The following is a 115343-nucleotide window of genomic DNA, read 5'->3' on the forward strand; positions in this document are numbered from 1 at the left end:
GATATCAGCTTCGACGCGATCCGTGGCAAGCATGACGCGGTGCTGATCGCCACCGGCGTCTACAAGACCCGCGATCTGGATATCGACAACGCCGAGGCCGACGGCGTCGTGCGCGCGATCGACTATCTGACCGCCAGCAACAAGATCGATTTCGGCGACGACGTGCCCGATTTCGACGACGGCGAACTGAATGCCAAGGGCAAGCGCGTTGTTGTCATCGGCGGCGGCGACACCGCGATGGACTGCGTCCGCACCGCCATCCGGCAGGGCGCGCAATCTGTGAAATGCCTGTATCGCCGCGACCGGTCGAACATGCCCGGATCGCAGCGCGAGGTTCAGAACGCCGAGGAAGAAGGCGTTGAATTCGTGTGGCTTTCTGCGCCGGGTGCCTTTGCCGGCCACGTCACCGGAATCGCCGCCGAGGCACAGGAACGCGACGTGGATCAGGTCGGCCAGATCGCCAGCGTGCGGGTGCAGAAGATGCGCCTTGGCGCGCCCGATGTCACCGGACGTCAAAGCCCCGAGCTGATCGATGGCGCCGATTATGACGAACCCGCCGAACTGGTGATCAAGGCGCTGGGATTCGAGCCCGAAGATCTGCCCCGGCTGTGGGGCGTCGATGGGCTGGAAGTGACGCGTTGGGGCACGATCAAGGCGAATTTCCAGACGCACCAGACCTCGATCCCCGGCGTCTATGCAGTGGGCGACATCGTGCGCGGCGCCAGCCTGGTCGTCTGGGCGATCCGCGACGGCCGCGAGGCCGCCGAGTCGATTGCCGGCTTCCTGACCGGCGAGGCCCGCGTGGCCGCAGAATAGGGCCGCACCGATGATGCACAGAACAGACACAGCGCGTGCACAGCACGTACACAGGCAACGCACGGTGGCCGTTGCGCGCAACGCCACCCGGCGCGGCGATGGATCAGTCATGCTGTCCTATCTGGCCGCGACGCTGGCGCTGGCCGCGGCATTGGCCGTCGCGCCCCACGCCGCCGAAGCCGCGACCTTCACCCCGCCGCAGGGCTGCAAGCTTGAGGTGACGGTGCAGAACCGCGGTTGTTCGGTCAGCCAGTATTACCGCTGCAGCGCCGATCCCGAAGGCGATCAGCGCAGCGCGATCTTTGGTCAGGACGGGCTGACGCATCTGTCGCGGATCGACGAAGAGACGCGCTGGATCGAAAGTGCCGATCCGCAGACCGGGCTGGAGGATCGGCTGGTCGAAGAAGCCAAGGATCACGCCAGTTTCAGCACGCTGCTGGACAGCGGTCGCGATGATTTCGATTTCTGGACCGTCTCGAACACTGGCGAGAGGCTGCACCATGTCGGTCAGGACGAGCTGACCGGCGAGACCGTCACCATCGACGGGGTCGAGCTGGAAAAGACCCGCTTCCGGCTGGTGACGCGCGACGAAAGCGGCGAGGCTCTGATCACACGGGAAGGTCAGCAGTTCATCAGCCGCACGATGCGCCGCTTTTATGGCGGGGTCGAGGAACAGAGCGACTGGACCGGCGAGACCCGCAATACCAATGACAGCCCGGTTCTGTTCAGCTTTCCCGGCGAAACCGGGTTCGGCGAGACCACGCCGCAATTCGATTGCGACCAGTTGATGACCAGCCTGAGGCTGCCGGAGGGCGGGGCATGACAACCACGCTTCACGGGCATTGCCTGTGCGGCGATGTCGCGATCACGCTGCGGGACTGGACGCCTGAAATCAGTGTCTGCCATTGCAGCATGTGCCGGCGTGCCGGGGGCGGGCTGATGGGTGGTTTCGTCGCGCCCGCAGACGCGGTGACGGTGACCGGCGAGGTGCGCCGGTATCGCGCCTCGGATTTCGCGGAACGCGCCTTCTGCCCGCGCTGTGGCGCCAATCTGTGGCTGCGCGACGACGGCGCCGATTACGAGCTGTCGCCGGGCCTGTTCGACGACGCCGCCCGCTTTCCCCTGATCCGCGAGGTCTATGCCGACTGCGCGCATCGCTTTGCATCATTCTCGGGCGATCATCCCAGGATCACCCGCACCGAATATGAATCCCACCAGCCCCATGTGGAGGCCGACAGATGACCAAGTTTTCGCCCGATTGGCAGCACCAGGAAGAATCCCTCCGCGACTGGATGGCCGAGAACAGCCTGTACCGGCACGATGACGAACATTCGTCCTGCGGCGTGGGCTTCGTCGTCGATCTGGACGGCAAGCCGCGCCGTCAGGTCGTGCAGAACGGCATCGACGCGCTGAAGGCGATCTGGCATCGCGGCGCGGTCGATGCGGACGGCAAGACCGGCGACGGGGCCGGCATCCATGTGCAGATCCCGGTGCCGTTCTTCTATGACCAGGTGCGCCGCACCGGCCACGAGCCCGATCAGGACAAGCTGATCGCGGTCGGTCAGGTGTTTCTGCCGCGCACCAATTTCGCGCAGCAGGAGACCTGCCGGACCATCGTGGAATCCGAGGTTCTGCGGATGGGCCACTATATCTATGGCTGGCGGCATGTTCCGGTGAACACCGCCGTTCTGGGCGAAAAGGCCAACACCACCCGCCCCGAGATCGAACAGATCCTGATCCGCTGCGAAAAGGACATCGACCAGGTCCAGTTCGAGCGTGAGTTGTACATCATCCGCCGCCGGATCGAGAAGGCGGCGATCGCCGCGCAGGTGACACAGCTTTACTTCTGTTCGCTGTCCTGCCGGTCGATCATCTACAAGGGCATGATGCTGGCCGAGCAGGTGGCCGAGTTCTATCCCGACCTGAAGGACGAACGGTTCGAAAGCGCCTTCGCGATCTATCACCAGCGTTATTCGACCAACACCTTCCCGCAATGGTGGCTGGCCCAGCCCTTCCGCATGCTGGCCCATAACGGCGAGATCAACACGCTGAAGGGCAACCTGAACTGGCTGAAAAGCCACGAGATCCGCATGGCCAGCAACGCCTTTGGCGACATGGCCGAGGACATCAAGCCGATCGTGCCGGGCGGGTCGTCGGATTCGGCGGCGCTGGATGCGGTGTTCGAGGTGATGGTGCGGTCGGGGCGCAGCGCGCCGATGACCAAGACCATGCTGGTCCCGGAAAGCTGGTCCAAGGCCACCACCGACATGCCCAAGGCATGGGCCGACATGTACGCCTATTGCAACGCCGTGATGGAGCCGTGGGACGGCCCCGCCGCGCTGGCGATGACCGACGGCCGCTGGGTCTGCGGCGGTCTGGACCGCAACGGATTGCGGCCGATGCGCTATGTCGTGACCGGCGACAACCTGCTGATCGCGGGGTCCGAGGTCGGCATGGTGCCGATCAACGAATCCAATGTGCGTGAAAAGGGCGCGCTGGGTCCGGGCCAGATGATCGCCGTCGATATGTGGGACGGCAAGCTGTATCACGACACCGACATCAAGGACCGGCTGGCCGCCAGCCAGCCATTCGGCGAATGGATCGAGAAGGTCGTCGACCTGAACGACATCATGCGCGAACTGCCCGAGGAGCACCGCTTCGAAGGGGACGAGCTGCGCCGCCGCCAGACCGCCGCCGGCTATACGATGGAAGAGCTGGAACATGTGCTGTCGCCGATGGCCGAGGACGGCAAGGAGGCGATCGCCTCGATGGGCGACGACACGCCACCCGCCGTGCTGTCGGGTCAGTATCGCCCGCTGAGCCATTTCTTCCGGCAGAATTTCAGCCAGGTCACCAACCCGCCCATCGACAGCCTGCGCGAAACCCGGGTCATGTCGCTGAAGACGCGGTTCGGCAACCTCAAGAACGTGCTGGACGAATCCAGTGCGCAGACGGAAATCCTGATCCTGGAAAGCCCGTTCATCGCGAATGGCGAATATGCCGAGATGTGCCGGATGTTCGGCGACGCGGTGACCTATATCGACTGCACCTTCCCCGACAACGCGGGTCAGGACGCGCTGGCCGACGGGCTGGCCCGGATCCGCGCCGAGGCCGAGGACGCGGTGCGGTCGGGTGCGGGACATCTGGTGCTGACGGATGAACATCAGGGTCGCGACCGGGTCGCGATGCCGATGATCCTTGCGACCAGCGCGGTGCATTCCTGGCTGACCCGCAAGGGGCTGCGCACCTTCTGTTCGATCAATGTGCGCGCCGCCGAGTGCATCGACCCGCATTACTTCGCGGTGCTGATCGGCAGCGGTGCGACCACGGTGAACCCCTATCTGGCGCAGGATTCCATTCAGGACCGGATCGATCGGGGCCTGCTGGAAGGCAGCCTGATCGACAATATGCGCCGCTATCGCGATGCGGTGGATGCCGGTCTGCTGAAGATCATGGCCAAGATGGGCATCTCGGTCCTGTCGTCCTATCGGGGCGGGCTGAACTTCGAGGCGGTCGGTCTGAGCCGCGCGATGGTCGCCGAATATTTCCCCGGCATGCATTCGCGCATCTCGGGGATCGGGCTGCACGGGCTGCAATCCAAGCTTGAGGCGCTGCACCAGAAGGCGTGGCATGCCGACAATGTCGAATTGCTGCCGGTCGGCGGCTTCTACAAGCTGCGCCGTTCGGGCGAGAAACACGCCTGGGAAGCCAACACGATGAAGATGCTGCAGATGGCCTGCGAAAAGGCCAGCTATGACATCTGGAAGCAGTTCAGCGCCACGATGCGGGCCAACCCGCCGATCCATATACGCGACCTGCTGGACATCAAGCCACTTGGCAAACCGGTTCCCATCGAGGAAGTGGAAAGCATCACCAGCATCCGCAAGCGCTTCGTGACGCCCGGCATGTCCTTGGGTGCGCTGTCGCCAGAGGCGCATATGACGCTGAACATCGCGATGAACCGGATCGGCGCGAAATCCGATTCGGGCGAGGGCGGAGAGGACCCGGCGCACAGCCACCCGCTGCCCAATGGCGACAACCCCTGCGCCAAGATCAAGCAGGTCGCCAGCGGCCGTTTCGGCGTCACCGCCGAATACCTGAACGCCTGCGAGGAATTGGAAATCAAGGTCGCCCAGGGCGCCAAGCCCGGCGAGGGTGGCCAGTTGCCCGGCATGAAGGTCACCAAACTGATCGCGCGGCTGCGTCACTCGACGCCGGGCGTGACGCTGATCTCGCCCCCGCCGCATCACGACATCTACTCGATCGAGGATCTGGCGCAGCTGATCTATGACCTGAAGCAGATCAACCCGCGCGCCAAGATCACCGTCAAGCTGGTGGCATCGTCCGGCGTCGGCACGATTGCGGCGGGCGTGGCCAAGGCCAAGGCCGACGTGATCCTGATCAGCGGCCATAACGGCGGCACGGGCGCTTCGCCCGCGACCAGCGTCAAGTTCGCCGGCCTGCCGTGGGAGATGGGCCTGACCGAGGCGCATCAGGTCCTGGCCATGAACCGCCTGCGCGAACGCGTGACGCTGCGCACCGATGGCGGTCTGCGTACGGGTCGCGACATCGTCATGGCGGCAATGATGGGCGCCGAGGAATACGGCATCGGCACCGCCGCGCTGATCGCCATGGGCTGCATCATGGTCCGTCAGTGCCAGTCGAACACCTGCCCGGTGGGCGTCTGCACGCAGGATGAAAAGCTGCGCGCGATGTTCACCGGATCGGCGGACAAGGTGGTGAACCTGATCACCTTCTACGCTCAGGAAGTTCGCGAGATCCTGGCCGGAATCGGCGCCCGCAGCCTGGACGAGGTGATCGGCCGCGCCGATCTGCTGACCCAGGTCAGCCGGGGCGCCGCGCATCTGGACGATCTGGACCTGAACCCGCTGCTGATCACCGTCGATGGCGCGGAAAAAATCGTCTATGATCGGTCCAAGCCGCGCAACGCCGTGATGGACACGCTGGATGCCGAAATCGTCAAGGACGCCGCCCGCTTCTTCGAGGAAGGCGAGAAGATGCAGCTGTCCTATGCGGTCCGCAACACCCAGCGGACGGTCGGCACCCGCACATCCAGCATGATCGTGCAGAAATTCGGGATGCGGAACAACCTGCAACCCGATCACCTGACGGTCCGCCTGACCGGCAGCGCCGGACAGTCGCTGGGGGCCTATGCCGCGCCGGGACTGAAGATCGAGGTGTCGGGCGATGCCAACGACTATGTCGGCAAGGGCCTGTCGGGCGGCACAATCGTCGTGCGCCCGCCGATGGCCAGCCCGCTTGTCGCCGAGGACAACACGATCATCGGCAACACGGTCCTTTACGGCGCGACCGGCGGCCAGTTGTTCGCCGCTGGACGCGCGGGCGAACGCTTCGCGGTCCGCAATTCCGGCGCCAATGTGGTGATCGAGGGCTGCGGCACCAATGGTTGCGAATACATGACCGGCGGCGTTGCGGTGATCCTGGGCCGGATCGGGACCAATTTCGGGGCCGGGATGACCGGCGGGATGGCCTATCTGTACGATCCCGAGGGCGTGGCGCGCGACTATATCAACGCGGAAACGCTGGTCATGTGCCCGGTCACGCAGGATCACTGGGAAACCGAACTGCGCGACCTGATCGAACGCCATCATGTGCAGACCATGTCGAAGAAGGCCGAGACGATCCTGCAGAACTGGGATCGCGAGAAGGGCAATTTCCTGCAGGTCTGCCCCAAGGAGATGCTGGCCCATCTGCCGCATCCGATCGAGGCGGTCGAAACCCCCAGCGCGATGCCGGCCGAATAGGCGCGGACCCCGCACCGGGATACATTGGGACGCGGCCCCTGCGGGCCGCGTCCTTTTCGTTATGCGGTTGTCAGAACTGGCGGCCGATCAGGCGGTCCAGCGACCAGCGCCCGCCGCCATGGGCCACGAAATACAGCGTGATCCCCAGCCAGATCAGCGACAGTTCCGCCCCGGGATAGCCCTCGGCCTTCATGATCCAGTGGAAATAGACCGTCACCAGCAGCACGATCGAGGTGGCCAGCGCGGCAGGGCGGGTCAGCAGCCCCAGCACCAGCAGCAGACCGCCGATGAATTCGGTGCCCGCCAGCGCCGGCGACCACAGCCAGCCGGGATGAAAGCCGATGCTTTCGACCATGCCGGTCGCGCCCATCGGATTGCTGATCTTGGGCAGCCCGTGCACCATGAAGGCGATCCCCGCGATGACGCGCATATAGGTCACGCTGATCGGCGACAGCAGGGCATAAAGGGGTTTCAGTTGCGGCACGATCAGGCCGCGCGTCTGGGTGGATGTGTCAGTCGTCATGTTTATCCTCGGGAAAGGCGCGCGCGTCGCGGCGCCGTGTATCGGATGGCAACCGGCACCATGCCGGTCACGGGAAGCTCAGCCGATCGCCGTGCGCGGGGGGCGCCATGGCGCATCGCAAACATGTGCGCCCCGCATCGGCAGGATGGCGATCAGGCCGGGTGCGGCGCGGGCGCGGGGGATGTCTGCGCGATCCACGGCGGGAAACAGCTCGCAGCAGGGGCCGGACTTGTCTGCGGTTCCGGTCTGTGCAGCGGGCGGGGCCATTGCATGGCACATGTTCGCGGCGTGGATCTGCGGCGAACACACGGACCGGGCCGGCGCCTGCGATGCCGCCGCGAAGGTCATCGACAGAATCGATGCGATCAGCGTCAGCGCGGCCAGATACCTCATCCGTGAGACCGAAGATTGTTGTGCCATATCCGCCGCTTCTATGACCCGACGCGACACCGTGCCGCAACCCCGACTGGCCGTCGATCACGCAGAGATGTGCGCCCATGCCCAGCCGGTGCTTGACCGAATCCCGGCCCTGGCGTCTGGTTTCGGCGGCACTGTCATGCAACAGCAGCGGAGAATCGCCATGTCCGAACTGATCGTCATCGCCTTCGACGATGAAACCACCGGTTTCGAGATGCGGGCCGAACTGGTCAAGATGCAGAAGGATTACCTGATCGAGATGGAGGACGCCGTCGTCGTCACCCGCGATGGCGAGGACGACATCAAGCTGCATCAGGCCGTCAACCTGACGGCGGCCGGCGCGGTCGGCGGCGGTTTCTGGGGCTCGTTGATCGGACTGGTGTTCCTGAACCCGCTTCTGGGCGCGGCGGTGGGCGCGGGTGCCGGGGCGCTGGCCGGACGCTTTACCGATATCGGCATCAACGACGATTTCATGCGCGAGGTCGGCCATTCGCTGCAACCGGGCGGCTCGGCCGTTTTCGTGCTGGTGCGCAAGATGACCGCCGACAAGGTGCTGGACCGGTTGGAGCATTTTCACCACAAGGGCAGGGTTCTGCAGACCTCGCTGTCCAAGGCCGACGAGGAAAAGCTGCGCGAGGCGCTGTCGGGACAGCACCCGCCGGCCGTGCCCGACGCGTCCTGATCGCCGCAGCGGCGACTTGACGGGGCGGCAGGGCGCGTGACAAAGCCCTGTCCATGATCCTGCGTGCGCTGTTCCGCCCTCCGGTCGCCGAGGCGCCACCCGAAAAGGGCAAGACTTCCGCCGCGAAACGCTGGCGGCCGTTGCGTCGCGTGCTGATCTGGCTGCGCTGGTTCGTCCTGCGCGTCCTGTTGCTGATGGCGGTGCTGGTCGGCGTCTATGCGCTGATCAACCCGCCGACGACCTGGACCATCGTGGCCGAAGCGCGCAATCATCGCATCCAGCCACGGGACTGGGCCCGGATCGACGACATCTCGCCCGCCATGCGGCGCGCGGTGGTCGCGGCCGAGGATGCGAATTTCTGCCTGCATTGGGGCTTTGACATGACCGAGATCCGCAAGGTCGTGGCGTCGGGGTCCAGCCGGGGCGCATCGACGATCACCCAGCAGACCGCCAAGAACGTGTTTCTGTGGCAGGGCAGAAGCTGGCCGCGCAAGCTGCTGGAGACGGTCTATACCCCGATGATCGAGGCGCTGTGGTCCAAGCGGCGGATCCTTGAGGTCTATCTGAACGTGGCCGAATTCGGGCCGGGCATCTTTGGCGTGGGCGCCGCGGCGCGCGCCCATTACGGCGTCACGCCCGCGGAACTGACGCCGGTGCAGGCCGCGCGACTGGCCGCCGTCCTGCCGGCACCGAAATCGCGCAGCGCAACCCGCGCCTCGGCCCGGTCGCGGTCGATTGCCGATGGCGCGGCGACGATTGCGCGGGATGGCCGCGCGGACTGCCTGTGAGGCGCGCGTTCCGGTTGAAACGCCGCCCCCCCGGCCTTATCAAGGCGCCGTTGCGAATGAAGGGGGTCTCGAGCAGTCGATGAACAACAATACGCAGACCACGCGACTTTACCATTCCATGCTGTCGCCGTTTTGCCGCAAGGTGCGGCTGGTTCTGGCCGAGAAGAAGATTGAGGTCGAACTGGTCGAAGAGAAATACTGGGAAAATCCGCCCGATCTGAAACGCCGCAATCCCGCCGGAAAGCTGCCGGTGCTGCGCCATCGCGGCAACATGCTGGCCGAAAGTCAGGCAATCATCGAATATCTGGACGAGGCCGTGCCCGAGCCCGCCCTGATGCCGCGCCAGCCGCTGGAGCGTCACGAGGTGCGCCGGCTGTGCGCGTGGTTCGACGACAAGTTCAACGCCGAGGTGACCTTGCCGATCATGACCGAGCGGGTCTGGAAAAAGGTCATGCGGTCCGGCTATCCCGACAGCCGGGCGGTCAAGGACGGCCTGCGCGCCATCAAGGAACATATCGACTATCTGACCACGCTGCTGGAGGAACGCCGCTGGCTTGCCGGAAACAGCCTGTCGCTGGCCGATTTCACCGCCGCCGCGCATTTTTCCTGCCTGGACTATATCTCGGACGTGGACTGGGACCGGTCGGACGCGGTGCGCGACTGGTATGCCACGATCAAGTCACGCCCCGCCTTTCGCGGCGTGCTGGCCGATCAGGTGCCGGGCATCCACCCGGCCGCGCATTATGCCGAACTTGACTTCGGATAAGGATGGGGGGCGCCGCCCCCCATCGCCTGACGGCGATCCCCCCCGGGGTATTTCGGCAAACGAGAAACTGAAAGACGCGCTGGCCGCCGAGGCCGAGGCGATCGGGTTCGCCAAGATGCGCATTGCCCGCCCCGACGCCGTGCCCGAGATCGCCGGTCGGCTGCAGTCGTTCCTGCGCGCCGGACGGCATGGGCAGATGGGCTGGATGGCCGAGCGCAGCCATTGGCGCGGCGATCCCTCGGCGCTGTGGCCCGAAGCCCGCGCGGTGATCATGCTGGCCGATCTTTATACCCCCGACCATGATCCGATGGCCGTGCTGGAGGCGCGCGACCGGGCGGCGATCAGCGTCTATGCCCAGGGGCGCGATTATCACGACCTGGTCAAGAAGCGACTGAAGCGGCTGGGGCGCTGGTTGCTGGAACAGGCGCGAGGCCATGAAATCAAGGTCTTCGTGGATACCGCCCCGGTCATGGAAAAGCCGCTGGCGCAGGCCGCCGGGCTGGGCTGGCAGGGCAAGCATACCAACCTGCTGGCCCGCGATCTGGGAAGCTGGTTCTTTCTGGGGGCGATCTTCACGACGCTGGACCTGCCCGAGGACGCGCCCGAGGGCGAGCATTGCGGCAGTTGCCGGGCCTGTCTGGACATCTGTCCGACCGACGCGTTTCCCGCCCCGTTCCAGCTGGATGCGCGGCGCTGCATTTCCTATCTGACGATCGAACACAAGGGCCCGGTCGATCCGGATCTGCGGCCGCTGATGGGCAACCGGATCTATGGCTGCGACGACTGTCTGGCGGTCTGCCCGTGGAACAAGTTCGCGCGCGAAGGTGCCGAGATGCGCTATCGCGGCCTTGTCGGCGCCCCGCCGCTGGCCGAACTGGCCGCGCTGGACGATGCAGGATTCCGTGAGCGATTTTCGGGCAGTCCGATCAAGCGCATCGGCCGCGACCGGCTGGTGCGCAACGTGCTGTATGCGATCGGCAATTCCGGCACGCCCAGTCTGAGACCGGTCACCCAGGCCCTGACCGAAGACGCAGACGGCGCGGTGGCCGACGCGGCAAGATGGGCAGCGATGCGGCTGGACGGCACGCGCGGCTAAAGCAGGAAATCGTCGCCATCCAGGGTCAGGTGCCCGTCAAGCCGGATCTGCATGTCGGCGCGTCCATCACCATCGACATCCACGATGACCCGGGTTTCATCACCGCTATGAAACCAGCGCAGCTGATGGTCGTCCGAAAAGCCCCGGTTGCCCCGATACCTCAGGTCCAGCGCGCTGAGATCCAGCCGGTCCTGTCCGGGCGTGAAATCCAGGATCAGGTCGGAGTGCCGGCCGGTCCCGCTGTCCCTGAGGGAATCGTAGCGAAAGACGTCGGCACCGGCATTTCCTATCAGCCGGTCGGCCCCGGAACCACCGATGAGCGTGTCGTTGCCCACATCTCCGCGAAGCTGGTCGTCGCCGTCCCCGCCCGAGATCAGATCGTCACCGGTTCCGCCGATCAGGATATCATTGTCGCCGCCGCCGTCCAGCGTGTCGCCGCCATCGCCGCCAACCAGCGTATCATCATCCCACCCGCCGCGCAGCAGATCATCGCCCGTGCCGCCGATCAGATAGTCGTGGCCAGCGCCGCCGCTGAGGGAATCCCGACCCCAGCCTCCGTCCAGGCGATCGTTGCCATCATCGCCCCACAACCGGTCGTCACCCCCACCGCCGTAGATCCGGTCATCGCCATCGCCGCCATACAGGCTGTCACGCCCGGCATCGCCGTAAAGCCTGTCCAGCCCGGCATCCCCGCGCAAAAGATCGTTGCCCAGATTTCCATACAGAAGATCGTTGCCGTTGCCGCCGTAGATGGCGTCGTTGTCCATCTCTCCGTGGATGGTATCGTGGCCCCAGTCGCCCTTCAGCGTGTCGCGTCCCCAGCCGCCGTAAAGCAGGTCGTTCCCGGCCTGACCGAAAAGCCGGTCCCAGCCGCGGCCCGAGGTCAGCGTGTCGTTTCCGGTCCCGCCGATCAGCCGGTTGTGGCCCAGCATCGAGGTGATCCGATCATCACCAGCACCGCCGTCCATGCGGTCATTGCCGGAATCGCCTTCCAGCATGTCGTTCCCGTTTCCGCCCGACAGCGTGTCATAGCCATTGCCACCCCACAGGGAGTCATCGCCGTCGCCGCCCGACAGGCTGTCATTGTCGGACTGCCCCAGCAGCCTGTCATTGCCCGCATCGCCGTTGATCGTGTCCCGGCCCCAGCCGCCCTCCAACAGGTCATGGCCATCGCCGCCATGCATCAGGTCATAGCCGCTGCCCGCAACCAGCGTATCGTTTCCCGCGCCGCCGATCAGCCGGTTATGTCCCGATGAATCAACCAGCCGGTCATTGCCGTCGCCGCCATTCAGCGTGTCGTTTCCGCCCTCGCCATCCAGGGTGTCATTGCCGTCATCGCCCCAGATGCGGTCATTGCCGTTTCCGCCCGCGATCCGGTCTGCGCCTTCTCCGCCATGGAGGTCGTCGTTTCCGACCCGCCCCCAAAGCGCGTCATTGCCCGCATCGCCGTACAGAGTGTCGTTGCCCCAGCCGCCATACAGCGCGTCCCAGCCACCGCCGCCATACATCAGATCATAGCCGCCGCCCGCGTTCAGCGTGTCGTCGCCATCGCCTGCGACAAAACGGTTGTGGCCCGCCAGATCCGTCAACTGGTCGTCGCCTGCATCGCCGACCAGCGTGTCGTCGTCATCGCCGCCATCGATGCTGTCATTGCCGTCGCCGCCATACAGGCTGTCCTGACCGGCGCCGCCGGTCAGCGTGTCGGCGCCATCGCCGCCATAGGCAAGATCGTTGCCTGCATCGCCGGCCAGATGATCGTCACCCGCGTCGCCGAACAGGGTGTCCCGGCCCGCGGCACCGATGATCCGGTCGTCGCCGTCACCGCCGCGCAGCACGTCGTCGCCGCCTTGTCCAAGAACGGTGTCGGCACCCGCGCCGGCGGAAACAATGTCATTTCCCGCGCCGGCATCGATATAGTCGCCGCCCTGGCCGCCCGTCATCTGGTCGGCATCTGCGGTGCCGAACAGCCATCTGCCGATATCCGACGGCGCATCATCGGGCGTGATATCCACCGGGTCGCGTTCGGGCAGCCAGTAATGCGCGATGGGAAACATCGCGTTGCTGAAATCCGCAGCCTCCAGCGGCGTGCGGTCGCGACTGCGGACATCCAGGATCGAATTGCCATAGGTGATGCGGATGCCCCAGTCATAGGACTGGAAGCCAAGCTGCCAGGTGCTGCGGATCATCCCCAGCATCGACAGGTCCAGCCGGTCGGCGCCAAGTTCGAAATCATGCACGATCACCCGCCCGTCGAAACGGGTGACAACGAAGGTATCGGCGCCCTCGCCGCCGACAAGCATGATATCCTCGCTGGCCGTCACCAGAATGTCGTCGCCCGCCCCGCCCTCCAGCCGGGTGGTGCCGGCCTGCGCCACCAGCATGTCGTCACCGGCGCCGCCCGACACCGTTCCCTGCCCCGCAAACGCGGTCTGGCCAAGGTCACCGGGATCCAGCACCAGTTGCGTCACCCCCGTTTCGGACTGGCTGGCGACAAACAGTGCGATCTTGCCGTCGATCACCTGCGCGGCGATGGCGCTGACATCGGACAGCGTCATGCCATTGCTGTCGGCGATGGATTGCAGGAACAGCAGCCGGCCGTCGGGCAGCAGCGTGAAGACGCTGACCCCGTCATCGGCCCCCGCCGCGATGACGTAGCCGCGCCCATCGACGACAACGGTCGCCAGCCCGGTGATGTTCTGAAAGCGGGTCGTCAGTTCGTCGATGATGTAATCGGTCGCGGTCAGGCTGCCATCCGCGCCAAGCCGAAAGACCGACAGCGAGGACGAGGACGACGCCCCGACGACCAGGAAGGTCTTGCCGCCGAACTGCAGCGTGCCGACATGGGCGGGAATGTCGTATCCCATCCCCTGTGCCGCGACATGCATCGCCCCCGCGCCCAGCACGCCATCCTCGCCGATCCGGTGGGTCGAGATGAAATTCCCGCCCGACGAAATCGCCACCAGCAGCCGCTGGTTGCCGACCGTCACGTCAAGAAGCTGGTCAAGTCCGGCGCCGGGGATCGCATCGCTGGCGGGCAGTTGCAGTGTCGAGCGGGTCTGCAGGCTGCCATCGGGCAGCACGCGCTGAACCTTCAGCGTAAGGTCGCCCGCATGTCCCGAATAGATGAAATCCCCCGCCGCGCTGGAAAAATGCCCCAGCGCCGTGACCCGGTCGCCAAGCTGCCCGGACGGAAACAGCCCGTCAAAGCCCGACAGGTTGCCAAGCCCGTCCACCGGAATTCCCAGATCGACCGCCCCGCCAAGCTGGCCAAGATGCAGGAAACTGCCGTCCGGCAGGTCGAGAATCGCCAGTTCCGGATCGCCCTGATAGGTGAAGTCCTGCGGGTACCCCAGTCCCTGAACCAGATGCAGCCCGGTTTCGGCACCACCGATCGCGAAGCTGGCCACGCCGCCGCCGACATGGGTTGTGCTGAACAGCATCCACTGTCCCCCGATGCGGGCGACCGCCAGATCGGTGACATTCGAAAGCCAGCTTGTTTCCGTGGTCCCATAGGTGACCACGAGGCGATGGGATAGCATGTCCTGTCCGCGCACAAAGTCCCAGACCCGTCCGAATCTAGGGGTGAGCGCTTAACAAGCCATGCATGCGGGTGTCGGTAACAGGCCGAATTAGCCGACATTTTAGCTGTCTTCTTCGGAACCTTCCCCGGCGCCACGAAAGGCCAGCGGCCCATACAGGATCAGGCCGGGCTGGCTGACCTCGGCGTTCTCCATCATTCTGGCCAGCGCCTCGACGGTGGTCCGCACCAGTCGCTGATGGGGGTGTCCCACGGCTTCGGCGAACAGCGCCGGGGTGGTGCCCGGCAGCCCGTGGTCGCGCAACCCGCGGGCCAGTCTCGGAAAGCTGCGCTGGCCCATGAACACGACCGTCGTCACGGACGGATCGGCGATGGCGGCCCAGTTGATGTCCTCGGGCAGTTGGCCGGTCACGTCGGCGCCGGTCACGAACTGCACCCGCCGCGCGGTCAGGCGGCGTGTCAGCGGCAGACCCGCCGCCGCCGCCGCCGCGCTGGCCGAGGTGACGCCTGGCACGATCTCGAACGGGATCGCGGCATCGGTCAGGGCGATCAGTTCCTCTTCCAGCCGCCCGAAGATGCCCGCGTCGCCGGATTTCAGCCGCACCACCCGGCGTCCGGCCCGCGCGTGGCTGACCAGCAGCGCGTTGACGTGATCCTGCCGCGCCGAGGGCCGACCGGCGCGCTTGCCGACCGCGATCAGTTCGGCATCCGGCCCCGCATGGTCCAGCACCGGCCCCGACGCCAGATCGTCGAACAACACCACCTCGGCCTCGGCCAGACGGCGCGCGGCTTTCAGCGTCAGCAGCTCGGGGTCGCCCGGTCCCGCCGACACAAGCGATACGAAGCCGGGGGATCTTGCAGGATCGGGCACTGGATCGGGCACTGGGGCAATGGCTTTCGCTGCGGCAACCTGACGTCTGCTATACCACCCCGCCCGGTTCTGACAATGCTGCGGCGATGCGCGGGCTGTCGGAAAACCCGCTTTGCGAAGGAAACTTTCTGCCGCGTCATGCGTGTGTCTGCGACAGGTGCAAGGAGAAGATGATGGTGGCAATATGCTGGTTCCGCCGTGTGTTGCGGCTGGACGACCACCCCGCACTGGTGGCGGCGGCAAGTTCGGGGCCGGTGATACCGCTGGTCATCCTGGACCCGGCCGAGGCCGAGGCGCATCCCGCCAGCGCACAGCGTCAGGCCCTGTCGCTGCCCCGTCTGCAGGCCGCGCTGCACCGTCACAACAGCCGACTGATCGTGCGTCGGGGCGACACCGCCGAGATCCTGGAACAGGTCGCGCGGCAGACAGGCGCGGACGCGGTTCACACCACCGAAGGCTTTCCTTTTGCCAGCGACCACGGGCTGAAGGCGGCCGCCGAACGCGGCGGCGCGACGCTGCATCTGCATCCGCTGGCCGATCTGGTGCCGCGCGGATCGGTCAGGACCCAAGAGGGCGGGATCTACAAGGTGTTCACGCCGTTCTGGCGGGCCATGCGCGCGGTCGATATCGACCGGCCGCTGGATCCGCCCACGCTGAATCTGCCCCAGAGTTGGCCCGACAGCGATGAAACCGACTGGCCCGAGGCGCGATCGGCGATGAACCGGGGATGGGATGTCGTGGCCGGGCACATCGATGCAGGCGAAGACGCGGCCCGCGACCGGTTGGATGCGTTTCTGGACGGTCCTGTCGGGGATTACGGCACGCATCGCGACCAGCCGTGGCGCGCGTCGGGCACTTCCGGCCTGTCGGATGCGCTGGCGGTGGGCGAGATCAGCGCCCGCAGGATCTGGCATGTCGGTCTGGCCGCGCGCGAGAACGGGCGACAGGGCGTCGAGGATTTCCTGCGCGAGGTGGCCTGGCGCGAGTTCGCGCGCGAGCTGTTCCACGAAAGCCCCGACATGGACCGCACCTGCTGGCGCAACGAGTGGAACGATTTTCCATGGAAGCGGGACAACAACGAGGCCGAGGACTGGCGGCGGGCGCGGACCGGCGTGCCCATGGTCGATGCCGGTCTGCGCGAATTGTTCGTGACCGGCCGGATGCACAACCGTGTGCGGATGGTCGTCGGCAGCTATCTGACCAAGCACCTGCTGACCGATTGGCGTGTCGGGCTGGACTGGTTTGCCCGGACGCTGACCGACTGGGACGCGGCGTCGAACGCGATGAACTGGCAGTGGGTGGCCGGCTGCGGCCCCGACGCATCGCCCTATTTCCGGGTCTTCAACCCCGACACGCAGGCGCAAAAATTCGACGCAAAGGCACGCTATCGCGACCACTGGCTGAAGCCCGGCGCGCCGGGCGCATCGTCATTCGCGGAAGCCGCGCCCCGATCCTGGAACATCGACCTGCAGCGCATGGCCGTTCCCGCGATCTCGTTGTCGCAGGGGCGCGCGCGGGCGCTGACGGCCTATGAGGATTTCAAGGAGTGAGCCCATGAAGATCGCCGTTCTCTACATCTCGACGCTGGTCATCTTTCTTGCCGTGGACGTGGTGGGCATCAGGACCATCATCCGCCCGATCTTCGAACGCCATATCGGCGATCTGCTGGCCGATCCGTTCCGGCTTGGCCCGGCAGCGGCGTTCTATGCCTTCTATATCGTCGGCGTCCTGTATTTCGTATCGGTCCCGGCGCTGCGCGATGGCGCGCCGGTCCAGGCCGCGCTGGCAGGCGCCCTGCTGGGGCTGATGTGCTATGGCACCTATGAATTCACCAGCCTGGCGATCATGCGCGACTGGTCGTGGCAGCAGGTCATCGCGGACACCGCCTGGGGCGGGTTCCTGACCGGGTTCTCGGCCTGGGCGGGGGTGATGGTCGCGCGGATGGTCGGCTGATGCGGGCGCTGATCCTTGGCGCGTCCGGCGGGATCGGCGCGGCAGTCGCGGCGCGTCTGCGTGATGGCGGGGCCGATGTCACCGGCCTGTCGCGCAGCGGCGACGGTCTGGATCTGACCGATGCGGCGACGCTGAGCGATCACGCCACGCGGCTGGACGGGCAGCGATTCGACCTGATCTTCAATGCCACCGGCGCGCTGATGATTGACGGCAGCCGGCCCGAGAAAAGCTTCGATGCCGCCGATGCCGATGCGATGGCGCGGCAATTCGCGCTGAACGCGACCGGGGTGGCACTGGCGATCCGGTATTTCGGGCCGTTGCTGGCGGGCGACCGGCGCGCGGTCTTTGCGTCCCTGTCGGCGCGCGTGGGATCGATCGGGGACAACCGGCTTGGCGGCTGGTTCGGCTATCGCGCCGCCAAGGCCGCGCAGAACCAGATCATCCGCTGCGCCGCGATCGAATGGAAACGCCGCAACCGGCACAGCATCTTCGTCGCGCTGCATCCGGGCACGGTCGAGACACCGCTGACCGCGCGATATGCAGACCGCTATCCGACGATCACGCCGGACCGCAGCGCAGAGGCGCTGTTGTCCGTGATCGACGGACTGTCGCCCGATGACAGCGGCGGTTTCCGCGACTGGAAGGGCCAGAGGGTCGAATGGTAGGGTCGCCTCAGGCCGAGAGATAGGGCGCGAGTGCGTCGTGGATCTGCGGCCCGTCTGGCTTGGTGAAAGATCCCCATGTGCCAAGGACGCGGCCCTGCGGGTCAAGCAGCACCTTGGAGAAATTCCACTTCGGCACGAAGCCGGTCTGCTGTCGGACCCATTGATAAAAGGGGTGCACCTCGCCCTTGGCGACATGCAGGATATCGGTCATCGGCAGGGTGATGCCGTATTCCAGCGTGCAGTATTCCTTGACCTTCTTGCCGTCGTCCAGTTCCTGGTTGAAGTCGTTCGAGGGCACCGCGACCACGATCAGGCCCTGCGCAGCATATTTCTCGTGCATGGCCTGCATGTCGCGCAATTGTCCGGCAAAACCGCACAGCGAGGCGGTGTTGACCACGAGCACGGGCTTGCCCTGCCAATCGGCGCTGTCCAGCAGCCCGCCATCGATCGACGGGAAGGTGAAACGTGGCATCGGCTCGGCCGAGGCGCGGCGGGTGGCCACGCCGGTCACGGCTGCGGATACGGCGGTTGCAAGGGTCAGAAACAGGCGGCGATGCATGGCGGGGGCCTTTCTCAGCTGCGAGTCGCGAACAGGATAGCACGGCCTGCCAGCAGCGCCGATGCCAATGCCGCGAGCAGGACGACCACGAGGTTGACGGGCGAGATATTGGCGACGATCACCGCGATCAGCGCCCAGATGACCCCGATGGGATAGGCCCATTCGCAGGGCCTGGTCGCCTGCACGACAAGGGCGATGGCGGTGACGCCCAACAGGCACAGCACCGCCGATATTTGTGCGGACAAAATCCCATAGCCAGCCAGCACGATCCCCAGCGACGCGCCCGAAGCTGCGGTCAGCCAGCCCGCATACAGCGCCACCGGCCTGATCTGCCAGACCGCATCCCTGTGTCCAGCCCGCAGAAACGCGGCCAGCGCAAAGCCCAGCATCAGAAGGATCATCAGTGTCGCCCAGATCGGCGACCGCGACGCGACCCCAAGCCAGAAGAACCCGATCACAAGGCTTGCCAGCAAGGGCGGCCGCATCGCAGCCCAATCGTCGTCATCGGCGCGCCGCCAGACACCGTATCCCGCGCCGGCGATCAGCCACGCATAGATCAACCCCCAGATCGAGAACGCGTAGCCGGCCGGCTGGATCGGCGGATCGTCCTGCGGGACCGGAAAGATGCCGGGCGGATAGCCGGCGAAATTCTGGAAGATCGCCGGCGAGACGGCAAAGGCCAGCGCAGCAAACAGAACGGCAAGGGCAAGCGACGTCCTCATGCAGAATCCTCGCGGCTGAGACGGCGTGTCAGGGGCAGCGACAACCAGTAAGGCAGCGCACGGATCAGTTTCAGGCTGCGGGTCAGGCGATGCGGAAAATGGATCTCGAACCCGCCGCGCGCCAGTCCCGTGCGGATCGCGGTGGCGGCCTTGTCGGGCTGGATCAGGGCGGGCATCCTGAATTCGTTCTTCTCGGTCAGGCGCGTTTCGACGAAGCCCGGGCATATCAGGCGGATATCCAGATCCGAGCGTTCCGCCCGCAGGCTCTCCGCCAGATTGATGACGCCCGCCTTGCTGGCGGAATAGATCTGACCCTGCGGCAGGCCGACATAGCCCGCGACCGACCCGCACAGCGCCAGCTGACCGCCGCGCCGCAACAAGGGCGGGCCGACCTGCGCGACATGGAAGGTGCCGGTCAGGTTGACGGTCACGATCCGTGCGGCCATGTCGGGGTCAAGATCGGCAATGCGCCCCGGATCGTACAGCGCCGCCAGATGCACGATCCGGTCCAGACTGCCGCCTGCGGCGATGGCCGAGGCCGCGGCATCCAGACTGGCGCGGTCGGCCACGTCCAGCGGCCGGATCTCGGCCCCGCCGATCTCGTCGGCAAGGGCCTGCAAGGCATCCTGGCGCCGGGCGGACAACACCAGACGGGCACCCTCGGCGGCGTATTGACGCGCCAGTTCACGGCCGATGCCGTCACTGGCGCCGATGATCCAGATCCGGGAAGGTTTCGACATACTGATCCTTTCAGGCGCGTGCCCAGCAAACATAAACGTCCGCCGGGCTGCGCCGTTCCCCGTCAGGCATGGGCAAGGCGGTATTGCAGCACATCCGTGCGCCCCACCTCGAACGAGGCCGCGCAGGCGGCAAGGTAGAACCGCCAGACGCGGATGAACCCCTCGTCAAAACCCAGTTCGCGGATCTGTGGCAGGGCATCATCGAAGCGGGTCAGCCATTCGCGCAGGGTCCGCGCATAGTCCCGGCCGAAACCGAACGCGTCCTGCACCGCAAGCCCGGCCCGGCGCGCCTCTTCTTCGAACCGCGCGGGCGAGGGCAGCATGCCGCCGGGAAAGATGAAACTGCGGATCATGTCGCCGCTTTTGCGATAGCGCAGGAAATACCGGTCGGCGACGGTGATGACCTGGATCATCGCGCGCCCGCGGTCGGACAGCACCTGCCCCAGCTTGCCGAAATAGGCGGGCCAATAGCGTTCGCCCACCGCCTCGAACATCTCGATCGAGACGACATGATCGAAGCGCCCGTCCTCGTCGCGATAATCCTGCAATGCGATCTGCGCGCCCGACCCCAACCGCGCGCGGGCATAGTCGGCCTGCTCGGACGACAGGGTCAGGCCCTTCGGGGCGAAATCGCCGCGCGCCAGCGCACGTTCGGCAAAACCGCCCCAACCACAGCCGATTTCCAGCAGCCGCCCCGACGCCCCGTCCAGATTGTCGATGATCCGGTCATACTTTCGCTGCTGTGCGGCAGTCAGGTCGTCACCCGGCCCATACAGCGCCGAGGAATAGGTCATGCTGGGGTCCAGCCACAGCCGATAGAACTGGTTGCCCAAGTCGTAATGGGCCTGGATGTTGCGCCGCGACCCCGCGCGGGTGTTGCGGTTGAGGAAATAGACCGCGCGCGCCGCCATCGCGTTCAACCTGCGGCCGTAGATATAGGCGTCCAGAACGTCCTCGTTCATCAGCGCCATGCGCAACAGCGCCTCGAGATCGGGAATATCGCACCAGCCGTCGCGATAAGCCTCGGTCAGGCCGATATCGCCCTTGGCAGCCAGCGCCGCGACCACCCGCCAGTCATGGATGATCAGCGTCGCGTCAGGCCCCGGACGCAGCCCGCCGAAATGATGGGTGTGGCCCTCGGGTGTCTGGACGGTCAGCGTGCCGAACTCGATCGCTTCGGCGGTCTTCAGGAATTCGCGGGCAAATCTGCGCTCGAACATCGCCTCATTCCCCTGTTTCGCGCTGCCGGTCGGCATGCGAGACGCGGCCAGGCAGTTGCGACGGTTTGCGCAGGTATCTTATCCCGCGCCGAAACAGCAGCGCGGCCTGCAAGTGGATCAATGCGATCACTTTCTGCGACTGGAACGGATGACGCAAGGCCGCGTTGCGCGCCGATTTCCGCGTCAGCGGAAGGGCCGGCCCCACCATCGACGTGCCGAGGCCGCGGCGCCCGTCCGCCGACTGCCAGTCAACCCAAGCGCCGAACCGGTCCGGCCCGGGATCGAAGCGGAACAGATAGCGGCCCGACCGGGGCAGGAACGGCGAGACGTGGAACAGCTTCTCGCCCTGAAGCCGGTCGGTGCGGGTGATCGGGCCAAGATCGGGCCGGTGGCACAGATAGCGGTGGCATTCCCCGAACGTGTTCGACACCTCGGCCAGAACCGCACGCAGATCGCCCGCATCGTCACGGCACAGCCAGAAGCTGACCGGGTTGAACCCGTAACCCGAACTGCGCGGCAGCGTGACCAGCGTCACGTCGTGCGCATCCGCCAATCCGGCGGGGGCAAGCAGACCGGCGATGAAATCCGACAGGGACGTACCATCGCGATGGCCGTAATCGCGGCGCCTCAGCGACCACAGCCCCGGCCTGTCCACCGGCAGCGCCGCGCGGCCCGCATCAATCGCCGCGACCGGCACCGCCAGATAGGTCGCGCGATACCGGAACTCGCGGGCCACGTCGCCGCGCCGCCCGTGCCATATCCGCGTCGGGATCAGCGCCCCGTTCCACAGATCGGTCATGCTGCTGCAGCCTCCTCGGCCCAGGGGTCCTGCCCCAGCGGCCAATCTATCCCCATCGTCTGCGCGACCCGAAGCGCCGACAGCAACCCGTCCTCGTGAAAGCCGTGACGTGTCCATGCGCCGGCATGATACACCCCGCCCCGCCCCTGAATCGAGGGCAGGCGCGACTGTGCGCGGACCGCGCCCTCGTCGAAGACGGGGTGATGCATCATGGCGTGGTCGTGGATGTGGTCGGGTTCGAATTCCGGATTCAGCGTCACGATCAGGGGTCGGGGCGTATCAAGGTTCTGCAGCCGGTTCATCCAGTAGGACAGGCTGATCGGCGCCGCCGGGTCGGGGCGGGGCGCGCGGGTGATATAGTTCCACGCCGCCCATGCGGCCTTGCGGCGTGGCATCAGGCGGGGATCGGAATGCAGCACCATGTGGTTGGGTTGGGTGCGGAACCGGGACAGGATCGCGCGTTCATCGGGATCCGGGTGATCCAGCAGCGAAAGGGTCTGCGGCGCGTGGGTGGCGAACACGACACGATCGAACCGCTCGGGCCCGCGCTTGGTGACGACTGTCACGTCCTGATCGCCGCGCGTGACGCGCAACACCGGCGTGTCCAGCCGGACCTGCCCCCGAAGCCGCGCCAGGATCGCCTGGACATAGGCCTGCGACCCGCCGGACACGGTCCGCCATTTCGGCTGTCCGCGCACCGACAACAGCCCGTGATTGTCGAAGAACTGCACGAAGCTGGCCGCCGGAAATTCCAGCATGCCATGCGGCGGCGTGGACCAGATCGCCCCCGAGATCGGCAACAGGAACCTGTCACGAAACTCTGTGCCAAGGCGCAGCTCGTCCAGCATCGCGCCGATACACGCACCGCTGGACCGATATTCCATCGCCCGTCGGAAGAAACGCAGGATGTCGCGCAGCATCAGCAGATGGCGGGGATCCATCGCCCTGCGGCGCTGCGCGAACAGGGCAGCCGTGTTGCCGGTGCCGTATTCATAGCGCCCGGTGCCGAAGCTGGCCGAAAAGCTCATATCCGAAGGCTCGGTCGCGACACCAAGGTGATCCAGTAGCGGCATGAACAGCGGATAGGTGCGCCGGTTGCAGACGATGAAGCCGGTATCGACCGCAGTTCCCAATGCGCGGGCTGTGCGCGCGTGGCCACCGGGGCGAGGCTCGGACTCGAACAGGGTCACATCGTGATGCGGGTCAAGAAGCCAGGCGGCCCCCAGCCCGGAAATGCCACTGCCGATCACGGCGATGCGCCGGGGCGCGACCGGCGGTTTCAGGGAACCTGTCTTGGCGTGAAGGATCACGGCGAAATCTCCTGCTGTCGTGACCATCCACGGATGAGGTCGGGAAAAGGATGCATTGAAACGATCTGGTCCATCAAAGAAAGCGAAATACATCGACACAAGCCGCGAAAGACGCGTCGGGTTGCCGGTGATCGGCTGTCCTGCCGCGAATACTTGCGCGGAACCGCGCGGCGGGGCAGTCTCTGCGCCCTGAGGCGGGGCGGTCCGCGCGTCGCCCGGAGACGGGACAAGGCATGAACCTCAAGCAATTCGCGGAACTGGTGGGCGTGTCCCAAACCACCGTCAGCCGGGCACTGAACGGACATCCCGAGGTCAGCGCCCGCACGCGCGCCCGCGTGGTCGAGGCCGCGCGGCGGCACGGCTATGCGCCGAACGCGCATGCCCGGTTCCTGGCCAAGGGTCGGGCCGCGGCGCTTGGCTGCGTGCTGCCGATGTCGGGCCGGAACGAGATCGTGAACCCGATCTATACCGATTTCCTGGCCGGTCTGGGCGAGGAATGCGCCCATCGCAAGTTCGAGATCAATCTTTGCGCCGTGCAGGACCACGAACAGGAAACCGCGTATCGGCAGCTGAAATCCAAGGGTCTTGTCGGCGGTGTCGTGGTGCAGTTCCCCCGCCATGACGATCCGCGCCCGGCGCTGCTGGACAAGATCGGTCTGCCCTTTGTCGTCCATGGCCGGGTCAGCCGCCATGACGCGCCCTATTCCTGGGTCGATGTGAACAACCAGCGCGCCTTTCACCGCGCGACCGCGTTCCTGCTGCAGCTGGGACATCGGCGTATCGCATTGCTGAACGGCGACGATTCGCTGGATTTCGCCACCCGCCGCCGCGACGGGTGGTTGCAGGCCTTGGCCGAGGCGGGCGTATCGCCGCAGCCCGAACTGGCCCTGTCGGACGAGATGACGACCGCTTACGGCTATCGGACGACGCTGCGCCTGCTGGCCCGGCCCGAGCCGCCGACGGCGCTGCTGTGTTCGTCCACCGTCATCGCGCATGGTGTCAAGCAGGCACTGGAAGAAGCCGGGCTGCGCCTGGGTGCGGACATGTCTGTGCTGTGTTTCGACGATGATCTGTCCTATCTGCGCAATCCGGGGGCGGTTCCGATCTTCACCGCGATGCGATCCCCGGTCCGCGAGGCCGGACGCCGGATCGCCGCGATGCTGATCGACAAGATCGAGACGGGCGATCCCACGCCCCGTCAGGAATTGATGGAGGCCGACCTGGTTGTGGGCCGATCGACCGCGCCGCCCTGGGCGGGTTAGGCGTCACGTCGCGCCGATCAGCCGGGCGCGGGCCAGGTCTTCGGGCGTGTTGACGTTGAAGAACGGATCATCGGACCAGACGGCAAGACCGGGCGAATATGCCGCTGCAAAGCTGCGCACGCGCCGCTGACCGGCGTGCAGCGTGGCGCGCAGGTCGTCGCGCAGGGCAACCGGCCAGAGACCGAAGGTCGGATGTTCGCGCAGGCGGCCCGTCGCATCACGGCTGGCGGCCAGCGCAAGGCCCGCCGGCCCCGCGTTGCGTGCCAGCATGTCGGTCAGATCAGCGGGAAAGAAAGGCGTATCCGCAGCCACGCTGACAACTGCCTTGGCCCCATGCCCGGCGGCCCAGTCCATCCCGGCCAGAATTCCGGCAAGCGGACCGGGATGGTCCGGCAGGGAATCGGCGATGACCGGCAGGCCGAAGGCCGAAAACCGCGCCGCATCGCCATTCGCGTTCAGCGCCATCGCGCCGCATTGCGGCTGCAGCCGCCCGATCACACGGTCAAGAAGCGTCAGGTCGCCAAGCCGCAGCAATGGCTTGTCGCCGCCGCCCATGCGGGTCGCCCGGCCTCCGGCAAGGATGATGGCGGGCGGCAGATCGGTCATTCGGACGGACCCCACCAGCTATCGCTTGCGCTTGCGTTTCGCGGCACGCTTGACCTCGGCCAGGCGGGACTTGGTGGACATGCGGCGCGGTGCGCGGCCGCGCTTGCCCTTGGACTGACCCTGCGGCAGCGGATCGCCGTCAAGTTCCAGCAGTTCCAGCGTCAGTCCCCCGGTGACCGGCACCGCCTCGGTCAGGCGCACTGTGACGCGCTGGCCGATGCCGATTGCCAAGCCGGTATCGGCACCGATCAGCGTCTGCGCATCGGGGTCGAAATGGAAATATTCGCGGCCCAGGTCACGGATCGGCAGCAGCCCGTCGGCGCCGGTTTCGTCCAGCTTGACGAATGCCCCGAAGCGCTGGATGCCACTGATCCGGCCTGACATTTCCGCGCCGACACGGTCGGCCAGATAGGCGGCCAGATAACGGTCCGTCGTGTCGCGTTCGGCCGCCATGCTGCGGCGTTCGGTTTCGCTGATATGGGTCGCGGTCTCGGCCAGCCTGTCCATGTCGTTCTCGGACAACCCATCGGCCTTTCCGTCGCGCCCGCCGCCCCAGCCATGCGCGGTGATCAGCGCCCGATGCACGATCAGGTCCGAATAACGCCGGATGGGCGAGGTGAAATGGGCATAGCTTTTCAGCGCCAGACCGAAATGGCCGTAATTCTCGGGGTGGTAATAGGCCTGCGTCATCGACCGCAGGGTGCTGATATTGATCAGCTCGTCGAAATCCGTGCCCTCGGACTGCGCCAGAAGCCGATTCAGATGGCTGGTATGCAGCACCTGCCCCTTGGCCAACGTGAAACCCGACGCCTGCGCCACTTCGCGCAGCGCGTCGATCTTGTCCAGGCTGGGTTCCTCGTGGACCCGGAACAACAGCGGGCGCTGACGGCGGGTCAGTTCCTCGGCGGCGGCCACATTGGCCAGAACCATGAATTCCTCGATCAGCTTGTGGGCATCGAGGCGTTCACGGAAATTCACCGATTTCACGCGTCCGTCCTGGGTCAGTTCGATCCGCCGTTCGGGCAGGTCCAGATCCAGCGGCTGACGCCGCGCGCGCGCATCCCTGAGCAGGCCGTAAGCATGCCATACCGGCTTGATGACGCTGTCGATCAGCGGTGTGGTCTGCGCATCCGGATTGCCGTCGGCGGCCGCCTGCGCCTGTTCATAGGCAAGGCTGGCGCGGCTGTTCATCATACCGCGATGAAAGTTGTGGCTGACCTTGTTGCCCTGCGCATCAAGCCGCATCCGCACCGCGATCACCGGTCGGTCCACCTGTTCATGCAGCGAACACAGATCCGCCGACAATGCCTCGGGCAGCATCGGAACCACGCGGTCGGGGAAATAGGTCGAATTGCCGCGCGTCCACGCCTCGCGATCCAGCGCGCTGCCGGGGCGGACATAATGCGCCACATCGGCGATGGCGACCCAGATCGTCGCGCCGCCGTCCTCTTCGATCTGCGCACCGACGGCATCGTCGTGATCGCGCGCGTCGGACGGGTCGATGGTGACCAGCGGCAGATCCCGCAGATCCTCGCGGCCCTTCATGGTGGCGGGCTTTTGCGATTCGGCTTCGTCGATCACGCGGGCGGGGAATTCGTCGGGGATGCCGTGCTGATGAATGGCGATCAGGCTGACCGCCTTGGGTGCGGAGGGATCACCCAGGCGGTCCACGATCCGCGCCAGCGGCAGGCCCAGGCGCCCCTTGGGTCCGGCCTGTTCGGCCTGCACCAGTTCGCCCGGCTGCGCGCCAAGCGTGGCGTCGGGGCGGACCCGCCATTCCTTGTCCTGCCCCTTGTCGATCGGCACGATGCGGCCGCCCTCGGTCTCTTTCCGGAAGATGCCGACGATGCGGTTCGGCGTCGCGGTGATGCGGCGCATCAGCCGCGCCTGATACTGATGATCCTCGCCATGCACCTCGACCAGACGGGCCAGGAAACGCTCGCCCCGTCCCAGCGCCGGATCGGTCTGGCGCGGCGTATACAGGATCTTCGGCATCGGCCCTTCGCCGCGCCATTCCAGCGGACGCGCGAACAGATCGCCCGACCCGTCGGGGGCCAGCAATTCCAGAACTGTCACCGGCGGCAGCTTCTCGGCGTCCATATAGTGGCGGCGCCGACGTTCCAGATGACCCTCGGCCTCCAGTTCCTTCAGCAGCCGCTTCAGCTCGATCCGCTGCGCGCCCTTGATCCCGAACGCCTTGGCGATGTCGCGCTTGGAATTGGCGTCGGGATGATCGGCGACCCAATCCATGATCTGCTGCTTGCTGGGTATCTGGGTCATGGAACTTGCCTAACAGAGATGGCTGCGAAGCGCAGCAGGGGGCATCACAATTCGCGGATCATGTCGCGATGCGGGATTCCCGCGTCGTCGTATATGGGGCCGTCGACCACGAATCCCAGACTTTCATAGAAGCCGATCGCATGGGTCTGCGCGCCCAGCTTCACGATCGTCAGACCGGGACGCGCACGCAGCACATCCATGCCGGCGCGGATCAACTGCCTGCCAAGCCCGGTGCCGCGGGCCACGGGCAGCACGCAGACCCGGCCGATCTTGCCCACCTCGCCCTGGGTCAGGATCCGGGCGGTGCCGACCGGCGCGCCTTCCTGCCATGCCAGCAGATGGATCGCCTGCCCGTCCAGATCGTCCCATTCGTCCTCTTCGCGGATCCCCTGTTCGTCGATGAAAACCGCGCGGCGCAGGGCGCGGCAGGTGTCGATATCCTCGGTCGTTTCGATCCTCATCCGGGCCTCATTCGAAATATCTTTCCAGAATGCGTTGATAGATGTCCTTCAACTGCCCGACCTGCGCGACGGGCACGCGTTCATCGACCTGATGCATGAAGCGCCCGACAAGCCCGAATTCCACGACCGGACAGTGATCCTTGACGAAGCGCGCATCCGATGTCCCGCCCGAGGTGGACAGTTCGGGCCGCCGCCCGGTCTGCCCGGCGACGACATCGCGCACCAGATCGACGAAGGGACCGGGCTGGGTCAGGAACGCCTCGCCCGAGATATCGGCCTGAACCGTCAGCGCGACGCCAGTTTGGTCGCTGATATCGCGGGCACGTCGGGTCAGATCGGCGGTCAGCGAATCCCCGCTATGCAGGTCGTTGAAGCGGATATTCACGACCGCGGTCGCGGTTTCGGGAATGACATTCGATGCCGGGTTGCCGCAGTCGATCGAGGTGATCTGCAGACCCGAGGGATCGAAATGGTCCGTTCCATCGTCCAGCGGCGCGGCGATCAGATCGTTCAGATAAAGGGTCAGCGCATGCAGCGGGTTTCTGGCGCGGTGCGGATAGGCGGCATGACCCTGCACCCCCTTGGCCTTTATCCGGAACGTCGCCGAACCGCGGCGCCCGATCTTCATCATCTCGCCCATCTCGCTGGGGTTCGACGGCTCGCCCACGATGCAGACATCCATCCGCTCGCCCTGTTCGGCCATCCAGTCGAGGATCGCGATGGTGCCGTCCTTCGACGGCCCTTCCTCGTCGCCGGTGATGGTCAGGATCACGGCGCCGTCGGGCGGCGTCTGGGAGACGAAGTCGATCGCGGCGGCGACGAAGGCGGCGACGCCGGATTTCATGTCGGTCGCGCCGCGCCCCCAGATCGTGCCGTCCTCGACATGGCCGGAAAAGGGCGGGTGCGTCCACGATCCCAGATCGCCGGGCGGCACCACGTCGGTATGGCCGTTGAAGCCTATGCTGCGCGCGCCCTTCGCGCCCCAGCGCGCGAACAGGTTGGCGGTGTCGCCACGATCGACGCGATGCACCTCGAACCCGGCTGCGCGCAACATGTCTTCCAACAGGACCAGCGCGCCGCCCTCTTCGGGGGTCACGGACGGGCATCGGATCAGGCGGGCGGTCAGGTCTGCGGCGTCGGTCATGTCATATCCAGAAATCGAGAGCTCGGCGCACGAGGTTCAGCCCGGTCAGCACCAGCAGTATCAGCGTCCAGCGCCGAAACTGCACCACATCCAGCCGGTCCTGCAAGGCAAAGCCCGCCAGCATCCCGGCAACGGCCGGCACACACAGGATCGCCGAAAGCGGCACCGTCTGCGCATTCAGCACGCCCGAGGCCAGATGCGCCGCCATCAGCACCACGGCACCCAGCAGGAACACCACGCCCTGAACGCGCACCTGTTCGCGCTTGTCAACGCCCAGAGACAGCAGAAGAACGATCAGCGGCGGCCCCCAGATGCCCGAGATCCCGCCGTAAAGACCACCGATGATCCCGGTTCCGATCTCGGCCCGCCGACGATGATCGACCGGCAGCGCCAGCGACCGGCCCGACAGTTGCCACAGCGCAAACCCCACGATCGGCACACCCAGCATTGCATACATGACGCCTTGCGGGATCGCCCGAGCAAACCCGGCCGAAATCGCGATGAAGATCAGCACCATCGCGATATGCCAGCGGAAATTCATCGCCGACCCATATGCCGCACCGGTCCCCTGACGGAACGCCTGTTGCACGTTGGTCAACAGCGTCGGCAGGATCAGCGCCGCCAGCGCGGTCGTCGCCGGCAGGATCGAACCAAAGGCCGACAGCATGATCATCGGCATCGCGAACCCGACCGCACCCTTCACGAAGCCCGCGAAAAGCGTGATCAGAACCACCGCCCAGAACTGCCAGATCTCAAGCCCGAACATGCGCGCACGCTATGCCGCGCGGTCGGGAAAGGAAATGCCGCTTCTTCTTTGCCACGACACTCATGATCGGGCGAAACGGGCGAGACATTTTCAGTCGGAAAACCATATCTTCACGCATTATAGTTGCGCTGCGACTGCGAAAGCACTAGCAATGCTGCATTGCCGCAAGAGGACGAATCGATGAAAGACATGCCGCACCAGACCAGCACCGTCCTGTCCGAGATCGAGGATCTGCAAACCCGCGCCACCGACGGCCTGCGCACCATGATCGCCCCCGAGGGCAGGATCGACCCAGCCGCGCTGGAGATGCATCAGCATGCCGCGCATGCGCTGTCCTGGCTGGCGACCTATGTGGAATCACTGAAGCAACTGGCGGCATGGTCGGGCCGCGTGTCGGGCGAGCTGGAGGATCTGATCGTCCGGATCGGCTTTGGCGAATACCTGACCCAGATCGCCGGCGGCATAATGATGAGCCAGAACGAATTCGCCCGGCTTTCCGATCTGGGCGTGGACTGGTCCCCGTCGGACGCGGCGCAAGAGATGATGGCCGCGAACACGCCTGCGGCGCGGGCGCGGCTGGCCGCGCTGATCGCCGTGAACCGCGGCAGCGCGACCTTCGGCGCGACCGGGCTGGACGAGGACCTGGAAATGATCCGCGACCAGTTCCGCCGTTGGGCCGACGACAAGGTGGTGCCGCACGCCCATGAATGGCATCTGAAGGACCAGTTGATCCCGATGGAAATCATCGAGGAACTGGCCGAACTTGGCGTATTCGGCCTGACCATTCCCGAGGAACTGGGCGGACTTGGCATGTCGAAGGCCGCGATGGTCGTCGTCAGCGAGGAATTGTCGCGCGGCTATATCGGCGTCGGCAGCCTTGGCACCCGCAGCGAGATCGCGGCCGAGCTGATCATCGGCGGCGGCACCGATGCGCAGAAGGAACTCTGGCTGCCGAAACTGGCCAGCGGGGAAATCCTGCCCACCGCGGTTTTTACCGAACCCAATACCGGCAGCGATCTGGGCAGCCTGCGGACCCGCGCCGTCAGGGACGGCGAGACCTGGAAGATCACCGGCAACAAGACATGGATCACGCACGCTGCCCGCACCCATGTCATGACGCTGCTGGCGCGCACCGATCCCGAGACGACCGATTATCGCGGGCTGTCGATGTTCATCGCCGAAAAGACGCCGGGCACGGATGACGACCCGTTTCCCACCCCCGGCATGACCGGCGGCGAGATCGAAGTGCTGGGCTATCGCGGCATGAAGGAATACGAGCTTGGCTTCGACGGCTTCGAGGTGAAGGGCGAGAATCTTCTGGGCGGTGTCACCGGCCAGGGCTTCAAGCAGCTGATGCAGACCTTCGAATCGGCCCGTATCCAGACCGCAGCCCGCGCCATCGGCGTGGCGCAGAACGCGCTGGAGCTGGGCCTGCAATACGCGCTGGACCGCAAGCAGTTCGGCAAACCGCTGATCGAATTCCCGCGCGTTGCAGACAAGCTGGCGATGATGGCCGTGGAAATCATGATCGCCCGGCAACTGACCTATTTCAGCGCCTGGGAAAAGGATCACGGCCATCGCTGCGATCTGGAAGCCGGCATGGCCAAGCTGCTTGGCGCTCGTGTGGCCTGGGCCTCGGCAGACAACGCGCTGCAGATCCACGGCGGCAACGGTTTCGCGCTGGAATACCAGATCAGCCGGGTTCTGTGCGATGCCCGCATCCTGAACATCTTCGAGGGCGCGGCGGAAATTCAGGCTCAGGTCATCGCGCGACGGCTGTTGGGCTAGGATCGTTTGGGCTAGAGTGCTGGAACCGCGACGATTTTATCGCGTTCACAAGTGATTCGCGCCCGAAGGAGACCGCCATGCCCCGCCTGAACCGCCCCCGTCTTGCCCTGACCGCGGCTTTCGCCACACTGGCGCTGGCCGCATGCGAGCCGACCTCTCCCGCAGCCGTCGCCGGGGGCGAGGATCGCGGCTTCATCCCGGGCGGCAACTATGTGCTGGTCGGCATGGACGGTCAGACCGTGCCGCTGCGCAATGTCAGCCTGCTTGTCGAAGAAAAGCGCCTGTCGGGCAACGCCCCGTGCAACAGCTATTCGGCACAGAACAATGCCGAACTGCCGGCTGTGTCGCTGTCGCCGATCATCTCGACCAAGGCCACCTGCAAGGACCAGAAGATCGAAAACCGGTTCCTGTCGGTCCTGCAGCAAGCGACCGGGATGGAATATTACGGCGGCGTTCTGAAGGTGAAATCGCCGCAGACCTGGCTGATCTTCGAACATGGCGTCAAGGCCAGCGGCGCCGACGCGCTGGAGCGTGCGCGCGCCAGCCAGTGACGGGTTGCGTCAGGCGGGGCCGCCCTCTGCGGCCAACCGCCTGACAAGGCGGCCTCGTGCGGCTGGCAGGCTGCGGCCAACCATCTCGGCTGCAACGCGTTGTTCAAGGAAATGCCCGGTGATCGCCAGCCCCTCGGCCAGGCCGTTGCCGCGATTGTCCCCGGGCCCGCCCATGATCCGAGGCAATGGCAGCAGCCTGTCTGCCCATTCGCCAGCGCCCGCGCGACTGACCGCCCTGCCCGAACGCGGACTGACATAGCAAAGCCCGTCGGTTGACCCCGTCACCGCGCATGTAGACAGGTCGAGGCCAAAGCCCATCTCGTCCAGCAGCTTCATTTCCCAGCGAAGATAATCGCCCGCCCAGTCACGCCCTGCATCCATGTCGTCCAGCAACAGCTCGGTCATGGCGACCAGCGCGGGATGCGGATCACGTTCCGGCAGGGTGAACATCAAAAGCGCACAGACCGCGTTCAGCCCCGCCAGCCCCAGCGGATCGGCCAGCAGCCCTGCGCGCAGGTGCAGCGGTTCGGCGCTGAAATGCCCAAGCTGGTCATCCGACCGCGCCCGCCACCGCAAATCCAGCCGCGCGCCGGGTTGCAGCATCGCGGCCCGCTTGCGCGACGCGCCCCCCGGCACCAGCCCGGCATGGCGGCCGTGCCGGGCGGTCAGCACATCGATGATGACGGCTGTTTCGCCATGCGGCCGCCGCGCGATGACGGTGCCTTCGCCCTGCCATTCCATCCGCGCAAGCTCAGTCTGGGTCCGGTAGCGTCAGCGACCCATCCACGGCCAGCGGCCAAAACGGATTGCAGGCGATTTCCCAGACATGCCCGTCAGGATCGGCGAAATAGCCCGAATACCCGCCCCAGAAGACCTTCTCGGGGCGTTTCAGGCAGGCGGCACCGGCGCGCAGCGCGGCGTCGAACACCGCGTCGGTTTCGGCCTCGTCAGCACAGTTCTGCGCCAGGGTGACGGCCCCGGTTCCCAGCCTGGCGCCGGATCGGCCCTGATCGGCAGCCAGGTCGCCACGGCCGAACAGGCCCAGAACAGTCCCGTTCATCTGGTAGAAGCTGATCCCCGGCTGCGACGCGGGATGCGCCTGCCAGCCCCAGCCGGCATAGAAATCGCGCGCCCGGTCCAGATCCCCGACGCCCAGTGTGATCAGCGTGACTCGTTGCCGCGGCAGTGCCATGCATGGTCCCCTTCGCCAAGACCTGTGCAGGCTGTCACGCCGCGGGGCTGCGGGCAAGTCAAGACACCAGAACGCGCCCATTCGCGGCGTGGCGTTCGGCAAGGCGGCGCCCTTTGCGGCCCTTGACCAAAGGACGCGCGGGTTCGGCCGGCGTCGCCTCGATTTCCGGGAACAGTTCAAGAATCTCGCGGCGCGCCTCGGCTCCGACCGATTTCATCGCCTGCGGCCCCGTGAACAGGGACTCCGTCATCGCGCCGTTCGAACAGACAAGCTGATGCGCGTCGAACATGAAATGCACATAGGTCACATCGGCCATGTCGTCGGCCGTGTCGATCCCGTCGATCTGCAACAGCTGCTTTGCGGCCACCAGCACCTCGGTCGTGCCGAACATGCGCTGCGCGATCGCCGACCGAATCAGGATGCGATGCTGGGGCGATACGACCAGATCCCGCGACGGCTGGTCCGGACCCAGCGCACCGCTGCTGATGCGAACGGGCCGCAGATGCGACGCCCTTGTCAGATCGATACGCGCAGAGCCAACCCAGCGTATCGATCGTGGGCCGCCGTCTGCCGTCGTCACAAGATCGCCGACCGCCAGAGCTTCGACCGGGACCGTGCCTTCGGGCGTCTCGATCAGCGTTCCGGCCGCAAAGCAGGCAAATTCGGGAACCTGCCGGTCGCGACTCAGATTGAAGGTCTGGTCCGACTCCGCGCTGGTCAACCTGACCGAACTGATCGCCTTGGCGGTCAGTGCCGGATTCTCGGCCGCAGCAGAGGATGGCGGCACAAGGTACATGTCGCCATTGGTCATCTGCGCGACTAGCACGACGGAATTCGAAGTCGTGCCATCGAAATAGTTCAGCGTCGCGTTGTAGCTGAACAGGCCATCGAAATTATAGTTTTCGGGCGTGCCGTCGCCATTCCTGTCCGCCTGAAAGAAGTCGAAGGCGCCGCCGGTGTTATTCGCGGTCAATGAGGTGGAAGGCGTCACATTGTCCTGCGTGGTAATGGTCGCCACTGAGTCGTATAACGGCTGTGTCAAACCGCCGCGATTTCCGCCGTTGCCATAGGTCCCCAGCACCGACGTCGCATTCCGGTTTTCGGCAAGGTTGTTACCTTCGGTGGTGTCGATATTCGTTGCGATCCGGCCCATATAAAGGGCGTCCCATGTCGTCGGCATGCATACTCCTGGAACCTTGGGTTGAATATTGATATTCAACTTCACTCATCAGTTGCATAAATTTGCAGACGCTGCAAAGGCCAGGGCCGGGATCTACTGCATTCGGCGGGTCGTCGCCGAGGCAGCGCGGCGTCTGGCGCCGGCCTCGCGGAACAACGAGAAACTGTAGATGGCCAACGCCGCCCAGATCATCGGGAAGGCGATCATCCGCGCCGTCCCGAAAGGCTCGTCGAACAGCATGACGGCGCACAGGAAAATCATCGTGGGGGTGATGTATTGCAGGATGCCGATGGTTGACAGCCGCAGCAGCTTGGCCCCGTTGGCGTAGAAAAGCAGCGGAATTGCCGTCACGGGACCGCATCCCAGAAGCAGCAGCATGTCCGTCGTGCTGCCGCCAAGGAAATCACCGTGACCCGCTGTCACCAGCCAGCCAAGATAGACCAGCGCCAGCGGGCACAGCAGCATCACTTCCAACGTGAAGCCCTGATTGGGGCCCAGGGGCAGGCTTTTCTTGAAATAGGCATAGAACCCCCAACTCAGCGTCAGGGTCACGGCTACGATCGGCAACCGGCCCGCCTGCACCGTCAGGATGACGACCGCTGTCAGCGCCAGCCCGATCGCCAGCAACTTGGCGCGGTTCAACCGCTCGCCCAACAGCAGGCCGCCAAGGGCGACGCTGAACAGCGGGTTGATGTAATAGCCAAGCGCGGCGTCCAGCGCGTGATCATGCGTGATCGCCCAGACATAGGTCAGCCAGTTGACCGAGATCAGCGCCGCCGTCAGCCCGGCCATCGCCAGCAACCGGGGTCGGCGCAGCGCCGCAAGAACAGCGTCCGCGCGACGCTGATACAGCAGCACGGCGGCTGCGATGGGCAGTGACCAGATCACCCTGTGGGCAATGATCTCGGCCGCCGGGATATGCGACAGCGCCTTCATGTAGATCGGCAGCAACCCCCACAGGCCATATGCCGCGACGGCAAAGGCCAGGCCACGCGGGGAATCGCCGGTCTGATCGGGCAGGCTGCTCATTCAGATTGCATATGCTGCAATTCATGGCAGCGCCAGCATGATTTGTCACGCCACCGGCGACAGAAGCGGCCTTGCGTTGCGCAGGTGGCGACGGGCAAGGTTTCGTCCCGCCCCTGCCTCGGCAAAGGGCCTGGCCGGTTCAAGAAGCACGGTCAGATCCGGGAACAACGTCAGCAACTCGGTCCGCGCGGCGGGATGCAGCGCGCGCAATGCCTGCGGCCCCGGAAACAGTGTCTCGGCCGGGGCGCCGTCTGCCAGCACGATCTCGTGCCGATCACAAGCGAAATGCCAGTAGTCCAGATCTTGCAGATCATCCTGCCGCGCAATGCCCGGCAGGCCGACAAGATGATGGGCGGCGATCAGCACCTCGTCGACATCGAACATCCTGCGCGCCACCGCGGACCGCACCAGGACACGGTGTTGCGGGGACAGCAGCAGGTCGCGACGCGGCAGACCCGCACCAAGCGCACCGGCCGCAATCCTGATCGGACGCAGCTTCGGAAAGGCCGACAGCATCCCCGATCCCACGTGGCGGCACGCTGTCCAGCGAACCGGCTGCGCGCCATGATCCCGCGTCAGAACCAGGTCGCCGACGCGCAGCGACTGGACCGGGCGTTCGCCGATGGGCGTGGCGATCCGCGTGTCGGCAGCGAAGCAGACCACCGCCCCATCGCGGTCCAACTGCGCCCGCGTCCCCGCCCCGCTGCTGAGAAAGCTGGCATTGCGGGTGAAGTCCGCAAGGTTCGGTGTCTGGCGCAGGCTATCGCCGTCGATCAGCGTCAGCGTGGTTCCCGGCGCGTACAGCCCTGCCGCGCCGGGGACATACCGCCCCTGCTGGATGTCCCAGCCCCGCGAGATGCTGATCCCGACGGGTTGGTTGTCGATGGCCAGCCATGTGGCGCGGAAATGCAGTCCGCTTGCCGGATCAACCAGGATCATCTCGAAATCGGCCTCGACATTGCTTCCCGGCGCATAGTCGATCCCGTTCAGTGTCACCGGCGAATCCAGCCGCGCGCCGTCATCGTCAGGAAACTCATCGCGACCGTCGGCGCGTGCCGTGGTCACTTGCGCGGTACCAAGACTGTCGAACGACGCGGTGCTGACATCGATCCTGCCGCCCGATCCGATCTCGCCTTCGGATTGTCCGCTGCGCCGGAACATGCCGTCGGGATCGTTCACCGAATCCCATTCGGTCACGGTAAAGGTGAATGCCATGCCAATCTCCGACCAAGCTGGCCGGCATCAGATGGAAAACTGCTTAACAATACGTTAATGTCGCGTGCGCGAAGACACGTTTTGTTGGGGCTGCGACCATCGGGCATACCCGATCTTGTGACCGCGCTAGGCCAAGCCTTCCTGGTCCAGCATTGTTCGCCCGTCGCGGCTTTCGATCTCGATGACCCACAGATCGGGGTCGAAGCCCCGCTGACGGCGGATTGCCGCGTCCACGTCGGGTTCGGGGCCGTCGGTGGTGATCCGCCACGGCCGCGCATCGGTTTCGAAATCCCACTCTCGCGCGTAAAGCTGGGCGGTGCCGTCCAGCCGCGCGCATTTGACCAGCACGGCCCCGGCGGTTTCGTCGCCATGCGCAAGCACATAGGCCGGGATGTTGGCCTGACCCAGACGCGCCAGATAAGCCGACACCCAGACCCCCGCCGCCAGCCGTGGCTCAGGCATCGCCGCCCCTAGTCGCCATCGCGGAAATCCAGACCGATCTCGCCATACCGCTCGGCCTCGTCCTGCCAGTTCTCGCGCAGCTTGACCTGCAGGAACAGATGCACGCGGCGGCCCATGAATTCCTCCAGTTCCGCGCGGGCAGCCTGACCGACAGCCTTGACCGTCTCGCCGCCCTTGCCCAGCACGATGCCCTTGTGACCCGCGCGCGAGACATAGATGATCTGATCGACCCGCGCGCTGCCGTCCTTGCGTTCCTCCCACGCCTCGGTCTCGACCGTCAGCTGATAGGGGATTTCCTCATGCAGGCGCAGGGTCAGCTTTTCGCGGGTGATCTCGGCCGCGATCATCCGCATCGGCAGATCCGCGATCTGGTCTTCCGGATACAGCCACGGCCCCGCAGGCAAGGTTTCGGCCAGCCAGTCCCGCAGATCGTCGCAGCCATATCCCTTTTCGGCCGAGATCATGAAGGTCCGTTCGAACGGGTAGGCTTCGTTCAGCTTCTGCGACAGGGCAAGCAGCGCCTCGGATTTCACCCGGTCGATCTTGTTGATGATCAGTGCGACCGGGGTCTTGCGGTCCAGCGCGGCCAACTGGTCGATGATCGCCTGCGCGCCGTCGGTCAGGCCGCGATGCGCCTCGATCAGCAACAGGATGATGTCGGCGTCGGACGCCCCGCCCCAGGCCGCCGCGACCATGCTGCGATCCAGCCGGCGGCGCGGGCGGAAGATGCCGGGCGTGTCCACGAACACGATCTGGCTGTCACCCGCAATGGCGATGCCGCGGATCCGGGCGCGGGTGGTCTGGACCTTGTGGGTCACGATGCTGACCTTGGCGCCGACCATGCGGTTCAGCAATGTCGATTTGCCGGCATTGGGTTCGCCGATCAGGGCGACAAAGCCCGCACGAGTGGTCTTGTCGGTCATTTGCGGCCCTCCAGCCGGTCCAGCAGCGCCTGCGCGGCCGCCTGTTCGATGCTGCGCTTCGTCCCGGCGCCGCTGGCATGTGCCTCGCGTCCGTCGGCCAGCCGCGCGGTGATGTGAAAGACGGGCGCATGATCGGGGCCGCTGCGGTCCGTCTGGTCATAGGTGGGCGGCGGCATGCCATTGGCCTGCGCCCATTCCTGCAAAGCGGTCTTGGCGTCGCGCGGATCGTCGTCAAGGCTGTCCAGCCGGTCCCGCCACAGGCGCAGGATCATGTCGCGCGCGGTGTCGAATCCGGCATCCAGATAGACGGCAGCGATCACAGCCTCCATCGCGTCGGCCAGCAATGCCTCTTTGCGCCGTCCGCCCGACAGCATCTCGGATCGGCCCAGCTTCAGCACATCGCCCAGGCCGATTTCCCGGGCCATGCCCGCGCAGGTCTCGCCCTTCACCAGCGCGTTGTATCGCGGTGCAAGCTGCCCCTCGCTGGCCTTCAGGTCGGCGCGAAACAGCGCCTCGGCCATCACCAGGCCCAGCACCCGGTCGCCCAGGAATTCCAGCCGCTGGTTGTCCGGCCGCGTCGCCGAGGCGATCGAGCCGTGGGTCAGCGCGCGCACCAGCAGTTCGGGCCGCGTGAAGTCATGCCCAAGCCGGCCCATGAAGGCCCGGATATCGGCCGAAGGCGTCACTCGACCGCCTTGAAGAAACGATCCGCCCGCCAGGTCCAGAAATACAGCAGCGACCGCCCGGCCGAGCTGAACATGATCCGGTCGGCGCGTCCGATCAGATAGTCCGCAGGCACGAAGCCCAGACCACCGACCTGCTGCGGGAAACGCGAATCTTCGGAATTGTCGCGATTGTCGCCCATGAAGAAATACTGACCTTCGGGCACGGTGAAGGTCGGCGTGTCGTCGGCCACCCAGCCATCGACGATGTTCAGCACGTCATGGCTGACACCGTTCGGCAGGATTTCGGTGAAACGCGGCTTGATGCATTCGCCGCCTTCGGACACCGGATCGTTCGCACAGCGCGGGATCAGGCCCTGCGGACCCTGCTGTTCCTTGATCTCGACGAAATCGCCGGCCGCGTCGGTCTGAACCTCTTCGCCGTTCAGCCACAGCCGGCCGCCGCGCATCTGAACCGTGTCGCCGGGCAGGCCGATGACGCGCTTGATGAAATCGACCCCGCGGGTGGGATGGCGGAACACGACGACATCGCCACGCTCGGGGTCGCTGCCAAGGATCCGGCCGCTGATCGGGCACAGCGCGAAGGGGCAGGAATACTGGGAATAACCATAGGCCATCTTGTTGACGAACAGGAAATCGCCGATCAGCAGCGTGTCCTTCATCGACCCTGACGGGATCCAGAACGGCTGAAAGAACAGGGTGCGAAAGATGCCCGCGATGACCAGCGCCCAGAAGATCGTCTTGACCGTCTCCCAGATGCCTTCCTTTTTCTTGCCTGCCGTGCTGTCGGCCATGTTCTTGTCCTTTGGCTGCGTGGCACGAAAGGCCGCGTTCGAGGGGCTTCATGGTCCCGCACGGGGGTCAGAGTCAAGCAGGCCGGGCTTGCAGGGGCAGCGCCTCGATCACCACGAAGGCCTGTGCCCAGGGATGATCGTCGGTCAGGGTCACATGCACGATGGCGTCGTGCCCGGATGGCGTCATTGCGGCCAGCCGTTCGGCTGCCCATCCGCTGAGTTCCATCACAGGCTGTCCGGTCGAAAGATTGCTCACCGCCATGTCCCGCCACGCGATGCCCATCGCCAGACCGGTTCCCAACGCCTTGGAACAGGCCTCTTTCGCGGCCCATCGTTTGGCCAGCGTGCCGGCCTCGTCCTTCCGGCGCGCGGCCTTGGCCAGTTCCGTGTCGGTGAAGACGCGGTGGCGAAAGCGGTCTCCGAACCGGTTCAGCGTGTTCTGGATCCGGTCGATATTCGCAAGGTCAGTGCCGATGCCAAGGATCATGCGTCAGATTGCCCCGACAGGATCACGGGGATTTGGGCAAAGAAGAAGCCGCGCAAGATCACTTGAACCCCTGCGTGACGATGTCGCCTGTCTGCTGATTTATGGTGACTGAAAGCTGAAACCAGCCTTCGTCACCGTCGAAGTCGCCGTTGACGGGATAGTGGCGGGCAGGCAGCGTGATGGTCAGGCCGCGCGCGGGATCATAGCTGGCCTGATGGGCGGCGAAGTCCATGTCGTAGAAGCCAAGACCGTTATCCAGCCCCACCACGCGACACTGACGCAGACCCAGCTCGTTCCGCGGCGGGCTGATCACCAGCAGCTTGAGGGCGCCGCCCGCTGGTTCGACCATGTCCAGCATCGCGAGGCGAACCTGATCGTCGGCATAGGTGGCGGTGTTGTCCTCCCACGGCTCGGCGATGGTATCGGCGCGGGTCGCATCGCCGCAGGGGGTGACAGTTGCCGCACTGTCCTGGGCGAATGCAGGTGCGGCCATCAGGGCAAGGGCAAGGGCGATGCGGGTCATTGGCGGGCCTCGTTCATCCGGCGGCGCATTTCCCCGATCGCCTCGCCAAGGCCGGTAAAGACCGACTCGGCAATCAGGAAATGCCCGATATTCAGTTCCTTGACCTGGGGCAGCGCGGCGATGGGGCCGACCGTATCGAAGGTCAGTCCGTGACCTGCATGCACCTCGAGTCCAAGATCGTCTGCCAACCGTGCGCCCTCGGCAAGTCCGGCCAGTTCGGCGTCCCGTTCGTCGAAACGACCTTCGGTGTCCAGATCGCAATAGGCACCGGTATGCAGTTCCACCACGGCTGCGCCGATCCGGGCCGATGCCTCGATCTGGCGCGCCTCGTGGCCGATGAACAGCGACACCCGGCACCCCGCTTCACGCAGCGGTGCGATGAAATCGCCCAGGAAGTTCTCGTTGCCGGCCACGTCCAGCCCGCCCTCGGTGGTGCGTTCCTCGCGCTTTTCCGGCACCAGGCAGACCGCATGCGGGCGGTGACGCAGGGCGATGCGCTGCATCTCGGGTGTGGCGGCCATTTCCAGGTTCAGCGGCAGCGTCAGATGTTCCATCAGCGCGTCGATATCGGCGTCGCTGATATGGCGTCGATCCTCGCGCAGATGCGCGGTGATGCCATCCGCGCCCGCCTCTTGGGCGATGCGCGCGGCGCGCAGCGGATCGGGCCATGGCGTGCCGCGGGCATTCCGGATGGTGGCGACGTGGTCGATATTGACGCCAAGGCGCAGCATGGGGGTCCTCCGCTGGTTTTGCGGGTAGTCTAGCGGCGCGGGCGCGGGGGTGCCAGTTCCGAAGCCACCGCCCACCAGCCATGCTGTTTCAACATCCGTGCGGCATCGCGGGCCTTTGCCGCGCTGGCGTAAAGCCCGAAACAGGTCGCGCCCGACCCCGACATGCGCGCAAACCCGGCACCGCTGGCATGAAGCGCGTCGATGACCTGGCCGATCACGGGGGCGACCGTTTGCGCGGCAGCTTGCAGGTCGTTGCGGGTCTGGGCGAGCCAACCGATCAGATCGTCTGCATTCCTGAAGGCGGGGATGGGCGGCAGGGGCGGATTGTCGCGGGATTGCAGCGCTGCAAAGACCTGCGGTGTCGAAACGCCCACGCCCGGGTTGACCAGCACCAGCGGCACGGGCGGCAAACCCGGCAACTCCGTCACGATCTCGCCCGTGCCCTGCATCCGGGCGGGGCGCGACAACAAGCAGACCGGCACATCGGCCCCCAGCCTTTCTGCCGCCCCGGGCAGCGCGAGGCCCAGCTGAGCAAGGCCGCGCAGCACCGCCGCCGCATCCGCCGAACCACCGCCGATGCCCGAGGCAACGGGAAGGTTCTTGGTCAGCGCGATCGCGGCATCCGCCCCGACCAGACGCGCGGCGCGCAGACACAGATTGTCCTCACCCACGTCCAGGCCCGTAGCGAAGGGACCATCGATCCGCAGGGACAACGGTCCCGGCGACAAACGCACCTTGTCGCCGATCCCGGCAAATGCCACCAGAGAATCCAGAAGGTGATAACCGTCAGCGCGCCGGCCCACCACATGCAGCGCAAGGTTCAGCTTGGCCGGCGCGCTTTCGACCACATGAACGGTGGACATGGCGCCGGATCAATCCCGGGGCGTGCCCGCGGCCTCGGCCTGCGGCTGTGGAACGGTGGGGGATTCGCCCCGCGCCTCTTCATCGGCCAGCACCGCATCAAGCCCCTGATCCAGCTTGGCGCGGATCCGGTCCGGGTCGACGTCGTCGTTTTCCGAAGGGTCCAGCGACAGCGCCCGCTTCCACTGGATTTCGGCCTCGCGCTTGCGCCCGACCATCCAGTAAATGTCGCCCAGATGGTCGTTGACCAGCGGATCGGAGGCCATTGTGCCGATCGCCTGTTCCATTGGCGCGACAGCTTCCTGATAGCGGCCAAGCCGGAAATACGCCCAGGCGAGCGAATCGAGGATGTAGCCATCGCCCGGCGACAATTCGACGGCCTTCTGGATCATCGTCAGCGCTCGGTCCAGATTCACGTTCCGATCGATCCAGCTGTATCCCAGATAGTTCAGCAGGCTGGCCTGGTCCGGATTGATCTCGATGGCGGCCAGAAGATCCTGTTCGGCGCGGTCGAACTGGCCCGACCGCTCCAACGCGATGCCGCGCGCATAAAGCGGGAACCAGCGCGCCTGTTCGGGCGCATCGGACAGCAGCGTCAGCGCCTTGTCATATGCGGGAACAGCCTGCGCGAATTTTTCCTGCTGGCGCAGCAGATCGCCCAATGCGATCCAGGCCTGCGGCAGGTCGGGATAGGCGGCGGTCAGCGACAACGCGGCCTTTTCCGCCTCGTCACGGCGGTCGGCACGCGACAGCGCGTCGATGCGGCTCAGCTCGGCCACTGGGCGCATCTGGCCCATCCGGCGCAGCGCGTCGAATTCGGGTTCGGCCAGATCGAACTGATGCCGGTCCTGCAGCAATTGCGCCACCATCAGCCGTGCCTCGCCGGTGTCGGGCGAAAGCCATGCCGCAAGCCTTGCATGGATCAGCGACAACGGTTCGGGATCAGGGCTGGACCCCAGCGCCGAGGCGAAGGTCAAATAGACCTGCGCGATGCCGTCGGCGGGGGTCTTGACCACGTCGAAAGCCACGGGCTCGCCCGATGCCAGCCTGTCGCGCAGCGCCTGCAACTGCGGCTCGGCCTCGATGCCCTGCACACCGTCCAGCATCGCCACCGCCTCGTCGCGGCGTTCAAGCTGCGCCAGCACCTCGGCCCGGGCCGTGAACCCCAGCATATGCGCGCCGGTCGCTTCGTCGGACAGCAGGGCGTCCGCGCCCTCGTAATCGCCGACCATCGCGCGGGCCAGCGCAAGATGATAGTTCACCAACGGCGCGACATCCGGGTTCTTGGCCAGCGTCTCGAAGGCGGACAGCGCATCGGATGCACGACCGGCCCCCATCAGCGCCCAGGCATTCACGATCCGATCCAGCAGGTCATCGCGGCGCAGCTCTTCGGCATCATCGGCGGATTGCTGATCCAGCAGCGACTGCCAGTTGCCCTGATGCACCAGTTCGGCCTTGCGGATCAGCGCCGACAACTCAGTCGCGCGACCATCGCTTTCCATGTCTGACGACAGGCTTACGGCGCGGCCGATATCGCCGGCCGAGACCAGCGCAACCAGGGCGCTGTCCAGCAGATACCGGTCTTCGGGATCATGTGCCACCGCCTGCGCGAAATAGCGTGCGGCAGCGCGGAAATCACTTTCGACCGCCGCCATGCGCGCGGCCAGATAGGGACCCGCAAGACCAAAGGTCAGCGGCGCGGGCGCATCATCCTGCTGGGTTTCTGCCCCTGCCGCGGCAGTGTCGCTTTGACCCACCTCCTGCGCCTGCGCGGGCCGTGGCTCGGGCCGGGGCTGCGCTTGCAGCACGCCGACGGGCACAGCCAGGGAAGCAAGTAGCGCCAGCGCGGTGGCCGATCTGGGGCGGGTCAGTTTCAAGGCATGGTCCCGGTATTCACATTTGCGTTGGACACAACCTAACGGCGCGAAAGGGCCGTCGCAACGGCCCCTTCCATCGCAAAGCGATCACATATTCGGGTAGTTCGGCCCATCCCCGCCCTGCGGCGTCGTCCAGTTGATGTTCTGGCTGGGATCCTTGATGTCGCAGGTCTTGCAGTGAACACAGTTCTGGAAGTTGATCTGGAATCGCGGCCCGTCGCTGTCCTCGACCACCTCATAGACGCCTGCCGGGCAATACCGCTGCGCCGGCTCGGCGTATTCCGGCAGGTTCACCTGGATCGGAACGGACGCGTCTTTCAGCCGCAGATGACAGGGCTGGCTTTCCTCGTGGTTGGTAAAGCTGAACGCGACATTGGTCAGCCGGTCGAAGGACAGCTTGCCATCGGGTTTCGGATAGTCGATCGGCGCATGGTCCGCCGCATTGCCGGTCGCCTGCGCGTCGGTCTTGCCGTGCTTCCAGGTTCCCAGCGGGTTCCAGCCGGTCAGGTTCGCGATCCACATGTCGAGGCCACCCAGCGCAAGCGAAGGCCAAAGCCCCAGCTTCGACCAGATCGGCTTGACGTTGCGGACACGCTTCAAATCCTTCGCGATCTCGCCGCCGCGCACGGCGGCGTCATAGGCCTCCAGCCGGTCGCCTTCGCGGCCCTCGGCCAGCGCGGCGGCGGCGGCCTCGGCGGCCTCGATGCCGGAAATCATCGCGTTGTGGTTGCCCTTGATGCGCGGCACATTGACCAGGCCCGCCGAACATCCCAGCAGCACGCCGCCCGCAAAGGACAGTTCCGGGATCGATTGCCAGCCGCCTTCGCTGATGGCGCGGGCACCATAGGCCACGCGCTTGCCGCCCTCCAGCAGATCGGCCACCACCGGATGATGCTTGAAGCGCTGGAACTCGGCATAAGGATACAGATGCGGGTTGGCATAGTTCAGGTGAACCACAAAGCCGACCAGCACCTGATTGTCCTCGAAATGATAGATGAAGCTGCCGCCGCCCGCGTTCTTGCCAAGCGGCCAGCCCATCGTGTGCACGACACGGCCCTTCTGGAACTTCTCGGGCGAGACCTCCCAGATCTCCTTCATGCCAAGCCCGTATTTCTGCGGCTCATGGCCTTCGGAAAGTCCCAGCTTGCCGATGATTTCCTTGGCAAGGCTGCCGCGCACGCCCTCGGCGATGAAGACATACTTGCCGTGCAGTTCCATGCCGGGTTCGTACATGCTGCCGGGTGTGCCGTCGGGGTTCAGCCCCATCTCGCCCGCCACGACCCCTTTCACCCGGTCGCTGCCGTCGTCGGCCTTGGCCCAGACGATCTGGCTGGCGGCCATGCCGGGGAAGATCTCGACGCCCAGTTCCTCGGCCTGTTCGGCCAGCCAGCGGCAGACATTGCCCATGCTGACGATGTAGTTGCCGTGATTGTTCATCAGCGGCGGCATCGGCCAGTTCGGCACGCGAACCTGCCCGGCCTCGCCCAGAATGTAGAAATTGTCGTCGGTGACCTGCGTGTTCAGGGGCGCGCCCTTGTCCTGCCAGTCCGGGACCAGCCGGTTCAGGCCCGACGGATCCAGCACCGCGCCCGACAGGATATGGGCACCGATCTCGGACCCTTTCTCCAGCACCACGACCTGGATTTCCGGGTCAATCTGTTTCAGCCGGATCGCCGCAGACAGGCCCGCAGGCCCGCCACCCACGATCACGACATCATATTCCATCGACTCGCGTTCGACCGTGGCCTCGTCCGTCATGGCTGGCGCTCTCCCTCTGCTTGCTGGTCCTAGCTGTATCGGCTGGTGTAAAGCGGGGCAATCGTCACGCCACGACATATCAGGCCGAAAACCGCCATCTGCGCCGATGCCGGGCTTGCATTGGCCCCGAAATTGGGTTCACGATACTTCGCACGAGCTTTCGCGCCCCTGCCATTGTCGAATGGCGGGGGCGTTCGATTAGCGTCAGGACGGCAACCGCACCCCGAAAGGACAGGGCAGCGATGGACAAGATACCGATGACCCGCCGCGGCTTTCAGTCGCTGGAAAAAGAGCTGACCGAGCTGAAATCGAAAGAGCGGCCCGCCATCATTCGCCAGATCGCCGAGGCACGCGAACATGGCGACCTGTCCGAGAACGCCGAATATCATGCGGCCCGCGAAAAGCAGGGCTTCATCGAAGGGCGGATCAAGGAACTGGAATCGATCCTGTCGCGCAGCGAGGTCATCGACCCCGCCAAACTGTCCGGGTCGATCAAGTTCGGCGCGACCGTCCAGCTGATCGACGAGGACACCGAGGAAAAGCGCATCTATCAGATCGTCGGCGAAGCCGAGGCAGATATCGAACGCGGGTTGCTGAACATGCGCTCGCCGCTGGCCCGGGCGCTGATCGGCAAGGACGAAGGCGACAGCGTCGAGGTGAACACCCCCGGCGGCCAGCGCAGCTACGAGATCATCACGATCCGCTACGAGTAGTGTCATGTCGCTGACCGGCCGCATCGCTTCGCTTGCACAGCGTGACGCCCTGACCACCGTCGGACTGGGGCTCAGCCTTGGCTGGCTGCTGTTGGTGGGACTGTTCTGGCTGCTGGTTCCCGGCGGCGCCGATGGGACGGGTGGTGTCGCTCGGCTGGCGGCGATCGCCGGGGTCCTGTTGCCGCTGGCGCTGATCTGGCTGGCGGTCGGTCTGGCGCGATCCATCGCCGCGCTGCGGGCCGAGGCGGATGAGTTGCGCGGGCACCTGACGCAGCTGCGCGAATACGCGGCAACGCGCGGGGCGCCGCCCGCCACCGGCGACACGCGCCACCGGGCCGAGCGCGACCCGGAGGCCGCGCCGTCCACATCCGCGGCACAGCCGTCCCCTGCTGCACCGCCCGCGCGGCAGCAGCCTGCCGCAAGGACCGCCACACCCGCCGGGACACGGGCCACCCCCGCAGATCAGCGACAGGCCGCGATGCGCTTTGATTCGCCCGAACCTGTGAACATCCCACCCGAGACGCTGATCCGCGCGTTGAACTTTCCCGACGGTGCCGACGACACGGCGACCATCGCGGCAATGCGTGAGGCGCTGAAGGATCACGAGAATTCGCGCGTGTTGCGCGCCGCGCATGACGTGGTCACGCTGCTGGCCGATCAGCAGGTCTACATGGATGATCTGCGGCCGGATCCCGCCGGACCGGATGTCTGGCGGCGCTTTGCCGAGGGTGCGCGCGGCAGCGCGGTCGCGGCGCTTGGCGGCATCCATGACGAGGCCGCGGTCGAGGTCGCCTCGGCGCTGCTGCGCGGGGACGAGATCTTCCGCGACGCCGCCCATCATTTCCTGCGCCATTTCGATATCCTGCTGACCCGCCTGCTGCCGCAGCTGGACGATGCCGAAATCGAGGTGCTGGCGGAAAGCCGTTCGGCACGCGCTTTCATGCTGGTCGGACGTGTCGCCGGCATCTTCGGCTGATACCCGACCGGCGCCTGCCTAACGGCCGCGTGCGGCTGTCACATCCCGGTCGCGGCGGCCAACCGTGCCGTCGAAACCGACATCAGGCAGATCATCGACCACCCGGCGCAGGATCGCCACCTGCCCCGTCCACGGCCACCCGAACCGTCCCTGCGCGACCGGCACGAATCCCATCGCCCGATAGAATTCCATTGCGCCGGAATTCTGGACCCGGACCTCGGCCCTCAGACCGGGATGACCTGCCGATGCCGCCCGGACCAGTGCTTGCCTGAGCAGCGCGCTGCCGATCCCTTGACGCGCATCGCGCACGACAATGCCGTCCACGACAAGATCCGCGGTCGCCGGGGCCGCGCGAAACGCGATCCGCGCCCCCAAAGGGGTTGCTGCGGGAAACCCGCCTTGTGCGTCGCGCAAGCCGATCACACCGGCGACACCGCCGGTATCGTCCAACGCAACCATCCCATGGCACGCACGAACCCTGGGGGGCGGGCCCCAGCCATGACCGGTTGCGCCCCACCACAGCCGGGCCGCCTGGGACAGTGCCGCGTCGGGCACGGGGCTGACGATCTGCAGCGGGTGGTCTTGTCTCTGATTGCGCATCGTGCAAGCAAGGTTGCCGCGAACCGTCGGAAAACAAAAGCGCCATGAGCCCCTCGCCCGCCCCCAGACCCAATCATCAGCAGGCTGCCGCCGACGATCCGGCAGTGGCGCGCGCCCTGACGCGCACACCCGCGCAGGCATTCCGGCACGGGATGATCCAGTCGGTGCCCCTGATGATCGTCGTGGTGCCCTTTGCATTGCTGTTCGGCATCGTCGCGCTGGAGGCGGGAATGGACATCGCGCAGGTGATGGGATTTTCGGTTCTGGTGCTGGCCGGGGCGTCGCAGTTCACCGCGGTTCAACTGTTGTCCGATCATGCGCCGGTCCTGATCGTCATCCTGTCCGGGTTGGCGGTCAATCTGCGCATGGCGATGTATTCGGCATCACTGGTCCCCTGGCTGCGCGAGGCGACAGGTTCTCAGAAGGCACTGATCGCCTATGCGCTGATCGATCAAAGCTATGCCCTGTCGATCCAGCATTATGAACGACATCCCCGGCTGTCGCTGCGGCAGCGACTTGCCTATTTCGCGGGCGTCGCTGTTGCGATGTGTGTGCCCTGGATCGTGGCATCCTGGGTCGGCGCAACGGTCGGCCAGGCGATCCCCGAGGGCATCGCGCTGGATTTCGCCATGCCGATCACCTTTCTGGCGATGATCGCCCCGATGCTGCGCACGGTTGCGCATCTGGCCGCGTGCTTTGTGGCGATCGTCGCGGCGCTGGCGCTGGCAGGGCTGCCATCGGGGCTGGGCCTGCTGATCGCAGCGCCACTGGGCATGGCCACCGGAGCCATCGTCGAAACATGGATGGAACGGAAGGGGGACGGGCGATGAACGGCGGCGTATCCGATCTGACCGTCTGGTTCGTCATCATCGTGCTGGGGATCGGCACGTTCCTGATCCGCTGGTCATTCCTGGGCGCGCTGGGGGACCGGCCGTTGCCCGGCTGGGTGCTGCGGATGCTGCGCTATACCCCGGTCGCGGTGCTGCCGGCGCTGGTCGCGCCGCTGGTCATGTGGCCCGAGGCGACGCAGGGCCAGCCGGACCCCGCGCGGCTGTCCGCCGCAGCCGCGACGCTGCTGGTCGGCGTGCTGAGCAAGAACGTGATCCTTGCCATCCTTGCGGGCGGCATCACGCTGTTCGGAATGCTCTACGTTCTGGGATAGCCCGTGATCGTTCCGTCCTTCTGTTTCAGAAGGACATCGTGATTGTTCGCCGGATCGCCGTCGCGATGCGATTTCGACACCACGCCGGGCAGGGTGCGGAACCAGTTGCGCAGCTTGATCGGGGAAAATCCGGTCGGGGCGTTCTCGAATCCCGGCAGGCCGCGCAGCACACTGCCGGTCTCGACGGCGCAGAAGCTTTTGTTGGCAGCGCCGTTTGCCTCGGCCCGTGCGATGGCCAGATCCGCGACTTCGCGGCTGACGGGAACGCGATCCTCGGCCACCCAATAGGTGCTGCGGGCGTGATAATCGATGTAGAAACGCTTGAAGTTGTCGGTGACCCCATACAGCACGTCATGGCGTTCGGGGATGCGCGGATGGTTCCAGCTGCCCGCCGGATCATAAACCACCCGCTGGCTGCCATTGATCATCAGCGCGGAATGCCCGCCCTCGCCGCGCGGAATGCCAATCACGGTGAACAGCGTGATCGATGGCGGCTCGTCACTGACAAATCGCGCGGCGCGCACGGCTTCGTCGCTTGCCCAGATGTTGTCGGCCCCGCACGCAGCCAGAACAGCCGGCAGCGACGCCGCCAGGAAGACGCGTCTTTTCATGTCATCAGATCCCGTTCGCGATCAGGCGTTCGTCAGCGCCATGAAGATCAGCGCCAGGATCGACAGCCCTGCCACCCAGCTTGCCAGCTTGATGAAGCCCGCAAAGGTCTTCCGGTGTTCGGTGATGTCCATCTTGCCATGCTCGTGATCGGCCATGCCTGTTCTCCGCGTTTGCCTGAGACGTGCGATACCCGAATCGGGCAGCGCTGTCACGCCCCCCACAGCACCGCGCCATCGCTTTCGCCGACCGCCCGGATCCGCCCCGCGCGGCGCAGGTGATTGATATGCGCAACCGCCTCGACCAGGGCCAGCCCGAACTCCATCGCCGCGATACGACGCTTGAACAGGATGTCGAAGCAGCCGACCGCGCTGCGCGGCGCCTGCGCCAACGCGTCCTCGATGCGCGCAAGGGCGCCATGATGATTGTCGGCCAGCTGACGCAACCTGTCGGGCAGTCCGGTGAAGGGCAGCTTGTGTCCCGGCAGGACCAGGTGGCGGTCTTCGGCCAGACGCGCCATGCGCGCGCAACTGGCCAGCCATTCCCCCACCGGATCGGCTTCTGGCTCGTTCGGATAGACGCCGAGATTGGGCGAGATCGAGGGCAGAAGCTGGTCCCCGCCGATCACCAGATCGTCGTCCAGAGACCACAATGTGACATGCCGCGGTGCATGCCCGTCGCCCATCGCCACCCGCCACCGACGACCGCCGATCCGCAATTCCTCGCCCTCGTGCAGCCTTTTGTATCCGGGCGGCAGCGGATGGACGACATCGGCGCTGTTATAGGGGCGTTCGGCGGCGCGTCTTTCCAGCAGATCCGCGGGCATTCCCGCGCGCCGCCAGAAATCCAGCGCCTGCGGGGTGGGCGTGTCCTGAATATCAAGTTGCAGCATCCGCGCCGTCAGCCACGCGGTCCGGCTCATCGCCAGTTCCGCGCCGTCGGTCTGCATGAACCAGCCAGCAAGTCCGATATGGTCGGGATGATGATGGGTGCCGATGACGCGAACGACCGGCAGCCCCCGCAACGGCCCCGACCGCAGGCGCTGCCAGATGGCGCGGGCGCGGCGCGTGTCAAAACCGGTATCCACGACGGTCCAGCCATCCGCTTCGCGCAGCGCGTAGACATTGACATGATCCAGCGCCATCGGCAGCGGCAGGCGCAACCACATCACGCCCGGCGCCACCTCGATGCCCTCGCCCTCGTCGGGCGGCGACTGGAACGGATAGTCGATCACCCGCCAAGCCCCCCGGCCAGCGACGCGTCGCTGATCGCGGTCAGATCGGCCAGTTCCGCGCGCGCCTCGGCAAGATTGGCGGCGTATCGCGGCAGCACCCGGGCAATGAAGACCCGCGCAAGCGCCAGTTGCGCCTCGTCCCCCTTGCGCGCCGCGCGCAGGTGGAAATGTCCGCCCAGCACCAGCGCGAAGGCCGTCAGATAGGGCACCGCACCCGCAAACCGCTGGTCCAGATCCCGCTTCAGCAGATCCTGTGTCGCTTCGCGCAGCGCCTCGGATGCCTGCCAGACGTCGTCGGCCAGTTCGGGGTGGTCGCCATGCGCGGCCTTGGCGCCATCCGACACCTCGTCCAGAAGCCGCATCGCCGCCTCGCCGCCGTCGGCCAGCTTGCGGCCGACCAGATCCATGGCCTGTATGCCGTTCGTGCCCTCGTAGATCGGGGTGATGCGAACGTCGCGCAGATATTGTGCCGCACCGGTTTCCTCGACATAGCCCATGCCGCCATGCACCTGCACGCCGGTATCGGCGACCCGGCAGCCCACATCTGTGCCATATGCCTTGGCGATCGGGGTCAGGAAGGCTGCGCGGGCGGCGCAATCACGATCGTCCGTCGCGCGCTCCATGTCGATGCTGGCGGCACAGGCCAGACAGATCGCGCGCGCCGCGAAGATCTCGGCCCGTGCCGTGGCCAGCATCCGGCGCACATCGGGATGCCCGATGATCGGCCCCATCTGGTTGCGATCCTGCGCATAGGCGACAGCCTGTTGCAGCGCCGCCTCGGCCACGCCGACACCCTGCACGCCGACGCCAAGCCGGGCGCAGTTCATCATCGTGAACATCGCGGCCATGCCCTTGTGTTCCTGCCCGATCAGCCATCCGGTCGCGCCGTCATAGCTCATCACGCAGGTCGGGCTGCCGTGAATGCCCATCTTTTCTTCCAGGCTGACGACCTTCAGGCTGTTGGCGACGCCGGGATTTCCATCCACGTCGGGAATGAATTTCGGGACCATGAACAGGCTGATGCCTTTGGTGCCCTTGCCCCCGTCAGGCAGCCGCGCAAGCACCGCGTGGCAGACATTCTCGGTCACATCGCTGTCGCCCCACGTGATGAAGATCTTCTGGCCGGTGATCGTGTAGGTGCCGTCGCCGTTGCGTTCCGCCTTCGTGGTCAGGGCACCGACATCGCTGCCTGCACCCGGCTCGGTCAGGTTCATGGTGCCCGACCATTCGCCGCTGGTCAGTTTCGGCAGATACAACGCCTTCAGCGAGTCGCTGGCATGATGCTCCAGCGCCTCGATCTGGCCCTGCGTCAGCAGCGGGTTCAGCTGCAGCGACAGGCAGGCGCCAGACATCATGTCGGCCACCGCCATGTTCAGGGATTGCGGCAGGCCCATGCCGCCATATTCCGGATCGGCGGCAAGGCCGATCCAGCCGCCTTCTGCGATCGCCCGGAACCCCGCATCAAAGCCGGGCGAAGACCGCAGCTTGCCATTCTCCAGCCGGGCCGGGGTCTGGTCGCCGGCGTGGTTCAGCGGCGCCAGAACGTTGCTGGCCAGTTTGCCGGCTTCGGTCAGGATGGCTGTCGTGGTTTCCGGGGTCGCCTCGGCGAATTTTTCGGTGCCGGCCACATCGGGAAAAGGCACGACATGTTTCAGGATGAATTCGATTTGCTCGACCGGCGCCGCATAGCTCATCTTGACCTCGCTCCCATGCGCCTTGGCAAAACCTGCTGGCGCGACTATCAGACTGTCTCGACCCGCATCTTAGGTTCACGCGGCCAAGTCTCAACCGAAACCCGGCGTCACGGATGAAGACCGAAAGACTGACCCCCGATCCCGACGGCATCGCGCGCGCGGCCGAATTGCTGGCCGCCGGTCAGACCGTCGCCATGCCGACCGAGACCGTCTACGGGCTTGCGGGCGATGCCCGCAATGGCCGCGCGGTCGCGCGCATCTTCGAGTCGAAGGGGCGTCCGGGCTTCAACCCGCTGATCGTGCATGTGCCCGACCTTGCGGCGGCGCGGGACATTGCAAGCTTCGGCGACGAGGCGCTGATCCTGGCGCAGACCTTCTGGCCCGGTGCGCTGACCCTGGTGCTGGACCTGCACGCGACATCTGACATCGCGCCGCTGGTCACGGCCGGTCTGGACACCGTGGGCATCCGCCTTCCCGATCATCCCGCCGCCCGCGCCTTGCTGAAGCGGTTCGGCGGCCCGCTGGCCGCGCCGTCGGCCAATGTCTCGGGGCGGGTCAGCCCGACCAGCGCCGATCATGTCCTTGACCCCGACGGCGGGCTGGCCGGACGGATCGCCGCAGTCCTGGACGCAGGCCCCTGCCCCGTCGGCGTGGAATCGACGATCGTCGGCTGGCCGAACGGCCGCGCCACATTGCTGCGCCCCGGCGGTATTCCCGCCGAAGCCATCGAGGCTGCAATCGGCCACAAGCTGATCGCGCCTTCCATCGATCCGGATCGCCCCAGTGCGCCGGGCCAGCTGACCAGCCACTATGCCCCGAACGTGGCGCTGAGGCTGAACGCCGCGGCGCCACGCCCGGACGAGACCTTCATCGCCTTCGGTGCGCCCGGACGCTTCAGCCTGTCCCAGCATGGCGACCTGACCGAAGCGGCGGCGAACCTGTTCGACACCTTGCGCCGCGCAGATCGCGAAGGTCGGCCGATCGCCGTCGCGCCGGTTCCGGAACACGGGCTGGGTGCGGCGATCAACGACCGCCTGCGCCGCGCGGCGGCGCCGCGCGACTGATCCCGACGGATCCGGCTGGAAGCGGAAAATGCCGAAGCCGGACCCATCGAAGGTCCGGCTTCGGCGGCGGAGGCAAGCCTCCGCCCGCTTGCGGCATCCCTACAGGCCCAGAGACCCGTAAACGTTCGAGATCCGGCGAATCGCGACCACGTAGGCCGCGGTCCGCATGTCGTCGACCCGCGGATTGGCCATCCAGACCTCTTTCATCTTGCCGAACGCCTCGCGCATGGTGTCGTCCAGACCCGACCGAACCAGATCCAGTTCGTCCGCGCCATGCAGGAAAGCTTCCTTGAAGCCCCTGGCCAGCTCGAAATTCGTGCCGGTATCGGCCGAGATCCGTTCCAGTTCCTCGATCAGCATCCGGGCACGCGCCTCTTCGTGGCGACGTTCAAGACGGCCAAGACTGATCTGCGACAGGTTCTTGACCCATTCGAAATAGGACACCGTCACACCGCCGGCGTTGGCATACATGTCGGGAATGATCACCACGCCCTTGCGCTTCAGGATGTCATCGGCATCCGCCGTCACCGGACCGTTGGCGGCCTCGATGATCAGCTTGCACTTGATCCGTTCGGCATTGTCCGAATGGATGACGCTTTCGACGGCGGCGGGGATCAGGATGTCGCATTCATCCTCGAGACGGGCCAGCCCTTCCTCGTGATAATCGCCACCCGCGAAGCCGCGCACCCCGCCCGTCGCGACGATGTGGCCGCGCAGCGCGTCGATATTGATGCCCTGCGGATTGGTGATCGCCCCGTCGCGTTCGATCACGCAGGTGATCAAGGACTTGTCCTCGGCCGACAGGAACTGCGCGGCATGATAGCCCACATTGCCCAGGCCCTGAACAATCACCCGCTTGCCGGCCAGGGTGCCTTCCAGCCCGGCCTTCTTCATCACGTCATCATGCCGGAAGAATTCGCGCAGCGCGTATTGCACGCCGCGGCCCGTGGCCTCGACCCGTCCGTCGATCCCGCCGGCCGTGCGGGGCTTGCCGGTCACGCAGGCCTTGGCGTTGATGTCATCGGGATGCAGACGTTTATATGCATCGGCCATCCACGCCATTTCCCGCTCGCCGGTGCCCATATCGGGTGCCGGCACGTTCTGCGACGGCGAAATCAGGTTGCGGCGCGACAGTTCATAGGTGAAACGGCGGGTGACCTTTTCAAGTTCGTCCTCGTTCCAGGCACGCGGATCGATGCACAGCCCGCCCTTGGATCCGCCGAACGGCACCTCGACCAGTGCGCATTTGAAGGTCATCAGCGAGGCCAGCGCCTCGACCTCGTCCTGGCTGACATCCAGAGAATAGCGGATGCCGCCCTTGACCGGCTCCATATGTTCGGAATGGACCGAGCGATAGCCGGTGAAGGTGTGGATCTCTCCGCGCAGCCGGACGCCGAAGCGGACCGTGTAGGTCGAGTTGCAGACCCGGATCTTTTCTTCCAGCCCGGGCGGCAGTTCCATCAACCCTGCCGCATGTGTGAACATTCGCTCGACCGAGCCCCGGAACGACTGGTTCGGGTTCGCCATTGCAGTCTCCTCGCCTTATACGTGGCGTTGATTCGCCACACCCCAAGGCGAAGCTAGGACAATTGTCGCAGATGATCCACGTTGCGTGGCTGTACAAGGAAGTGCATTTTCAGCAGTCGGACAGCCTGATCAACAGGCCTGCAGAAAGGGGAAAAACAACTTTCAGAACACCTACATACGCCTGCATTCATCAAGATTTTTGAAACCAAACCGCTCGTTTCGGCATTTTTATACAGGCGCGTCATTTTTCTAGGGGCGCGTTGCCGCATACTTTTGACTTACAGGGACATTTTAATGACCAAGAAACAAACACCGAACAAGGGACGCAAGTTTGAACAGGTGCGCGAAGGCGCGAAGTCAATTTTCCTGCGGGACGGGTATTGCGGGGCAAGCGTCGATGACATCGCCGCCGCCGCACGTGTTTCCAAGGCGACGCTTTACAGCTATTTCCCCGACAAGGCGTTGATGTATCGCGAGGTGCTGCATCACGAGATCGGCAGGCTGCGGGATGTCAGCCCCATCGACATTCCAGACGATGAGCCCGCGCCAGAGGCGCTGCAACGGATGGCGCATCAGATCGCCGCGTGGCTGGCATCGGACGACATCGTAAGGCTGCGTCGCGCCGGGACCGCCGAGGCCAATCGCTTTGGCGAGCAATCGCGACAGCTTCACGCGGTGCTTTCCGACGAACTGCGCGAAGCCGCGCGACGGCACCTGGATCGCTGGATCATGGCCGGCCACCTGACGATCGACGACAGTTCCATGGCCGCCGAACAACTGATCCGGCTGGCCGGTGCATTCGTGCAGGACCGTTCCCTTCTGACCCCTGCCGACCCTGCGAATGACGAGGCGATCCGTCAGGCTGGCGACGCCGCGGCGACCATGTTCATCGCCGCCTACGGCAATTGCACGAATAAGCCTGTCTCGCTTGCAGCGGCAAGCTGACATAGAAGGCGCCACGTCATCACGCGGTTGATGCAAACGTGATTCCGCGCTCGGGTTCTCAACCGGGCGCGGACGCCGTATGATATGGAGTCACAAACGATACAGCCTCGGACACACGAGGCAAACGAGGGACGCAGTCACCATGAGAAGAACAACCCTCCTGTCGCTGGCCGTGATCGGCACCGCCCTGGCAGGTTGCGCCCCGGCGCCCGCTCCGCTGCCGGCACCGGCACCAGTCACGGCACCGACGCCAGTGCCGCCTGCACCGGCCGAGGGCATCGCCGGGCTGGAAGAGCGCGAACCGGATCTGTGCCACGCCAAGGACTACGTCGCCAATCTGGGTCAGCCGGGCACGGTGATCCCGACGCTTGGCATCACCCGCGAATATCGCGTAGTCGAGTATCGCGGCATCGAGCCTCAGGAATACAATCCCCAGCGGATCGTGTTCCGGCTGGACGCCTCGGGCAATATCTACAACATCGATTGCGGATGACGATCATGCACAGAAATTCCTTCCTTGTCGGCCTGGCTGCGATCGCGGCTGTGGCCGCCTGCGAACCGGTGCCCCAGGAAGTCGCGGACCAGCCGGCCGAGGACAGCTGCGGCGCCGAAGGATATCAGGGCCTTCTTGGGCAACCGCGCGAGGTGGCGAACCAGATGACCTTCCCGGCCGGAACGCGGATCATCGGTCCTGAAGACGCAGTCACGGCGGATTTCCGGCCGGATCGGCTGAACATCGAATACGGCCGCACCGGACGGATCGACAAGATCAGCTGCTACTAGGCAGATCCGGACCGACTCGCGCCCCCGGCGCGTTCTGCACCGGACGGATGCCCTGACGGGCGCGGCATCCACCGCGCCCGTTTTTTTGCATTGCTTTGCGCAGGGGCCAATGTCACCATTCCGACATGATGAACGCCTCGACGCCCCTTCACGCCGACCCGGACCGAGTGGTGTTCGACCGGCGCGAACTGGGCGCGATCATGTCGGTTTACGGTCAGTTCGTCGCCGCGGGCGAATGGCGCGACTATGCGATGTCGTTCTTGCGTGACGTCGCGGTGTTCAGCGTGTTTCGCCGCGCGACCGAACATCCGCTGTACCGTATCGAGAAACGCCCAAGGCTGCGCGCGTCGCAGGGGGCCTATGCCGTGATCGGCATGGACGGACGCATCCTCAAGCGCGGACACGATCTGCCACAGGTGCTGAAGGTGCTTGAACGCAAGCTGATCCGCGCCGTCGACTGATCAGCCCGGGTGCCGCCGTTCAGAACCGCTCCAGCAACCGGTCCAGATAGTCACGCTCGTCCTGCGGACGGTCGCGCTGGCCGCTGCGCCGGCGGATCTCGTCCAGCAGGTCACGCGCGCGCTTGGCCGGGTCGATGCCTTCGGCCAGGGGGTCGCCCATGGTGATCATGTTGCCGTTGCCATCGGTCTGCCGACCCAGAGGATCCAGCATCGGGCGGCGATCGCTGCCCATCCCGTCCTGGGCGGTCTGGCCCTGCTCGCCGCCGGGCTGCTGGCCTTCCTGACCCTCTTGTCCCTGCTGCTGGCCGTCATCTGCCCGGCGCCGTTCCTCTTGGCCCATCATGTCCGACAAGGACCGCATGCCTTCGCGCATTGATTCGATCGCGTCGGCCTGACGCTGCAAGGCGCCGCCGGTATCACCGTCGCGCAGTGCCTGTTCGGCATCCTCCATCGCGCGGCCGGCCTCGTCCAGCTGCTGCCGCGCGCGGTCGCCCTGTTCGGAACCCTGCCCCGGCAGCATGCCGCGCTGCTGGCCCAGTTCTTCGCGCAATCCGCGCTGGCGTTCCGCCAGGTCGCCGGCGTTCTCGGAAGGCTGGCCCATCTGGCCCTGCCCGAACTGTTCCTGCATGTCACGGAACGCCTCGTCCGACAGGCGCTGCTGCTCGCGCAACGTGTCGGCCAGCCGGTTCATCTGCTGGTTGCCCTGGCTGCCCTGCTGGCCTTCCCCGCCCTGGCCCTGCGTGACCTGCAAATTCTCCATCATGCGGTTGAACTGTTCCAGCAATTGCTGGGCTTCGGCCATCCGGCCCTCGTTCATCAGGCGCTGAATCTCGTCCATCATCTGCTGAATCTGGTCGCCGGTGATGCTCTGGCCCTGCTGGTTCTCGGCAAAGCGGTCCGCTGGATCCTGCTGCCCCTGTTCGGCCAGCATGCTGGTATAGGCATCGGTGGCCTCTTTCAGCTCATCCATCAGGCGCTGGATTTCGTCGGGGCTGGCCCCGTTCCGGATCGCCTCGGACAGTTTTTCCTGCGCCTGTCTCATGCGTTCCAGCGCGTCCGACAGCCCGCCGTCTTCCAGCAGGATCGCGGCCTTCCACAGGGCTTCGGCCAGCTTGTCGCGCGCCTCTTCGGACAGTGCGCCCGACTCGAGTTGCCGGACGGCACCGCGCAGTTGCAGATACAGCGTCTGATCGATGAAGCCGTCGGGCTGCCATGTGATCGCGCGTAGGATCTCGGCGCTGCGGCGGGCATTCTGACGCGACCACAGCAGATCGCGCCGCATCTCGATCAGCGCTGCGGCGCGCGGCTCGAAGAAACGCCTGCCGGGCAGGACCGTGTCGAAAGGTTCGGATCGACCGGTCTGATCAATGCCGTCCACCGCCTCCAGCGTCAGCGTGACGGGAAGGTTCGCCCAAGGGTGGCGGGCCAGATCCTCGACAAGCTGACCGGTAACCTCGCGGCGGTCGCCACCACGTGGCAAGGGCAGGGTCAATTCGACGGGGTCGCGCGGCTCGGGCTGGGTCTTCAGGCCGAACTGCCGGTCCACCGAAGCCAGATCCAGCGTGATCCGCGCCTGCCCGGAGGTGATGCCGTTGTCATCTTCGGCCTCGAATTCCTGGACCATCCGACCGTCGGCGCGCCTTGTGGGCGCGGCACCTGCGCGGATCAGCGGCGGGCGGTCGGGCAGAACCGTGACCTCGAACAGCCTGTCTCCGACCTCGATCCGGCCCGACCGTTCGGCCCGAAATCCCGGTGCCTGCGGGTCGTCGCTGACCACGCCGCCAATGTCCTGCTCGACCGACGCCCCGTCGCCATAAAGACGAAATGTCACCGCGCTGCCCTTCGGCAGTTCCAGAATCTGCCCCTCGGCCAGTGCGTTCAGGTAGATTGTCGGGCGGCGCGTGTAGGCAGGCGGTTCGGCCCAACCCTCCCAGCTTGGCCCGGACGCGACACTCCCACCGGCCAGGGGCCGACCGACCGTCGCCGCGATAGCCTCGACACCCTTTCCCATCTGTGCCGCACCGCCGAAGATCAGCGCCATGACCAGTGCGACCAGCGATACCAGCCGCAGCGCGAACGGATCGCGCCGCGCAAGACCGGCATCGGGGCGGACAGCCCGCGCATCCCGGCTGCGCGCCTGCATCTGCGCCAGATGCGCGCGCCACAGCGCACCTTCGCCACCCAATGCCGCGTGATCGCCCAGGGCTGTCAGGGGCCTGCCCGGCAGCGTCCGGTCAAGCCGCTCGACGGCCTCGATCTCGCGCACCCTGCGATAGCGAAGCCCGCCCCGCACGGCCGTCGCGATCACCAGGATCAGCGCCAGCCCTGCCAGCCATGGCAGGGCCGCGGGCGGCACTGTCAGGACACCCCCAAGGGCAAATGCCGCGAATAAAAGACACAGCACCGCCCCCAGCGGCCAGAACGCCCGCGCGCCCCGTTCCCAGGTCATTCCCCAACGGGTCAGACGAAGCGCGCGCGTCAGACGCGTGTTCTTCCTTGTCCAAATACCCTCGTCGGGCCGGGGGCCGACAGCCACCGGCCGCGACGTCGGATCCTTGCGTCCTGTCAAAGCCATTCCGGGATGGTATCCCGGGACAGCATTTCCTCAAATGTCGGTCGCGCCCGGATGACGGCGAAGTGATCGTCCTTGACCAGCACCTCGGGCACCAGCGGGCGCGAATTGTATTCGGACGCCATCACCGCGCCATAGGCGCCGGCTGACCGGAACGCCACAAGATCACCGGCGGACAGGGCGGGAAGCTGCGTCCCCTTCTGGAACGTATCACCCGATTCGCAGACCGGCCCCACGACATCGAAGGGCCGCACCTCGGCGCCCGGCGCGGATTCGGACACCGGGACGATGTCGTGATGCGCACCGTACATGGCCGGGCGCAGCAGGTCGTTCATCGCGGCATCGACGATCAGGAAATCGCGACCCTCACCCTCTTTCAGATAGATCACCTGAGCCAGCAGGATGCCCGCATTGCCGACGATATTGCGACCCGGCTCGATCTCGATCTCGCATCCCAGATCGCCGACCGTGTCGCGGATCACCTGACCATATTCAAGCGGCAGAGGCGGGGCGTTGTTGTCACGGCGATAGGGGATGCCCAGACCGCCGCCCAGATCCAGACGGGTGATGTCATGGCCATCAGCCCGCAGCGCGCGGGTCAGATCGGCCACCTTGGCATAGGCCATGCGATAGGGGTCCAGATCGGTCAGCTGGCTGCCGATATGGACATCGACGCCGACGACGCGCAGCCCCGGCAGCGCCGCGGCCTCGGCATAGACAGCCCGGGACTTGGCGATGGGGATGCCGAACTTGTTGTCGGACTTGCCCGTGGCGATCTTTTCGTGCGTCTTGGCATCCACGTCCGGATTCACGCGGATCGCCACCGGCACCTCGACGCCCATGGACACCGCCAGCGCGGACAGTGCCCGCATCTCGGGTTCGCTTTCGATGTTGAACTGCCGGATGCCGCCTTCGATGGCCTGACGCATCTCGGGGATGGTCTTGCCGACGCCGGAAAACACGATCCGGTCGCCCGGCACGCCCGCCGCCCTGGCGCGGGCGTATTCGCCGCCCGAAACGACGTCCATCCCGGCGCCCATGTCCCCCATCAGCTTCAGGACGGCGAGGTTCGAATTGGCCTTGACCGCAAAGCAGACCAGATGCGGGGTCCAGTCCAGCGCCCGTCGGAACAGGTCGAAATGCCTGGTCAGCGTCGCAGTCGAATAGACATAGACCGGGGTGCCGACCTCTGCCGCGATCCGCGACAGGGCCACATCCTCGGCGTGCAATTCGCCATCGTGATAGTTGAAATGATCCACTTACAGCTCCGAGACGACACCCACGGTGGCGTGCCCCGAGATTGACACGCCGGATTTCGGCGGCGTCTTGGGCGCGGTTGGCCGTTCCGGCGGTCCATCGACACCGCAGGCCGACAGGGCCAGCACCGCAATCAGGGTCAGTCGCATCATGCCAGTTTCTCCTTCCAGCGTGAAATCTGTGCGCGCACCTGATCGGGCGCGGTGCCACCATAGCTTTGCCGGGACGCGACCGAGTTGTGGACGCCCAGAACGGAATAGACAGACTGGTTGATGGCGGGATTGACCGATTGCATCTCGGCCAGCGACAGCTCGTCGAGGTCGCATCCTTTCCCCTCGGCCAGCGCGACCAGCGAACCGGTGGCGTGATGCGCCTCGCGGAAGGGCAGCCCCGCCTCGCGCACCAGCCAGTCGGCCAGGTCCGTCGCGGTCGAGAACCCTGCCGAGGCCGCAGCCTCCATCCGGCCCTTGTTCGCCGTCAGATCCGCCAGCATCCCGGCCATCGCCGCCAGGGCAAGCAGCACGTTGTCGGCGGCATCGAAGACCTGTTCCTTGTCTTCCTGCATGTCCTTGGAATAGGCCAAGGGCAGCCCCTTCATGACCGTGAACAGCGCGACGGTGGCGCCAAGGATGCGCCCGATCTTGGCGCGGATCAATTCGGCCGCGTCAGGGTTACGCTTCTGCGGCATGATCGATGATCCGGTGGACCACTTGTCCGACATCGACACGAACCGGAACTGCGCCGAGGACCAGATCACCAGCTCTTCCGACAGGCGCGACAGGTGGACCGCGCAGATCGACGCCGCAGACAGGAATTCCAGCGCGAAATCACGATCGCTGACGGCATCCAGACTGTTGGCCATCGGGCGGTCGAAAGCCAGCGCCTTCGCCGTCGCCTCGCGGTCGATCGGATAGCCCGTTCCCGCCAGCGCGGCCGCACCCAGTGGCGATTCGTTCATCCGGGCACGCGCATCGCGGAATCGCCCAAGGTCGCGGCCGAACATCTCGACATAGGCCATCATGTGATGGCCCCAGGTGACCGGCTGCGCGGTCTGCAGATGGGTAAAGCCCGGCATCACCCAATCCGCGCCGGCCTCTGCTTGCGTCAGCGCCGCGCGGATCACGGCCTCAAGCCCCGAAATCGCCGCGTCGCACTGATCGCGCACCCACAGCCGGAAGTCGGTCGCCACCTGATCGTTGCGCGACCGGCCGGTATGCAGTCGTCCCGCCGGTTCGCCGATGATGTCCTTCAGCCGCGCCTCGACATTCATGTGGATGTCTTCCAGCGCCGCGCTGAACGGAAAATCGCCCGCCTCGATCTCTGACAAGACCGTGAGAAGCCCTTCCCCGATCGCGTTTGCATCGCTATCGCTGATGATGCCTTGTGCAGCCAGCATGGCGGCATGGGCCCGGCTGCCCCGGATATCCTGGGCGTAAAGCCGCCGGTCGAAGCCGATCGAGGCATTGATGGCCTCCATGATCGCGTCGGGCCCGGCGGCGAAGCGCCCGCCCCACATGCTGTTGGCGGCGTCCTTGGTCGGGGGCCGGTCGGTCATTAGGTTCGTCCTTCGGAGGTCACATGCTGCGTTCTGTCCTGCTTTATACGGCGCTGGTTATCGGTGCAAACACCGCCTTTTCGGGCGAGGTGGACTGGCAGGCCGCACATGACGCCGGTCTGGCCAAGCTGGTCCCGTCAGAAGACGCGCCCGCCATTTCCCAGACCGAATTCACCGACCCGGATGGCGGCACCCACACGCTGTCCGACTGGCAGGGCAAGGTCGCGCTGGTGAATTTCTGGGCGACCTGGTGCGCGCCCTGCCGCGAGGAAATGCCGTCGCTTGACGCGCTACAATCCGAGCTGGGCGGCGATGATTTTCAGGTCGTGACCATCGCCACCGGCCGCAACGCACCCGCCAAGATCGACGAATTCTTCGAAGAGACGGGGGTAAAGAACCTGCCGGTTCTGCTGGACCCGAAACAGCGGCTTGCGCGCAGCATGGGGGTGGTGGGCCTGCCCGTCAGCGTGCTGATCGACCGCGACGGCAAAGAAGTTGCACGGCTTCTGGGCGACGCCGACTGGTCAAGCGACGCCGCCAAACAGGTCATCCGTCAGCTGACTGCCGACTGACCTGGGCGTGGCACGGACAATCGGTCATGTGATCGTTGACCATGCCCGTCGCCTGCATGAACGCATAGACGATCACCGGGCCGCAGAAATTGAAGCCACGCTTCTTCAAGGCCTTCGACATCGCGGTTGATTCGGGTGTCGCCGCGGGCACTTCGGCCATGCTGGAAAAACGGTTCTGGATCGGCTGGCCGCCGACAAAGGACCACAGCCACGGGGAAAAGCCTTCCCTTTCCTCGATGTCCAGGAACAGCTGCGCACCCTTGACGGTTGCCGCGATCTTGCCCCGATGCCGGATGATTCCCGGGTTCTGCAGGGCGCGCTGGATCCTGGCCTCGTCCCAGGTCGCAACCCGCTCGGGGTCGAACCCGTCGAATTCCTGGCGGAAATTGTCGCGCTTGCGCAGGATCGTGATCCAGCTGAGACCCGCCTGGAACCCGTCCAGCACCAGCTTTTCCCACAGGGCGCGGGGGTCGTATTCCGGCACCCCCCATTCCTCGTCGTGATAGGCGACGTATAGCGGATCGGTTCCGCACCAGCTGCATCGCGTCATCTGCCGTTAACCTCGAGTCCAGAATTTCCTGCGCATTTACGCGAAATTAGGGGATCATGCGCAAAGTGCAACAAGACCCTACCTTGGATGAGGCCCGATGTGAGCAACGGCACACCCCCCAAAGGCTCGCCGCTGGACTATGCCATCGACCAGCAAAGCCGGATCACCCTGCCCGCCGTGCGCGCGGCGGTGGAAAAGGGCAATGGCGTCCTGGCCTTTCAACCCATCGTGCAGGCGCAGCGCACCGAACGCGCCGCGTTCTATGAAGGGCTGATCCGGATCATCGACGATTCGGGCCGGATCGTGCCGCTGAAGGATTTCATGCCGGTGGCCGAAACCACCGAACTTGGCCGCCAGATCGACTGCCTGTCGCTGTCGCTGGGATTGCAGGCCCTGACGGAAGACCCGTCGCTGCGGCTGTCGATCAACATGTCCGCACGTTCGATCGGCTATCCCGACTGGATCCGCACGCTGCGCGACAGCATCACCGACGATCCGCATGTCGGCGAAAGGCTGATCCTCGAAATCACCGAAAGCTCGGCGATGGGCATGCCCGACCAGGTGCGCAACTTCATGGCCGAAGTGCAGCGGCTGGGAATTTCGCTGGCGCTGGACGATTTCGGGGCGGGATATACATCATTTCGGTATCTGCGCGATTTCTGTTTCGACATGATCAAGATCGACGGCCAGTTCATCCGCGAAATCGCCGAACATCCCGACAATCAGGTCCTGACCCGCGCGCTGATGTCGATTGCCCATCACTTCGACATGTTCACCGTCGCGGAGTCGGTCGAGACCGCAGACGATGCCAGTTTCCTGATCGAAAACGGGATCGACTGCCTTCAGGGCTTCTATTTCGGCGCCCCGACCATCGCCCCGCCCTGGAAGTCGCCCCCCTCGGTCGCACGCCGCTGACCGACCTCGCGACGTGGCTCGCGCAGCGCCGCTCAGACAAGGCGGCGCCCGACCCGGCAAGCCGGGACAGCATGCAGGCGGGCAGTAAAGGCCACCCCTGTGCCGCGGCCCGGGTGGGCGCAAAGCCCCGCCGCGAGCCGCATCATCGGTCGTGATCGGCTTGACGCGACGGCACGAACCCGCATCCTGACATCGATTCGCCGAAGTATCGGCGTCGATGGTAAGGAGCTCGCCATGACCAAAGCCGTAATCGTTTCCGCCGCCCGCACCCCGGTCGGCAGTTTTCTTGGATCGTTTGCCAATGTGCCCGCCCATGACCTTGGCGCCGCGGTGCTGAAAGAGGTGGTTGCCCGCGCAGGCGTCGATCCGGCCGAAATCAGCGAGACCATCCTGGGCCAGGTGCTGACCGGCGCCCAGGGCCAGAACCCTGCCCGGCAGGCCCATATCAATGCCGGATTGCCGCAGGAATCCGCCGCCTGGCTGATCAACCAGGTCTGCGGGTCGGGGTTGCGCGCCGTCGCGCTGGCCGCGCAACAGGTCGTTCTGGGCGATGCAAAGATCGTGCTGGCCGGAGGTCAGGAAAGCATGTCCCTGGCACCGCACGCCGCCTATCTTCGCGCCGGCCAGAAGATGGGCGACATGAAGATGATCGACACGATGATCCGTGACGGTTTGTGGGACGCCTTCAACAATTACCACATGGGCCAGACGGCCGAGAACGTAGCAGAGAAATGGTCGATCAGCCGCGACCAGCAGGACGAATTCGCGGTCGCCAGCCAGAACAAGGCCGAGGCGGCGCAAAAGGAAGGCCGCTTTGACGATGAAATCGTCGCCTACACGGTCAAGACCCGCAAGGGCGACACCGTCGTGGACAAGGACGAATATGTTCGCCACGGCGCGACACTGGACGCGATGCAGAAGCTGAAACCGGCCTTTGCCAAGGAAGGCTCGGTCACTGCCGCCAACGCCTCGGGGCTGAATGACGGCGCGGCGGCCGTGATGGTCATGACCGAAGAAGAGGCGTCGCGCCGCGGACTGACGCCGCTGGCCCGCATCGCGTCCTATGCGACCGCCGGCCTGGACCCGGCGATCATGGGCACCGGCCCGATTCCCGCCAGCCGCAAGGCACTGGAAAAGGCCGGCTGGAGCGTCGGTGACCTGGATCTGGTCGAGGCGAACGAGGCTTTTGCCGCACAGGCCTGCGCGGTGAACAAGGACATGGGCTGGGACCCGTCCATCGTGAACGTGAATGGCGGCGCCATTGCCATCGGCCATCCGATCGGTGCCTCGGGCTGCCGCGTCCTGAACACGCTTCTGTTCGAAATGAAGCGCCGTGACGCCAAGAAGGGCCTGGCCACGCTGTGCATCGGCGGCGGCATGGGCGTCGCGCTGTGCGTCGAACGCTGAACCATCCACATGGGCGCGCAATGATCTTGCGCGCCCAGCATCTGATCGGTAACAAGATTGCCTGAATACCATTTCCGGAAGGGGGGAAACATGTCGAAGGTTGCATTGGTCACCGGAGGTTCGCGCGGAATCGGCGCGGCGATATCCAAGGCGCTGAAAGACGCGGGCTATACCGTTGCCGCGAACTATGCCGGCAATGACGAAGCCGCGAAGGCCTTCACCGACGAAACCGGCATCAAGACCTACAAGTGGTCGGTCGCCGATTACGACGCCTGCGCTGCCGGCATCAAGCAGGTCGAGGATGAACTTGGCCCGATCGCGGTCCTGGTCAACAATGCCGGGATCACCCGCGATGCGCCGTTCCACAAGATGACGCCGCAGCAGTGGAAGGAAGTCATCGACACCAACCTGACCGGCATCTTCAACATGACCCATCCGCTGTGGCCGGGTCTGCGCGACCGCAAGTTCGGCCGCATCATCAACATCAGCTCGATCAACGGCCAGAAGGGGCAGTTCGCGCAGGCCAACTATTCGGCCGCCAAGGCGGGCGATCTGGGCTTTACCAAGGCCCTGGCGCAGGAAGGCGCGCGCAACAACATCACCGTCAACGCGATCTGCCCCGGCTATATCGCGACCGAAATGGTGATGGCAGTGCCCGAGAAGGTGCGCGAATCCATCATCGCGCAGATCCCCGTCGGGCGCCTGGGCGAACCCGAGGAAATCGCCCGCGCCGTGGTGTTCCTGGCGTCGGATGACGCGGGGTTCGTGACCGGATCCACCATCAGCGCGAATGGCGGGCAGTATTTCGCCTGATCCCGAGGCCTGAGACAAAGACGGCCCGCGCGGATCGCGCGGGCCTTTCTTGCAAACAATTCACCGTTCAACGGATCAGTGGGACAGCCGGGTGATTTCTTCCTTGATGCGAAGCTTCTCGCGCTTCATCGCAGAAATTTCCAGATCGCTTGCTCCCGGACTTTTTTGCGCCTTTTCAACGGCTTCCGAAAGAGCATTGTGCTTCCTGCGCAGCTCCTCGACATGGGAAGTAACCGACATCGCGTCCTCCTCTGTGGTTGTGTCGAACAAGGCAATTGCAGCACAGCTTTTCGATTCTGTCACGAGACTTTCGTAAACAGCGCCGTGATCGGCTCACCCCGGCGAAGCACCGCTTGCGCGGCATGTGTCAGATCCTCGGCGTCGGTATCGTGCCGCACCGCACCGTGCATCACGAAGGGCGCCAGCAGCCGCAGCGGTGCCCGCCCACCCTTGCGCGCGGTCAGCAGAACGCGACCGGCCTCTCGCCCCTCGCGTGCGGCCACCGGAAGGACGATGATCGCCCCGGCACGACCGGACAACGCGCAGATGACCGAATCCAGTCGGTCGGCGCGCTGGATCAGCGTCAGAGTGCCGCCGGGCAACAGCCGCCGCAGTCCGGCATCGATCCAGCCTTCAAGGGGAGTGTATTCCTGCCGCGCGATCGCGCGGCCCGGATCGAGGGCGGCGGTGCCCCCCTGAAAAAAGGGCGGGTTGGCGATCACATGATCGAAGCTTGCATCGCGCACACCCGAGGGCGGCGACGCCAGATCGCCGGTCACGACGCTCAAGGGGATGTTGTTGGTTGCGGCATTGTGCCGCGCCAGATCGGCATAGTCCGGCTGGATCTCGATCCCCGTCAGGCGCAGATCCGGCACCCGCCACCCCAGGCACAGGCTGGCCACGCCCGCGCCGCAGCCCAGTTCCAGAACGGCCTGTCCGGCCCGCGCCGGGCAAGCCGCGGCAAGCATCACCGCATCCGCGCCCGCGCGATAGCCGCGCGTCGGCTGTGCGATGCGCAATCGCCCGTCCAGAAAGCCGTCTTCCCGGGTCTCAGTCATCCAGTCCCGCGTCGCGCAGAATGGCGCGCGCCATGAATTCGTCGCGATCCGCGACCATCACCCGGCGCGGCAGGATCCCGATGGAACCCTCGAGGACGCTCATGTGCTGGTCCATCTCGAATGCGGGAATCCCTTCGCCGTCCAGCAGGTCAAGGACGCGCGAGATGCGGACGGGGTCGGTGCTGCGCAAAAGCTCTTTCATGATGAAACAGGTAAGGGGCGGTTGCGAATTTGTCGATGGCATGGCAATGCGTTGGCCTGCATAACGGGGTGTGGGCATGGGTGTGCAAGAAGACGTCCAGAAACCGCTGGATCGGTTGTCAGAGGCTTTGGCGGCCGAAATGGAGGCCGTGAACGCACTGATCCGCGCACGCATGGCCAGCCGCCACGCCCCCCGCATCCCCGAAGTCACGGCCCATCTGGTAGAAGCCGGGGGCAAACGGCTGCGCCCGATGCTGACCTTGGCGGCGGCCAGACTGGCCGGGTATGACGGCCCCTATCACGTTCATTTGGCGGCGACGGTCGAATTCATCCATACCGCCACGCTGCTGCATGACGACGTGGTGGACGAAAGTCGCCAGCGCCGCGGACGGCCGACGGCGAACCTGCTGTGGGACAACAAATCCTCGGTTCTGGTCGGCGACTACCTGTTTGCACGCAGTTTCCAGCTGATGGTCGAGCCGGGCAATATGCGCACGCTGGAAATCCTTGCGAATGCCAGCGCGACGATTGCCGAAGGCGAGGTGCTGCAACTGACCGCCGCGCAAGATCTGCGGACCGACGAGGGCGTGTATCTGCAGGTGATCCGCGGCAAGACCGCCGCGCTGTTCTCGGCCGCGACCGAGGTCGGCGGCGTGATCGCAGGCGCGCCCGAGGCGCAGGTTCAGGCGCTGCATGATTACGGTGACGCGCTGGGGATCGCGTTCCAGATCGTGGACGACCTTCTGGACTATGGCGGCGCGACGCAGACCATCGGCAAGAATGTCGGCGACGATTTCCGCGAACGAAAACTGACCCTGCCGGTGATCAAGGCGGTGGCGCTGGCCGACGCGGATGAACGCGCCTTCTGGGTCCGGACCATCGAGAAGGGCGATCAGCGCGAGGGCGATCTTGAACACGCCCTGCAACTGCTGGCGCGCCATGGCGCGATGCAGGCGGCGCGGGAAGACGCTCTGGATTGGGCCGCACGCGCAAGGGATGCATTGACGCCGCTGCCCGACCATCCGATCCGCGACATGCTGTCCGATCTGGCCGATTTCGTCGTCAGCCGCGTCGCCTGACCAGCACCGCCCGCACAGATCCTGCCGGTTTCGATCTTGCCGCCTTCGACACCGAAAGGGCGGACCGCTTGCGCGGCCCGCCCTCTCTCCGGGAAGAGACCCTGTGTTTATTTTGCCTGGACGAAGTCGGGATAGGCTTCCATCCCCATCTCCGTGATATCCAGCCCGGTGATCTCGGCCTCGCGGTCCACGCGAATGCCCATCGTCGCCTTCAGGATCAACCAGATCACCAGGCTGACGACAAAGGTGAAGGCCCCGATTGCGACCACGCCGATGATCTGGGTCACGAAGCTGGTGTCCGGGTTGGTGGCAGGGACGATGATGGTGCCCCAGACGCCCGCCACAAGGTGGACCGGGATCGCACCGACGACATCGTCGATCTTGAACTTGTCCAGCATCGGCACCACGAACACCGCGATCGCACCGCCCACACCGCCGATCAGCAAGGCCGCGAAGATCGAGGGCGTCAGGGGTTCGGCGGTGATCGACACCAGACCGGCCAGCGCCCCGTTCAGCACCATCGTCAGGTCGATCTTGCCATACAGCAGTTGCGTGGTGATGACCGCGGCAATTGCACCGGCCGAGGCGGCCATGTTCGTGTTCACGAAGATCCGGCTGACATCGGCCGCGTCATTGACCGACCCGATGGCCAATTGCGAGGCACCGTTGAAACCGAACCAGCCCAGCCACAGGATGAATGTCCCAAGCGTCGCAAGGGCAAGGTTCGAACCCGGCATCGGCTGCAGCCTGCCGTCCGGGCGATACTTGCCGTAACGCGCGCCCAGCACGATTGCCCCCGCCAGCGCCGCGAAGCCGCCCGTGGCATGAACCAGCGTCGACCCGGCGAAATCCGAGAAGCCCATCTCGGACAGGAAGCCTCCGCCCCACTGCCAGCTGGCTTCGATCGGATAGATGACCCCGGTCAGGACGACGGTGAAGATCATGAACGGCCACAGCTTCACGCGCTCGGCCAGGGTGCCCGAGACGATCGAGGCGGTGGTCGCACAGAACATCAGCTGGAAGAAGAAGTCCGATCCGGCGGAGTAGCCGTCATCCGCCACACCCGTGCCGACCGCATCGATGCCCTTGGGACTGAAGATTTCGCCGATGATGCCCGGAACGGTCCAGTCGGACGGATACATCAGGTTATAGCCGATGACCCAGTACATGATGCCCGCGATCGCGAACAGAGAGACGTTCTTGAACAGCTGCGTGGTGACGTTTTTCGACCGGACCAGCCCCGCCTCAAGCATGGCAAAGCCTGCGGCCATCCACATCACCAGGAAGCCGCCGATCAGGAACAGCAGCGTGTTGAAGATATAGGCCACATCGGCGCTGACGGCCGGGGCGGCGGCGGGGTCGGGGGTGGCGGCGGCATCCTGCGCGATGGCGGGCAGCGCAGTCAGCACAAGGGCCGCGACCAGTCCGGGGATCATCTTTTTCATCAGTCGTCACCTGTCTTCTGGTGGAGCGACCGCCAGGAGGGCCGCTTACTCTGGCTTTGATCCCCAGTTAGACCCCATCTGCACAAGAGATGGGCGGCACGCCGCATCGCAGAAACAGAATCTGCCCGAAAAACAGTCAGAATGTCGTGGAACTGCACGATGTGGCGGCATGTCGCGGGCGCACGGGCACAGCCTTTGGCAGAACCAACGGCCCGTCATGCATCATCAAGGCGTATCAGGCATGTCTCCACGCGAATCCCGGAAGGGCGTGCCCACCGCCGCCGCATCGCCGCAGCGGGCAGTATTGTTTCGCCGAAATCACGGATTGGTCAGGTCAATTCCCTCACCCCGATTATTGCTGTATGCTGACGCGCAATTTGGCCGTAACAACCGGCCCGGCAGAGACGCAGGCACCCTACGCATGAAACGACCCACCGGCACCCCGAAACGCACGGGACGCAGTCCCGTTGCCGACAAGCGCGGTTTATCGAAGCCTTCCGACGGCAAGAAAACCGGCGTCAAAAGGCACAGCACGCGCCCCAAGCGGCGCGGGAATGCCGTGGTGCGCGCGATCACGGGCACGGTCAGCCTGATCTGGCGGATCATCTGGGGGTCGGTCTGGCGGCTGACCATGGTGGTGCTGCTGATCATCGGCGCTGCATCGGCCTATTACTACACCGGCTTGCCCGAGCCAGAGGATTTGTTCGACGCGCGCGCACGCGGCAGCGTCACCATGCTGGACCACGAGGACCGGGTCTTTGCCTGGCGCGGCGAGACATTCGGCACCGTCACCAGCGACAAGATCGCCCCGGTGCTGCGTCAGGCCGTGGTCGCGACCGAGGACCGGCGCTTCTTCAGCCATCTGGGCGTCAGCCCGCGCGGCATCGCCGGCGCGATCAGGATCAACCTTGCCGAGGGTCGCGGCCCGCTGGAAGGCAATGGCGGTTCGACCATCACCCAGCAGGTCGCCAAGCTTCTGTGCCTTGGCGAGACCTTCGATCCGATCCGCTGGAAGAACGAGGCCGAATTCGAGGCCGACTGCCGCGTCGGCAGCCTGTGGCGCAAGGTCAAGGAAGTGCCGTTCGCGCTGGCGCTGGAAGCCAAGTATTCCAAGGACGACATTCTCAACATCTACATGAACCGGTCCTATCTGGGTGCCGGGGCGCGCGGTTTCGAGGCCGCCAGCCAGCGTTATTTCAACAAGCCGGCAACGGATGTGACCCCGGCCGAAGCCGCGATGCTGGCCGGTCTGCTGAAGGCGCCCAGCTATTTCGCGCCGACCGCAAACCTGCAACGCAGCCAGGACCGTGCCAGCGTGATCCTGGGGCTGATGCACGAACAGGACTATCTGGATGATACACAGTTCGCCGAAGCCAAGGCGAACCCCGCCGTGCTGTCGAAGGCCGCGTCGGAGCGCGCGGGCGGATATTTCGCGGATTGGGTGATGGAAACCGGCCCGGGCTTCCTGACCAGCGAGACGACCGAAGACGTGACCGTCAAGACCACCTTCGACCAGCGTATCCAGCGGGCAGCGGAACGGGCGGTCAAGCGGATCTTCGACGAGAAGGTGAAGGAAGGCAGCAAGGCGCAGGTCGCCGTCGTGGTCATGTCGGCCGACGGCGCCGTGCGCGCCATGATCGGCGGACGCGACACGACGGTGAACGGTGCGTTCAACCGCGCGATCCAGGCCAAGCGGCAGACCGGCTCCAGCTTCAAGCCGTTCGTCTATGCGGCCTCGCTGGAGGCCGGGCATTCGCCGTCCGACATCGTGCAGGACGGGCCGCTGACCATCAGGATGTCGGGGGGTCGGACGTGGTCGCCGCAGAACTACACCCGCCGTTTCTATGGCCCGGTCACGCTGACCGACGCGCTGAAACGGTCGCTGAACACGGCGACCATCAGGGTGCAGGAATCCGTGGGCCGTGACGCCGTGCGTCGTGTCGCGCATGATTTCGGGATCGTCAGCAACCTGACCAGCAGCCCCTCGCTTGGGCTTGGCGCGTCGGAAGCGACGTTGCTGGAACTGACCGGCGCCTATGCGGGGATCCGCAACGGCGGCACGTCGGTCGCGCCCTATGGTCTGGTCGAGCTGAACATCAAGGGCGACGATCAGCCGTTGATGGGACAGATGGGCGGCATGGGTGCGCGGGTCATCAGCCAGCGCGCCGCCGGACAGCTGATCTACATGATGCAGCAGGTGATCGGATCGGGCACCGGCACCCGCGCGCAACTGGGCGACCGGCCCGCGGCGGGCAAGACCGGCACGACCAGCAGCTATCGCGACGCGTGGTTCGTGGGCTTTACCGAACAATATGTGACCGGTGTCTGGATGGGATATGACGACAACACGCCGCTCAAGGGTGTCACGGGCGGCGGTCTGCCGGCCGAGATCTGGCAGGCCGTGATGAGCGAGATCCACGACGGTCTGCCGGTCCTGCCCCTGTCCACCGTCTCGCCCGACGGCAGCGGCATCATCATGTCGCAGGGTCAGGGCACGCCGAAGGTGGTTACGTCGGGGTCCGCCGATGATCCTCTGGCCGCAGCGCTTGCAGGTGTGATGAACGGTGCCGACAGCCAGCGCCGCGCGGCACAGAATGGCGGCGGACGTGTCATTACCGCCCCGACCGAGGTCGGCGGCAGCGGCGCGCCGCAGACATCCGGTTCCAGCAGCAGCGCCAGTTCGGACGACGCGCTAAGCCGCGCGCTGAACGGTATTCTGGGCGGGAACTGACGGCGCCAAGGCGTCTTGGCCGCGCATGGATGATGTCATCCGGCGCGGCCCGATGCTTCTTCTAGATCACCCCGGCAGCGTGCCGCGCTCGACATAGGTCAGGATCTGCACCACCTGCTGGGGTGTCTCGGCAACCGCCAGCGCGGCTGCATCGACCTCTTTCAGGGCGTGCTGATGTTCGGGGCCGTGCAGCACGATGATGGATTTGCCAAGCGCGGCGGCCATACCTGCATCGAACGCCGCATTCCATTGCTTGTAGCGGTCACCGAAGCGGACGACGACGATATCGGCATCGGCGATGCCTTTGCGGGTGCGGATCGCGTTCAGCCTTGCGCCCTTGTTGTCATGCCAGAACTTGTCCGGTTCGCCCCCCAGGATTCTGACCCCGCAATCATCCGAGGCATCATGATCGGTCACAGGGGCCGAAAAGCGCATGTCCAGCCCCGCCGCTTCGCAGCCCTGGATGATGTCGTCGCGCCAGCCGGTGTGGATCTCGCCCGAAAGATAGATCGATATCGTCATTGGTATCTCCGTCCTTGTGTCGCCATGCAACCGGGCGGCGTCTTCTAGCCGGCCTGTTGCAGATCCTTCGTCAGGGTCGCGACATCGCCGCGCCGCGCCGCCAGCATGGCCGCGATCTCGGCGCGTTCGCTGGCCAGCATGTTCACGCCCTCGATGATGATGTTGAAGAACAGGTCGCGCCCGGACTTGTCGGACACATGCCATTCGACCTCCATCGGCGCGCGCCCGTTCAGATAGGCGACCGAGGTGACCGCATAGAAGCTTTTCAGGGGCCGTGCGCCCGTCACCTCGATCCGCGATCCGACGAATTCCCGGAAACGCTTGCCGTATTTCCGGCCGATATACCCTTGGAACGCCTGCCGGTAGGCGGCGAACTGCCCGGCGCTGATCTGCCGCGCGGGCGGTCCCAGCGCCGATCGCGCAATGATGTCCACATCCGCATATCGCGTGAAGATCGTTTCGAACTGCTGATACATCCGGGCCGGCTGCTGGCCCGAATTGATGACCGCATAAACCTCGCCCAGTGCGGTGTCGATCAGCGCGCGCGCCTGTGCGGCGTCCAGCGCCATGGCGGGTCGCCCGCCCAGAAAGGCCCCGCCCGCCACACCGGCAAGCAGCGCCAGGACATGGCGGCGATCACTGTTCATAGGGGTCGATTGCGGCAGCGTCGGCATATGGGTCGGCGTATGGGTCAATGTCACTGGATTCCTCTCCCAGATCGTGGCGGCGGTGCATCAGATAGATGAGCCGCGTTTGAGCATAGCTGTCGGCACTGTCACGAAGGACGCTGTCCACGGTATCACCGAACCGCGCCCGATCCCCGGCTTTCGCACCGGCCCGCAGGCCGAACGCCAGCGCGCGCTGCCGGTCCGTCTGCAGGATCGACCACATCGGGTCGATCGCCAGATCGACCACCTTGCCCACCGCGTCGCGCTGGGTCGATGGGCCAAGCACCGGCAACTCGACATAGGCGCCTTCGGCCACGCCCCAGACGGCCAGCGTCTCGCCGAAATCGGTGTCCTCCTCGGGCAGGCCGAAATCGCTGCCGGCCGGATCGAACATGCCGCCGATCCCCAGCGTGGAATTGACCGCGAATCTGAAGAAATTCCGTGTCGCCGGACCGGGGCGGCCCTGCAGCAGACTGTTCACGACCTTGCCCGGCAGCGACAGGTTCGACCCCATGTTGATGACCAGATCCAGCGGGCCCGGCTGGCCCTTATCGGATGCCGCGTCGTCGCCTCCGGTCGAGGCCAGCCGCGACACCGGCCCGATCAGCCTCGCGTCCACCGCCTTGTTGAAGTTGTGGATCTGCCGGTTCTGCGCTTCGTAAGGGTCATTGACGCGGATGCCGTCCTGCATCACAGGTTTCGATGCGCATCCCGCGAGGGCGGCGATCAGAAAAGCTGCGGGAATGGCCATGCGGCGGAGACTGGGACGCAAAGGATTTCCTAATCTTCTGGGCGTAAAGGCAAACCATGCCTTACAGGTGCTGACAGATCGCTTCCGACCGGGGATAATGGGCCGGGCGGTCGGCGGCAAGTCCGGCGAACAGGACGGCGGCAGGGCTGAACACAAAGTGACGGGATACGGGATGAGGACGGCACAGCGATGAGCAAGGCGCCATTTTCCGAAAGTGGCAGCCGCGAGCTGCGCAGCGCGCGCGCCGCGGGGCTGCCGCTGTTCACGGCGGTCGCGGTATTTTCAGCCGTGGTCAACCTGCTGATGCTGACCGGACCGCTGTTCATGCTGCAGGTCTATGACAGGGTTCTGGGATCGCGATCACAGGAAACGCTGGTGGCGCTGTTCATCCTTGTGATGTTCCTGTTTCTTCTGATGGGCGTGGTCGATCTGGCCCGAAACCGCGTGACCCAGCGAATCGCCGCGCGATTCCAGGACCGGATGGAGGGGCGGGTCTTCACCGCGGCCCTGCGCGAAGGTGCGATCACCGGTGACGAATCCGCCGCAACCGCCAGCGGCATGCGCGATCTGGACGCGGTGCAGCGGTTTACCGGATCGCCGGTGATGCTGGCCATGTTCGACCTGCCCTGGGCGCCGCTGTTTCTTGCTGCGGTCTACATGTTTCATCCGCTTCTGGGCGTGGTGGCCACGATCGGCGGGCTGATCCTTGTGGTGTCGACCATCATGAACCGCTGGATGACGCGCCGCCCGCTGCAAAGTTCTGCGGCGGCCGCGACACAGGCGCAGCGCATGGCGGATCTGTATCGTGACGAGGGCGAGGTCATCGGCGCGCTGGGAATGCGTGGCGCGACCTTCGCCCGCTGGCGCAAGGCGCGCGCCGAGGCACAGGAAAACGCGGTGCGCGGCGCAGATGTCTCGTCCGGCTTCACCGTCTTTTCTCGCAGCTTCCGGCTGTTTCTGCAAAGCGCGATGCTGGCCGCCGGCGCCTATCTTGTGCTGCGTCAGGAAATCACGCCGGGCGCGATGATCGCCAGTTCCATCATGATGGGCCGGGCGCTGGCGCCGGTCGAACAGCTTGTCGGCGGTTGGGCTGTCGTTCAGGCCGCGCAGGATGGTTGGGAGCGGCTGACGCGCCTGTTGTCGCGCCAGCCAGCCGAGAAACCCCGGACACCGCTGCCGCGTCCCGAGGCGCGACTGGATGTCCGCCAGCTTTCCGTCGCCCCACCGGGTCAGGGCGTCGCCACCCTGCGCGGTGTCAGCTTTTCCGTCGCGCCGGGACAGGCGATGGGCGTGATCGGCCCCTCCGGGGCTGGCAAGACGACACTTGCGCGGGCGCTGATCGGGGCGTGGCCGGTTGGTGCGGGATCGATCCGCCTTGGCGGCGCGACGCTGGATCAGTTCGATCCCGACGTGATGGGTGCGCTGATCGGATATCTGCCGCAACAGGTGACCCTGTTCGACGGAACCATCGCGGAAAACATCGCCCGCCTGACGCCGAACCCCGATCCCGATCGCGTGGTGCGCGCCGCACGCGCCGCCGCCGCGCATCAGATGATCCTTGATCTGCCGCAGGGCTATGACACGCGGATCAGCCAGACATCGGGCCGGCTGTCGGGGGGGCAGATCCAGCGGATCGGCCTTGCACGGGCGCTGTATCCCGACCCGGTGATGCTGGTGCTGGACGAACCGAACTCGAATCTCGACAATCAGGGGTCCGAGGCGTTGAATGCCGCGATCCGCCGCGTGAAGGCGCAGAACGGGGTCGTGATCATCATGGCTCACCGGCCCGCCGCGATCAACGAATGCGAGTTGCTGCTGGTGATGGAACAGGGCGTTCGCCGCGCATTCGGCCCACGCGATCAGGTCTTGCAGGAAATGGTTCAGAATTCGGCGCAGATCAGGAAGGCGCAGGAAACCGGCCGCAGCGGAGGCGTGACATGAGCGATGATGACCGCAAGGACGGCACCTCCGATGACGGGAAGCGTCTTGCCGATCCCGCAGGAACAACGCCCACCGAACGGCCATTGCGGCTGAGCGATGCGGTGGCAAGCCAGACGACGCCACCGCAGGACCCGGCCGCAGGCAGGCAACCCGGTCATGGCGCTGCCCGCGTGGCCGGACAGGCAGGCAACAGGCCCGGCCCCGGCGCACCCGCGGGTCGCGCCCCGACCCAGGCGCGATCCGGTCATGTGCCGCCGCCATCGCCCCCGCCTCCGCCCGCGCCCATCGCGCAACCCGATGCCGGACGATGGCCGGTCCGCGGCCCGCTGATGCTGGGCATCGTGGCGATCTTCGTTCTGTTCGGCGGCTTCGGGCTGTGGGCCTCGCAAAGCCGGATCGCGGGCGCGGTCGTCGCCCCCGGCCAGGTAGAGGTGGAACAGCAGCGTCAGGTGGTCCAGCACCCCGATGGGGGCGTGGTCCAGAAGATCGCCGTCACCGAAGGTCAGTCGGTGGCTGCAGGCGACCTGCTGATCAGCCTGGACGGCACGCTGCTTTCAACCGAACTTGCCATCGTCGAAGGTCAGTATTTCGAGATTCTCGCGCGCAGGGGCCGGCTTGAGGCCGAACGTGCGGACGCGACCCAGATCACCTTCCCCGAGCATCTGCTTGAGGCCGCCGAATCGAACGACGATCTGAAAAGCCTGATCGCGGGCCAGCGCAGCCTGTTCGAATCCCGGCGCGACACCCAGCGGCAATCGCTTGACCAGTTGCAGAAGCAGGCCGAACAGGTCAGCTCGCAGGTGGTCGGTATCGACGCACAGATCGACGCCCTTGGCAAGCAGCGCGAGTTCATCGGTGAAGAGCTTGAAGACCAGCAAAGCCTGCTGTCGCGCGGCCTGGCCCAGGCGTCGCGGGTTCTGGCGCTGCAACGCGAAGCGGCACGGCTGGACGGGCAACTAGGCGAATTGCAGGCCAGCCGCGCCCAGGCCGAAACCCGCCAGACCGAACTGGACATCCAGCGTCTTCGGCTGGCCGCCGAACGGCGCGAAGAGGCCGAAACCCAGCTGCGCGATCAGGGTTATCGCGAACTTGAACTGGCCGAACGCCGCCGCAGCCTGATCGAACAGCTTGACCGGCTGGACATTCGCGCCCCGGTCGCCGGGTTGATCTATGACCTGACGGTGACCACGCCGCGTTCGGTCATTCGCCCTGCGGATCCGTTGCTGTATATCATCCCGCAGGACCGGCCCCTGGTCATCGGCGCCCGACTAGCCACGATCAACGTGGATGAGGTCAGTGTCGGCCAGCCTGTGGTGCTGCGCTTTTCGTCCTTCTCCTCGCGCACCACACCCGAGATCGACGGGCGGCTGGACCGGGTGTCCGCCGATGCGCTGATGGACGAGGCCACGCGCACCCCCTATTACCGCGCCGAAGTGACGATCCCGCCCGAAGAACGCGAAAAGCTGGGCGATCTTGCCCTGATCCCCGGGATGCCGGTCGAGGTGTATATCCAGACCGGCGAGCGTAGTCCGATGGCTTATCTGCTGAAGCCGCTGGCCGACTATTTCAACCGGGCGTTCCGCGAGAACTGAACCCGCACACGGGCTTGTCTTTTGTAACGCCCTGCCACAGCCTGCCTACAGATAGCGGAGGAAAATCACATGCTCAGAGTGCTTTCGCGTCCCGCGACGCGACTGATGGAGAACTGGCTGCCGGACGCCTTCATCTTCGTCATCATCCTGACGCTGGTCGCCGCGTTGGCGGCGATGGTGACGCAGGATGTCACCCCGGTCGCGCTGATCGGGATCTGGGGCAACGGGTTCTGGTCGCTGCTGCAGTTTGCGATGCAGATGCTGCTGGTGCTGGTCACCGGCTTCATCCTGGCCAGTTCGCCGCCGGTCAGACGGATCCTGCAATGGGTGGCTGGTCTTGCCACGTCGCGCGGGTCGGCGATCATTCTGGTCAGCGTGGTTTCACTGGCGGCCAGCTGGATCAACTGGGGGTTCGGCCTTGTTGTGGGCGCGATCTTCGCCAAGGAACTGGCGCGGCAGATCCGGGTGGACTATCGCCTTCTGGTGGCGGCCGCCTATTCCGGTTTCGTGATCTGGCATGGCGGCCTTTCGGGCTCGATCCCGCTGACCATCGCGACCGAGGGGCATTTCACCCAGGATCGGATCGGCGTGATTCCGACCGCGCAGACAATCTTCTCGCCCTGGAACCTGGTCATCGTCATCGCCGTGCTGATCGTGGTGCCGCTGGTCAACCGGCTGATGCTGCCGCTGGAATCGGAACAGGTGCTGGTCGATCCGGCCAAGCTGGCGGATGACACCAGACGGTCGGCACTGCCCCCGCACGCCACCCCGGCCGAGCGGCTGGAAAACAGTCCCGTGCTGATGTGGCTGATCGGCGTGCCGGGCCTGATCTGGCTGGCCACCTATTTCGCCGGTGGCGGCGGCATCAACCTGAACGTCGTCAACTTCCTGTTCCTGTTCCTTGGGATCCTGTGTCACGGCACGCCGCGCAGCCTGCTGGCCGCGCTGGATGACGGCGTGCGTGGTGGCGCGGGCATCGTGATCCAGTTCCCGTTCTATGCCGGCATCATGGCGATCATGACCGATACCGGGCTGGCGGCCAGCCTGTCTGAATGGTTCGTTTCGATCTCGACCGCCGACAGCCTGCCGTTCTGGAGCTTCATCAGCGCGGGCATCGTCAATATCTTCGTGCCGTCGGGCGGCGGGCAATGGGCCGTGCAGGCACCGGTGATGCTGCCCGCGGCCGAGGCGCTGGGGGCAGATGTCGCACATGTCGCGATGGGCGTTGCCTGGGGCGATGCCTGGACCAACCTGTTGCAACCCTTCTGGGCACTGCCGATGCTGGGCATTGCCGGGCTGAAACCCCGAGACATCATGGGGTTCTGCGTCGTGCAGTTGCTGATTGTCGGCATCGTCGTCGGCGGGCTTCTGTATCTGCTGTGACGATGTGAACATCGGCGACCAGTGCGGATACCAAGACCGGGGCGGCATTGCCGCCCCGTTTTTCGTCGGGATCACCGATACGCGCTCAAGGCCGCAAAAAATCCGGTCACGCGACGGCCCCATGGGGCAGCAACCAGACGCCATCCTCGGGCGCGTGGCGAACCCGCAGGGCGCAGCCATAGGCGCGCGACAGCAAATCGTCGGTGATGACATCGGCGGGCCGCCCCTCGGCCAAGGCACGACCGTCCTGCATCAGCAGAACATGATCCGCGAACATCGCCGTCAGGTTCAGGTCGTGCATGACCGCGATCACGCCGCCACCGCGCCTTGCATAGTCGCGCGCCAGCCGCATCACCGTCAGTTGTTGCGCGATGTCGAGGCTGCTGACGGGTTCGTCCAGCAGCAGCCAGCGCGGCCCGTCGGATCCGACCGGATGCCAGACCTGCACCAGCGCGCGGGCCAGTTGCACGCGCTGTTGTTCCCCTCCGGACAGCTCCTGCCACAGCCGCCCCGCATGTCCCGGCAGTCCCACAAGGCCAAGGGCGGCGCGGATCAGGCGGGCGCGCTCGGCCTTAGTCCCGACATGTGTGGCAAGGCCGATGCTGACGATCTCGGCCAAGTTGAAGGAAAACCCCAGCGCGCTGTGCTGCGGCAGCACCGCGCGTCTGCGCGCAAGGGTTTCGGGGGCAAGCCGGTCGATCGGCTGACCGTTCAGGGTGATCGCGCCGCCCTGCGGTGTGATCTCGCCCGTCAGGGCGCGCAGCAGCGTGGTCTTGCCGGATCCGTTCGGTCCGATGATCGCGCTGAACTGGCCCGGTCGCGCAGTCAGGTCGATGCCGTTCAGAACCTGCCGACCGCCAAGTGACAGGCGCAGGGACCGGGCGTGCAGGCTCATGCGTCCAGCACCCGACGATTGCTGAGCAGCACCCACATGAAAAATGGACCGCCGATCATCGCGGTCACGATCCCGATGGGCAGTTCGGCGGGGGCCACGACACTGCGGCTGATCATGTCGGCGGCGATCAGCACGGGCGCACCCAGAAGTCCGGAATTGATCAGCAACCAGCGGTGATCCGGCCCGGTGATCAGCCGCAGCAGATGCGGCACGACGATGCCGACAAAGCCGATCCCGCCAGATATCGCGACCGATGCGCCGGTCGCCGCGGCTGCCGACAGGATGCAGGCGGCCTTGATCCGCTGAACCCTCAGACCGACATGGGCGGCTGCCGCCTCGCCCAGGGCCAACCCGTTCAGGCCGCGCGCCAGAAACGGCGCGCCGACCACTGCCACGATGATGACCGGCCCGGCGGCGGACAGCTTGGTCCAGCTTGCCCCGGCCAGCGAGCCCAGCCCCCAGAAGGTCAGATCACGCAGCTGATCGTCGTCGGCACGATAGATGATCAACCCCGATACCGCCGCGATCATCGCCGCCAGCGCGATCCCGGCCAGCAGCATGGTGGCGACCGAGGTGCGGCCCTGCCGCGTCGCAACGGCATACAGCGTGACCATCGCAAGCCAGCTTCCAGCGAACGCGGCCAGCGGCACCAGATGCCAACCGGCGAAAGCAGCGAACGCCGGCGGCAGCAGCCCGCCCAGCACGATCGCCGCAATCGCCCCCAGCGAGGCACCCGCGCTGACCCCAAGCAATCCGGGATCGGCCAGCGGGTTGCGAAACAGCCCCTGCATCACCGCGCCGGACACGGCCAGCGCCGCCCCGACCAGCACGGCGGTCAGCAGTCGCGGCAGGCGGATGTCGAACAGAACCACCCGGTCGGTCGCAGCCAGGTCGCGCCCTGCAAGCCAGTCGCCCATCACCGCGGGGGCCGACACGCCCGATGCGCCGTGGCCAAGCGACAGCAGCGACACCGCGATCAGCAGCAGACCCAGCCAGATGGCCAGGGCGCGGCCCAGATGGCGGCGGTCGCCCGCCTGCCTGCAAACCTGCGGCGGCGCCAGCGCGACCATCAGCCTTGTCCGTAGATGGCGTCGTGCAGATCCCGTGCGGCGCGTCCGGTGCGCGGCCCGAACCCCAGCAGATAAAGCCCGTCCATGCGGATCACCGTGCCGGTCCTGGCCGCCGGGGTCGTGGACAAGGCGGGCATCGACAGTAACTCTGCATCGGGGGTATCGTGGCTGGCGGTCGCCTCGCCACGCTGCATCATCAGGATCACATCAGGGGCGGCAGCGGTGATCGCCTCATCCGTGATCGGCTTGTAGCCCTGAAATCCCTGAACCGAGTTTTCGGCCCCGCCAAGCTGGATGATCGCCTCGGCCTCGGTCCCGTGGCCCGACGCCATGATCCGGCCGCCCTGGGCCGACAGGATGAACATGACCCGCCGTTTCTGCGGCTTGGCGGCGACATCGGCCAGTGCGTCAAGATCGGCGCGCAGCGCGGCGATCACATCCGTGGCGTTGTCTGGAACACCCAACGCCTCGGCAACCGCGCGGATCTTCGTGGCCAGCCCTTCGGCATCGGTGCCCGAGGGAATCGTTTCGAACGGAATTCCCGCCTCTTGCAGCACGGCGATAGTTTCGGGCGGTCCGGCCCCATCCTCGGCCAGGATCAGATCGGGTTCGACCGACAGCACACCCTCGGGCGACAGCGCGCGCATATATCCCACATCCGGCAGTGCCTCGGCCTCGGGCGGATAGCTGGAGGTCGTGTCGCGCGCCACCAGACGCTCCTGCTGCCCCAGCGCATAGACGATCTCGGTGACCGAGCCGCCGATCGACAGGACACGCCGGGCATCGGGATGCGGGTCTGCGAAGGCCGCCTGTGCCAGAAGGACCGCTGAGGCGGCCAGCGGCAGCATCGCGCAGATCAGGCGGCGAAATTGCGGGATAGCGACACGGGCGGCGGCGATCAGGTTCATGCGTCCTCCTGCGCGGGCAACCCTGCCACCAGCCTGGCCCAGCCTTCGGCGTCGCCGCCCTTCTCGGGGCGCATCCCGAAACACTGGAACACCAGTTCCCCGTCCCCGTCGAACGCCTCGACCGAGATGGCTGGACCGCGCTTGGTAGGCTTGTCGACAAGCCAGACCTCGGTGATGTGGTCTGCGCGAAGATGTAGGTTGAAACGGTCGTCCAGCACATTCAGCCACGGACCCATGGGCTGAATGTTGCGGATCGGACCGGAATGGATCTGGATGCAGCCCAGATTTCCGACGAACAGCATCACCTGCTGAGCCTGATCGCGGACAGCGTCGAACAGTGCGGGCACCGCGCCGGTCGCCAAGGGTCGTGCATGCGGGGCACCGACCGTGCGATAGGCCCCAAGACGGTTCATCTTCAGCCGCGCCACCAGTGCATTGAACTGATGCGTGTCGGTCATCTTCACCCACTCGGCGCGCAGCGTGTCAGTGCGGCCTTCGGCGATCTTCGCCCCCATCGGGGCCGCGCGCTGGCCGAATTCGGACAATGTCTGCTGGTCATCCAGGGCCAGGTCGCGGCGCATTGCCTGCCATGCGCCCAGATCGGACCCGGCGCGCAGATGCACCTTGTGAACGGCATCCCCGGCCCTGTTGAACACCTGGACCGATCGGCGCGGACCATCCTTGCCTTCGGTTTCCACCGCATAGGCATGCACCCAGCGCGACGGGAACATCCGCAGGTCTATTTCGGGATCAAGCGTCATCGCCGCATGATCGCCGTCGTGGAAATCGTTGTAGGTGCCGATCTTCTCGATCACGCAGGATTTGTTGCGGGTCAGCGCCATCACCTCGCCCAGCGCACCGATGGCCGGGATCAGCCGGGCCAGCGCAGGGTCAAGGCGGGTGGCGCCCTGCCCAAGATCGGCCTCGACCAGCGCGGCTTCGGGCAGACCCAGCTGTTCGGCCAGATCGAAAGGCCGGATCGTGGCCTCGCGTTTCAGTTCGCGCAGGCGCGCCGGGGTCAGATCGTTCATCAACTGCCTCTGCATCATGCAAGTCCGCGAGCATCCGGCAGCAGAGCCGGTTGCCATTCTTGACATCTTTAGTAAGAATAATTAGCCGACGCAAGACGCCAGCATCCGCAAGCGAGTTCACGACAACGCTTTGCGAGGGAATGGCGGATGAACATGACGAAAAAGGCGATCGCCTTGCTGCTTGGAACGACATATCTGGCCGCACCGGCCCACGCACAGCAGGAAGGGAACAGCATTCCGCTGGACCCCATCGTGCTGCGCGCCGGCACCCAGAAGGTTGCGTCCTCGGTCCCGCAATCGGTCAGCGTGGTCGATGATCAGGATCTGGACGACCTTCAGCCGGGCAATATCGGCGACGTGCTGGCAACAGTGCCCGGTGTCGCCGGCGTCGGTTCCGCAAGCTTTTTCGGACAGGGCTTCAACATCCGCGGCTTTGGCTCGTCCGGCACGGCGGCATCCGAAGCCGGGATCGTCCAGCTGATCGACGGCGAAAAGAAATACTATGAATCCTATCGCCAGGGTTCGTTGTTCGTGGAACCGGATTTCCTGAAACGGGTCGAGGTTCTGCGCGGTCCCGGTGCCTCGACATTGTACGGGTCGGGCGCGCTGGGGGGCGTGATCGCGATGGAGACGATCGATGCAGCGGACCTGATCCCCGAGGGCCGGACCCGCGGCGGCCGGGTCAAGCTGGGCTATGCCTCGAACCCGGACACGGCGTTCGGCAGCATCGCATGGGGCTGGCGGCCGACCGAAGGCTTCGAGGCGCTGGCCGCCTTCGTATGGCGCAAGCTGGGCGAGACGGAGACGCCCGATGGCGATACGCTGGTTCGGGCCAATTCCGACAGTCCGAACCTGCTGCTGAAGGCGCGCAAGACATTCGGCGATCACTATCTAGAGGCATCGTATCAGCATCTTGAAGCCAGGGGCGATGATCAGGATTTCAACCAGTTGGAAGGCGCCCAGCCCGGCCTGTTTCCGGGCTTTACCGGCTGGGGCGTCGGCGACATCCTGACCCGCGATCAGGTGGCGCGGCTGGAATGGGGCTGGAACCCCGCCGACAACCGCTACATCGACACAAAGGTCACGCTGTCCTACACCAACACGATCAAGGACGTGCAGCAGGGCGACGACCCGTCCGAGCCGATCATGGACAGTCTTCTGGGGCGGCGTGACTATGCGCTGTGGCGGCTGAAGGCGCAGAACACGGCGGACCTGTCCACAGCCAGCCATGACCATTTCCTGACCGTCGGCGCCGAAACATTCCGCCAGGACCGGGCCAGCACCACCCTTTCGGCCTCGCATCCCGAAGGATACACGCGCGCCGAGGCCGTCTTTGCGTGGTCAGAAATGGATTGGGGCCGATTCACGATGAATTCCGGCCTGCGATACGAACGCCAGCGGACCGAGCCCAAGGACAGCGTCACGGTGTCTTCGGACCGTGTCGATTCGGAATCGATCGAGCCGCAGGTGGCGCTGATGTATCGGCTGAACGAAGACTGGTCGGTATTCGGATCGGTCGCGTTCGTGAACAGGTTGCCCACCGTGGACGAGCTTTATGACGGATTCTCCGGCGGTGCGGCCTCGCCCGGCCTGAAGGACGAGAAGGGCAAGAACATCGAGATCGGCGTCAGCTATCGCGCCGCCGACCTGCTGCGCGCGGGCGACGAGGCCGCGATGAAGCTGACCCTGTTCCGCAACCATATCGACGACATGATCATGCGCACCAACATGCCCGCGCCGGTCCCCGCCTACATCAATATCGACCGGGCCTATCTGCGCGGCGGCGAGTTGGAGGCCAGCTATCGCAGTGGCGGCTGGCAGCTTGGCGCGGCGGTGTCTGTCGTGGACGGCAAGGATCAGGACGGCGAGGTGCTGGACACGCTGCCCAACGACCGGGTGGTGCTGTCGGCGGCATGGCAGGCCAGCCCGGCCTGGCGACTTGGCGCGCGCAGCACGCTGGCCGATGGCCGCGACAAACCCGGCGGCGCGCATCGGTCGGGTTACGGGGTCCATGACATCTTTGCCACCTGGACGCCCCGGACCGGTCCCGCCCAGGGGATCGAGGTCAATCTGGGCATCGACAACGTGACCGACCGCGACTACGTCCCTGCGACATGGCTGACCGGCCCCGCCCCGGGTCGCAATTTCAAGATTTCCCTGTCGCGCAGCTTCTGAGGGCGTCATGAATTTCACCATATCGCATCAAGGTCGCCCCCTTGCCGCCGCACCCGCCGGGTCGGCGGCGGCAGCCCCAGCAACCGGACCCATTTCCCGACGGAGACCCAGATGAACGACATCGCCCCCACCCTTGCCAGCCTGCCGCTGATCGCGATGATCCGCGACGGCGGCTGGACCATGTGGCTGATCGCCGCGCTGTCGGTCGTGACGCTGGCCGTCGTGTTGTGGAAATTGTGGTCGCTGTGGCGGCTGGGGATGTGGGGCGGCAGCCATTCGCGCCGCGCCCTGGAATTGTGGGCCGAGGGCCGCAGGCACGATGCCTTGGCCGAGGTGCGGGGCCGCCCCTCGGCGCGCGCGCGTGTCGCGCAGGCCGCCATCGGCACCTCGCTGGATCCGGCCATCGACGACAAGACGGCGCGCGAGGAAACTGGCCGGGTCGCCCGCCAGACCCTGTATCGCGCCCGCGAAGGGTTGCGGGCGCTGGAACTGATCTCGACGATCGCGCCGCTTCTGGGGCTGCTGGGAACCGTGCTTGGGATGATCGCGGCGTTTCAGGTCCTGCAGGAATCCGGAAACCGGGCCGATCCCTCGGCACTTGCCGGCGGCATCTGGGAGGCGCTGCTGACCACCGCCGCGGGCATGTCGGTGGCGATCCCGGCGGGCATCGCGCTGAGCTGGTTTGAATCGCTGGCCGACCGGTTGCAGGCCGACCTTGAGGATCTTGCGACCCGCATCTTCGTCAAGGCGCCCGACGCCCCACGCAAGCCGCGCCTGTTCGAGGCCGCGGAATGAGCACAGGCGGCTTCGATTTCGGCCCGCGCCCGCATCCGCGCCGCATGTCGCTGACGCCGATGATCGACGTCGTGTTCCTGCTGCTGATCTTCTTCATGCTGTCGTCGCGCTTCGGGATGGACGCGGTTCTGCCGATCGCGGGCGGCGCCGAAGGCGCGGGCAGCAAATGGCAGGGTGCGCCCCGGCTGATCGACATCGCCCCCGACACGGTCAGCCTGAACGGCGTGGCAACCGATATCGACGCGATTGCCGTCGAATTGTCGCCGCTGATGCCGTCGGCGGATGCGGCGGTGATCCTGCGGGCCCGCGACGGCGCCGACCTGCAACGACTGGTGGATGTCATGGACCAGCTGCGCAGGGACGGTCTTCAGAACATGATCCTGGTCGAGTAGCCCATGCAGATCGACATGCCCAAACGGCGCCCGCGCGGCGAATCGATCATCCCGATGATCAACGTGGTCTTCCTGTTGCTGGTGTTCTTCCTGCTGACCGCGCAGCTCAGCCCGCCCGAACCGTTCGACCTGACGCCGCCGGACAGCGCCTCGGATCTTCCGTCGCAGGATCGCGGCGTGCTGTATGTCTCTGCCGAAGGGGAACTGGCCTATGACGAGGCGCGCGGCGACGCCGTCTGGCCGCTGATCGTGGCCCGCGACAGCGACGAGCCGCTGGAAATCCGTGCCGATGGGACCACCGAGGCCAGCCGCATCGCCGCGCTGCTGAAGCGTCTTCGCGGCATCAGCCAGTCCGGCGCGCAGCTGGTCGTGAACGGAGATTGAACCGAATGCGCCGCAGTTGGGAAATCGCCGGGTTCGTGACCATCGCCGCCGCGCTGCATGTGTCGGCGGCGGCCGTGATCCTGACCGATCCGCCCGCCGCAGGTGTTCCGCTGAACAGCGCCCCGGCGCCGATCTCGGCGGGGTCGGGCGACATCGCGGATCTGGTCAACGAATGGGAACGACCGCCCGAGGCGGAGACCGCGACCGAAATGCAGCAGCCCGAAGACATCGCCGAACCCGACATCGAACCGCCCGTCCCTGAGGAGCCACCGGTGACGGCGGCCATGCAACCCCCGCAGCCGATCGCGCCCCAGGCCAGCCCGGCACAACCCAACCTGCCCGAGCCGCCGGAACCGCAGCCCGCGCCTGTCGAACCCGAACTGCCCGAGCTGCAAAGCTTCGAGCCGCCGCAGATCGACGTCGAGCCGACCCTGACCCTGCGGGCCTCCGACCGCCCGCAGCGGCGACCGCAGCGCCCCGACCCCGAACCCCGTCGCGAGGTTCAGCGCGAACAACCGCAACGCCAGCAGCAGCCCGCCCGTCAGGCGACCGAACCACGACAGGCCGCGCAGGGCGGCGGCGCGGGCGGAACCGCGACGCAACGATCATCGGGCGGCGGCGGAGGCGGCAGCGGCCTGACCGCCGGCCAGCGCGCCAGCCTGATGGCCCGCTGGCAGGGGCAGTTGTCGTCCTGCCTGCTGCGCAGCATCGCCCGCACCTCGGGCGCGCCCGGCACTCGCGGCGTGATCACCCTCACCATCGGTCGCAACGGACGTGTTCAGGGCGCGCGCGTCACCGGATCGACCGGCAATGCCCGCATCGACCGCGAGATCGCGCGTCGGGCGCAGCGGGCGCGCTGCCCGGCGGCCCCTGCCGGACTGACAGAGTCCAGCTATTCATTCACTCTGCCCTTCAACTCGCGCTGATCCGGTCTAGCGCAGCCGTTGACCATCGGCGTCGAAATGAAAGGCGCGCGACTGGTCGGGCGTCAGCCTGACCGTGCTGTCCACCGGGTGATCATGTTCGCCGAACTGGCGCACCGTCAGCAATCCGTGATCGGGCGTGCGGACATAGGTCAGCGTCTCGCCGCCCAGCTTCTCTAGATGACTGACGCTGCCTTCGATCGGGCCTTCGGTCGCCGAGATCGCGAGATGTTCGGGCCTGATGCCCACCGTGTCGGATGACAGGCCCAGCAACCCGGCCTTGAGGAAGTTCATCTGCGGGCTGCCGATGAACCCGGCCACGAAGGTGTTGTCGGGATCGTTGTACAGGTCCATCGGCCGGCCCACCTGTTCCACCCGGCCCGCGCGCAGCACCACGATCTTGTCGGCCAGCGTCATCGCCTCGACCTGATCATGGGTGACATAAATCATCGTCGCACCCAGATCGCGGTGCAGCCGCGCGATCTCGATCCGCGTGGCGACGCGCAGCGCGGCATCCAGGTTGGACAGCGGCTCGTCGAACAGGAACAGCTTGGGCGTGCGAACGATGGCGCGGCCGATGGCGACGCGCTGCCGCTGGCCGCCCGACAGTTCCGAGGGCCTGCGTTCCATCAGCGGGCCCAGATCCAGCATCGCGGCAGCCTTGTCGGCAGCCTCGACGATCTGCGCCTTGGGCGTGCCCAACTGCTTCAGGGCCAGCCCCATGTTGTCGCGCACCGTCAGATGCGGATAAAGCGCATAGGACTGGAACACCATCGCGATCTCTCGGCGGGCCGGGGCCAGATCGTTGATCCGCTCTCCGTCGATCTCGACATCGCCCGAGGTCACGTCCTCCAGCCCCGCGATCATCCGCAGCAGGGTGGATTTGCCGCAGCCCGAAGGCCCGACAAACACGCAGAATTCGCCGTCTTGCACGTCCAGATCGACACCCTTGATGACTTCGGTCCTGCCGAAGGCCTTGGTGACGTTTTTCAGGGTCAGGGCTCCCATCGGGGTCTCCTTCACAATTTCACGGGGGCGCCGGTCCGCACGCTTTCATCTGCGGCAAGGCAGACGGCCAGCGAACGGACGGCGTCGGTCATATGGCGGGACAGGTCGATGTCGTCGGCGATGGCGCGGGCGACGAAAGCCTGTTCGGCGTCGCACAGATCCTGATGGCCGGGTTCATCCTGCATGTTCAGGTCTTCGTCACCTTGCCCGACGCGATGGACGCGCAGGGTCGAGGTTCTGGTATGGGTGTCGATATCGTCCGAACGCGCGTCATGCGGCATCCGGATCGAGACCGCACCTTGGGGCGAGACGACATCCTTCACGAAGAAGGCCGTATCCGACATCATCGGCCCCCAGCCGGCCTCGTACCAACCGCAGGACCCGTCCGCGAAGATCACCTGGAAATGGCCGTAATTATACATCTCGGGGGCGATCTCGTCGGACAGGCGCAACCCCATGCCGCGCACCTCGACGGGTGCCGCATCGGTGATCTGGCACATCACGTCGACATAGTGCACGCCGCAATCGACGATCGGCGATGTGGTCTGCATCAGCGCCTTGTGGACCGCCCAGGTCGGCCCGCTGGACTGCTGGTTCAGGTTCAGCCGGAACACATAGGGTCCGCCCAGATCGCGCGCCTCGGCAATCAGCCGCTGCCAGCTTGGATGGTGGCGCAGGATATAGCCGACCACCAGCTTGCGCCCGGTTTCGACCGCGCAATCCACCACACGCTGCGCATCCGCGACGGTCGTGGCCAGCGGCTTTTCCACGAAGACATGCGCGCCCGCCCGCATCGCCGCCATCGCATAGTCGGCATGGCTGTCCGAATAGGTCGCGACGCAGACCAGATCGGGCTTCAACCGGTCCAGCGCCTCGGCATAGTCATGGCTCAGCGGATAGTCCCGCAGCGCATCGGGCAGGTCGGGCAGGCTGCGATTGACCAGCCCGACGATCTGGAAATCCGGGTTCTGGTGATAGGCCAGCGCATGGCTGACGCCCATGTTTCCCAGACCGGCGACAAGGACACGGATCATTTCACGGCTCCTGCGGTGATGCCACGGATCAGTTGGCGCGAGAAGATCAGGTACAGGACCAGCACCGGCACGATGGCCAGCCCCAGCGCCGCCAGCACGGCGTTCCAGTTGGTGACGAACTGCCCGATGAACACCTGGCTGCCCAACGTGATGGTCTTCGTCTCTTCGGACGGCGCAAGGATCAGCGGGAACCACAGATCGTTCCAGATGGGGATCATCGTGAACACCGCGACCGTCGCCATGGCGGGCCGCACCAGCGGCAGGACCAGACGGAAGAAGATCGTGTATTCGGAAAGCCCGTCGATGCGACCGGCGTTCTTCAGATCGTCCGACACGGACCGCATGAACTCGGACAGGATGAAGACGGCCAGCGGCAGCCCCTGCGCGGTATAGACCAGGATCAGCGCCGTCAGCGTGTTGACCAGCCCCGAGGCGACCATCATCTGCAGGATCGCCACCGTCCCCAGCCGGATCGGGATCATGATCCCCAGCGCCAGATACAGCCCCATCAGCGAATTTCCACGGAACCGGTATTCGGACAGCGCAAAGGCGGCCATCGCGCCAAACAGCAGCACGAAGAACAGGCTGCCGACCGTCACCATCATCGAGTTCTGGAAATACAGCAGGAAGTCGCCCTGCTGCAGGACCGTACGATAACCGATCAGGTCGAAGGTCTCGGCTGTCGGCAGCGCCAGCGGATCGGCGAAGATGGCGCGACGCGACTTGAAGCTGTTGACGACGATCACGAAGACCGGGAACAGCGCGATCAGCGTGTACAGGATCAGGACGCCGTGGGCCGCGATCGTGCGGGTGGTGGATTGACGTGCGGTGCTCATGTCTCCGCCCTCAGAACTGATAGCGGCGCAGCCGCGTCTGGATGGTGAAAAGATACAGGCAGACCCCGACCAGGATGATCCCGAACATCGCGGTCGCGATCGTCGCCCCCATATGCGGATCGCCCAGTTGCAGCTGGAACCCGAAGAAGGTGCGATACAGGAACGTGCCGAGGATATCGGTCGAGAAGTTCGGCCCCGCCAGCGCGCCCTGGCTGACATAGATCAGGTCGAAGGCGTTGAAGTTGCCCACGAAGGTCAGGATCGAGATGATCCCGATCGAGGGCAGGATCAGCGGCAGCTTGATCTTCCAGAACTGCGACCAGCCGGTGACGCCATCCATCTCGGCGGCCTCGATCACCTCGTCCGGGATCGACAGCAGCGCCGCATAGATCAGCATCATGGGAATCCCGACGAACTGCCAGACCGAGATCAGTGCCAGTGTCGTCAGCGCGGTGCCCTCCCGGCCCAGCCACGGCGCGAACAGCGATTTCAGCCCGACGGCGTCCAGCATGCCCGGCGCGATCCCCCAGATCGGCGACAGGATCAGCTTCCAGACGAAGCCGACGATCACGAAGGACAGGATCGTGGGAATGAAGATCGCCGTGCGATAGAACGCGGCCATCCGCAGCCGGGGTGATGACAGCAGCGCCGCCAGCATCACGCCGACCGGGTTCTGCACCAGCATGTGGATCAGGAAGAACCAGGCGTTGTTGGCCAGCGCGTTCCAGAACGCCCCCGACCAGCGCGGATCACCAAACAGCGTGGCGAAGTTCCGCAGGCCGACAAAGATGCGGTTGCCCTCGTCCAGATTGAACAGCGACAGGTTCAGCGTGCCGATCAGCGGCACGATCATGATCGCCGTGTAAACCAGCACAGCGGGCGCAAGAAACACCGCGATATGCCAGCGAAACGATTTCCGCTGCGCCATGACGCATCCCTTCTTCTTTGTGAAAATACCCTCAGGGGGGGCCGGGGGGCGGAACGCCCCCCCCCGGCGGCCGCCGGGCCGTCAGGCCCGGCTGCTGATCACTGCTGCTGCGGCTCGTACCACGACGCCAGGCCTTCCTGCAGGCGCGCCGCCGCATCCTCGGGCGTTTCGACGCCGTTTATGACGTTCGCGCTGGCGTTCCATGTCTCGTTTTCCAGGTTCGGGGTGCCGCGCGACAGGATCTGGTAGGTGGACCGGATCGTCGGTTCGCAGCTTTCGCGCCAGCTGACGAATTCCTGCGCCAGCGGATCCTGCATCTCGACCGGTGTGGAATTCAGCGAGAAGAATCCCGGCAGCGAATTGGCGTAAAGCGTCGCGAATTCGGGCGAGCCGACCCAGTCCAGGAACGTCCTGGCCGCTTCGGGATGCTCGGTCGCTGCGTTCATCCCCATGGCGATGTCCGTATGGTCGCTGATATAGCAGGTGTCGCCCGCGGCGGGGACGGGGGGCGGGAACGCCCCCATCTCGAACGCGCCGTCGATCTGCGGGGTAAAGACGCCGATCTCCCACGAACCGGCGGGATAGATCGCCGCACGCCCCAGCGTGAACAGGTTCTGGCTGTCGGGATAGGTCTGCGCTTCGAACCCGTCGCCCAGATAATCCTTCCACCGGACCAACTGCCGGAAGGGTTCAACCCAGCCCTCGTCCGTCAGCTTCTGGCTGCCATCGATCAGCGCCTGACGGCCCTGTTCGCCCTTCCAGTAGGTCGGGCCGATGTTCTGATAGCCCATGGTCGCGGCTTCCCACTGATCGGCGGTGCCCATCGCCATCGGGATATAGCTGCCGTCTTCCTTGATCTTGTCCAGAACCGCATAGAATTCGTCCACGGTCTTTGGCGGCTGGATGCCAAGCTCTTCGAAGGCCTGCTTGTTGTACATGAAGCCATGGATGACGGAAGCCATGGGCACGCAGAAGGTCGAGGCGCCGTCATCCGTCTGCCAGGCCGACTTTGCCACGTTCGAGAAGTTCGACATCGATTCCAGATCGGTCAGATCGGACAGCTTGCCGTTCTTGAACAGATCCAGCGAGGCATCGAAAGGTCGGCAGGTGATCAGGTCGCCCGCCGAGCCGGCATCCAGCTTGGAATTCAGCACGGCATTGTATTCCGCCGGAGCGGTCGGCGCGAAATCGATCTTGATGCCGGGATTGGCCTCCTCGAAGGCAGGAATGATCGTGTCCTGCCAGATCTGCAGGTCATCGTTGCGCCAGCTTTCGATGGTCAGCGTCACATCCTGGGCCGATGCCGCGCCGGCAAGCACCGTGCTGGCCAGCAATGCAAGGCGAAGTGTTCCTGTCATGGTCGTCTCCCTGAGTTCGGGCCTTGTCCCGGCCCGTGGTTGAAATCCGAAAATCGTCATTCCATCAGCGGGCCAAGATGCCCGCCTGTCTCCTCCAGCGCGGCGCGCGCCCTGTCCGGGTCCATCCCCCGCGCCACCAGAATTGCAGGCTTCACCGCGCCGCCGGTCGCGGTCAATGCCGCCTCGGCCCGTGCGGACGGAACCCCGGCCACATCGGCGACGATGCGGGCCGCACGGGCGACAAGCTTGGCGTTGTCGGCCACGACATTGACCATGTGACCGTCGTGAACATGGCCCAGCCGGATCGCGACCAGGACAGACAGCAGGTTCAACGCCACCTTCTGCGCGCTTGCAGCGCCCATCCGGGTCGAGCCTGCGATGATTTCGGCCCCGGTTTCGATCAGAACCGCGATATCGGCGACCTGCAGCAGGTCCGATCCGGGGACATTGGCGAAGCCCGCCACGGTCACGCCGCGTGCCTGTGCCGCGTGGGCGGCAGCCAGCGCATAAGGGGTCGTTCCCGACGCGGACAAAACCAGCAAAAGATCGCCCGCCACCAGCCCTGCGCGTTCGACATCCACCCGCGCAAGGTCCGGGTCATCCTCGACACTGCCCTTCATGTGCAGCAGTGCGTCCGTCCCGCCCGCGAACAGCATCGGCGTCCGGTCCGGCGGCAAACCGAACGTGCCCGAAAGCTCCAGACAATCGGCCATCGCCATCAGCCCCGAACTGCCGGCCCCGGCATAGCCCATCCGGCCGCCGGCCCCCAATGCCCGCGCGCCGGCCTCTGCCGCGCGCTCGATCGCCGGCAAGGCCGGGCACAAGGCATTCAAGGCGTCGATCTGACCCTGCAGCAGCAGCGACAGCACGCGCCCCGCCGGCTGCAGATGCAGGCGGTCGGATTCGGGGTGCCTCGCTTCGGTGCTGGGGTCGGCCATGTGATTCCTCCTGTTTCGCTAGATAATGCCAAAACAATACCAATTGTAAACCCCCTTCTTGAAATCCGCTAAAATATGGAGTTTAAGGCCCTATCGAACTTTCCTCTTTTCATTTGGTATTGCTTTGGTATCTTATGCCTCAAGGAGGCCCGAATGGCATTGTTTCTGGGAATCGACGGTGGCGGCACTGGATGCCGCGCGGCGCTGGCCGATGCGCAGGGGCGTATTCTGGGCCGCGGCGCGGGTGGGCCCGCCAATATCAACACCAGTGTCGAACGCGCCGCCGCCAGCATCATGGATGCGACGAATCAGGCCCTGGGAAACACCGGCATCGATCCGCGCGACCTGATCGCGACGCTGGGGCTGGCGGGCGGCACGATGCGGCAGGCGACGCAGCGCCTGACCGCGTTGCTGCCGTTCGCACGTATCCAGATCGTCAATGACGGGATCACCACGGCGCGTGGCGCGCTTGGGCCCGGCGACGGCATCCTGGCCGCGATCGGCACCGGATCGGTCTTCGCCGTCCAGCGCGCCGACCAGATCCGACAGGTCGGCGGGCGCGGCTTTCTTCTGGGGGATGAAGGCAGCGGCGCCGTTCTGGGCCGCTGCCTGATGGCGCTGGCGATCAGGGCCCAGGACGGGTTCGCACCGATGACCCCGCTTCTGCAGGCGATCCTTGATGAACATGGCGGCATCGAGGGCATCATCGAATTCGGCAATCAGGCCAGCCCCGGCGATTTCGGCGCGCTTGCCCCGCGCATCGCGGGCAGCGACGATCCGGCCGCACGCAGCATCTTCGACGACGCGGTTGGCCAGATACGCCACATCCTGACCACGCTTCAGGCGGGCGACAGCCTGCCGGTGGTCTTTGTCGGCGGGCTGGGCACGGCTTATGCCGCGCATCTGAACGGCCCCTGGCCGGTCCATCCCGCCCTTGGCAGCAGCGTCGACGGCGCCCTGGCGATGGCCCGGCAGATGGAGGATCGGGCATGAGCGACCTGTTCTCGCCCGATGCGTTCAGCGACAGCGGCGGCGGGCCGCTTTATGTGCAGCTGCACCGACGGATCGCCGACGCCATCGCCTCGGGCCGCCTCAAACCCGGCGACAACCTGCCGCCCGAGCGTGAGATGGCGGCGATGACCGGCCTGTCCCGCGTCACCGTGCGCAAGGGTGTCGAGGCGCTGGTCGGATCCGGGCAACTGATCCAGAAGCGCGGCTCGGGCACCTTCGTCGCGCCCAGGGTCGAACGGCTGGAACAGGCGTTGTCGCTGCTGACCTCGTTCACCGAAGACATGGCAAGGCGCGGACGTCAGGTCGAAAGCCGCTGGATCGCGCGCGGCCTGCATGCCCCTGCCCCCGAAGAGGTGATGGCACTAGGGCTTGGCGCGAACGACCGGGTCGCCCGGCTGGAACGGGTGCGCAGTTCGGACGGCGTTCCCCTGGCCATCGAACGCGCCTCGTTGCCCGCCTCGATCCTGCCCGACCCCGAGGGCGTGGACCGCAGCCTTTACGCCGTGCTGGAAGGTCGCAACCTGCGCCCGGTGCGCGCAGTGCAGCGCATCTCGGCCGCCAATCTTGCGGTCAAGGACGCCGATCTTCTGGGCGTGCCGCCCGGCGTGGCGGGCCTGCGGATCGAACGCGTTTCCTATCTGCCTTCCGGGCAGGTGGTCGAATTCACCCGATCCCTCTATCGCGGCGATGCCTATGATTTCGCCGTCGAGCTGAAACTGGCCCCCGAGGCCGAAAGGACACCGACATGACCCAAAGCCACATGGCCCGCGAAGTGGCCGAGATCCCCGAGGCCGCCGCCCGTTTCCTTGATGCGTCCCGCGACGCCGTGATCGCCGCAGGCCAATCGCTGCGCGAGCGCGATCCGACGGTGATCGCGACCGTCGCGCGCGGATCGTCAGACCACGCCGCAACCTATCTGAAATACGCCATCGAACTGCAGGCGGGGATTCCCGTCGCGTCGGTCGGCCCATCGGTCGCCTCGATCTACAAGCGGCCCCTGCGACTGGGCGGCGCGGCCTGTGTCGGCATCTCGCAATCCGGGCGCAGCCCTGACATCGTGGACCTGATGCGTGCGGCGGGTCAGGGCGGGGCGCTGGGGATCGCGATCACCAACCATGCGGACAGCCCGATGGCCGACGCCTCGGCCCACTGTCTGGCCTTGCAGGCGGGCGAGGAAAAAAGCGTCGCCGCCACCAAGACCTTCGTCAACTCGGTCCTGGCAGGGCTGGCGCTGGTGGCCGAGTGGCGAAAGGACGACGACCTGCGGGCCGCCGTGGCGGGCCTGCCCGACGCCTTGGTGCAGGCCGTTTCGATGGACTGGTCGCCGCTGTCGTCGCGTCTTGCGCGCGCATCGTCGGCCTTCGTGCTTGGACGCGGCCCCGGCTATGCCATCGCCTGCGAATCGGCCCTGAAGATGAAGGAAACCTCGGGCATCCACGCCGAAGCCTATAGTTCGGCCGAGGTGTTGCATGGCCCCGCCGCCATCGTGCAGGCGAATTTCCCGGTCCTCGCGCTTGGGGTCGAGGATGCCGCCCTGCCCCATGTGGTCAGCACGGCAGAACGGCTGGCCGCGCAGGGCGCCGATGTCTTTGTCACCGGCGCGGACGCTGCCGGGACCACGCGCCTGCCATCGGTTCCCGGACTGCACCCGATTGTCGCGCCACTTGTCGCGATCGCCAGTTTCTATGCCTGTGTCGAGGGGCTGGCGCGGCGGCGCGGCTTTGATCCCGACACGCCGCCGCATCTGCGCAAGGTGACGGAGACGGTCTGATGCGACATGTCATTGCGGGCGCACGAATTTTCGACGGCATCCGCTTCTGGGAGGATCACGCCCTGGTCCTGGATGACGGCCGGATCACCGCGATCCTTCCGGCGGGCGAGGCCGGCACGCCGACCGAGAAGGTGCAGGGAATCATCGCGCCCGGTTTTCTGGACCTGCAGGTGAATGGCGGCGGCGGGCTGATGGTGGATGGCACGACGGATCCCGACGCGCTGCGGACGATCTGCGACACACACCGTCAGCTTGGCTGCGCGGGCGTCCTGCCCACCCTGATCACCGACACGCCACAGGCGACGGCACGCGTGATCGACGCAGGCGTTCGGGCCGCGCGGATGAATATGCCCGGCTTTCTTGGCCTGCATCTGGAAGGTCCGCATCTGGATCCGCGCCGAAAGGGCGCCCATGATCCGGCGCTGGTGCGGCCCATGGAAGACGCCGACCTCGCGATTCTGTGCGACGCGGCGCGCGCCCTGCCCGCGCTGATGGTGACGCTGGCCCCCGAGGCCGCGACGCCCCGGCAGATCAGGGCGCTGGCGGGGGCCGGCGCGATCATCAGCCTTGGCCACAGTGATTGCGACCATGAAACCGCGTGCCGCGCCTATGATGCTGGCGCAAGCTGTGCGACGCATCTGTTCAACGCGATGAGCCAGATGGGCCATCGCAGCCCCGGCATGGTCGGCGCGGTGCTGGCGGGCGAGGGGTTCGCAGGGCTGATCGCCGACGGGATCCATGTGCATCCGGCCGCGATGCGGGCGGCGCTGCGCGCACGCCCCGACGGCATTTTCCTGGTGTCCGACTGCATGGCCTTCGCGGGCACCGATATGACCCGGATGGCCCTGAACGGTCGGCCTGTGCTGCGCGGGGACGGTCGCCTGACGCTGGCCGACGGCACCTTGGCGGGTGCGGATCTGCGGATGGATCGCGCCATCGCGACCCTGGTCGGTCAGGTCGGCATCACCCCTGAAAGGGCACTGGCGATGGCGGCATTGGAACCGGCGCGGGCCATCGGACTGTCCGACAGATTCGGCATGATCGCCGCCGGGCGCCACGCGGACCTGGTTCTGCTTGGCAGCGATCTGTCCCTGACCGGCATCTGGCAGGAAGATGGCTGGCGGGAACCGCTGGCCGCCTGACAACGACCCCGGCGGCACGATGCGCAGACCGCGCGGGCGGGGGGTCCGGGGGGCGGCCAGCCCCCCGGCCATCGCGGGACGCAACCCGCTTCGCTTGGATCTGGCGCAACGCCCGCCCACAGGCTAGGGAAGACACATGGAAAAGATCACCCTGCCCGAGCGCCCCGACTGGCGCGACACCGCCAGCGAGGTCGGCTTCAACTTCGCCGACATGCATGGTGAACCCTACTGGGACGAAAGCTCGGCCTATCGTTTCTCGCTGCGCGAGATCGAAGACGACATCGAAGACCCCTCGACCCAGCTTCACCAGATGTGTCGCGAGGCCGTGTCGCGCATCGTCACCAGCGAGGAACTGATGTCGCGGCTGGGGATTCCCGACCCACATCGCGATCTGGTCGCGGATAGCTGGCGCAGGAACGAGCCCGAGATCTATGGTCGTTTCGACCTGGCCTATGACGGGCAGGGTCCGGCGAAGCTGCTGGAATACAATGCCGACACGCCGACCTCGCTGTATGAAAGCGCGGCGTTTCAGTGGCAGTGGCTGGAAGATCAGCTTGCAGCAGGTGTGCTGCCCGAAGGGGCCGATCAGTTCAACGGCATCCACGAGGCGCTGGTCGAACGGTTCCGGGCCCTGTTCGCCCCGGATACCGACCTGCATTTCACGGCCGTTGCCGGCAATCCCGAAGATTACGCCACGGTCGAGGCGTTGGGCTGGGCCGCGCGCGAGGCCGGGCTGGGCGCGCATTACAGCGATCTGGACAAGATCGGCGTCAGCCCTGACGGTCAGTTCGTGGATGCCGAAGACCGGGTGATCGGCACGTTGTTCAAGCTGTATCCGTGGGAGGATCTGCTGTCGGACGATTATGCCGCGCGGATCGCCGGATCGGGCTGCATGTTCCTTGAACCTGCATGGAAGGCGCTGTTGTCGAACAAGGGCCTCCTGCCCGTGCTGTGGCAGATGTTCGAGGGCCATCCCAACCTGCTGCCCGCCTTCTTCGCCGATGACGTCGCAGGGGCGCTGGTCGAGGGCGGGCGCCCCGTCGCGGATGTCGCCGACAGCTTTGGTCGCGCGCATGATGCCCTTCGTGCCGGGCATGTCGTCAAGCCGATCTTCTCGCGCGAAGGGGCCTCGGTGTCGATCGTCGAGGGGGGCGAGGTCACGGAAGCCTCGCCCGCCAGCGATTACGACCGCCACCCGCGGATCGTGCAGGCCTATCATCCCTTGCCGGTGATGGACGGGTTCCGACCCGTCATCGGCGCCTGGATCGTCGGCGACACCTGCGTGGGGATGGGAATGCGCGAGGACCGCGACCGCATCACCCGCGACCTGTCCCGTTTCAAGCCGCATTTCATTTCCGACTGATCCACGCTAGGAATATCAGCATGAGAAAACGTTCCAGCACCGTTGCCCTGACCATTCTCGGCGCCGCATCGTTCGCGCTGGCGGGCTGCAAGGAAGAACAGGTGGACGCGCAGGCGTTTCCGGACCTTGCCAGCTGCCAGGCGGCGGCGACCGATGGCGGCCTGTTCACCGCCGATCAATGCCAGCAGGCCTTCGCCGATGCCGAGACGCTGCATGTCGAGGCCGCGCCCCGGTATGAAAGCCTTGCCGTGTGCGAGGAACAGCATGGCGAAGGAAACTGCGGCTCCGAGGCCGAACAGGTACAGAACGGCGGATCGGGCAGCATCTTCATGCCGCTGCTGGCCGGATACCTGATCGGCAGCATGCTGGGCCGCGCTGGCGGCGGCATGGCCGCATCGCAGCCGATGTATCGCAACGCCTCGGGCGGGTTCACCAACGCGGCCCGGACCAGCAGCTTTTCGGCCAATCAGGGTCGCGCGACAATGGGCGCACAGCAGTTCACCCGCCCCGCAGCCACCGCGGGCAAGGCGCCGATGACACGCGCCACGGCCGCCTCGCGCGGCGGCTTCGGCGGCACCGGCGGATCGCGCGGCTTCGGCGGCTGACAGCCGGCACATCGCGGCGTTCCGGTTGCAGGGCTGTGACGCTTTTTCGTGCCTGCATCTTCAGTAAGGCGAACGGCTAACATTTCTTGACGGCCGGAGCGCGACCTGATACTTAGGCATATGGCTAAGTCAGACCCGAATCTCGACCTGTGCTTTTCCGCGCTGGGTGATCCGACACGTCGCATGATCCTGCAACGCCTTGCACGGGGCGATGCCAGCGTCAGCGAATTGGCCGCGCCCCATGACATGGCGCTGCCATCCTTCATGGGCCACCTGCGGAAGCTGGAAGAGGCCGGACTGGTCATCTCCACCAAGCAGGGCAGAACCCGCACCTGCCGGCTGGCCCCCGATGCCTTCACACCCGCAAGGGACTGGCTGACGGAACAGCGCGACGTCTGGGAGGGCCGTCTTGACCGATTTGATGATTACGTCACCGACCTGATGAAGGAACGCAGCAAATGAACCTGGACCCTGAACGCGACCTCAGCTTCACGCGCACACTGAATGCACCCCGTTCGGTGCTGTGGGAGTGCTGGACCACGCCAAAGCACCTGATGAACTTCTTCATGCCAAGGCCCCACAGCCTTGCCGCCTGCGATATCGATCTGCGGGTCGGCGGCAGGTTCAACACGACCATGAATGTCGATGGCACCCATATCGACAACACCGGGGTCTTCCTCGAGATCATCGACGGCAAGCGCCTTGTGTTCACCGACGGCTACAGCGAGGGCTGGGTGCCCGCCGCCGATCCGTTCATGACCGCCATCATCGAATTCGAGGACGACGAGAATGGCGGCACGACCTATACGGCCATCGCCCGGCATCGGTCTGCGCAGGCACGACAGACGCACGAGGACATGGGCTTCTTCGATGGCTGGGGCACGGTTGTCACCCAGCTTGAGGAATACGCGCAGTCACTGGGCCGATAACGCGCGGCCCCGCAAGAACGGCAAGGGCCGACCGGAAAACCGCCACGATTCGTACGCCAGCGGCGGGGCGGATCATTCCCAGATCTTGGTGCGGAACTTCGCTGCTCATGCTGCCATTCTTGAAGACAACTGACGATGCAGCGGACAATGGCAGGCTTGGGGCCGGAAAATGATCCGGCCCCGCCAATCGCCGTCGCTCAGGGCAGCATGTCGTCGGCCTTGCTGAAGCCCCTCAACTGGAAACTCAGCGCGATATCGCGACCGTCGCGGCCCCTGACCGACGCGGTCAGCTGGTCCCCTGCACGCATCGTCTGCAACCACGCATCATCGACCGGGCCACTGGCATAGCAGCCCTGCCCGTCGCAGCTGTCATATTGCAGGGTTCCCACGTCATTGTCGTCCACCGACACCGATACGCCTTCCGACAGGGACACCCCGAACGGTACCGTCAGCACGGCTTCTGTCGCATCCTGTCCGGCCACGCGCGTGAAAGATGCCGTCGCCAGTCGCTGGTTCCCCTCCGAGACGATCAGGCTTTGCGAGAATTCGCACAGCAACTGGTCCGGGTTTGCCTGGTTCGAACAGGAAATCAGCCAGAGGGGCGCGTCGGGCGGGGTTTCCGCCGCCGGTGCCTGCTGCTCGGCGGGTTGCGCCTGGGGCGCTTCGCCCTGCGCGGTCGCGTCGGTCCCGGTCAGCAATGTCAGCGCCACGGCCAGCGTCGTCGCGGTATTCCAGATCATGTCGTCCTTTCCATATTTGCAATTGTCAGAAACGCATTCCGAAGCTGAGGCTGGCGGTATGACCGACTGTTCCCTGACGTCCCCATTCGCCCTGATAGCCGACATTCATGTAGCCGTCCCCGTCCTTGCCATAGAATGTCATGCCGGCCTTCAGGCGGCGGGTGCGGTCGCTGATCTGGCTGTAGTTGCGGAACGTGCCGTCGGACGGGTCCGCGCCCGGGAAGGTCGCGTTCACATACACGTCGTCGGCGTTCGAGAATGTCATCTCGCCGCGCAGATAGGCGCGCATCCGGTTCTGGCCATCGGTCGCGATGTCGGTGCCCAGCTCGACCGAAGGCGTCGCCGACAGGACCCACTGGCTGGTCTTCTTCAACTCCAGCCCATAGCGGTCGCCGCCTTCGCTGGCCGAGGCCGAATGAAGCCATGTCGCATCCAGGTCCAGACCGGGCCGCAGATAGAAATTGCTGCCCGCCGGCTGATAGCGATAGCCGCCGCCAAGCCGGATATTGGCCTGGCTGATGGTCTGGCTGACATGGGCCGTGCCCGCCGTCACGACATCGCCGTTGGGCAGCACCCCCGAGATGCCGATCACGCGGGTCGCATCCGCATCGCCTTTGCTGCCGGACAGCTGGCCATACACCTCCCACGGGCCGCGATAGGTCGCCAGCGAGACGCCAAGATGGGCACGCTTGCCATCGGCCATGAACCGGTCGCCGTTCGACATGCTGTAATTCTCGAACCCGGCGGCCATGCCCAGATACAGCTCGTCCCCGACCGGCATCCGCATTCCCGCCGAGAAGGTCGAGGTGTCCAGCGCGAAACGCTTGCTTTCGCTGGTCGCGTCGCGATCCAGGTTGGCGGCTTCGGCCGCGATCCAGTAACACGCGCGCGGATCGTCCGCCGCGCCGGCCATGTTCGCCTTGTCGCAATTCGACATCGTGCGGGCGAACTGGCGACCTGAATACAGCGCCCCGACCTGCGTCGCCGCATAGCCTTCCGAACTCAGCCGGTCCAGCGCGTCGATCACCTCGGCGCGGGTCTGCATGTTCGCGATCAGCGCGAACATCGGCCCCATCTGCGCCGACCCCTGACCGGCCAGAACCCGTCCGATGTGATCGCCAAGCAGCCGTTGGTTGCGATTGCTGCCGGCCACCGCGAAATCGGCATCGGCCAGCAGGTTGATGCTGCTGATACCGCCCGACCGCGACACGTTGATCGAATAGTCGATCACCGCCGTATCGACGACGCGCGTGCTGTCGTTGATGGCCGAACCCTCGGCCTGGATCAGCGCCAGCGGCGCGGTGCGCTGCAACAGCTGCAGGACCGGCCGGATCGTGCCAGACAACGTCGCGTCGCCGGACACACGGATCAGGTCGCTGTCACCGCCCGCCGCGCCATCGGTGCGGAAATAGACATCGGGCGTATAGGTCGCGCTGCGACCGAAGCTCAGCGATCCGGTCAGCTCGGTGGTCTGGCTGACATTCTGGGTCAGTCGGAACTGGCTTGCGCGGGTCCGGACGCCAAGGTTGCGCCCACCGGCCAGATAAGGATCGCCGCCCAGATACAGATCGCCGTCGATCCGCATCGCACCGTCATCGCCCAGATCGATCCGGTCCAGCGCGGTAAAGCTTGCGCCACGCGTCACCGCCAGCCGGTTGGCCCCCCCGCCCAGATCGACATTGCCGACCGCGCCGCCGTTCAGTGTCACCTGATCGGCGCCGCTGCCGCCCGACAGGATGCGGTCGTTCAGCGACATCAGGAAGCTGTCCGAGGACAGATCGACCGTGTTCACCGTGCCGCCATCCACGACGATGGCCGCCGGACCCGCCGTCGATCCCGCGGGCCGGGTCGGTGCGCGGGCCGACAATACGCCGCCCGACGCTGTTCCGCTGCCGCCGACGATCACGCCGTCCAGCGCCACCGAGATGCTGTCCGCGCCATCGCGGCCCGCCGATTGCGCCATCACCGCGATGCCATCACGGCCAAGCGACAGGATGTTTCCGGTCAGATCCATGCTGATCGCGCCGCCGCGGCCCGCACCGCCGGCACTGCCGCGATACAGCCCGTCCACCGCACCGCCGCCGCCGCCAAGGCTTTGCGCCAGAACCCCGACCGCATCGCGTCCGGTCGTCAGGACATAGCCACGATTTTCAAGGTCGATATTGCCGCCGTCGCCACCATTGTCGTCGGACAGATTCACGCTCAGCGAACCGGCGCGCAGATCTGTCGCGACCATGCCGCCGCCGCCACCGATGGATTGCAGCACGAAACCATGTGCCCCGCCCCCCGCGGTCTGCACGTTGCCGCGATTGGCCAGCGAGATCGCACCGCCGTCGCCGGTCGAGCCGTCGCTGGCACCCAGGGTGACGCGGGCACGATCCAGCCCGGCCATCATCGCCTGTCCGCCGCCAGCGCCGATCGACTGCACGATCTGGGCGCTGGCGTGATCGCCGCGCGTCGCAACAGCGCCGCGCAGGCGCAGCGACACGTCGCCGCCATCGTTGCGGAAGGAGGGATCGGCACCCAGCGTGACATTGGCGCTGCGCTGCCCCGAGCCGGCTTGCCCAGCGCCGGTATTCAGCATCAGCCGACCGCCACCGCCACCCACGGACTGGGTCAACCCGCCGGCAGACATGTCGCCGCGCGTCTCGACCGCGCCGTTCCGGCGGGCGGTGATGTCGCCGCCCCCGGCGTCATTGGTGTTCACCGCGCCCAGCATGGCATCCACGCGCAGATCCCCGGTGCGGCCGGCCTTCACATCCGTCACCGCCGTGCCGCCACCACCGCCGACGCTTTGCAGCAGCATGCCGGTGGACCTTGCCGCCGTCGTCAGCATGTCGCCGCGATGAACCTGGCTGACATCCGATCCGGCGCTGCCGCTGACATCCTCGCCGCCAAGCGACAGGCTGCTGGTGACGCCGACATCGGGGCCGGTCTCGGGTGCCGCCGCCAGGGTCCGCGCCGACGCTGCCTCGGTCTTGGTGAAATCCAGGAAGGTTTGGACATTGCCACCGCCGCCATTCACCGACTGGCTGAGGATCGCCTGGCTGTTCGCGCCCAGCACGACGATGTCGCCGGTGCTGTTCACGGTAACCGTGCCCGCCGTCCCGTCGGTTCCGGTGCGTGCGCCCAGAAGGGTCGAGATGACATAGTCCGCCGCCATCGCCACGGGGGTCGAGATCGACAGCCCTGCATTGCCGCCCGCGCCGCCGACCGACTGCGCGAAGATGCCATAAGCGTTGTCGCCGCGCACGGTGATCGTGCCGCTGTGGGTTACGGTGACATCGCCGCCATCCGCGCCGTCGCCGCCCGCGCCACCCACGGCCAGCTTGGTATAGGATTGCCCCTTGGCCTGTGCAGCCAGGTCGTTCAGCGACAGCGCTATGGCCATGCCGCCATTGCCGCCGCCGCCGCCGACGGATTGCGCCAGCACGCCATAGGCGCCGTCGCCCGCGACGTCGATCTGCCCGCCATTCGTGACGCTGACCGCGCCCGCCGCATTGCCGCTGCCGCCCGAGCCGCCGACATTCAGTGCCATGGTCGGATCCGAAGAGGTCCCTGTCTGCAAGGTCGCGGTGCCGGTGATCGAATAGCCGCCATTGCCGCCGCCGCCGCCGACCGACTGTGCCAGCACGCCATGCGCAGCCGCGCCCGTCGTGACGATCACCCCGTCATTGCGGACATCGACCGCGCCGCCGGTGCCGCCCGTGCCACCCGAACCGCCGATCCCCAGTTGCAGTCCCTGCCTGACCTTGGCGGTGCTGCCGGGGCGGCTGACCGATACCGACAGAACATCGCTGCCGTTGCCGCCGCCGCCGCCCACCGATTGCGCGAAGATGCCGTGGCTTTCCGTGCCAGAGGTCTGGATGCGCGCGCCCGAGATGTTGGCCACGCTGACCGCGCCGCCTGCCGCGCCCGTCCCGCCCGAGCCGCCGATCAGCAGCGCATTGCGGGAACTGTTGTCGGCATTCGGCCCGGCGATGATGTTGCGCACATATTGCGCGTCGCCACCGCCGCCGCCCACGGCCATCGCAAGGATGCCTGCGGATTTCTTGCCCGAGGTGATGATCGTGCTGCGGTTGGTGACGTCGACATCGCCCGACACCGCGCCGGTGCCGCCGCTGCCGCCGATCGACAGCGTGGCGGTCGTCGCGATGGTCGAGCGCAGATTGACGATGGTGTTGTCCACCAGACCGCCCATCCCGCCACCGCCACCGACCGACTGCGCAAAGATCCCATGCGCGGATTCGCCCAGGGTCGACACGATCCCGCCGCTGTCCACCGTCACGTCGTCCGAGGTCATGCCCTCGCCGCCGTTGCCGCCGATATTGATCGAGGCGGTGGTGCCGATCTCGGCCCCCTTGATCAGGTTCTTGGCGATGCTGAGCGCGGTGGTACCGCTTTTCACATAGCCGCCGGTGCCGCCCGCGCCACCCACGGATTGTGCCATGATGGCGGTGGCGCGCGCGCCTTCGGTCGCAATCCGGGCCGTGCTGGTCACATCGACCCTGCCGGACACCCCGCCGGTGCCGCCAGTGCCGCCGATATTCAACGAATAGGAGGTGCCCGCACCCGCCGCACCGCCCGCACCGCCGCCGGTGCCGCCGCCGCCGCCCACCGATTGCGCGAAGACGCCGTGGGAATCATCGCCCATCGTGTAGATCAGACCGTCCGCCGCGGCCGTGACATTACCGGACGCGCCGCCCTCTCCGCCTTCAAGGCCAACGCTCAGCTTGAAGGTGGTGCCCTTTTTGTCGTTCGTCTTGGGCGTGGTCAGCGAGACCGAGGTCGCGCTGGAATTGCCGCCGCCATTGCCGATCGACTGCGCGAACAGCCCGTGCGAACGGGCACCGCGCGTCACCACATCCCCATCGCTGCTGGCGATGACATCGCCCGCGGTGCCGCCCGTTCCGCCGGTGCGGCCGATCTGGATGGCGACATTGCCGCCCTCGCCGCCATTGGTCAGCGAGGTATAGCCGGCATTGCCGCCGCCGCCGCCGACCGACTGCACAAAGATTCCGTGCGCGTCATCGCCATGGGTGTCCACGTCACCGGTATTGGCGACGGCGACATCGCCGCCCGAGCCGCCATTGCCGGTGCCACCGCCGATGGCAAGGCCGAAGCCCTTGTTCTTGTCGGCATTGCCGGTTTCGAAGATCAGGCCCAGATTGAAGGCCGCGTTGCCGCCGCCCCCGCCAAGCGATTGCGCGAACACGCCGTGACTGCCGTTCTGCCGGGTTTCGACGTCGCCGAAATGGGTCACATCAACCTGACCGCCATTGCCCGCGTTCCCGGCCGAGCCGCCGATGGCGACGACAGCCGAATTCACCTGCTTGCCACCGCTGGGGGTGGTGGTGGTGGTCTTGCCTTCAAGTTCGTCAAGGACCGAGTTGTAATTGGCGATCACGCTGTCATCGACGCCGGTGTTGGTCGGCGTCTTGCGGTCCCCCGCGGTGCCGCCATTGCTGCCCGATCCGGTCGTCTTGCTGAAGCCCAGCACCGCGTTGATCCCGGCGTCGCCGCCACCGCCGCCGATGCTGCTGGCCTCGATCCCGTGCGCGCCGACGCCATCGGTGTCGATACGTCCCGCCGATGCCGTCGCGGTGCCGCGCGTGACGCTGACATCGCCCGCATCGCCGCCGCTGGCCCCGAAGCCACCGACCCCGATCGCCACCGGAGAGCTGTCCTTCGTGCCGACCGCCGTGACATTCATGCCGCCCGTGCCGCCGCCGCCGCCGATCGATTGCGCAAAGATGCCGCGTGCGTGATAGCCGCGCGTGGCGATATCGCCGTCCGAGATCACATCCACATCGCCCGCATCCGCACCGACGCCGCCATGACCGCCCAGCCCCGCCACGACGCTGAGATCAGTGGCGCCGCCCGTGCCCTCGGAACTGCCCCAGTTCAGCTGGCCGCTGACATTCATCCCGCCATTGCCGCCGCCACCGGCGACCGATTGCGCGAAGATGCCATGCTTCCAGTTGCCCTCGACACCGATCGTGCCGACATGATCGGCCAGGACATTGCCCGAGACATTCGCAGCGCCACCAAAGCCGCCGATCCCGAAAGTCACAGACGGGATCTTGCCGTCCTTGCTTAGCGCGATGCCGCCCGACACGTTCAGGCCGCCATTGCCGCCGCCGCCGCCGATCGACTGCGCCAGCAGGCCGGCCGAGCCCTCGGATTCGGGCAGTTCGTCACCCTTGAACAGGCCCAGATCCACGAACAGGGTCTTCAGCCCCTTTGAATCGACCATGTCTTCGGCTTCATCGACGATGGTATCGCCCAGGATGTCGCGCAGCTTGGCCTCGAAACTGTCATCGTCGGGTTCGCCGAAATCATCCGGATCGGTGGTCACGCCGATATCGGCGCGTGCCGTCACGGTCACATCGTCGGCGCGTCCGGCATTGCCGCCCATGCCACCGACACCGACGATCAGCGACGTGTCGGACACGATTCCGCCCGAGACGTTCAGACCGCCATTGCCGCCGCCGCCGCCGACCGACTGCGCCAGAATGCCCGAGCGTCCGGTGCCGTGCGCGGTGATCGTGCTGCCTTCGGCCACGTCCACATCGACCGTGCCCGCGTTGCCGCCCGTCCCTCCAAAGCCTCCCACACCGACCAGCACGCCGTAGGACTTGCTGCGGTCGGTCTGGCCAGCGCCAGGCTTGCTGCTGATCGCGACGCCCGCCGTCACGTTCACACCGCCATCGCCGCCGCCGCCGCCGATGGATTGCGCGACGATGCCGTTCGCGCCCTGCGTCTGGTTCAGCGTGATCGTGCCGTCGCCGTTCACCGTGCGCGGCAGCGCGGTCAGCGCGCCCGAATATCCAAGTTCGACCGCACCGGCATCTCCGCCGCCGCCGCCGAAGCCGCCGACACCGGCCGCAATGGAAAAGATGGTGTTCGACCCCGACGGCTTGGTCAGCGCCAGCGTGCCCGAGATATTCGTGCCGCCCGTGCCGCCGCCGCCGCCAAGCGACTGCGCCATCAGGCCATGCGCGCGGTCGCCCATCGTTCCGACCGTGCCGGTCACGTCCAGGCCGACCGTCCCCGCGTCGCCGCCGGCCCCGCCAAAGCCGCCGACGCCAAGCGCCACGGCAGCGCCAGACTGGCCGGTCAGGCTGACCGCACCGCTGACATTCAGCCCGCCCGCGCCACCGCCGCCGCCGACCGACTGCGCCAGAACCCCGATGCTGTCATCGCCGCGCGTCTGGAAGCTTTCGGTCGCGGCACTGGTCGCGACAGTGCTGGTCACCGCGCCGCCATCGCCACCGCCGCCGCCAAAGCCGCCAACGCCAAGCGATCCCGCGCCGCCGTTCTGTTGCGTCAGGTTGATGCTGCCGGTGACATTGGTGCCGCCATTGCCGCCACCGCCGCCAAGGCTTTGGGTGACGATGCCCGAACTGCGGTCGCCAAAGGTCAGCACACCGCCGGTATAGGTCGAGGCCGTCAAGACGCCCGCATCGGCGCCGCTGCCGCCGAACCCGCCGACACCCAGCCCGACCGCCGCACTGGTCTGGCGCGACAGCGACACCGCCCCGCTGACATTCAGCCCGCCATTGCCGCCACCGCCGCCAAGGCTCTGGCTGAGAACGCCGATCGAATCGTCGCCCGATGTCTGGACATAGCCCGCGACCGTGTGATCGACCGAACCGGCCTGTCCGCCGCCGCCGCCGAACCCGCCGACGCCAAGGCCGACCGCGCCCGAGAAGCTGGACCCGACCGAGATGCCGGCCGAGACGTTGATGCCGCCATTGCCGCCGCCGCCGCCAAGCGATTGCGCCACGACCCCGGCCGAGCGGTCACCGAAGGTCAGCGCGGTGCCGGTATAGGCACCAGTCACATCACCCGAGATCCCGCCGCCACCGCCGAAGCCTCCGACACCGATGGCCGCCGCGCCACTGCCGTTGCCCGCGATGCTGACAGCGCCGCTGACATTCAGCCCGCCATTGCCGCCGCCGCCGCCGACCGACTGCACCATCACACCCGCGGCGTTTTCCCCCAGCGTGGTCACGTCGCCGGTCACGCGGCCGGTCGCGCTGCTGCCCGCTCCGCCCAGACCGCCGGCTCCGCCGATCCCAAGGCCGACCGCGCCGCTGGACTGGCTGGACAGGCTGACCGCGCCACTGACGTTCAGCCCGCCATTGCCGCCACCGCCGCCAAGCGATTGCACCAGAACCCCGCCCGAGCGGTCGCCCTCGGTCCGCACGTCACCGGCCATGGTTCCTGTGGCTGCGGCCGCGTCGCCGCCGCTGCCGCCGAAGCCGCCGACGCCGATGGCCGCCGCACCGCTGCCGCTGCTGGCGGCGCTGATCGCGGCGGACACGTTGATGCCGCCATTGCCACCGCCACCGCCAAGCGATTGAACGGTCATGCCCGTCGAATCGTTTCCAAGCGTCAGGACATCGCCGGTCACGCTGCCGGTCGCGCTGTCCGCCGCGCCGCCGCCGCCGCCCATGCCGCCGACTCCTATGGCCGCCGCGCCGCCGCCGCTGCCGGCAACACTGACCGCACCGCTGACATTCAGCCCACCATTGCCGCCACCGCCACCAAGCGACTGCACCAAAACACCGCCCGAGCGATCGCCCGCCGTCGCGACGTCTCCGGTCAGCGCGCCAAAGGCCGAGGCAGCGTCGCCGCCACCGCCGCCAAAGCCACCCACGCCAATGGCAGCGCCGCCGCCGCCGCTGCCCGTCGCGCTCAGCGTGCCGGACACGTTGATGCCGCCATTGCCGCCACCGCCGCCAAGCGACTGAATGGAGTAGCCGGCGGAATCCGCCCCGGCCGTGGTCACGTTACCGGTCATCGTGCCGCTGGCCGTCCCGGCATCGCCGCCGCCGCCGCCCATGCCGCCGATGCCGATCGAGGCCCCGCCGCCGCCACTGCCGGACAGGTTGACGAAACCCGCGACGCTCAGGCCGCCATTGCCGCCACCGCCGCCCGCCGACTGCACCAGCACCCCGCCCGAGCGATCCCCTTCGGTCAGCACATCGCCCTCGACGCTGGCCTGTGCCGCTGCGGCATCACCACCGGCGCCTCCGAAACCGCCGACCCCGATGGCCGCACCGCCACCGCCGCTGCCGGACGCGGTCAGGCTGGCCGAGACGTTGATCCCGCCATTGCCACCGCCGCCACCCAGCGACTGAACCGTGATTCCGGCGGAATCGACGCCCGCCGTTTCAACATCTCCGGTCACGCTGCCTGTGGCCGTATCGGCCGCACCGCCGCCGCCACCCGCGCCGCCGATCCCGACCGATGCTACGCCCGAACCCGTGCCAGCAAGGCTGACCGCACCGCTGACATTCAACCCGCCATTGCCGCCGCCGCCACCGGCCGACTGCACCAGCACCCCGCCGGACCGGTCCCCGGCGGTGACAATATCGCCCGACATCGTTCCCGACGCCGCCGCGGCCGCGCCGCCATCGCCGCCGAAGCCACCGACGCCGATCGACACCGCGCCGGACCCCGTGCCCGCCGCGCTGAGCGTTCCGGCGACGCTGAGGCCGCCATTGCCGCCGCCGCCACCCAGCGACTGCACCGTGAAGGCCGAGGAATCCGTGCCCGCCGTCGCCACGTCGCCGGTGACTTGTCCGGTCGCCGTCCCGGCTGCGCCGCCGCCGCCGCCAAAGCCCCCGACCCCGACGGCCACACCGCCGCCGCCAGTGCCCGCCAGGTTCACGGTGCCGGACACACTGAGCCCGCCATTGCCACCGCCGCCACCGGCGGATTGTACCAGGACGCCGCCCGAGCTGTCACCCACCGTCGTCACGTCGCCGGTCAACGTGCCGGATGCCGCCGAGGCCAGTCCGCCGTCGCCGCCGGACCCGCCGATCCCGACCGAGGCTGCACCGCCGCCCGTTCCGGTCGCGTTCAGCGCGCCCGCAATGCTGATCCCGCCATTGCCGCCACCGCCGCCAAGCGATTGCACGGCCATGCCCGAAGAATTCAGACCGACCGTGGTGATATCGCCCGTCACCCGCCCGGTCGCCGTGTCCGCATCGCCGCCGCCGCCGCCGCTGCCGCCAAGGCCCACGGCCAGCGCACCGCCTCCGGTGCCGCTGAGGTTGACGGCGGCCGAAACGCTGATGCCGCCATTGCCACCACCGCCGCCCGCGGATTGCACGACGACGCCTGACGAGTTCGCACCGAAGGTCACGACGTTGCCGGTGACCGTGCTGTCCGCGGCTGCGCCGTCACCGCCGTCACCGCCACTGCCGCCAAGTCCTACCGAGACGCCGCCCGATCCGGTCCCGGCGCCGGTCAGGATGGCCGAGACGTTCAGCCCGCCATTGCCGCCGCCGCCACCAAGCGATTGCACGGTCACGCCGCCGGAGTTGATGCCCACGGTCGTGACATCGCCGGTCAGCGACGAGGTCACCGTGCCCGCATCGCCGCCCGCGCCCGCAGCGCCGCCAAGCCCGACGGACGCGCCACCCGATCCCACGCCCGCGACCGCGACCGCCGCGCTGACATTCATGCCGCCATTGCCGCCGCCGCCGCCAAGCGACTGCACGACCAGCCCGCCGGAACTGTCGCCAAGCGTGGTCAAGCTTCCTGTCACGTCGCTGGTCACTGTCCCGCCGGTGCCGCCACCGGCACCGCGCCCGCCCATCCCGACGCCGACGGCACCCGAACCCGTGCCGGCGCCGGTGCCCGCCGCCGTGACATTGAAGCCGCCATTGCCGCCGCCGCCGCCGACCGACTGCGCGACCACCGCCGCCGATTGATCGCCCCGCGTCAGCACGCCGTTGGCGACCGTCAGACCGACGCTGCCGCCGTTGCCGCCGCCAGCGCCGCTGCCGCCCAGCCCGACCGAGATCGCGCCTGATCCGACGCCCGCCCCGGTCAGCGTCGGCGTGATGCTGAAGCCGCCATTGCCGCCGCCGCCGCCGATGGATTGCGCAAGAATGCCGGCGGATGCGTCGCCGCGCGTTTCGACATTCGCCGATGTCGCCGCCGTCACCCCCGCGCCGTCACCCCCGCCCGCGCCGCTGCCGCCAAGTCCGACACCGACACTGCCCGCACCGGTGCCGGCAAAGGACAGGGCCGCACTGACGGAGAAACCGCCATTGCCGCCGCCGCCGCCGATGGATTGCGCGACAAAGCCCGACGAGGCGAAACCATAGGTCAGGATGGTCCCGTTCGAGGTCGCATCGACCGCACCCGCAGCGCCGCCTCCGGCACCGCTGCCGCCTAGCCCGACACTGACCGTGCCCGCGCCGACGCCCGCGCCCGCGACCGAGCCCGCCACGCTGAAGCCGCCATTGCCGCCGCCGCCACCGATCGACTGCGCCACGACACCCGACGACCGATCGCCCTGCGTCCAGACCGCGCCATCGCTGGTCAATGTCACGGCACCTGCCGCAGCACCCGCGCCGCCGCCGCCGCCAAGGCCCACGCTGACCGCGCCGCTGCCGGTTCCGCTGCCGGTAATCGTTCCGGCCACGCTGAAGCCGCCATTGCCGCCACCGCCGCCGACGGATTGCGCAAGAATGGCGGTCGAATCGGTTCCTTCGGTCGTCACGTCGCCGGTCACGGCCGCCGTCACCGCACCGCCGGTGCCGCCCGAACCTGCACCGCCGCCCAGCCCGACTGCGACCGAGCCGCTGCCGACCCCCGCTCCAGAGACTGCGCCCGAGACGGCAAATCCGCCATTGCCGCCCCCGCCGCCGATGGATTGGGCGACAACGCCGGCAGACCGGTCGCCCTGGGTCGCCACGTCGCCATTCACGGCCGCGATCACGGTGCTGCCCGCGCCGCCAGACCCGCCTGAACCGCCCAGCCCGACAGTCACGTTGCCTGCCCCGGCCCCGCCGCCCGCCGCACCCGCAGCGATGCCGAAGCCGCCATTGCCGCCGCCGCCGCCGACCGACTGCACCACGATGGCGCCGGAATCGTCGCCAAGCGTATCCACAGCGGCGTCCACGCGCGCGTCGACCACGCCGCCCGCGCCGCCACCGCCGGCCGAGGCGCCGATGCCGACATTGACGTTGCCCGCGCCGGCACCGGCGCCGTCGGCCCCGGCCGCGATCGCATAGCCGCCATTGCCGCCGCCGCCGCCCACGGACTGCGCCAGAACGCCGGTCGAGAAGCGACCGCGCGTGCGAATCAGGTCGCCGCCCGCGATCAGGTTCACGTCACCGCCCGCGCTGGCCGCAGCACCGCTGCCCGCGACCGCCACATTGATGCCTGCCGCGCCGCCTGCACTGCCGTTGACACCCGCGGCGATGCTGCCACCGCCATTGCCGCCGCCGCCGCCGATCGACTGAACCATCAGCGCGGTCGAGCTGTCGCCCACGGTGTTGACATTCGAATCGGTGTAAACGCGGACCCGGCCTCCGGCACCCCCACCAGAGGCCGAGCCGCCGACGCCGACCGACACGCTGCCCGAGAAGATCAGCGAGCCGCCGCCCGAACCGGCAACCGCCAGCCCGCCATTGCCGCCGCCCCCGCCGATCGACTGGAACAACATCCCCGTCGAGCGATCACCCGTCGTGACC

105 protein-coding genes (2 of these 105 running past the window's edge) are annotated in these 115343 nt (G+C 66.2%); 45 read left to right on the forward strand and 60 right to left on the reverse strand.

What is annotated here, in order from left to right:
• The 4 genes from J7359_RS01090 to gltB form a co-directional block, all read left to right on the forward strand.
• Positions 1-816 carry the 3' portion of an NAD(P)-dependent oxidoreductase gene (locus J7359_RS01090; protein WP_209054676.1) on the forward strand. 669 nt of this gene lie to the left of the window's left edge, so only the last 816 of its 1485 coding nucleotides appear in the window; the start codon falls outside the window, past its left edge; the stop codon is at positions 814-816.
• A gap of 64 nt (positions 817-880) precedes the next feature.
• Positions 881-1639: a hypothetical protein gene (locus tag J7359_RS01095; protein ID WP_209054677.1), complete on the forward strand. Its 759-nt coding sequence runs from the start codon at positions 881-883 to the stop codon at positions 1637-1639.
• Positions 1636-2058, forward strand: coding sequence for a GFA family protein (locus J7359_RS01100; protein WP_209054678.1), 423 nt, complete (start codon positions 1636-1638; stop codon positions 2056-2058). Before J7359_RS01095 ends, J7359_RS01100 begins: the two co-directional genes overlap by 4 nt.
• Positions 2055-6602: a glutamate synthase large subunit gene (gltB, locus tag J7359_RS01105; RefSeq protein WP_209054679.1), complete on the forward strand. Its 4548-nt coding sequence runs from the start codon at positions 2055-2057 to the stop codon at positions 6600-6602. Before J7359_RS01100 ends, gltB begins: the two co-directional genes overlap by 4 nt.
• A gap of 70 nt (positions 6603-6672) precedes the next feature.
• Here the strand turns inward: gltB and J7359_RS01110 are convergent, their stop codons facing one another.
• Positions 6673-7125 (reverse strand): DoxX family protein, encoded by a 453-nt coding sequence (locus J7359_RS01110; RefSeq protein WP_209054680.1) that lies wholly within the window; start codon positions 7123-7125, stop codon positions 6673-6675.
• Positions 7126-7203: 78 nt separating this feature from the next.
• Positions 7204-7518 carry a hypothetical protein gene (locus J7359_RS01115; protein ID WP_209054681.1) on the reverse strand — a complete coding sequence of 105 codons (315 nt, stop codon included), beginning with the start codon at positions 7516-7518 and terminating at the stop codon, positions 7204-7206.
• A gap of 187 nt (positions 7519-7705) precedes the next feature.
• Here J7359_RS01115 and J7359_RS01120 point away from each other — a divergent pair, with 187 nt between their 5' ends.
• From J7359_RS01120 to queG, 4 genes are all read left to right on the forward strand, one after another.
• Positions 7706-8224: a DUF1269 domain-containing protein gene (locus tag J7359_RS01120; protein ID WP_209054682.1), complete on the forward strand. Its 519-nt coding sequence runs from the start codon at positions 7706-7708 to the stop codon at positions 8222-8224.
• Positions 8225-8277: 53 nt separating this feature from the next.
• The gene (gene mtgA / locus J7359_RS01125) at positions 8278-9012 is read left to right on the forward strand and encodes a monofunctional biosynthetic peptidoglycan transglycosylase (protein WP_209054683.1); all 735 of its coding nucleotides are present in this window, start codon (positions 8278-8280) and stop codon (positions 9010-9012) included.
• A 79-nt stretch (positions 9013-9091) separates the two neighbouring features.
• On the forward strand, positions 9092-9778 hold the full coding sequence (locus J7359_RS01130; protein ID WP_209054684.1) for a glutathione S-transferase family protein: 687 nt from the start codon (positions 9092-9094) through the stop codon (positions 9776-9778).
• Between the two features lie 49 nt (positions 9779-9827).
• Positions 9828-10874 carry a tRNA epoxyqueuosine(34) reductase QueG gene (gene queG, locus J7359_RS01135; protein WP_209054977.1) on the forward strand — a complete coding sequence of 349 codons (1047 nt, stop codon included), beginning with the start codon at positions 9828-9830 and terminating at the stop codon, positions 10872-10874.
• Here the strand turns inward: queG and J7359_RS01140 are convergent.
• Positions 10871-14413 (reverse strand): calcium-binding protein, encoded by a 3543-nt coding sequence (locus J7359_RS01140; RefSeq protein WP_247740097.1) that lies wholly within the window; start codon positions 14411-14413, stop codon positions 10871-10873. The genes queG and J7359_RS01140 overlap by 4 nt on opposite strands.
• 102 nt (positions 14414-14515) lie before the next feature.
• Positions 14516-15295, reverse strand: a complete 780-nt coding sequence (cobA, locus tag J7359_RS01145; protein WP_348524310.1) for a uroporphyrinogen-III C-methyltransferase — start codon at positions 15293-15295, stop codon at positions 14516-14518.
• Between the two features lie 161 nt (positions 15296-15456).
• Here cobA and J7359_RS01150 point away from each other — a divergent pair, with 161 nt between their 5' ends.
• The 3 genes from J7359_RS01150 to J7359_RS01160 are packed head-to-tail and all read left to right on the forward strand — an operon-like array spanning position 15457 to position 17901.
• A complete protein-coding gene (locus tag J7359_RS01150) occupies positions 15457-16833 on the forward strand; it encodes a deoxyribodipyrimidine photo-lyase (protein ID WP_247740098.1) in 1377 nt (458 codons plus the stop codon).
• Between the two features lie 4 nt (positions 16834-16837).
• Positions 16838-17236, forward strand: coding sequence for a DUF2177 family protein (locus J7359_RS01155; RefSeq protein ID WP_209054686.1), 399 nt, complete (start codon positions 16838-16840; stop codon positions 17234-17236).
• Entirely contained in the window at positions 17236-17901 is a 666-nt protein-coding gene (locus J7359_RS01160; protein WP_348524311.1) for an SDR family NAD(P)-dependent oxidoreductase, read from the forward strand. The genes J7359_RS01155 and J7359_RS01160 overlap by 1 nt, the downstream gene beginning before the upstream one ends.
• A 7-nt stretch (positions 17902-17908) precedes the next feature.
• On the opposite strand, the gene J7359_RS01165 is transcribed toward J7359_RS01160, so the two are convergent.
• From J7359_RS01165 to J7359_RS01190, 6 genes are all read right to left on the reverse strand, one after another.
• The gene (locus J7359_RS01165; RefSeq protein WP_209054687.1) at positions 17909-18460 is read right to left on the reverse strand and encodes a redoxin domain-containing protein; all 552 of its coding nucleotides are present in this window, start codon (positions 18458-18460) and stop codon (positions 17909-17911) included.
• Positions 18461-18474: 14 nt separating this feature from the next.
• Positions 18475-19182 (reverse strand): TspO/MBR family protein, encoded by a 708-nt coding sequence (locus J7359_RS01170; protein WP_209054688.1) that lies wholly within the window; start codon positions 19180-19182, stop codon positions 18475-18477.
• Positions 19179-19922, reverse strand: a complete 744-nt coding sequence (locus J7359_RS01175; RefSeq protein WP_209054689.1) for an SDR family NAD(P)-dependent oxidoreductase — start codon at positions 19920-19922, stop codon at positions 19179-19181. The genes J7359_RS01170 and J7359_RS01175 overlap by 4 nt, the downstream gene beginning before the upstream one ends.
• A gap of 62 nt (positions 19923-19984) precedes the next feature.
• Positions 19985-21142 carry a cyclopropane-fatty-acyl-phospholipid synthase family protein gene (locus J7359_RS01180; RefSeq protein ID WP_209054690.1) on the reverse strand — a complete coding sequence of 386 codons (1158 nt, stop codon included), beginning with the start codon at positions 21140-21142 and terminating at the stop codon, positions 19985-19987.
• Between the two features lie 4 nt (positions 21143-21146).
• Positions 21147-21941 carry a DUF1365 domain-containing protein gene (locus J7359_RS01185; protein WP_209054691.1) on the reverse strand — a complete coding sequence of 265 codons (795 nt, stop codon included), beginning with the start codon at positions 21939-21941 and terminating at the stop codon, positions 21147-21149.
• Entirely contained in the window at positions 21938-23251 is a 1314-nt protein-coding gene (locus J7359_RS01190; protein WP_348524312.1) for an FAD-dependent oxidoreductase, read from the reverse strand. Before J7359_RS01190 ends, J7359_RS01185 begins: the two co-directional genes overlap by 4 nt.
• A gap of 233 nt (positions 23252-23484) precedes the next feature.
• On the opposite strand from J7359_RS01190, the gene J7359_RS01195 reads away from it, so the two are divergent.
• Complete coding sequence (locus J7359_RS01195; protein ID WP_209054693.1) at positions 23485-24513, forward strand: substrate-binding domain-containing protein; 1029 nt, start codon at positions 23485-23487, stop codon at positions 24511-24513.
• A 3-nt stretch (positions 24514-24516) separates the two neighbouring features.
• On the opposite strand, the gene mobA is transcribed toward J7359_RS01195, so the two are convergent.
• The 5 genes from mobA to J7359_RS01220 are packed head-to-tail and all read right to left on the reverse strand — an operon-like array spanning position 24517 to position 29770.
• Positions 24517-25119, reverse strand: coding sequence for a molybdenum cofactor guanylyltransferase MobA (mobA, locus tag J7359_RS01200; protein ID WP_209054694.1), 603 nt, complete (start codon positions 25117-25119; stop codon positions 24517-24519).
• An 18-nt stretch (positions 25120-25137) separates the two neighbouring features.
• Positions 25138-27399 (reverse strand): ribonuclease R, encoded by a 2262-nt coding sequence (rnr, locus tag J7359_RS01205; RefSeq protein ID WP_209054695.1) that lies wholly within the window; start codon positions 27397-27399, stop codon positions 25138-25140.
• A gap of 44 nt (positions 27400-27443) precedes the next feature.
• Complete coding sequence (locus tag J7359_RS01210) at positions 27444-27860, reverse strand: GNAT family N-acetyltransferase (protein WP_209054696.1); 417 nt, start codon at positions 27858-27860, stop codon at positions 27444-27446.
• A 7-nt stretch (positions 27861-27867) separates the two neighbouring features.
• Positions 27868-29004 (reverse strand): succinyl-diaminopimelate desuccinylase, encoded by a 1137-nt coding sequence (gene dapE / locus J7359_RS01215; protein WP_209054697.1) that lies wholly within the window; start codon positions 29002-29004, stop codon positions 27868-27870.
• Between the two features lies 1 nt (position 29005).
• Positions 29006-29770, reverse strand: a complete 765-nt coding sequence (locus tag J7359_RS01220; protein WP_209054698.1) for a sulfite exporter TauE/SafE family protein — start codon at positions 29768-29770, stop codon at positions 29006-29008.
• A 189-nt stretch (positions 29771-29959) separates the two neighbouring features.
• Between J7359_RS01220 and J7359_RS01225 the strand changes: the two genes are divergently transcribed.
• Both J7359_RS01225 and J7359_RS01230 read left to right on the forward strand, forming a co-directional pair.
• Positions 29960-31558 carry an acyl-CoA dehydrogenase family protein gene (locus J7359_RS01225; protein ID WP_247740127.1) on the forward strand — a complete coding sequence of 533 codons (1599 nt, stop codon included), beginning with the start codon at positions 29960-29962 and terminating at the stop codon, positions 31556-31558.
• A 77-nt stretch (positions 31559-31635) separates the two neighbouring features.
• Positions 31636-32109: an META domain-containing protein gene (locus tag J7359_RS01230; RefSeq protein WP_209054700.1), complete on the forward strand. Its 474-nt coding sequence runs from the start codon at positions 31636-31638 to the stop codon at positions 32107-32109.
• 9 nt (positions 32110-32118) lie between these two features.
• On the opposite strand, the gene recO is transcribed toward J7359_RS01230, so the two are convergent.
• From recO to J7359_RS01305, 15 genes are all read right to left on the reverse strand, one after another.
• Positions 32119-32850 (reverse strand): DNA repair protein RecO, encoded by a 732-nt coding sequence (gene recO / locus J7359_RS01235; protein ID WP_209054701.1) that lies wholly within the window; start codon positions 32848-32850, stop codon positions 32119-32121.
• Positions 32851-32860: 10 nt separating this feature from the next.
• Positions 32861-33295 (reverse strand): VOC family protein, encoded by a 435-nt coding sequence (locus tag J7359_RS01240; protein ID WP_209054981.1) that lies wholly within the window; start codon positions 33293-33295, stop codon positions 32861-32863.
• A gap of 64 nt (positions 33296-33359) precedes the next feature.
• Entirely contained in the window at positions 33360-34481 is a 1122-nt protein-coding gene (locus tag J7359_RS01245) for a Hint domain-containing protein (protein WP_209054702.1), read from the reverse strand.
• Positions 34482-34574: 93 nt separating this feature from the next.
• Entirely contained in the window at positions 34575-35510 is a 936-nt protein-coding gene (gene rarD, locus J7359_RS01250; protein WP_209054703.1) for an EamA family transporter RarD, read from the reverse strand.
• Positions 35511-35555: 45 nt separating this feature from the next.
• Positions 35556-36725 (reverse strand): Hint domain-containing protein, encoded by a 1170-nt coding sequence (locus J7359_RS01255; protein WP_209054704.1) that lies wholly within the window; start codon positions 36723-36725, stop codon positions 35556-35558.
• A gap of 126 nt (positions 36726-36851) precedes the next feature.
• A complete protein-coding gene (locus J7359_RS01260; protein ID WP_209054705.1) occupies positions 36852-37187 on the reverse strand; it encodes a DUF1491 family protein in 336 nt (111 codons plus the stop codon).
• A gap of 8 nt (positions 37188-37195) precedes the next feature.
• Positions 37196-38110, reverse strand: coding sequence for a GTPase Era (gene era / locus J7359_RS01265; RefSeq protein ID WP_209054706.1), 915 nt, complete (start codon positions 38108-38110; stop codon positions 37196-37198).
• Positions 38107-38796 (reverse strand): ribonuclease III, encoded by a 690-nt coding sequence (gene rnc / locus J7359_RS01270; protein WP_209054707.1) that lies wholly within the window; start codon positions 38794-38796, stop codon positions 38107-38109. The genes era and rnc overlap by 4 nt, the downstream gene beginning before the upstream one ends.
• Positions 38793-39587 carry a signal peptidase I gene (lepB, locus tag J7359_RS01275; protein ID WP_209054708.1) on the reverse strand — a complete coding sequence of 265 codons (795 nt, stop codon included), beginning with the start codon at positions 39585-39587 and terminating at the stop codon, positions 38793-38795. The genes rnc and lepB overlap by 4 nt, the downstream gene beginning before the upstream one ends.
• Before the next feature lie 73 nt (positions 39588-39660).
• Positions 39661-40074 carry a holo-ACP synthase gene (acpS, locus tag J7359_RS01280; protein ID WP_209054709.1) on the reverse strand — a complete coding sequence of 138 codons (414 nt, stop codon included), beginning with the start codon at positions 40072-40074 and terminating at the stop codon, positions 39661-39663.
• A gap of 58 nt (positions 40075-40132) precedes the next feature.
• Entirely contained in the window at positions 40133-40597 is a 465-nt protein-coding gene (locus tag J7359_RS01285; protein WP_209054710.1) for a hypothetical protein, read from the reverse strand.
• The gene (locus J7359_RS01290) at positions 40594-41328 is read right to left on the reverse strand and encodes a pyridoxine 5'-phosphate synthase (protein WP_209054711.1); all 735 of its coding nucleotides are present in this window, start codon (positions 41326-41328) and stop codon (positions 40594-40596) included. The genes J7359_RS01285 and J7359_RS01290 overlap by 4 nt, the downstream gene beginning before the upstream one ends.
• A 29-nt stretch (positions 41329-41357) precedes the next feature.
• The gene (locus J7359_RS01295; RefSeq protein WP_209054712.1) at positions 41358-42191 is read right to left on the reverse strand and encodes a 4-(cytidine 5'-diphospho)-2-C-methyl-D-erythritol kinase; all 834 of its coding nucleotides are present in this window, start codon (positions 42189-42191) and stop codon (positions 41358-41360) included.
• Between the two features lie 9 nt (positions 42192-42200).
• Positions 42201-44066 carry a tetratricopeptide repeat protein gene (locus J7359_RS01300; protein ID WP_247740099.1) on the reverse strand — a complete coding sequence of 622 codons (1866 nt, stop codon included), beginning with the start codon at positions 44064-44066 and terminating at the stop codon, positions 42201-42203.
• Between the two features lie 87 nt (positions 44067-44153).
• The gene (locus tag J7359_RS01305; RefSeq protein ID WP_209054713.1) at positions 44154-45824 is read right to left on the reverse strand and encodes an electron transfer flavoprotein-ubiquinone oxidoreductase; all 1671 of its coding nucleotides are present in this window, start codon (positions 45822-45824) and stop codon (positions 44154-44156) included.
• 242 nt (positions 45825-46066) lie between these two features.
• Between J7359_RS01305 and greA the strand changes: the two genes are divergently transcribed.
• Positions 46067-46537, forward strand: coding sequence for a transcription elongation factor GreA (gene greA / locus J7359_RS01310; RefSeq protein WP_209054714.1), 471 nt, complete (start codon positions 46067-46069; stop codon positions 46535-46537).
• Between the two features lie 4 nt (positions 46538-46541).
• A complete protein-coding gene (locus tag J7359_RS01315; RefSeq protein WP_209054715.1) occupies positions 46542-47513 on the forward strand; it encodes a hypothetical protein in 972 nt (323 codons plus the stop codon).
• An 18-nt stretch (positions 47514-47531) separates the two neighbouring features.
• Here the strand turns inward: J7359_RS01315 and J7359_RS01320 are convergent, their stop codons facing one another.
• Positions 47532-48113: a GNAT family N-acetyltransferase gene (locus J7359_RS01320; protein WP_209054716.1), complete on the reverse strand. Its 582-nt coding sequence runs from the start codon at positions 48111-48113 to the stop codon at positions 47532-47534.
• Between the two features lie 152 nt (positions 48114-48265).
• On the opposite strand from J7359_RS01320, the gene J7359_RS01325 reads away from it, so the two are divergent.
• Together J7359_RS01325 and J7359_RS01330 are read left to right on the forward strand one after the other, a co-directional pair.
• On the forward strand, positions 48266-48943 hold the full coding sequence (locus J7359_RS01325; protein WP_209054983.1) for an AzlC family ABC transporter permease: 678 nt from the start codon (positions 48266-48268) through the stop codon (positions 48941-48943).
• Positions 48940-49275 carry an AzlD domain-containing protein gene (locus tag J7359_RS01330; RefSeq protein WP_209054717.1) on the forward strand — a complete coding sequence of 112 codons (336 nt, stop codon included), beginning with the start codon at positions 48940-48942 and terminating at the stop codon, positions 49273-49275. Before J7359_RS01325 ends, J7359_RS01330 begins: the two co-directional genes overlap by 4 nt.
• Here J7359_RS01330 and J7359_RS01335 read toward each other — a convergent pair.
• From J7359_RS01335 to J7359_RS01350, 4 genes are read right to left on the reverse strand one after another with little or no spacing between them, the layout of a single operon-like run.
• The gene (locus J7359_RS01335) at positions 49260-49886 is read right to left on the reverse strand and encodes a hypothetical protein (protein WP_209054718.1); all 627 of its coding nucleotides are present in this window, start codon (positions 49884-49886) and stop codon (positions 49260-49262) included. The two genes, J7359_RS01330 and J7359_RS01335, sit on opposite strands and share 16 nt — an antisense overlap.
• 21 nt (positions 49887-49907) lie before the next feature.
• Positions 49908-50042, reverse strand: coding sequence for an aa3-type cytochrome c oxidase subunit IV (locus J7359_RS01340; protein WP_209054719.1), 135 nt, complete (start codon positions 50040-50042; stop codon positions 49908-49910).
• A gap of 53 nt (positions 50043-50095) precedes the next feature.
• Positions 50096-51118, reverse strand: coding sequence for an MBL fold metallo-hydrolase (locus J7359_RS01345; protein WP_348524316.1), 1023 nt, complete (start codon positions 51116-51118; stop codon positions 50096-50098).
• Positions 51115-52812, reverse strand: coding sequence for an acyl-CoA dehydrogenase (locus tag J7359_RS01350; protein ID WP_209054720.1), 1698 nt, complete (start codon positions 52810-52812; stop codon positions 51115-51117). The genes J7359_RS01345 and J7359_RS01350 overlap by 4 nt, the downstream gene beginning before the upstream one ends.
• Positions 52813-52925: 113 nt before the next feature.
• On the opposite strand from J7359_RS01350, the gene J7359_RS01355 reads away from it, so the two are divergent.
• Entirely contained in the window at positions 52926-53876 is a 951-nt protein-coding gene (locus tag J7359_RS01355; RefSeq protein ID WP_209054721.1) for an L-threonylcarbamoyladenylate synthase, read from the forward strand.
• A 99-nt stretch (positions 53877-53975) separates the two neighbouring features.
• Here the strand turns inward: J7359_RS01355 and J7359_RS01360 are convergent, their stop codons facing one another.
• Positions 53976-55403 carry a Glu/Leu/Phe/Val dehydrogenase gene (locus tag J7359_RS01360; protein ID WP_209054722.1) on the reverse strand — a complete coding sequence of 476 codons (1428 nt, stop codon included), beginning with the start codon at positions 55401-55403 and terminating at the stop codon, positions 53976-53978.
• Between the two features lie 294 nt (positions 55404-55697).
• Here J7359_RS01360 and J7359_RS01365 point away from each other — a divergent pair, with 294 nt between their 5' ends.
• The 4 genes from J7359_RS01365 (at position 55698) to J7359_RS01380 (ending at position 57592) form a co-directional block, all read left to right on the forward strand.
• Positions 55698-56348: a TetR/AcrR family transcriptional regulator gene (locus J7359_RS01365; protein ID WP_209054723.1), complete on the forward strand. Its 651-nt coding sequence runs from the start codon at positions 55698-55700 to the stop codon at positions 56346-56348.
• A 142-nt stretch (positions 56349-56490) separates the two neighbouring features.
• Positions 56491-56841: a hypothetical protein gene (locus J7359_RS01370; protein ID WP_209054724.1), complete on the forward strand. Its 351-nt coding sequence runs from the start codon at positions 56491-56493 to the stop codon at positions 56839-56841.
• A 5-nt stretch (positions 56842-56846) separates the two neighbouring features.
• Positions 56847-57131 (forward strand): I78 family peptidase inhibitor, encoded by a 285-nt coding sequence (locus tag J7359_RS01375; RefSeq protein WP_209054725.1) that lies wholly within the window; start codon positions 56847-56849, stop codon positions 57129-57131.
• A 128-nt stretch (positions 57132-57259) separates the two neighbouring features.
• Positions 57260-57592: a DUF2794 domain-containing protein gene (locus J7359_RS01380; RefSeq protein WP_209054985.1), complete on the forward strand. Its 333-nt coding sequence runs from the start codon at positions 57260-57262 to the stop codon at positions 57590-57592.
• Between the two features lie 19 nt (positions 57593-57611).
• Here J7359_RS01380 and J7359_RS01385 read toward each other — a convergent pair whose 3' ends face one another.
• Genes J7359_RS01385 through argH form a run of 4 tightly spaced genes read right to left on the reverse strand, consistent with a single transcriptional unit; the run spans position 57612 to position 62976 of the window.
• The gene (locus J7359_RS01385) at positions 57612-60128 is read right to left on the reverse strand and encodes a DUF4175 domain-containing protein (protein WP_348524321.1); all 2517 of its coding nucleotides are present in this window, start codon (positions 60126-60128) and stop codon (positions 57612-57614) included.
• 29 nt (positions 60129-60157) lie between these two features.
• Positions 60158-61423, reverse strand: a complete 1266-nt coding sequence (lysA, locus tag J7359_RS01390) for a diaminopimelate decarboxylase (protein ID WP_209054727.1) — start codon at positions 61421-61423, stop codon at positions 60158-60160.
• Complete coding sequence (locus tag J7359_RS01395) at positions 61424-61573, reverse strand: hypothetical protein (RefSeq protein ID WP_209055007.1); 150 nt, start codon at positions 61571-61573, stop codon at positions 61424-61426.
• Positions 61570-62976, reverse strand: coding sequence for an argininosuccinate lyase (gene argH / locus J7359_RS01400; RefSeq protein ID WP_209054728.1), 1407 nt, complete (start codon positions 62974-62976; stop codon positions 61570-61572). The genes J7359_RS01395 and argH overlap by 4 nt, the downstream gene beginning before the upstream one ends.
• Positions 62977-62999: 23 nt before the next feature.
• Between argH and J7359_RS01405 the strand changes: the two genes are divergently transcribed.
• Positions 63000-63548, forward strand: coding sequence for a TlpA disulfide reductase family protein (locus J7359_RS01405; protein WP_209054729.1), 549 nt, complete (start codon positions 63000-63002; stop codon positions 63546-63548).
• Here the strand turns inward: J7359_RS01405 and J7359_RS01410 are convergent.
• Positions 63523-64098 carry a DNA-3-methyladenine glycosylase I gene (locus J7359_RS01410; protein WP_209054730.1) on the reverse strand — a complete coding sequence of 192 codons (576 nt, stop codon included), beginning with the start codon at positions 64096-64098 and terminating at the stop codon, positions 63523-63525. The two genes, J7359_RS01405 and J7359_RS01410, sit on opposite strands and share 26 nt — an antisense overlap.
• 87 nt (positions 64099-64185) lie before the next feature.
• On the opposite strand from J7359_RS01410, the gene J7359_RS01415 reads away from it, so the two are divergent.
• The 3 genes from J7359_RS01415 to J7359_RS01425 all read left to right on the forward strand — a co-directional run bounded on the left by J7359_RS01415 (position 64186) and on the right by J7359_RS01425 (position 67233).
• Complete coding sequence (locus tag J7359_RS01415; RefSeq protein ID WP_209054731.1) at positions 64186-65013, forward strand: EAL domain-containing protein; 828 nt, start codon at positions 64186-64188, stop codon at positions 65011-65013.
• Between the two features lie 234 nt (positions 65014-65247).
• Positions 65248-66420, forward strand: coding sequence for an acetyl-CoA C-acetyltransferase (locus J7359_RS01420; RefSeq protein WP_209054732.1), 1173 nt, complete (start codon positions 65248-65250; stop codon positions 66418-66420).
• Positions 66421-66510: 90 nt separating this feature from the next.
• Entirely contained in the window at positions 66511-67233 is a 723-nt protein-coding gene (locus J7359_RS01425; RefSeq protein WP_209054733.1) for a beta-ketoacyl-ACP reductase, read from the forward strand.
• 75 nt (positions 67234-67308) lie between these two features.
• On the opposite strand, the gene J7359_RS01430 is transcribed toward J7359_RS01425, so the two are convergent.
• Genes J7359_RS01430 through J7359_RS01440 form a run of 3 tightly spaced genes read right to left on the reverse strand, consistent with a single transcriptional unit; the run spans position 67309 to position 68493 of the window.
• Positions 67309-67473 (reverse strand): YdcH family protein, encoded by a 165-nt coding sequence (locus J7359_RS01430; protein WP_209054986.1) that lies wholly within the window; start codon positions 67471-67473, stop codon positions 67309-67311.
• 59 nt (positions 67474-67532) lie between these two features.
• Positions 67533-68291 carry a methyltransferase gene (locus tag J7359_RS01435; RefSeq protein ID WP_209054734.1) on the reverse strand — a complete coding sequence of 253 codons (759 nt, stop codon included), beginning with the start codon at positions 68289-68291 and terminating at the stop codon, positions 67533-67535.
• Positions 68284-68493, reverse strand: a complete 210-nt coding sequence (locus tag J7359_RS01440; protein ID WP_209054735.1) for a DUF2007 domain-containing protein — start codon at positions 68491-68493, stop codon at positions 68284-68286. Before J7359_RS01440 ends, J7359_RS01435 begins: the two co-directional genes overlap by 8 nt.
• 76 nt (positions 68494-68569) lie before the next feature.
• Between J7359_RS01440 and J7359_RS01445 the strand changes: the two genes are divergently transcribed.
• Positions 68570-69571: a polyprenyl synthetase family protein gene (locus J7359_RS01445; RefSeq protein WP_209054736.1), complete on the forward strand. Its 1002-nt coding sequence runs from the start codon at positions 68570-68572 to the stop codon at positions 69569-69571.
• A gap of 107 nt (positions 69572-69678) precedes the next feature.
• Here the strand turns inward: J7359_RS01445 and J7359_RS01450 are convergent, their stop codons facing one another.
• Positions 69679-71016, reverse strand: coding sequence for an ammonium transporter (locus J7359_RS01450; protein WP_209054737.1), 1338 nt, complete (start codon positions 71014-71016; stop codon positions 69679-69681).
• A gap of 421 nt (positions 71017-71437) precedes the next feature.
• On the opposite strand from J7359_RS01450, the gene J7359_RS01455 reads away from it, so the two are divergent.
• Positions 71438-73747, forward strand: coding sequence for a transglycosylase domain-containing protein (locus J7359_RS01455; RefSeq protein ID WP_209054738.1), 2310 nt, complete (start codon positions 71438-71440; stop codon positions 73745-73747).
• Between the two features lie 66 nt (positions 73748-73813).
• Here J7359_RS01455 and J7359_RS01460 read toward each other — a convergent pair whose 3' ends face one another.
• The 3 genes from J7359_RS01460 to J7359_RS01470 are packed head-to-tail and all read right to left on the reverse strand — an operon-like array spanning position 73814 to position 75628.
• Positions 73814-74269 carry a YtoQ family protein gene (locus tag J7359_RS01460; protein ID WP_209054739.1) on the reverse strand — a complete coding sequence of 152 codons (456 nt, stop codon included), beginning with the start codon at positions 74267-74269 and terminating at the stop codon, positions 73814-73816.
• 44 nt (positions 74270-74313) lie between these two features.
• Positions 74314-74916 carry an ABC transporter substrate-binding protein gene (locus J7359_RS01465; RefSeq protein WP_209054740.1) on the reverse strand — a complete coding sequence of 201 codons (603 nt, stop codon included), beginning with the start codon at positions 74914-74916 and terminating at the stop codon, positions 74314-74316.
• Complete coding sequence (locus J7359_RS01470) at positions 74906-75628, reverse strand: VacJ family lipoprotein (RefSeq protein ID WP_247740100.1); 723 nt, start codon at positions 75626-75628, stop codon at positions 74906-74908. The genes J7359_RS01465 and J7359_RS01470 overlap by 11 nt, the downstream gene beginning before the upstream one ends.
• A 249-nt stretch (positions 75629-75877) precedes the next feature.
• Here J7359_RS01470 and J7359_RS01475 point away from each other — a divergent pair, with 249 nt between their 5' ends.
• The 3 genes from J7359_RS01475 (at position 75878) to J7359_RS01485 (ending at position 80604) form a co-directional block, all read left to right on the forward strand.
• Positions 75878-77629, forward strand: coding sequence for a type I secretion system permease/ATPase (locus J7359_RS01475; protein ID WP_209054742.1), 1752 nt, complete (start codon positions 75878-75880; stop codon positions 77627-77629).
• Positions 77630-77958: 329 nt separating this feature from the next.
• Positions 77959-79221: an HlyD family type I secretion periplasmic adaptor subunit gene (locus J7359_RS01480; RefSeq protein ID WP_209120196.1), complete on the forward strand. Its 1263-nt coding sequence runs from the start codon at positions 77959-77961 to the stop codon at positions 79219-79221.
• Positions 79222-79290: 69 nt separating this feature from the next.
• On the forward strand, positions 79291-80604 hold the full coding sequence (locus tag J7359_RS01485) for a short-chain fatty acid transporter (protein ID WP_209054744.1): 1314 nt from the start codon (positions 79291-79293) through the stop codon (positions 80602-80604).
• Between the two features lie 106 nt (positions 80605-80710).
• Here J7359_RS01485 and J7359_RS01490 read toward each other — a convergent pair whose 3' ends face one another.
• The 4 genes from J7359_RS01490 to J7359_RS01505 are packed head-to-tail and all read right to left on the reverse strand — an operon-like array spanning position 80711 to position 84508.
• Entirely contained in the window at positions 80711-81499 is a 789-nt protein-coding gene (locus J7359_RS01490) for a heme ABC transporter ATP-binding protein (protein ID WP_209054745.1), read from the reverse strand.
• Positions 81496-82569 (reverse strand): iron ABC transporter permease, encoded by a 1074-nt coding sequence (locus J7359_RS01495; RefSeq protein WP_209054746.1) that lies wholly within the window; start codon positions 82567-82569, stop codon positions 81496-81498. The genes J7359_RS01490 and J7359_RS01495 overlap by 4 nt, the downstream gene beginning before the upstream one ends.
• Complete coding sequence (locus tag J7359_RS01500) at positions 82569-83477, reverse strand: ABC transporter substrate-binding protein (RefSeq protein ID WP_247740101.1); 909 nt, start codon at positions 83475-83477, stop codon at positions 82569-82571. Before J7359_RS01500 ends, J7359_RS01495 begins: the two co-directional genes overlap by 1 nt.
• Entirely contained in the window at positions 83474-84508 is a 1035-nt protein-coding gene (locus tag J7359_RS01505; RefSeq protein ID WP_209054747.1) for a ChuX/HutX family heme-like substrate-binding protein, read from the reverse strand. Before J7359_RS01505 ends, J7359_RS01500 begins: the two co-directional genes overlap by 4 nt.
• 147 nt (positions 84509-84655) lie before the next feature.
• Here J7359_RS01505 and J7359_RS01510 point away from each other — a divergent pair, with 147 nt between their 5' ends.
• The 5 genes from J7359_RS01510 to J7359_RS01530 all read left to right on the forward strand — a co-directional run bounded on the left by J7359_RS01510 (position 84656) and on the right by J7359_RS01530 (position 89180).
• A complete protein-coding gene (locus J7359_RS01510) occupies positions 84656-86683 on the forward strand; it encodes a TonB-dependent receptor (RefSeq protein ID WP_247740102.1) in 2028 nt (675 codons plus the stop codon).
• A gap of 111 nt (positions 86684-86794) precedes the next feature.
• Positions 86795-87478: a MotA/TolQ/ExbB proton channel family protein gene (locus J7359_RS01515; protein WP_209054748.1), complete on the forward strand. Its 684-nt coding sequence runs from the start codon at positions 86795-86797 to the stop codon at positions 87476-87478.
• Positions 87475-87870 carry a biopolymer transporter ExbD gene (locus J7359_RS01520; protein WP_209054749.1) on the forward strand — a complete coding sequence of 132 codons (396 nt, stop codon included), beginning with the start codon at positions 87475-87477 and terminating at the stop codon, positions 87868-87870. The genes J7359_RS01515 and J7359_RS01520 overlap by 4 nt, the downstream gene beginning before the upstream one ends.
• 3 nt (positions 87871-87873) lie before the next feature.
• Complete coding sequence (locus J7359_RS01525; protein ID WP_209054750.1) at positions 87874-88254, forward strand: biopolymer transporter ExbD; 381 nt, start codon at positions 87874-87876, stop codon at positions 88252-88254.
• A 5-nt stretch (positions 88255-88259) separates the two neighbouring features.
• Complete coding sequence (locus J7359_RS01530) at positions 88260-89180, forward strand: TonB family protein (RefSeq protein ID WP_209054751.1); 921 nt, start codon at positions 88260-88262, stop codon at positions 89178-89180.
• 6 nt (positions 89181-89186) lie between these two features.
• On the opposite strand, the gene J7359_RS01535 is transcribed toward J7359_RS01530, so the two are convergent.
• From J7359_RS01535 to J7359_RS01560, 6 genes are all read right to left on the reverse strand, one after another.
• Positions 89187-90185: an ATP-binding cassette domain-containing protein gene (locus tag J7359_RS01535; protein WP_209054752.1), complete on the reverse strand. Its 999-nt coding sequence runs from the start codon at positions 90183-90185 to the stop codon at positions 89187-89189.
• Between the two features lie 11 nt (positions 90186-90196).
• Complete coding sequence (locus J7359_RS01540) at positions 90197-91219, reverse strand: Gfo/Idh/MocA family oxidoreductase (protein ID WP_209054753.1); 1023 nt, start codon at positions 91217-91219, stop codon at positions 90197-90199.
• Positions 91216-92055 carry a carbohydrate ABC transporter permease gene (locus J7359_RS01545; protein ID WP_209054754.1) on the reverse strand — a complete coding sequence of 280 codons (840 nt, stop codon included), beginning with the start codon at positions 92053-92055 and terminating at the stop codon, positions 91216-91218. Before J7359_RS01545 ends, J7359_RS01540 begins: the two co-directional genes overlap by 4 nt.
• 10 nt (positions 92056-92065) lie before the next feature.
• A complete protein-coding gene (locus J7359_RS01550) occupies positions 92066-92983 on the reverse strand; it encodes a sugar ABC transporter permease (protein ID WP_209054755.1) in 918 nt (305 codons plus the stop codon).
• A gap of 98 nt (positions 92984-93081) precedes the next feature.
• The gene (locus J7359_RS01555) at positions 93082-94341 is read right to left on the reverse strand and encodes an ABC transporter substrate-binding protein (protein WP_209054756.1); all 1260 of its coding nucleotides are present in this window, start codon (positions 94339-94341) and stop codon (positions 93082-93084) included.
• 56 nt (positions 94342-94397) lie between these two features.
• Positions 94398-95279, reverse strand: coding sequence for an N-acetylmuramic acid 6-phosphate etherase (locus J7359_RS01560; protein WP_209054757.1), 882 nt, complete (start codon positions 95277-95279; stop codon positions 94398-94400).
• 153 nt (positions 95280-95432) lie between these two features.
• On the opposite strand from J7359_RS01560, the gene J7359_RS01565 reads away from it, so the two are divergent.
• The 8 genes from J7359_RS01565 (at position 95433) to J7359_RS01600 (ending at position 102100) form a co-directional block, all read left to right on the forward strand.
• On the forward strand, positions 95433-96272 hold the full coding sequence (locus J7359_RS01565; RefSeq protein ID WP_209054758.1) for a BadF/BadG/BcrA/BcrD ATPase family protein: 840 nt from the start codon (positions 95433-95435) through the stop codon (positions 96270-96272).
• Entirely contained in the window at positions 96269-97039 is a 771-nt protein-coding gene (locus J7359_RS01570; RefSeq protein WP_209054759.1) for a GntR family transcriptional regulator, read from the forward strand. The genes J7359_RS01565 and J7359_RS01570 overlap by 4 nt, the downstream gene beginning before the upstream one ends.
• Positions 97036-98061 carry an SIS domain-containing protein gene (locus J7359_RS01575; RefSeq protein ID WP_209054760.1) on the forward strand — a complete coding sequence of 342 codons (1026 nt, stop codon included), beginning with the start codon at positions 97036-97038 and terminating at the stop codon, positions 98059-98061. The genes J7359_RS01570 and J7359_RS01575 overlap by 4 nt, the downstream gene beginning before the upstream one ends.
• Complete coding sequence (gene nagA / locus J7359_RS01580) at positions 98061-99203, forward strand: N-acetylglucosamine-6-phosphate deacetylase (RefSeq protein ID WP_209054761.1); 1143 nt, start codon at positions 98061-98063, stop codon at positions 99201-99203. The genes J7359_RS01575 and nagA overlap by 1 nt, the downstream gene beginning before the upstream one ends.
• Before the next feature lie 136 nt (positions 99204-99339).
• A complete protein-coding gene (locus J7359_RS01585) occupies positions 99340-100566 on the forward strand; it encodes a glutathionylspermidine synthase family protein (protein WP_209054762.1) in 1227 nt (408 codons plus the stop codon).
• Between the two features lie 20 nt (positions 100567-100586).
• Positions 100587-101171, forward strand: a complete 585-nt coding sequence (locus J7359_RS01590) for a DUF1190 domain-containing protein (RefSeq protein WP_209054763.1) — start codon at positions 100587-100589, stop codon at positions 101169-101171.
• 120 nt (positions 101172-101291) lie between these two features.
• Positions 101292-101633, forward strand: coding sequence for a metalloregulator ArsR/SmtB family transcription factor (locus J7359_RS01595; RefSeq protein WP_209054764.1), 342 nt, complete (start codon positions 101292-101294; stop codon positions 101631-101633).
• Positions 101630-102100 (forward strand): SRPBCC family protein, encoded by a 471-nt coding sequence (locus J7359_RS01600; protein ID WP_209054765.1) that lies wholly within the window; start codon positions 101630-101632, stop codon positions 102098-102100. Before J7359_RS01595 ends, J7359_RS01600 begins: the two co-directional genes overlap by 4 nt.
• Positions 102101-102297: 197 nt before the next feature.
• Here the strand turns inward: J7359_RS01600 and J7359_RS01605 are convergent, their stop codons facing one another.
• Together J7359_RS01605 and J7359_RS01610 are read right to left on the reverse strand one after the other, a co-directional pair.
• Positions 102298-102840 (reverse strand): invasion associated locus B family protein, encoded by a 543-nt coding sequence (locus tag J7359_RS01605; protein WP_209054766.1) that lies wholly within the window; start codon positions 102838-102840, stop codon positions 102298-102300.
• Positions 102841-102865: 25 nt separating this feature from the next.
• A protein-coding gene (locus J7359_RS01610; protein WP_209054767.1) for an autotransporter outer membrane beta-barrel domain-containing protein crosses the window boundary here: on the reverse strand, positions 102866-115343 show its 3' portion. The gene runs 2339 nt beyond the window's last position; the window shows 12478 of its 14817 coding nt (coding positions 2340-14817); the start codon falls outside the window, past its right edge; the stop codon is at positions 102866-102868.

Origin of the sequence: Paracoccus sp. R12_2 (assembly GCF_017744015.1) — a bacterium.
GTDB lineage: Bacteria > Pseudomonadota > Alphaproteobacteria > Rhodobacterales > Rhodobacteraceae > Paracoccus.

Bases quoted from the DNA above. Each gene is read 5' to 3' on its own strand.
- J7359_RS01120 (WP_209054682.1), top strand. From the start codon at position 7,706: ATGTCCGAACTGATCGTCATCGCCTTCGACGATGAAACCACCGGTTTC.
- J7359_RS01465 (WP_209054740.1), bottom strand. From the start codon at position 74,916: ATGAACAGTGATCGCCGCCATGTCCTGGCGCTGCTTGCCGGTGTGGCG.
- era (WP_209054706.1), bottom strand. From the start codon at position 38,110: ATGACCGACAAGACCACTCGTGCGGGCTTTGTCGCCCTGATCGGCGAA.
- greA (WP_209054714.1), top strand. From the start codon at position 46,067: ATGGACAAGATACCGATGACCCGCCGCGGCTTTCAGTCGCTGGAAAAA.
- rnr (WP_209054695.1), bottom strand. From the start codon at position 27,399: ATGACCCAGATACCCAGCAAGCAGCAGATCATGGATTGGGTCGCCGAT.
- J7359_RS01435 (WP_209054734.1), bottom strand. From the start codon at position 68,291: ATGACTGAGACCCGGGAAGACGGCTTTCTGGACGGGCGATTGCGCATC.
- J7359_RS01155 (WP_209054686.1), top strand. From the start codon at position 16,838: ATGAAGATCGCCGTTCTCTACATCTCGACGCTGGTCATCTTTCTTGCC.
- J7359_RS01410 (WP_209054730.1), bottom strand. From the start codon at position 64,098: ATGACGCGATGCAGCTGGTGCGGAACCGATCCGCTATACGTCGCCTAT.
- J7359_RS01420 (WP_209054732.1), top strand. From the start codon at position 65,248: ATGACCAAAGCCGTAATCGTTTCCGCCGCCCGCACCCCGGTCGGCAGT.
- J7359_RS01375 (WP_209054725.1), top strand. From the start codon at position 56,847: ATGCACAGAAATTCCTTCCTTGTCGGCCTGGCTGCGATCGCGGCTGTG.
- J7359_RS01535 (WP_209054752.1), bottom strand. From the start codon at position 90,185: ATGGGAGCCCTGACCCTGAAAAACGTCACCAAGGCCTTCGGCAGGACC.
- J7359_RS01550 (WP_209054755.1), bottom strand. From the start codon at position 92,983: ATGGCGCAGCGGAAATCGTTTCGCTGGCATATCGCGGTGTTTCTTGCG.
- J7359_RS01350 (WP_209054720.1), bottom strand. From the start codon at position 52,812: ATGAGCTATGCGGCGCCGGTCGAGCAAATCGAATTCATCCTGAAACAT.
- J7359_RS01195 (WP_209054693.1), top strand. From the start codon at position 23,485: ATGAACCTCAAGCAATTCGCGGAACTGGTGGGCGTGTCCCAAACCACC.
- J7359_RS01605 (WP_209054766.1), bottom strand. From the start codon at position 102,840: ATGATCTGGAATACCGCGACGACGCTGGCCGTGGCGCTGACATTGCTG.
- J7359_RS01555 (WP_209054756.1), bottom strand. From the start codon at position 94,341: ATGACAGGAACACTTCGCCTTGCATTGCTGGCCAGCACGGTGCTTGCC.
- J7359_RS01165 (WP_209054687.1), bottom strand. From the start codon at position 18,460: ATGCATCGCCGCCTGTTTCTGACCCTTGCAACCGCCGTATCCGCAGCC.
- J7359_RS01505 (WP_209054747.1), bottom strand. From the start codon at position 84,508: ATGAACGATCTGACCCCGGCGCGCCTGCGCGAACTGAAACGCGAGGCC.
- J7359_RS01245 (WP_209054702.1), bottom strand. From the start codon at position 34,481: ATGCCGACGACATGGGACGCCCTTTATATGGGCCGGATCGCAACGAAT.
- J7359_RS01110 (WP_209054680.1), bottom strand. From the start codon at position 7,125: ATGACGACTGACACATCCACCCAGACGCGCGGCCTGATCGTGCCGCAA.
- J7359_RS01600 (WP_209054765.1), top strand. From the start codon at position 101,630: ATGAACCTGGACCCTGAACGCGACCTCAGCTTCACGCGCACACTGAAT.
- J7359_RS01475 (WP_209054742.1), top strand. From the start codon at position 75,878: ATGAGCAAGGCGCCATTTTCCGAAAGTGGCAGCCGCGAGCTGCGCAGC.
- J7359_RS01365 (WP_209054723.1), top strand. From the start codon at position 55,698: ATGACCAAGAAACAAACACCGAACAAGGGACGCAAGTTTGAACAGGTG.
- J7359_RS01370 (WP_209054724.1), top strand. From the start codon at position 56,491: ATGAGAAGAACAACCCTCCTGTCGCTGGCCGTGATCGGCACCGCCCTG.
- J7359_RS01570 (WP_209054759.1), top strand. From the start codon at position 96,269: ATGAGCGACCTGTTCTCGCCCGATGCGTTCAGCGACAGCGGCGGCGGG.
- J7359_RS01455 (WP_209054738.1), top strand. From the start codon at position 71,438: ATGAAACGACCCACCGGCACCCCGAAACGCACGGGACGCAGTCCCGTT.
- J7359_RS01325 (WP_209054983.1), top strand. From the start codon at position 48,266: ATGATCCAGTCGGTGCCCCTGATGATCGTCGTGGTGCCCTTTGCATTG.
- nagA (WP_209054761.1), top strand. From the start codon at position 98,061: ATGCGACATGTCATTGCGGGCGCACGAATTTTCGACGGCATCCGCTTC.
- J7359_RS01430 (WP_209054986.1), bottom strand. From the start codon at position 67,473: ATGTCGGTTACTTCCCATGTCGAGGAGCTGCGCAGGAAGCACAATGCT.
- J7359_RS01395 (WP_209055007.1), bottom strand. From the start codon at position 61,573: ATGATGCGACTGACCCTGATTGCGGTGCTGGCCCTGTCGGCCTGCGGT.
- J7359_RS01355 (WP_209054721.1), top strand. From the start codon at position 52,926: ATGAAGACCGAAAGACTGACCCCCGATCCCGACGGCATCGCGCGCGCG.
- gltB (WP_209054679.1), top strand. From the start codon at position 2,055: ATGACCAAGTTTTCGCCCGATTGGCAGCACCAGGAAGAATCCCTCCGC.
- J7359_RS01185 (WP_209054691.1), bottom strand. From the start codon at position 21,941: ATGACCGATCTGTGGAACGGGGCGCTGATCCCGACGCGGATATGGCAC.
- mtgA (WP_209054683.1), top strand. From the start codon at position 8,278: ATGATCCTGCGTGCGCTGTTCCGCCCTCCGGTCGCCGAGGCGCCACCC.
- J7359_RS01515 (WP_209054748.1), top strand. From the start codon at position 86,795: ATGAACGACATCGCCCCCACCCTTGCCAGCCTGCCGCTGATCGCGATG.
- J7359_RS01525 (WP_209054750.1), top strand. From the start codon at position 87,874: ATGCAGATCGACATGCCCAAACGGCGCCCGCGCGGCGAATCGATCATC.
- J7359_RS01175 (WP_209054689.1), bottom strand. From the start codon at position 19,922: ATGTCGAAACCTTCCCGGATCTGGATCATCGGCGCCAGTGACGGCATC.
- J7359_RS01415 (WP_209054731.1), top strand. From the start codon at position 64,186: ATGAGGCCCGATGTGAGCAACGGCACACCCCCCAAAGGCTCGCCGCTG.
- recO (WP_209054701.1), bottom strand. From the start codon at position 32,850: ATGGAATGGCAGGGCGAAGGCACCGTCATCGCGCGGCGGCCGCATGGC.
- J7359_RS01380 (WP_209054985.1), top strand. From the start codon at position 57,260: ATGAACGCCTCGACGCCCCTTCACGCCGACCCGGACCGAGTGGTGTTC.
- mobA (WP_209054694.1), bottom strand. From the start codon at position 25,119: ATGACCGATCTGCCGCCCGCCATCATCCTTGCCGGAGGCCGGGCGACC.
- J7359_RS01320 (WP_209054716.1), bottom strand. From the start codon at position 48,113: ATGCGCAATCAGAGACAAGACCACCCGCTGCAGATCGTCAGCCCCGTG.
- J7359_RS01295 (WP_209054712.1), bottom strand. From the start codon at position 42,191: ATGTCCACCGTTCATGTGGTCGAAAGCGCGCCGGCCAAGCTGAACCTT.
- J7359_RS01450 (WP_209054737.1), bottom strand. From the start codon at position 71,016: ATGAAAAAGATGATCCCCGGACTGGTCGCGGCCCTTGTGCTGACTGCG.
- J7359_RS01510 (WP_247740102.1), top strand. From the start codon at position 84,656: ATGAACATGACGAAAAAGGCGATCGCCTTGCTGCTTGGAACGACATAT.
- J7359_RS01210 (WP_209054696.1), bottom strand. From the start codon at position 27,860: ATGAGGATCGAAACGACCGAGGATATCGACACCTGCCGCGCCCTGCGC.
- J7359_RS01495 (WP_209054746.1), bottom strand. From the start codon at position 82,569: ATGGTCGCGCTGGCGCCGCCGCAGGTTTGCAGGCAGGCGGGCGACCGC.
- J7359_RS01545 (WP_209054754.1), bottom strand. From the start codon at position 92,055: ATGAGCACCGCACGTCAATCCACCACCCGCACGATCGCGGCCCACGGC.
- J7359_RS01360 (WP_209054722.1), bottom strand. From the start codon at position 55,403: ATGGCGAACCCGAACCAGTCGTTCCGGGGCTCGGTCGAGCGAATGTTC.
- J7359_RS01290 (WP_209054711.1), bottom strand. From the start codon at position 41,328: ATGCTGCGCCTTGGCGTCAATATCGACCACGTCGCCACCATCCGGAAT.
- J7359_RS01340 (WP_209054719.1), bottom strand. From the start codon at position 50,042: ATGGCCGATCACGAGCATGGCAAGATGGACATCACCGAACACCGGAAG.
- J7359_RS01595 (WP_209054764.1), top strand. From the start codon at position 101,292: ATGGCTAAGTCAGACCCGAATCTCGACCTGTGCTTTTCCGCGCTGGGT.
- J7359_RS01115 (WP_209054681.1), bottom strand. From the start codon at position 7,518: ATGAGGTATCTGGCCGCGCTGACGCTGATCGCATCGATTCTGTCGATG.
- J7359_RS01130 (WP_209054684.1), top strand. From the start codon at position 9,092: ATGAACAACAATACGCAGACCACGCGACTTTACCATTCCATGCTGTCG.
- J7359_RS01470 (WP_247740100.1), bottom strand. From the start codon at position 75,628: ATGCAGGACGGCATCCGCGTCAATGACCCTTACGAAGCGCAGAACCGG.
- J7359_RS01225 (WP_247740127.1), top strand. From the start codon at position 29,960: ATGCCGCACCAGACCAGCACCGTCCTGTCCGAGATCGAGGATCTGCAA.
- J7359_RS01485 (WP_209054744.1), top strand. From the start codon at position 79,291: ATGCTCAGAGTGCTTTCGCGTCCCGCGACGCGACTGATGGAGAACTGG.
- J7359_RS01490 (WP_209054745.1), bottom strand. From the start codon at position 81,499: ATGAGCCTGCACGCCCGGTCCCTGCGCCTGTCACTTGGCGGTCGGCAG.
- acpS (WP_209054709.1), bottom strand. From the start codon at position 40,074: ATGATCCTTGGCATCGGCACTGACCTTGCGAATATCGACCGGATCCAG.
- dapE (WP_209054697.1), bottom strand. From the start codon at position 29,004: ATGACCGACGCCGCAGACCTGACCGCCCGCCTGATCCGATGCCCGTCC.
- J7359_RS01335 (WP_209054718.1), bottom strand. From the start codon at position 49,886: ATGAAAAGACGCGTCTTCCTGGCGGCGTCGCTGCCGGCTGTTCTGGCT.
- J7359_RS01440 (WP_209054735.1), bottom strand. From the start codon at position 68,493: ATGAAAGAGCTTTTGCGCAGCACCGACCCCGTCCGCATCTCGCGCGTC.
- J7359_RS01460 (WP_209054739.1), bottom strand. From the start codon at position 74,269: ATGACGATATCGATCTATCTTTCGGGCGAGATCCACACCGGCTGGCGC.
- J7359_RS01260 (WP_209054705.1), bottom strand. From the start codon at position 37,187: ATGCCTGAGCCACGGCTGGCGGCGGGGGTCTGGGTGTCGGCTTATCTG.
- J7359_RS01180 (WP_209054690.1), bottom strand. From the start codon at position 21,142: ATGTTCGAGCGCAGATTTGCCCGCGAATTCCTGAAGACCGCCGAAGCG.
- J7359_RS01140 (WP_247740097.1), bottom strand. From the start codon at position 14,413: ATGCTATCCCATCGCCTCGTGGTCACCTATGGGACCACGGAAACAAGC.
- J7359_RS01230 (WP_209054700.1), top strand. From the start codon at position 31,636: ATGCCCCGCCTGAACCGCCCCCGTCTTGCCCTGACCGCGGCTTTCGCC.
- rarD (WP_209054703.1), bottom strand. From the start codon at position 35,510: ATGAGCAGCCTGCCCGATCAGACCGGCGATTCCCCGCGTGGCCTGGCC.
- J7359_RS01590 (WP_209054763.1), top strand. From the start codon at position 100,587: ATGAGAAAACGTTCCAGCACCGTTGCCCTGACCATTCTCGGCGCCGCA.
- J7359_RS01540 (WP_209054753.1), bottom strand. From the start codon at position 91,219: ATGATCCGTGTCCTTGTCGCCGGTCTGGGAAACATGGGCGTCAGCCAT.
- J7359_RS01315 (WP_209054715.1), top strand. From the start codon at position 46,542: ATGTCGCTGACCGGCCGCATCGCTTCGCTTGCACAGCGTGACGCCCTG.
- J7359_RS01565 (WP_209054758.1), top strand. From the start codon at position 95,433: ATGGCATTGTTTCTGGGAATCGACGGTGGCGGCACTGGATGCCGCGCG.
- J7359_RS01285 (WP_209054710.1), bottom strand. From the start codon at position 40,597: ATGACCCGCATCGCCCTTGCCCTTGCCCTGATGGCCGCACCTGCATTC.
- J7359_RS01170 (WP_209054688.1), bottom strand. From the start codon at position 19,182: ATGAGGACGTCGCTTGCCCTTGCCGTTCTGTTTGCTGCGCTGGCCTTT.
- J7359_RS01220 (WP_209054698.1), bottom strand. From the start codon at position 29,770: ATGTTCGGGCTTGAGATCTGGCAGTTCTGGGCGGTGGTTCTGATCACG.
- J7359_RS01575 (WP_209054760.1), top strand. From the start codon at position 97,036: ATGACCCAAAGCCACATGGCCCGCGAAGTGGCCGAGATCCCCGAGGCC.
- J7359_RS01330 (WP_209054717.1), top strand. From the start codon at position 48,940: ATGAACGGCGGCGTATCCGATCTGACCGTCTGGTTCGTCATCATCGTG.
- J7359_RS01445 (WP_209054736.1), top strand. From the start codon at position 68,570: ATGGGTGTGCAAGAAGACGTCCAGAAACCGCTGGATCGGTTGTCAGAG.
- J7359_RS01500 (WP_247740101.1), bottom strand. From the start codon at position 83,477: ATGAACCTGATCGCCGCCGCCCGTGTCGCTATCCCGCAATTTCGCCGC.
- J7359_RS01425 (WP_209054733.1), top strand. From the start codon at position 66,511: ATGTCGAAGGTTGCATTGGTCACCGGAGGTTCGCGCGGAATCGGCGCG.
- J7359_RS01305 (WP_209054713.1), bottom strand. From the start codon at position 45,824: ATGACGGACGAGGCCACGGTCGAACGCGAGTCGATGGAATATGATGTC.
- J7359_RS01160 (WP_348524311.1), top strand. From the start codon at position 17,236: ATGCGGGCGCTGATCCTTGGCGCGTCCGGCGGGATCGGCGCGGCAGTC.
- J7359_RS01150 (WP_247740098.1), top strand. From the start codon at position 15,457: ATGGTGGCAATATGCTGGTTCCGCCGTGTGTTGCGGCTGGACGACCAC.
- J7359_RS01530 (WP_209054751.1), top strand. From the start codon at position 88,260: ATGCGCCGCAGTTGGGAAATCGCCGGGTTCGTGACCATCGCCGCCGCG.
- J7359_RS01480 (WP_209120196.1), top strand. From the start codon at position 77,959: ATGCTGGGCATCGTGGCGATCTTCGTTCTGTTCGGCGGCTTCGGGCTG.
- J7359_RS01100 (WP_209054678.1), top strand. From the start codon at position 1,636: ATGACAACCACGCTTCACGGGCATTGCCTGTGCGGCGATGTCGCGATC.
- J7359_RS01560 (WP_209054757.1), bottom strand. From the start codon at position 95,279: ATGGCCGACCCCAGCACCGAAGCGAGGCACCCCGAATCCGACCGCCTG.
- J7359_RS01405 (WP_209054729.1), top strand. From the start codon at position 63,000: ATGCTGCGTTCTGTCCTGCTTTATACGGCGCTGGTTATCGGTGCAAAC.
- J7359_RS01255 (WP_209054704.1), bottom strand. From the start codon at position 36,725: ATGGCATTCACCTTTACCGTGACCGAATGGGATTCGGTGAACGATCCC.
- lepB (WP_209054708.1), bottom strand. From the start codon at position 39,587: ATGGCCGACAGCACGGCAGGCAAGAAAAAGGAAGGCATCTGGGAGACG.
- argH (WP_209054728.1), bottom strand. From the start codon at position 62,976: ATGACCGACCGGCCCCCGACCAAGGACGCCGCCAACAGCATGTGGGGC.
- J7359_RS01585 (WP_209054762.1), top strand. From the start codon at position 99,340: ATGGAAAAGATCACCCTGCCCGAGCGCCCCGACTGGCGCGACACCGCC.
- J7359_RS01520 (WP_209054749.1), top strand. From the start codon at position 87,475: ATGAGCACAGGCGGCTTCGATTTCGGCCCGCGCCCGCATCCGCGCCGC.